Annotated in this window: 101 protein-coding genes, 6 tRNA genes, 1 pseudogene and 1 riboswitch (1 of these 109 running past the window's edge); of the genes and pseudogenes, 48 read left to right on the top strand and 60 right to left on the bottom strand. The window is 65.9% G+C overall.

What is annotated here, in order from left to right; translation table 11 throughout:
- The first annotated feature begins 4 nt into the window (after positions 1-4).
- From flgL to G7045_RS13050, 3 genes are all read left to right on the top strand, one after another.
- Positions 5-1,267, top strand: a complete 1,263-nt coding sequence (gene flgL, locus G7045_RS13040; RefSeq protein WP_166160019.1) for a flagellar hook-associated protein FlgL — start codon at positions 5-7, stop codon at positions 1,265-1,267.
- 12 nt (positions 1,268-1,279) lie between these two features.
- A complete protein-coding gene (locus G7045_RS13045) occupies positions 1,280-2,500 on the top strand; it encodes an HDOD domain-containing protein (protein ID WP_166160020.1) in 1,221 nt (406 codons plus the stop codon).
- A gap of 89 nt (positions 2,501-2,589) precedes the next feature.
- Positions 2,590-3,270 carry a histidine phosphatase family protein gene (locus G7045_RS13050; RefSeq protein ID WP_166160021.1) on the top strand — a complete coding sequence of 227 codons (681 nt, stop codon included), beginning with the start codon at positions 2,590-2,592 and terminating at the stop codon, positions 3,268-3,270.
- Between the two features lie 22 nt (positions 3,271-3,292).
- Here the strand turns inward: G7045_RS13050 and G7045_RS13055 are convergent, their stop codons facing one another.
- A complete protein-coding gene (locus G7045_RS13055) occupies positions 3,293-6,010 on the bottom strand; it encodes an ImpA family metalloprotease (protein WP_240919229.1) in 2,718 nt (905 codons plus the stop codon).
- Positions 6,011-6,593: 583 nt separating this feature from the next.
- Positions 6,594-7,445 (bottom strand): creatininase family protein, encoded by an 852-nt coding sequence (locus G7045_RS13060; RefSeq protein ID WP_166160023.1) that lies wholly within the window; start codon positions 7,443-7,445, stop codon positions 6,594-6,596.
- Between the two features lie 134 nt (positions 7,446-7,579).
- Here G7045_RS13060 and G7045_RS13065 point away from each other — a divergent pair, with 134 nt between their 5' ends.
- The 4 genes from G7045_RS13065 to G7045_RS13080 are packed head-to-tail and all read left to right on the top strand — an operon-like array spanning position 7,580 to position 11,504.
- Positions 7,580-8,545: a hypothetical protein gene (locus G7045_RS13065; RefSeq protein ID WP_166160024.1), complete on the top strand. Its 966-nt coding sequence runs from the start codon at positions 7,580-7,582 to the stop codon at positions 8,543-8,545.
- A 42-nt stretch (positions 8,546-8,587) separates the two neighbouring features.
- Complete coding sequence (locus G7045_RS13070; protein WP_166160025.1) at positions 8,588-10,822, top strand: protein-disulfide reductase DsbD; 2,235 nt, start codon at positions 8,588-8,590, stop codon at positions 10,820-10,822.
- Positions 10,823-10,875: 53 nt separating this feature from the next.
- Positions 10,876-11,100 carry an AbrB/MazE/SpoVT family DNA-binding domain-containing protein gene (locus tag G7045_RS13075; protein ID WP_166160026.1) on the top strand — a complete coding sequence of 75 codons (225 nt, stop codon included), beginning with the start codon at positions 10,876-10,878 and terminating at the stop codon, positions 11,098-11,100.
- Positions 11,101-11,108: 8 nt separating this feature from the next.
- Positions 11,109-11,504: a type II toxin-antitoxin system death-on-curing family toxin gene (locus tag G7045_RS13080; protein WP_166160027.1), complete on the top strand. Its 396-nt coding sequence runs from the start codon at positions 11,109-11,111 to the stop codon at positions 11,502-11,504.
- Here G7045_RS13080 and G7045_RS13085 read toward each other — a convergent pair.
- The 6 genes from G7045_RS13085 to G7045_RS13110 all read right to left on the bottom strand — a co-directional run bounded on the left by G7045_RS13085 (position 11,501) and on the right by G7045_RS13110 (position 18,613).
- Entirely contained in the window at positions 11,501-13,582 is a 2,082-nt protein-coding gene (locus tag G7045_RS13085) for an ATP-dependent helicase (protein WP_166160028.1), read from the bottom strand. The two genes, G7045_RS13080 and G7045_RS13085, sit on opposite strands and share 4 nt — an antisense overlap.
- A gap of 59 nt (positions 13,583-13,641) precedes the next feature.
- Positions 13,642-14,967, bottom strand: a complete 1,326-nt coding sequence (locus G7045_RS13090) for an efflux transporter outer membrane subunit (protein WP_240919230.1) — start codon at positions 14,965-14,967, stop codon at positions 13,642-13,644.
- 92 nt (positions 14,968-15,059) lie between these two features.
- Complete coding sequence (locus G7045_RS13095) at positions 15,060-16,007, bottom strand: HlyD family secretion protein (RefSeq protein ID WP_370521658.1); 948 nt, start codon at positions 16,005-16,007, stop codon at positions 15,060-15,062.
- A gap of 9 nt (positions 16,008-16,016) precedes the next feature.
- A complete protein-coding gene (locus G7045_RS13100) occupies positions 16,017-16,730 on the bottom strand; it encodes an ABC transporter ATP-binding protein (protein WP_166160031.1) in 714 nt (237 codons plus the stop codon).
- Between the two features lie 11 nt (positions 16,731-16,741).
- On the bottom strand, positions 16,742-17,866 hold the full coding sequence (locus G7045_RS13105; RefSeq protein ID WP_166160032.1) for an ABC transporter permease: 1,125 nt from the start codon (positions 17,864-17,866) through the stop codon (positions 16,742-16,744).
- Between the two features lie 153 nt (positions 17,867-18,019).
- Positions 18,020-18,613 (bottom strand): TetR/AcrR family transcriptional regulator, encoded by a 594-nt coding sequence (locus G7045_RS13110; protein ID WP_166160033.1) that lies wholly within the window; start codon positions 18,611-18,613, stop codon positions 18,020-18,022.
- 225 nt (positions 18,614-18,838) lie between these two features.
- Here G7045_RS13110 and G7045_RS13115 point away from each other — a divergent pair, with 225 nt between their 5' ends.
- Positions 18,839-19,822, top strand: coding sequence for an IS481 family transposase (locus tag G7045_RS13115; RefSeq protein ID WP_166160034.1), 984 nt, complete (start codon positions 18,839-18,841; stop codon positions 19,820-19,822).
- Positions 19,823-20,078: 256 nt separating this feature from the next.
- Positions 20,079-20,534, top strand: coding sequence for a DUF2214 family protein (locus G7045_RS13120; protein WP_166160035.1), 456 nt, complete (start codon positions 20,079-20,081; stop codon positions 20,532-20,534).
- Between the two features lie 13 nt (positions 20,535-20,547).
- Here the strand turns inward: G7045_RS13120 and gph are convergent, their stop codons facing one another.
- Entirely contained in the window at positions 20,548-21,249 is a 702-nt protein-coding gene (gene gph / locus G7045_RS13125) for a phosphoglycolate phosphatase (protein WP_166160036.1), read from the bottom strand.
- Complete coding sequence (gene rpe, locus G7045_RS13130) at positions 21,246-21,926, bottom strand: ribulose-phosphate 3-epimerase (protein WP_166160037.1); 681 nt, start codon at positions 21,924-21,926, stop codon at positions 21,246-21,248. The genes gph and rpe overlap by 4 nt, the downstream gene beginning before the upstream one ends.
- Positions 21,927-21,956: 30 nt before the next feature.
- Here rpe and apaG point away from each other — a divergent pair, with 30 nt between their 5' ends.
- The 4 genes from apaG (at position 21,957) to G7045_RS13150 (ending at position 26,767) form a co-directional block, all read left to right on the top strand.
- Positions 21,957-22,355, top strand: a complete 399-nt coding sequence (apaG, locus tag G7045_RS13135) for a Co2+/Mg2+ efflux protein ApaG (RefSeq protein WP_166160038.1) — start codon at positions 21,957-21,959, stop codon at positions 22,353-22,355.
- Complete coding sequence (locus G7045_RS13140) at positions 22,355-24,325, top strand: site-specific recombinase (protein WP_166160039.1); 1,971 nt, start codon at positions 22,355-22,357, stop codon at positions 24,323-24,325. The genes apaG and G7045_RS13140 overlap by 1 nt, the downstream gene beginning before the upstream one ends.
- 67 nt (positions 24,326-24,392) lie before the next feature.
- Entirely contained in the window at positions 24,393-25,643 is a 1,251-nt protein-coding gene (locus G7045_RS13145; RefSeq protein ID WP_166160040.1) for a cation:proton antiporter, read from the top strand.
- Entirely contained in the window at positions 25,640-26,767 is a 1,128-nt protein-coding gene (locus G7045_RS13150; RefSeq protein ID WP_166160041.1) for a YbdK family carboxylate-amine ligase, read from the top strand. The genes G7045_RS13145 and G7045_RS13150 overlap by 4 nt, the downstream gene beginning before the upstream one ends.
- A 9-nt stretch (positions 26,768-26,776) precedes the next feature.
- Here G7045_RS13150 and G7045_RS13155 read toward each other — a convergent pair whose 3' ends face one another.
- Complete coding sequence (locus G7045_RS13155) at positions 26,777-27,184, bottom strand: hypothetical protein (protein ID WP_166160042.1); 408 nt, start codon at positions 27,182-27,184, stop codon at positions 26,777-26,779.
- A gap of 94 nt (positions 27,185-27,278) precedes the next feature.
- Here G7045_RS13155 and thiL point away from each other — a divergent pair, with 94 nt between their 5' ends.
- The 3 genes from thiL to G7045_RS13170 are packed head-to-tail and all read left to right on the top strand — an operon-like array spanning position 27,279 to position 29,316.
- Entirely contained in the window at positions 27,279-28,265 is a 987-nt protein-coding gene (gene thiL / locus G7045_RS13160) for a thiamine-phosphate kinase (RefSeq protein ID WP_166160468.1), read from the top strand.
- Positions 28,262-28,798: a phosphatidylglycerophosphatase A gene (locus G7045_RS13165; protein WP_166160043.1), complete on the top strand. Its 537-nt coding sequence runs from the start codon at positions 28,262-28,264 to the stop codon at positions 28,796-28,798. Before thiL ends, G7045_RS13165 begins: the two co-directional genes overlap by 4 nt.
- Positions 28,795-29,316: a CinA family protein gene (locus tag G7045_RS13170; RefSeq protein WP_166160044.1), complete on the top strand. Its 522-nt coding sequence runs from the start codon at positions 28,795-28,797 to the stop codon at positions 29,314-29,316. The genes G7045_RS13165 and G7045_RS13170 overlap by 4 nt, the downstream gene beginning before the upstream one ends.
- A 3-nt stretch (positions 29,317-29,319) precedes the next feature.
- Here the strand turns inward: G7045_RS13170 and panC are convergent, their stop codons facing one another.
- Both panC and panB read right to left on the bottom strand, forming a co-directional pair.
- A complete protein-coding gene (gene panC / locus G7045_RS13175) occupies positions 29,320-30,162 on the bottom strand; it encodes a pantoate--beta-alanine ligase (RefSeq protein WP_166160045.1) in 843 nt (280 codons plus the stop codon).
- Between the two features lie 22 nt (positions 30,163-30,184).
- Positions 30,185-31,066, bottom strand: coding sequence for a 3-methyl-2-oxobutanoate hydroxymethyltransferase (panB, locus tag G7045_RS13180; protein ID WP_166160046.1), 882 nt, complete (start codon positions 31,064-31,066; stop codon positions 30,185-30,187).
- A gap of 64 nt (positions 31,067-31,130) precedes the next feature.
- On the opposite strand from panB, the gene nadC reads away from it, so the two are divergent.
- From nadC to G7045_RS13210, 6 genes are all read left to right on the top strand, one after another.
- On the top strand, positions 31,131-32,003 hold the full coding sequence (gene nadC / locus G7045_RS13185) for a carboxylating nicotinate-nucleotide diphosphorylase (RefSeq protein ID WP_240919231.1): 873 nt from the start codon (positions 31,131-31,133) through the stop codon (positions 32,001-32,003).
- Positions 32,000-33,115 (top strand): quinolinate synthase NadA, encoded by a 1,116-nt coding sequence (gene nadA / locus G7045_RS13190; protein WP_166160048.1) that lies wholly within the window; start codon positions 32,000-32,002, stop codon positions 33,113-33,115. The genes nadC and nadA overlap by 4 nt, the downstream gene beginning before the upstream one ends.
- A 42-nt stretch (positions 33,116-33,157) precedes the next feature.
- On the top strand, positions 33,158-34,186 hold the full coding sequence (locus G7045_RS13195) for a peptidoglycan-binding protein (protein ID WP_166160049.1): 1,029 nt from the start codon (positions 33,158-33,160) through the stop codon (positions 34,184-34,186).
- Positions 34,187-34,216: 30 nt separating this feature from the next.
- Positions 34,217-35,335, top strand: a complete 1,119-nt coding sequence (hemE, locus tag G7045_RS13200) for a uroporphyrinogen decarboxylase (protein ID WP_166160050.1) — start codon at positions 34,217-34,219, stop codon at positions 35,333-35,335.
- A 543-nt stretch (positions 35,336-35,878) separates the two neighbouring features.
- A complete protein-coding gene (gene priA, locus G7045_RS13205) occupies positions 35,879-37,981 on the top strand; it encodes a primosomal protein N' (RefSeq protein ID WP_166160051.1) in 2,103 nt (700 codons plus the stop codon).
- A gap of 103 nt (positions 37,982-38,084) precedes the next feature.
- Entirely contained in the window at positions 38,085-39,203 is a 1,119-nt protein-coding gene (locus tag G7045_RS13210) for a type II asparaginase (RefSeq protein ID WP_166160052.1), read from the top strand.
- Positions 39,204-39,306: 103 nt separating this feature from the next.
- Here G7045_RS13210 and G7045_RS13215 read toward each other — a convergent pair whose 3' ends face one another.
- A complete protein-coding gene (locus tag G7045_RS13215) occupies positions 39,307-40,230 on the bottom strand; it encodes a LysR family transcriptional regulator (RefSeq protein WP_166160053.1) in 924 nt (307 codons plus the stop codon).
- A 207-nt stretch (positions 40,231-40,437) separates the two neighbouring features.
- Between G7045_RS13215 and G7045_RS13220 the strand changes: the two genes are divergently transcribed.
- Both G7045_RS13220 and G7045_RS13225 read left to right on the top strand, forming a co-directional pair.
- Entirely contained in the window at positions 40,438-42,639 is a 2,202-nt protein-coding gene (locus G7045_RS13220) for a malate synthase G (RefSeq protein WP_166160054.1), read from the top strand.
- Positions 42,640-42,824: 185 nt separating this feature from the next.
- Positions 42,825-44,232, top strand: a pseudogene (locus G7045_RS13225) (PLP-dependent aminotransferase family protein).
- An 11-nt stretch (positions 44,233-44,243) separates the two neighbouring features.
- Here the strand turns inward: G7045_RS13225 and ccoG are convergent.
- On the bottom strand, positions 44,244-45,671 hold the full coding sequence (gene ccoG, locus G7045_RS13230; protein ID WP_166160055.1) for a cytochrome c oxidase accessory protein CcoG: 1,428 nt from the start codon (positions 45,669-45,671) through the stop codon (positions 44,244-44,246).
- 93 nt (positions 45,672-45,764) lie between these two features.
- Between ccoG and G7045_RS13235 the strand changes: the two genes are divergently transcribed.
- The 4 genes from G7045_RS13235 to lldD are packed head-to-tail and all read left to right on the top strand — an operon-like array spanning position 45,765 to position 48,174.
- A complete protein-coding gene (locus G7045_RS13235) occupies positions 45,765-46,007 on the top strand; it encodes a cysteine-rich CWC family protein (protein ID WP_166160056.1) in 243 nt (80 codons plus the stop codon).
- Positions 46,008-46,020: 13 nt separating this feature from the next.
- Entirely contained in the window at positions 46,021-46,209 is a 189-nt protein-coding gene (locus G7045_RS13240; RefSeq protein WP_166160057.1) for a 4-oxalocrotonate tautomerase, read from the top strand.
- A 39-nt stretch (positions 46,210-46,248) separates the two neighbouring features.
- Positions 46,249-47,016: a class II glutamine amidotransferase gene (locus G7045_RS13245; RefSeq protein ID WP_166160058.1), complete on the top strand. Its 768-nt coding sequence runs from the start codon at positions 46,249-46,251 to the stop codon at positions 47,014-47,016.
- Between the two features lie 21 nt (positions 47,017-47,037).
- Positions 47,038-48,174: an FMN-dependent L-lactate dehydrogenase LldD gene (lldD, locus tag G7045_RS13250; protein ID WP_166160059.1), complete on the top strand. Its 1,137-nt coding sequence runs from the start codon at positions 47,038-47,040 to the stop codon at positions 48,172-48,174.
- A gap of 78 nt (positions 48,175-48,252) precedes the next feature.
- Here the strand turns inward: lldD and htpG are convergent, their stop codons facing one another.
- The 3 genes from htpG to G7045_RS13265 all read right to left on the bottom strand — a co-directional run bounded on the left by htpG (position 48,253) and on the right by G7045_RS13265 (position 51,978).
- Positions 48,253-50,214 (bottom strand): molecular chaperone HtpG, encoded by a 1,962-nt coding sequence (gene htpG, locus G7045_RS13255; protein ID WP_166160060.1) that lies wholly within the window; start codon positions 50,212-50,214, stop codon positions 48,253-48,255.
- A gap of 164 nt (positions 50,215-50,378) precedes the next feature.
- The gene (locus G7045_RS13260; protein WP_166160061.1) at positions 50,379-51,314 is read right to left on the bottom strand and encodes an exopolyphosphatase; all 936 of its coding nucleotides are present in this window, start codon (positions 51,312-51,314) and stop codon (positions 50,379-50,381) included.
- An 85-nt stretch (positions 51,315-51,399) separates the two neighbouring features.
- Positions 51,400-51,978 carry a TMEM165/GDT1 family protein gene (locus G7045_RS13265; protein ID WP_166160062.1) on the bottom strand — a complete coding sequence of 193 codons (579 nt, stop codon included), beginning with the start codon at positions 51,976-51,978 and terminating at the stop codon, positions 51,400-51,402.
- A 4-nt stretch (positions 51,979-51,982) separates the two neighbouring features.
- Positions 51,983-52,158, bottom strand: a riboswitch (yybP-ykoY riboswitch).
- A gap of 461 nt (positions 52,159-52,619) precedes the next feature.
- Here G7045_RS13265 and G7045_RS13270 point away from each other — a divergent pair.
- A complete protein-coding gene (locus G7045_RS13270) occupies positions 52,620-52,892 on the top strand; it encodes a DUF1778 domain-containing protein (RefSeq protein ID WP_166160063.1) in 273 nt (90 codons plus the stop codon).
- Positions 52,889-53,383 carry a GNAT family N-acetyltransferase gene (locus G7045_RS13275; protein ID WP_166160064.1) on the top strand — a complete coding sequence of 165 codons (495 nt, stop codon included), beginning with the start codon at positions 52,889-52,891 and terminating at the stop codon, positions 53,381-53,383. The genes G7045_RS13270 and G7045_RS13275 overlap by 4 nt, the downstream gene beginning before the upstream one ends.
- A 342-nt stretch (positions 53,384-53,725) precedes the next feature.
- Here the strand turns inward: G7045_RS13275 and G7045_RS13280 are convergent.
- The 21 genes from G7045_RS13280 to G7045_RS13380 all read right to left on the bottom strand — a co-directional run bounded on the left by G7045_RS13280 (position 53,726) and on the right by G7045_RS13380 (position 74,173).
- Positions 53,726-53,801 (bottom strand) — tRNA-Phe (locus G7045_RS13280).
- Positions 53,802-53,854: 53 nt separating this feature from the next.
- Positions 53,855-54,535, bottom strand: coding sequence for a response regulator (locus tag G7045_RS13285; RefSeq protein ID WP_166160065.1), 681 nt, complete (start codon positions 54,533-54,535; stop codon positions 53,855-53,857).
- Positions 54,536-54,571: 36 nt separating this feature from the next.
- Entirely contained in the window at positions 54,572-56,866 is a 2,295-nt protein-coding gene (locus G7045_RS13290; protein WP_166160066.1) for an ATP-binding protein, read from the bottom strand.
- Complete coding sequence (locus G7045_RS13295; protein ID WP_166160067.1) at positions 56,863-57,516, bottom strand: DUF4390 domain-containing protein; 654 nt, start codon at positions 57,514-57,516, stop codon at positions 56,863-56,865. The genes G7045_RS13290 and G7045_RS13295 overlap by 4 nt, the downstream gene beginning before the upstream one ends.
- Positions 57,473-58,837, bottom strand: a complete 1,365-nt coding sequence (gene rsmB, locus G7045_RS13300) for a 16S rRNA (cytosine(967)-C(5))-methyltransferase RsmB (protein ID WP_166160068.1) — start codon at positions 58,835-58,837, stop codon at positions 57,473-57,475. Before rsmB ends, G7045_RS13295 begins: the two co-directional genes overlap by 44 nt.
- Complete coding sequence (locus tag G7045_RS13305) at positions 58,834-59,367, bottom strand: LemA family protein (RefSeq protein ID WP_166160069.1); 534 nt, start codon at positions 59,365-59,367, stop codon at positions 58,834-58,836. The genes rsmB and G7045_RS13305 overlap by 4 nt, the downstream gene beginning before the upstream one ends.
- A gap of 100 nt (positions 59,368-59,467) precedes the next feature.
- Positions 59,468-63,700 carry a DNA-directed RNA polymerase subunit beta' gene (gene rpoC / locus G7045_RS13310; RefSeq protein WP_166160070.1) on the bottom strand — a complete coding sequence of 1,411 codons (4,233 nt, stop codon included), beginning with the start codon at positions 63,698-63,700 and terminating at the stop codon, positions 59,468-59,470.
- A 132-nt stretch (positions 63,701-63,832) separates the two neighbouring features.
- Entirely contained in the window at positions 63,833-67,957 is a 4,125-nt protein-coding gene (rpoB, locus tag G7045_RS13315; protein ID WP_166160071.1) for a DNA-directed RNA polymerase subunit beta, read from the bottom strand.
- A 285-nt stretch (positions 67,958-68,242) separates the two neighbouring features.
- Positions 68,243-68,620, bottom strand: coding sequence for a 50S ribosomal protein L7/L12 (gene rplL / locus G7045_RS13320; protein WP_166160072.1), 378 nt, complete (start codon positions 68,618-68,620; stop codon positions 68,243-68,245).
- 47 nt (positions 68,621-68,667) lie between these two features.
- Positions 68,668-69,174, bottom strand: a complete 507-nt coding sequence (gene rplJ / locus G7045_RS13325; protein WP_166160073.1) for a 50S ribosomal protein L10 — start codon at positions 69,172-69,174, stop codon at positions 68,668-68,670.
- Positions 69,175-69,407: 233 nt separating this feature from the next.
- On the bottom strand, positions 69,408-70,103 hold the full coding sequence (gene rplA, locus G7045_RS13330; protein ID WP_166160074.1) for a 50S ribosomal protein L1: 696 nt from the start codon (positions 70,101-70,103) through the stop codon (positions 69,408-69,410).
- 1 nt (position 70,104) lies between these two features.
- The gene (gene rplK / locus G7045_RS13335) at positions 70,105-70,536 is read right to left on the bottom strand and encodes a 50S ribosomal protein L11 (RefSeq protein ID WP_166160075.1); all 432 of its coding nucleotides are present in this window, start codon (positions 70,534-70,536) and stop codon (positions 70,105-70,107) included.
- Between the two features lie 125 nt (positions 70,537-70,661).
- Positions 70,662-71,252: a transcription termination/antitermination protein NusG gene (gene nusG, locus G7045_RS13340; protein ID WP_166160076.1), complete on the bottom strand. Its 591-nt coding sequence runs from the start codon at positions 71,250-71,252 to the stop codon at positions 70,662-70,664.
- Positions 71,252-71,635, bottom strand: a complete 384-nt coding sequence (gene secE, locus G7045_RS13345; protein WP_166160077.1) for a preprotein translocase subunit SecE — start codon at positions 71,633-71,635, stop codon at positions 71,252-71,254. The genes nusG and secE overlap by 1 nt, the downstream gene beginning before the upstream one ends.
- A 91-nt stretch (positions 71,636-71,726) precedes the next feature.
- Positions 71,727-71,802, bottom strand: a tRNA-Trp gene (locus G7045_RS13350).
- Between the two features lie 9 nt (positions 71,803-71,811).
- A complete protein-coding gene (tuf, locus tag G7045_RS13355; RefSeq protein ID WP_166160078.1) occupies positions 71,812-73,002 on the bottom strand; it encodes an elongation factor Tu in 1,191 nt (396 codons plus the stop codon).
- Positions 73,003-73,077: 75 nt separating this feature from the next.
- A tRNA-Thr gene (locus G7045_RS13360) sits at positions 73,078-73,152 on the bottom strand.
- Between the two features lie 17 nt (positions 73,153-73,169).
- A tRNA-Gly gene (locus G7045_RS13365) sits at positions 73,170-73,243 on the bottom strand.
- A gap of 35 nt (positions 73,244-73,278) precedes the next feature.
- Positions 73,279-73,364: transfer RNA gene (locus G7045_RS13370), tRNA-Tyr, on the bottom strand.
- Positions 73,365-73,432: 68 nt separating this feature from the next.
- A tRNA-Arg gene (locus G7045_RS13375) sits at positions 73,433-73,508 on the bottom strand.
- 8 nt (positions 73,509-73,516) lie between these two features.
- On the bottom strand, positions 73,517-74,173 hold the full coding sequence (locus G7045_RS13380) for a TetR family transcriptional regulator (protein WP_166160079.1): 657 nt from the start codon (positions 74,171-74,173) through the stop codon (positions 73,517-73,519).
- 172 nt (positions 74,174-74,345) lie between these two features.
- Here G7045_RS13380 and G7045_RS13385 point away from each other — a divergent pair, with 172 nt between their 5' ends.
- From G7045_RS13385 to G7045_RS13400, 4 genes are all read left to right on the top strand, one after another.
- Positions 74,346-75,614 (top strand): efflux RND transporter periplasmic adaptor subunit, encoded by a 1,269-nt coding sequence (locus G7045_RS13385; protein WP_370521661.1) that lies wholly within the window; start codon positions 74,346-74,348, stop codon positions 75,612-75,614.
- Between the two features lie 12 nt (positions 75,615-75,626).
- Entirely contained in the window at positions 75,627-78,782 is a 3,156-nt protein-coding gene (locus G7045_RS13390) for an efflux RND transporter permease subunit (protein ID WP_166160080.1), read from the top strand.
- The gene (locus G7045_RS13395; RefSeq protein ID WP_166160081.1) at positions 78,775-80,187 is read left to right on the top strand and encodes an efflux transporter outer membrane subunit; all 1,413 of its coding nucleotides are present in this window, start codon (positions 78,775-78,777) and stop codon (positions 80,185-80,187) included. The genes G7045_RS13390 and G7045_RS13395 overlap by 8 nt, the downstream gene beginning before the upstream one ends.
- An 80-nt stretch (positions 80,188-80,267) precedes the next feature.
- Complete coding sequence (locus G7045_RS13400) at positions 80,268-80,765, top strand: cytochrome c5 family protein (protein ID WP_166160082.1); 498 nt, start codon at positions 80,268-80,270, stop codon at positions 80,763-80,765.
- Between the two features lie 56 nt (positions 80,766-80,821).
- Here G7045_RS13400 and G7045_RS13405 read toward each other — a convergent pair whose 3' ends face one another.
- The 10 genes from G7045_RS13405 to G7045_RS13450 all read right to left on the bottom strand — a co-directional run bounded on the left by G7045_RS13405 (position 80,822) and on the right by G7045_RS13450 (position 88,611).
- Positions 80,822-81,349: a DUF2946 family protein gene (locus G7045_RS13405; protein ID WP_166160083.1), complete on the bottom strand. Its 528-nt coding sequence runs from the start codon at positions 81,347-81,349 to the stop codon at positions 80,822-80,824.
- Positions 81,350-81,491: 142 nt separating this feature from the next.
- Complete coding sequence (locus G7045_RS13410; protein ID WP_166160084.1) at positions 81,492-81,908, bottom strand: F0F1 ATP synthase subunit epsilon; 417 nt, start codon at positions 81,906-81,908, stop codon at positions 81,492-81,494.
- A 65-nt stretch (positions 81,909-81,973) separates the two neighbouring features.
- Entirely contained in the window at positions 81,974-83,380 is a 1,407-nt protein-coding gene (atpD, locus tag G7045_RS13415) for a F0F1 ATP synthase subunit beta (protein WP_166160085.1), read from the bottom strand.
- A gap of 28 nt (positions 83,381-83,408) precedes the next feature.
- Positions 83,409-84,275, bottom strand: a complete 867-nt coding sequence (gene atpG / locus G7045_RS13420) for a F0F1 ATP synthase subunit gamma (RefSeq protein WP_166160086.1) — start codon at positions 84,273-84,275, stop codon at positions 83,409-83,411.
- A gap of 18 nt (positions 84,276-84,293) precedes the next feature.
- A complete protein-coding gene (gene atpA, locus G7045_RS13425) occupies positions 84,294-85,853 on the bottom strand; it encodes a F0F1 ATP synthase subunit alpha (RefSeq protein ID WP_166160087.1) in 1,560 nt (519 codons plus the stop codon).
- Positions 85,854-85,898: 45 nt separating this feature from the next.
- Positions 85,899-86,441 carry a F0F1 ATP synthase subunit delta gene (locus tag G7045_RS13430; RefSeq protein WP_166160088.1) on the bottom strand — a complete coding sequence of 181 codons (543 nt, stop codon included), beginning with the start codon at positions 86,439-86,441 and terminating at the stop codon, positions 85,899-85,901.
- 11 nt (positions 86,442-86,452) lie between these two features.
- A complete protein-coding gene (locus G7045_RS13435) occupies positions 86,453-86,923 on the bottom strand; it encodes a F0F1 ATP synthase subunit B (RefSeq protein ID WP_166160089.1) in 471 nt (156 codons plus the stop codon).
- A gap of 38 nt (positions 86,924-86,961) precedes the next feature.
- Positions 86,962-87,210 carry a F0F1 ATP synthase subunit C gene (gene atpE / locus G7045_RS13440; RefSeq protein WP_166160090.1) on the bottom strand — a complete coding sequence of 83 codons (249 nt, stop codon included), beginning with the start codon at positions 87,208-87,210 and terminating at the stop codon, positions 86,962-86,964.
- Positions 87,211-87,258: 48 nt separating this feature from the next.
- Positions 87,259-88,122 (bottom strand): F0F1 ATP synthase subunit A, encoded by an 864-nt coding sequence (atpB, locus tag G7045_RS13445; RefSeq protein WP_166160091.1) that lies wholly within the window; start codon positions 88,120-88,122, stop codon positions 87,259-87,261.
- A gap of 21 nt (positions 88,123-88,143) precedes the next feature.
- A complete protein-coding gene (locus tag G7045_RS13450; protein ID WP_166160092.1) occupies positions 88,144-88,611 on the bottom strand; it encodes an ATP synthase subunit I in 468 nt (155 codons plus the stop codon).
- A 236-nt stretch (positions 88,612-88,847) separates the two neighbouring features.
- Here G7045_RS13450 and G7045_RS13455 point away from each other — a divergent pair, with 236 nt between their 5' ends.
- From G7045_RS13455 to lipA, 3 genes are read left to right on the top strand one after another with little or no spacing between them, the layout of a single operon-like run.
- Positions 88,848-89,141: a YbeD family protein gene (locus tag G7045_RS13455; RefSeq protein WP_166160093.1), complete on the top strand. Its 294-nt coding sequence runs from the start codon at positions 88,848-88,850 to the stop codon at positions 89,139-89,141.
- On the top strand, positions 89,142-89,846 hold the full coding sequence (lipB, locus tag G7045_RS13460) for a lipoyl(octanoyl) transferase LipB (protein ID WP_166160094.1): 705 nt from the start codon (positions 89,142-89,144) through the stop codon (positions 89,844-89,846). It begins immediately after the preceding gene.
- A gap of 13 nt (positions 89,847-89,859) precedes the next feature.
- Positions 89,860-90,846: a lipoyl synthase gene (gene lipA, locus G7045_RS13465; protein WP_166160095.1), complete on the top strand. Its 987-nt coding sequence runs from the start codon at positions 89,860-89,862 to the stop codon at positions 90,844-90,846.
- Positions 90,847-90,891: 45 nt separating this feature from the next.
- Here the strand turns inward: lipA and G7045_RS13470 are convergent, their stop codons facing one another.
- Genes G7045_RS13470 through G7045_RS13485 form a run of 4 tightly spaced genes read right to left on the bottom strand, consistent with a single transcriptional unit; the run spans position 90,892 to position 94,465 of the window.
- Complete coding sequence (locus G7045_RS13470) at positions 90,892-91,554, bottom strand: ABC-type transport auxiliary lipoprotein family protein (RefSeq protein ID WP_166160096.1); 663 nt, start codon at positions 91,552-91,554, stop codon at positions 90,892-90,894.
- A gap of 11 nt (positions 91,555-91,565) precedes the next feature.
- A complete protein-coding gene (locus G7045_RS13475; RefSeq protein ID WP_166160097.1) occupies positions 91,566-92,531 on the bottom strand; it encodes an MlaD family protein in 966 nt (321 codons plus the stop codon).
- A gap of 5 nt (positions 92,532-92,536) precedes the next feature.
- Positions 92,537-93,337, bottom strand: a complete 801-nt coding sequence (locus tag G7045_RS13480) for an ABC transporter ATP-binding protein (RefSeq protein WP_166160098.1) — start codon at positions 93,335-93,337, stop codon at positions 92,537-92,539.
- Entirely contained in the window at positions 93,338-94,465 is a 1,128-nt protein-coding gene (locus G7045_RS13485) for an ABC transporter permease (RefSeq protein ID WP_166160099.1), read from the bottom strand.
- Positions 94,466-94,793: 328 nt separating this feature from the next.
- Between G7045_RS13485 and G7045_RS13490 the strand changes: the two genes are divergently transcribed.
- Positions 94,794-95,552: a TSUP family transporter gene (locus tag G7045_RS13490; protein ID WP_166160100.1), complete on the top strand. Its 759-nt coding sequence runs from the start codon at positions 94,794-94,796 to the stop codon at positions 95,550-95,552.
- A 40-nt stretch (positions 95,553-95,592) separates the two neighbouring features.
- Complete coding sequence (gene rocF / locus G7045_RS13495) at positions 95,593-96,510, top strand: arginase (RefSeq protein ID WP_166160101.1); 918 nt, start codon at positions 95,593-95,595, stop codon at positions 96,508-96,510.
- Between the two features lie 58 nt (positions 96,511-96,568).
- On the opposite strand, the gene mrdA is transcribed toward rocF, so the two are convergent.
- The 4 genes from mrdA to G7045_RS13515 are packed head-to-tail and all read right to left on the bottom strand — an operon-like array spanning position 96,569 to position 101,046.
- Positions 96,569-98,527 (bottom strand): penicillin-binding protein 2, encoded by a 1,959-nt coding sequence (mrdA, locus tag G7045_RS13500; protein ID WP_166160102.1) that lies wholly within the window; start codon positions 98,525-98,527, stop codon positions 96,569-96,571.
- Between the two features lie 3 nt (positions 98,528-98,530).
- Positions 98,531-99,049, bottom strand: a complete 519-nt coding sequence (gene mreD / locus G7045_RS13505; protein WP_166160103.1) for a rod shape-determining protein MreD — start codon at positions 99,047-99,049, stop codon at positions 98,531-98,533.
- Entirely contained in the window at positions 99,046-99,963 is a 918-nt protein-coding gene (gene mreC / locus G7045_RS13510) for a rod shape-determining protein MreC (RefSeq protein WP_166160104.1), read from the bottom strand. Before mreC ends, mreD begins: the two co-directional genes overlap by 4 nt.
- Positions 99,964-100,002: 39 nt before the next feature.
- On the bottom strand, positions 100,003-101,046 hold the full coding sequence (locus tag G7045_RS13515) for a rod shape-determining protein (protein WP_166160105.1): 1,044 nt from the start codon (positions 101,044-101,046) through the stop codon (positions 100,003-100,005).
- A gap of 211 nt (positions 101,047-101,257) precedes the next feature.
- Between G7045_RS13515 and gatC the strand changes: the two genes are divergently transcribed.
- From gatC to gatB, 3 genes are read left to right on the top strand one after another with little or no spacing between them, the layout of a single operon-like run.
- The gene (gene gatC / locus G7045_RS13520; RefSeq protein WP_166160106.1) at positions 101,258-101,557 is read left to right on the top strand and encodes an Asp-tRNA(Asn)/Glu-tRNA(Gln) amidotransferase subunit GatC; all 300 of its coding nucleotides are present in this window, start codon (positions 101,258-101,260) and stop codon (positions 101,555-101,557) included.
- Between the two features lie 4 nt (positions 101,558-101,561).
- A complete protein-coding gene (gene gatA / locus G7045_RS13525) occupies positions 101,562-103,052 on the top strand; it encodes an Asp-tRNA(Asn)/Glu-tRNA(Gln) amidotransferase subunit GatA (protein WP_166160107.1) in 1,491 nt (496 codons plus the stop codon).
- A 2-nt stretch (positions 103,053-103,054) separates the two neighbouring features.
- Positions 103,055-104,500, top strand: a complete 1,446-nt coding sequence (gatB, locus tag G7045_RS13530; RefSeq protein WP_166160108.1) for an Asp-tRNA(Asn)/Glu-tRNA(Gln) amidotransferase subunit GatB — start codon at positions 103,055-103,057, stop codon at positions 104,498-104,500.
- An 84-nt stretch (positions 104,501-104,584) separates the two neighbouring features.
- Here gatB and G7045_RS13535 read toward each other — a convergent pair whose 3' ends face one another.
- Positions 104,585-105,253: a DUF4124 domain-containing protein gene (locus G7045_RS13535; RefSeq protein ID WP_370521663.1), complete on the bottom strand. Its 669-nt coding sequence runs from the start codon at positions 105,251-105,253 to the stop codon at positions 104,585-104,587.
- A gap of 1 nt (position 105,254) precedes the next feature.
- The gene (gene pyrE, locus G7045_RS13540; protein WP_166160109.1) at positions 105,255-105,956 is read right to left on the bottom strand and encodes an orotate phosphoribosyltransferase; all 702 of its coding nucleotides are present in this window, start codon (positions 105,954-105,956) and stop codon (positions 105,255-105,257) included.
- Here pyrE and G7045_RS13545 point away from each other — a divergent pair.
- From G7045_RS13545 to G7045_RS13565, 5 genes are read left to right on the top strand one after another with little or no spacing between them, the layout of a single operon-like run.
- Complete coding sequence (locus G7045_RS13545) at positions 105,955-106,770, top strand: exodeoxyribonuclease III (protein ID WP_240919232.1); 816 nt, start codon at positions 105,955-105,957, stop codon at positions 106,768-106,770. The two genes, pyrE and G7045_RS13545, sit on opposite strands and share 2 nt — an antisense overlap.
- Before the next feature lie 41 nt (positions 106,771-106,811).
- Entirely contained in the window at positions 106,812-108,719 is a 1,908-nt protein-coding gene (locus tag G7045_RS13550) for a GspE/PulE family protein (protein ID WP_166160110.1), read from the top strand.
- 36 nt (positions 108,720-108,755) lie between these two features.
- Positions 108,756-109,400: an MBL fold metallo-hydrolase gene (locus tag G7045_RS13555; protein ID WP_166160111.1), complete on the top strand. Its 645-nt coding sequence runs from the start codon at positions 108,756-108,758 to the stop codon at positions 109,398-109,400.
- A 57-nt stretch (positions 109,401-109,457) separates the two neighbouring features.
- Positions 109,458-110,330 (top strand): DMT family transporter, encoded by an 873-nt coding sequence (locus G7045_RS13560; protein WP_166160112.1) that lies wholly within the window; start codon positions 109,458-109,460, stop codon positions 110,328-110,330.
- A 50-nt stretch (positions 110,331-110,380) separates the two neighbouring features.
- Positions 110,381-110,866 (top strand): glutathione peroxidase, encoded by a 486-nt coding sequence (locus tag G7045_RS13565; protein WP_166160113.1) that lies wholly within the window; start codon positions 110,381-110,383, stop codon positions 110,864-110,866.
- A gap of 54 nt (positions 110,867-110,920) precedes the next feature.
- Here the strand turns inward: G7045_RS13565 and G7045_RS13570 are convergent, their stop codons facing one another.
- A complete protein-coding gene (locus G7045_RS13570; protein ID WP_240919233.1) occupies positions 110,921-111,643 on the bottom strand; it encodes a ProQ/FinO family protein in 723 nt (240 codons plus the stop codon).
- A gap of 216 nt (positions 111,644-111,859) precedes the next feature.
- On the opposite strand from G7045_RS13570, the gene G7045_RS14860 reads away from it, so the two are divergent.
- On the top strand, positions 111,860-112,557 hold the beginning of the coding sequence (locus G7045_RS14860; protein ID WP_166160115.1) for a methyl-accepting chemotaxis protein. 931 nt of this gene lie beyond the right edge of the window; the window shows 698 of its 1,629 coding nt (coding positions 1-698); it begins with the start codon at positions 111,860-111,862; the stop codon falls past the right edge of the window.

Genomic DNA, 112,557 nt, shown 5'->3' on the forward strand with positions numbered 1-112,557 from the left:
CGCCATGAGCAATAACACCCTCGCCCGCCTGGGCACGGCCAACCTCTACGACAACGCCCGCCTGAACGTCAGCCAACGCCAGAACCAGCTGAGCAATCTGCAGGAAAACCTCACCTCCGGCAAGCGCGTGGTGCGCCCCAGCGACGACCCCGTGGCCGCCGCCCAGGCCGAGCGTTCGCTCATGCGCATCAACCGCATCCAGACCGAGCAGCGCGCCCTGGAAGTGCAGCGCAGCGCCGTGGCGCAGGCCGAAGCGACCCTGGGCGACGCCGTCGGCCTGGTGCAGGAGATGCGCCAGGTTATCGTCGCCTCGGGCAGCGGCGGCTTGAAGCCTGAAGACCGCAAAACCTACGCCAGCCAGCTGCAAAGCCTGCAAGAGCAATTGCGCGATGTGGTCAACCGCAAAGACACCAACGGTATGCCGCTGCTGGGCGCTCTGGGCAGCCAGCTCACAGCCTTTCTGGGCCCGCTCTCAGGCAACCCCGACTACGAATTTAAGGGCCAGCCCGGCCAAACGGCGAGCACCGGCGTGACGGTGCCGCTGACGCTCGACGGCCATTCGGCGCTGATGTTCGATCCCCAGCGCGACGGCGTGTACAACGCCACCGGCAGCACCATCCCGGTCGATCGCACCCTGACCACCAGCGGCATCAACCCCGTCAACTCCGGCCTGGTCACGGGCAACAACTACCGCATCGATTTCCTCGGCGTCGGCCCCGGGGCGCAGCCGAACACGACGACGGCGCAGTACACCATCACCGACACCACCGTCATCCCCAACGTCGTCTCGGCCCCGGTAACCATCCCCGACTACCCCTCGGACAAGCCAATGGAGGTCACTGTCACCGGCATCCCGGGCCTGAGCTTCACCATCAAGGGCAACCCGGCCAACGGCGACAGCTTTACCTTGAAGCCCAGCGCCAGCCTGCTGAGCAGCCTCGACAGTGCCATCCGCGACATCGGCGGCGCCGCCAACAACAACGCCGCCGCCCAGGCCGTGGGCCAGGCGCTGAACAACCTCGACATCGGCATGGAGCGCCTGCACAACATGCGCGGCTACGCCGGCGAGTTGCTCAACCGCGCCGACCGCATCACCGGCGATCAGACCAACCGCAGCATCCAGCTCGAAGGCGACCGCTCGCGCGCCGAGGACCTGGACATGGTCAAGGGCATCTCGGACTTTCAAAACGCGCAGACCGGCTACGAGGCGGCGCTCAAGTCCTACGCCCAGGTGCAGCGCCTGACGCTGTTCAACTTCATCAACTGATAAGCCCCGCCCATGGTGCAATCCGTCCTTGGCAGCCTCACTCTGGGCTACCGACCGCTGTGGAATGCACAGCGGCGCTTGGCTGCGGTGCAGCTGTACGTGCAGGAGCTGCCCGGCGCCATGGTCGATGCACCGCACCTGCTGCGCACGCTGCAGGAGCTGTGGTCGGCGCAATCACCGCCGCTGCTGCTGGCGCCGCAATCGCCCCAGCTGCTGCTGCAGCTGCTGCAAAAAGCGCCCGCCGCCAGCCCCTGGATAGAGGTGCGCGGCCACTGGCTGGGCAACGCCACCATCCTCGCCTGCGTGCGCGCGGCGCACCAGCGCGGCCTGCGCATGGTCTGGCGCGGCGAGCTGGCGCAGCTGCCGCCGGGCGACATTGCCGCCTGCTTTGACAACAGCCTGCTGAGCCTGTCGGCGCAAGATGCGGTGCACATCCTGCAAAGCATCACCCCGGCCCCTGGCAGCGGTTTTGGCGCCAAAGCGCAACCGAGCCCGCTGCTCGACGGCCAGATGTACGACAACCTGCCGAGCATGGCCCTGGCCGCGCATTGCCTGGAGCAGCACCGCGCCGTGGCCGTGGCCGGCTGGCCGGTCGATGACCTGCTCTTTACCCTGCGCCACCAGCAGCCCCAGCCGGCCTACGCCACGGTGCTGCGGCTGATGAAGGCCATAGACGCCGAACAATCGCTCGATGCCTTCGAGCACATCATTGCCCAAGACCCCATCCTGGCCTACCGCTTCATGGTGTTCACCAACTCGGCAGCGCTGGGCCTGCGCACCGGCGTCGATTCGGTGCGTCGGGGCCTGGTCATGCTGGGCTACGGCACGCTGCAGCGCTGGCTCGGCGAGCTGCTGCCGCACGCCAGCCAGGACCCGAACCTGCAGCCGCTGCGCCAGTCCATGGTGCTGCGCGCGCGCCTGACGGCGCACCTGATCGAGGCCGGCATCGAGCACGAGCTGCAGCGCGAGGTCTATCTCACCGGCCTGTTCTGGCAGCTGGGCGACTTGCTGGGCGAACCCGTGGCCAACGCCCTGCGCCGCCTGCCGCTGTCCGAGCGCATCAGCGAAGCCATCGTCCAGGGCACGGGGCCCTACGCCGGCGCCCTGCAAATGGCTTGCGCCCTGGAAAACGACGACGCCCAGGTGCTGCGCGCACTGTGCGAAAGCCAGGAAATGCCGCCCGAAGACGTCAACCGCGCCCTGCTGCGCGTGCTCAGCGACGCCAATACCTGAGCCAACCAGGCTCAAAACGCTACATTTTTAATAGCTGCTGTCGCTTGCTTGACAAGCGCTAGAGGCCAATTTCATCAAAATCCGCGCGCATGGGAACCCTCTACCTCGTGCGCCACGGCCAGGCTTCATTTGGCGCCGCCAATTACGACCAACTCAGCCCCCTGGGCCTGCAGCAGGCGCAGCGCCTGGGCGCGCACTGGCAGGCGCATGGCCTGGGTTTTGACGCCGTCTATACCGGCACCCTGGCGCGGCACGCGCAAACCCTGGCCGGCATTGCCGCCACCCTGGGCCAGGCGCTGCCGCAGCAGCAGCAGCTGCCGGCACTCAATGAATACGACGGCCTGGCCCTGGTGCGGGCCATCCACCCCGGCCCGTTGACCGGGGCCACGGGGCCCGAGCGCTTTCAACAATACTTTCGCCTGCTGTGCGACGCGCTGGCGCAGTGGATGGCCGGCACCATCAGCCCCGAAGGCATGGGCAGCTGGCAGGCGTTTGCCGATGGTGTGCACGCCGCGCTGGAGCAGCTGCGCCGCCGCCATGGTGCGGGCGATGCGCGCGTGCTGGTAGTGAGCAGCGGCGGCCCCATCTCCACCGCCGTGGCGCTGGTGCTGGGCGCCTCGCCGGAGGCGGCCATTGGCCTGAACATGCGCCTGCGCAACAGCGCCGTGACCGAATTGAGCCTGCGCCCCAAGCGGCTGATGCTGCAAACCTTCAACACCCTGGAGCACCTTGCGGCGCCCCAGGATGCGGGCCTGATCAGCTTTGCCTAAGAGGCGAAGAGGCTGAACCCGCTCAGAGTGGGTAGGCCGGGCTGCTGGCCGCGATGTCCATCCACTTGCCCAGTTCGAGCTTGTTGCCCTGGCCGGGCACCATGGCGTAGAACTCCGGCGCCTGCACGGGCAGCTTCAGGTCGGCAATCGAGCCCAGGGCATCGGCACCCAGCGGGATGCCGTAGAGCGTGAACAGCTCGCGCATGTCGCGGCCAATGATGCGGCTGGACAGCACGTACAGCAGCTCATGGTTGCTGATGGTCTTGCTCGTAAAGCGCCCCATGCCCAGGGAGACTTTGTTGGCCTCGCTCCAGGTGTTGTCCACCAGGCGGTTGCCCCGGCCGAGCAGGCCCAGGAAGTCGATCACATCGGCAGGCTGCGGCTGCATCTGGCTCAGGCGTTCACGGGTGTAGATAAACGCCAGCTGAAAGTGCACGGCGCGCATCGCCTGGTGGTTCTGGTTGCTGCCCACCCAGAAGCGGTTGAACATGTCCAGGCGCAGGTCTTCGCCCGTCTTGCCGGTGGCGCGTGCAGCAGCCATGTCCTGGTACAGGCGCTTGTGCTCAATCGAGCCGCCGTTGTTGTTCTCAGCCCCGTTGGTCATGGCGTACTGGCGCAGCGCGCTGGCGTTGGCCAGGATGTTGTTGTTGCACTCCACTCCGCAGCCGCCGCCCGGGAAGGTCAGCGTCATGTGGCGCGGCACGGTGTTGTGCCCCAGCTCGTGCCACCAGCCCCAGCCGGGGTTGATGGAGGCAAAGCCGTCCGACGGGTTGCCCGAACACAGAAAACCGCAAGCCGCCAGCCAGCCGACGAAATGCTGCACGCCCGGCGCGCGGTGCACGTTGCTGGTGCAGTCCCAGCCCAGGCTGGCGCAGACGTTGGTGACGTTGGCGCTGGCCGGCATGTTGTTGTAGCCGTTGGCCAGGTGGTTGCTGTCAAAAATCATGCCCTTGAGGCGCACCTGCACGTACTCCTCGGGCGTGCGGTTACCGATGGCGCTCTTGGCAAAACCAATGGTTTGCTGCACTTCGCCGCCGACCATCTTGGCCGTTTGCCAGCCAAAGTCACCGCGCTTCAAGGCCTGCACGGCCTCGTCGATCTCGGTCTGGGGCATGGTGCGCGTGAAGTCAAAGTGCGCGTACTTGGCGCTGTTGCGTATGCGCAGCTTGACCACGGTGCCTGCCTTGGCGCCCGAGTAATCGAGGAACAGCGGCCCACCCCAGGCTGTGGTGTAGGTCTGCACCTTGCCTGTGGGCAGCTTGGCGTAGTGGCCGTCGGGGTAACGCGGGCGGGTGTAGTTCTCTTGGCCCAGCGGATTGCCCCGGGTGCGGATTTGGCCAATGCGCAGCGCCAAAGAGGCGCCGGCAGCGTCGGCAATTTCCACCTCAACGGCCTTGCCCGGCACGGCCGCGCGGCCAATGGCGGTGCGCCCGCTGCCTTGGGCGATGGTCACGTCCACGGTTTCCCAATCAGCGCTGGTGACCAGCTGCGGGGCCGAGGCCGGCATCCAGTCGCCAAAGGTCTTGGGCGTGCGTGCCATGGGGCGCAGCGGCGTGGTAAAGGTGTCTGCTGCCAGGGTCGAGAGGAAGGGCGTGGCGTTCGAGCGGCGCACCTGGCTGTAGTCCACCTGCTCGCGGTACATGTCGGCCCACAGCACCAGGCGGCGGTGCGCGTCCAGATAGGGCTTCTCGGCGTAGGTGTCGGCAAACATCTGCAGCCCGCGCGAATCCAGGCTGGCGATGTTGTTGCGCAGCGTGTCCAGGCCCTTCGCCAGGGATTGGTCCTGGCTGAAATCCACCGTGGTGCCGTTGGCCAACTGGCCCACGGCGTTGACGGCTGCAGCCAGATGGTCTGTTGCCTGGCGCTGCTGCGCTGCGCTGCGGCCTGTAATCTGGATTTCATTGGGACCGGCAAAGTAGTTGCCCGGGTAGTCACCCAGCTGCATCCCCATGGCCTGCAGCACCTGGCGGCCACCGGAGGAGTCCACCCAATTTCCATGCTGGTACAGCACAGGCTTGCCCGCCGCCAGGTAGGCGGCCACGCGCTCGGTCTGGCCGGCGCTGGCGGGGGTGTTTTGGCCGTAGATCAGCAGGTCGGCGTTTTGCCAGCAGGTGTTGGCGCTGTCGGCCAGGTTGCACTTGGCGTCTTCGGCCTTGGCGCCCAGGCGGGCAACGAATTTGGCGACCGTGTTGTAGTCAAAGTTTTGCGTTGCCACGCGAATGGTGGCGGGCAGCTTGCCCTGGGGCTGGCCCGTGACCAGCCAGGTAAACGTGCGCGCAAACAGCGGCATTTGCGCTTCGTTCGGGCTGCCTGCGGTGGCCAGGCCGTTGAGCAAGTCCTTGCCATAGCCAGCGGCGCGAATGCCGCTGACGTTGCTGATGCTGGCGAGCACGTTGCCACTGTTGGCCACCAGCAGCGGGCTCGCCGCTGTAGCAATCAGGGGCCGCACGTTGTGGCTCTCGGCGGTGAAGTTCAGCGCTGCCGCCGTGGTGTCGTCAATGAGGGCAGCGATCAGGTCTTGCTGCTGCTTGCGCGTTTGCGCCAGGCTATAGGCACCCGATTGCAGCAGGTACGACGCGGCGCTGGCCGGAAGCTTGCTGCTGTTGCCGGTGCGCAGGGCTTCAGCGATCAGGTCAGCTTCGCTGGGCGCGGGCGGCTGCGTTACGGGCGGTGGAGTGACCGGTGGCTGGGTGACCGGTGGCTGGGTGACCGGTGGCTGGGTGACCGGTGGCTGCGTCACAGGCGGCTGTGTTACCGGTGGCTGGGTGACCGGTGGTTGCGTCACAGGCGGCTGTGTTACCGGTGGCTGGGTGACCGGTGGTTGCGTCACAGGCGGCTGTGTTACCGGTGGCTGTGTTACCGGTGGCTGTGTTACCGGCGGCTGTGTTACCGGCGGCTGTGTTACCGGCGGCTCTGTTACCGGCGGTTGCGTGACCGGCGGCGTGGGTGTTTCCGTCACCGGGGGGTGGGTGACCGGAATGTCGGTATCCACCGACGGTGTATCAGGTTGCACAGCCGCTGGGGGCTGCTGGCCTTGGGAGACAAATCTGTCCTCCCCCCCTCCACAAGCAGTAAGCAGCAAGCCAGCCGTAGCGACTGCAGTCCATTGACGAATCACGTAAAACTCTCCAGAAACAGGGGCAGAAACAGAACCTTCCAGACTATAAAAGCCGGTATCTGTGTCTAAAAATAAACGTCGTAACCAATCCGTATTGCGCGGCGGCTGAAAGGCTCGGCCCGGAGCCCTTCCGACAGGAATTCGCAAATTCTAGGGAAAACCCTGGTTCAACGCCAGTTTTACCTTTCTGTTTGTGTGTTAAGCGCTACGCCCGTGCGGGCGCGGGGGCCAGGGTGGAGGGCGGCAGGGCGTCGAGCTCCTGCAGCAGCTGCGCCAGGGCGGCGCCGGCGGCCTGCACCAGGGCGCGGCCTTTTTCCGCCGTGGCCGCGCTGGCATCGCCCACGGCGCCGGCCAGGTGGTAGTCCTGCATCGCCCAGCCCATCTTGGCGCTGCGGCCATTGCCCAAAATGGGGTACTGCTCGGCCCGGTCTTGCGAGCGCGAGCGCCAGTGCTGCGCCTGCGCCATATCAACCTGCGCTGGCGCCAGGTGCAGCGCCATGGAGGTCTCAATGGCGCCGCCGTGGATGCCGAAGCGGTGCTCCTCGGCGCTGAACAGCGCCTGCACCGCCGGCGGCAGCGGCAGGCCAAACCAGCTGGCGCTGTAGGTCAGCAGGCCATGCTGCTGGCGCAGCTCGCGCGCGGCAATGTCCATGGGAGCGACGTTGCCGCCATGGCCGTTGAGCAGCAGCAGCTTGCGAATGCCCGCGCGCGCCACGCCCGCACCCAGCTCGCCCCACAGCGCCAGCAGCGTCGCCGGCGACAGGCTGAGGGTGCCGGGGTAGGCCAGGTGCTCGGTCGAGAGGCCCACGTTTTGCGGCGGCAGCAGCAGCAACGGCAACTCCGGCGGCAGCTGCGCCAGGGCGGCGTCGAGCACGCCTTGCAGCAGCAGCGCATCGACCTGCAACGGCAGGTGCGGCCCGTGCTGCTCGATGGCCGCCACCGGCAGCACGGCCAGGGTGCGTGCGGCCAGGCCGCTGGCCTGGGCGCGGGCAAAGTCGCGTGCCGAGACTTCGGCCCAGTAGCGCGAGGGCCAGTGCGTGAAAGCGGTTGCGGTCATGCGGCAATGGTAACGGCGCCGGCCAGGGCGCTCCGGTGCAGCAAACTGCCGCCTCTTGCGCCGCTTTCTTGCCCCTTGGCGCAAACGCGGGCGCGGCACAATCGGCGCCACTGCCCTGCTTTTCCCGTTCTGCCATGCCTGCTGTTTTGCTCCGTTTTATGCGCTGCCTGGCGCTGTTGCTGGCGCTGCCACTGTGCGCGCGGGCGGCGGATTTTCGCGATCCGCAGGAGCAGCAGTTCATCGTCTGGCCCAACATCCCGGTGATCCGCGCCACCGACTTTGCCGAATACGCCGCCGACCGCAAGGTGTTCGAGGAGCTGCACGGCGGCAAGGACCCGGCGACCATCGTCGCCGCGCTGCAGGCCGTCGATCAGCTGCAGGCGCACCACGAGCGCACCGCCCTGGCCGAACTCGGGCGCAGCCTGAACGTGCTTTTTATCAGCGAGCTCGACCGCCTCACCCGCGCCACGCGCCTGCGCAGCCCCAAGCTGCGTTTTGACTTTGCCGGCATCACCCCTGCGGAGCTGCAGCGCCCAGCGGTACTGGACGCCAACGCCCTGGCCCAGCTCAAGGCCAAGGCCGGGCAGGTGACGCTGCTGGCCTACATGACCTACGCCCGCACCGAGGGCAGCGCCATCCAGGTGACGATGACCCTGGTCAAAACCAACGACGGCAGCGCGCAGAGCTTTACCGTCACCGCCCTGGCCTCGCAGGCGGGCGCGGCGCTGGCGCAGGACGTATTCCACTACTTTTACGGCACCCGCTTTGCGCCCTACCGCAACCCGCTGGCGGGCAGCGAATGGCTGCAGCCCGCGCCCAGCCACCAGGACACGCTGGTGTCACTCGACAGCGCCAGCCGCTACTGCCAAAGCCAGGGTGCCGAGCTGCCCAGCGCCAGCGACATGGAAATGGGCGAAACCGCCGGCATCTACCACGAGGGCATCGAGGTCAAGCCCGAGCGCCTGTACCACCTGCGCAGCCAAGAGTTGTACGCCAGCGAGCGCGCCGACGGCCCGCGCCTGCGCCCCAACCCCAACGCCCAGGGCAGCAACGCTTACTATTACTGCATCCGTAAAAAAGCCAGCCGGGGCAAAAAGTAGGCCAGGAACCAAACCCGGCCACCGCAGCTCCCACCCTGCGACATGCCGCACCGCCCTTTCTCGCTCCCTTTCCCGACCCTTTTCCTGCGCCTCCTGAGCGCTCTTTTTTTTATAGCTGCCAGCGCTTTATCCACGGGCGCTGCAGCCCAAATCAACCTCAAAACCGGGGCCCAGCAAGGCAGCAGCCGCGTCAGCACCGCCTACGTCCAGGCCGAACTCGTGGCGCACGCACCCGAGGGCGTGGCCCCGGGCAAGCCGCTGTGGTTCGGGCTGCTGCTGCAGCACCAGCCGCACTGGCACAGCTATTGGCACAACCCGGGCGATTCCGGCCTGCCAACGCAGCTGCAGTGGCAGCTGCCCGCCGGGCTGGACGCGGGCGACATCGCCTGGCCCGTGCCGCGCAAGCTGCCACTGGGCAAACTGGTCAACTTTGGCTACGAAGGCCAGGTGCTGCTGGCGGTGCCCGTCACCGTCACCCCCGCCTTTGCCCCCGGGCCGCTGGCGCACACGCTGAACGTGCAGCTGCACGCCTCCTGGCTGGTGTGCCGCCAGGAATGCATCCCGGAAGAAGGGCAGTTCAGCCTGCAGCTGCCGCTGCAAGGCAGCACCGCCAGCCAGGCCACACTGTTTGAGCGCACCCTGGGCCAGCAGCCCCAGGCCCTGCCGCTGGCCCCCACCAGCCAGGCCCGCCTGAGCGACGACGGCCAGCGGCTGCAGCTGCGCCTGCAGGGCCTGCCGCCCGCGCTGCACGGCCAGGAACTGGCACTGTTCCCCGAAGACGCGGGCTGGCTGCACAACGCCGGCGCCATCACCCAGTCCTGGCAGGGCGATGTCTGGACGGCGCAGCTGCCCATCTCCCCCGAGCGCAGCGCCAGCCCAGAACCGCTGGCGCTGCTGCTGGCGCAGGGCGAGCAGGGCTGGCGCGTACAGCTGCCGCTGCAAGGCCCGTGGCCGGCGCTGGCGCCTGCGGCCACGCTCTCGCCCGCGCTCGAAGCGGCGCTGCGCGCCAACGCCGCTGTTGCACCGGCCCCTCCGGCCCCACCCCCCCCCGCCGCCGCCCCCCTGGGCAGCTGGCTACTGGCGCTGGGCGGGGCGCTGCTGGGCGGGCTGATTCTCAACCTCATGCCCTGCGTGTTTCCGGTGCTGGCGATCAAGGTCGCCGGCTTTGCGCGCCACGCGCAAGACCAGCGCCTGCACCGCATGAGCGGCCTGGCCTACACCGCCGGCGTGCTGGCCTCGTTCCTGGCGCTGGGGGCGCTGATGCTGGCCCTGCGCGCCGCTGGCGAGGCCGTGGGCTGGGGCTTTCAGCTGCAGTCGCCCGCCGTGGTCGCAGCGCTGGCGCTGCTGTTCACGCTCATCGGCCTGAACCTGGCCGGGCTGTACGAATTCGGGCAGATGCTGCCCAGCTCCCTGGCCGGGCTGCAGCTGCGCCACCCGGTGCTCGACGCGTTTTTTACCGGCGTGCTGGCCGTCGCCATTGCCTCGCCCTGCACCGCACCTTTCATGGGCGCCTCCCTGGGCCTGACGGCGCAGCTGCCCGCGCCCCAGGCGCTGGGCATTTTTGCCGCCCTGGGCCTGGGCCTGGCCCTGCCCTACCTGCTGGCGAGCTGGTGGCCGGCCCTGGCGCGAGCCCTGCCGCACCCGGGCGCCTGGATGCAAACGCTGCGCCGCTTCCTCGCCTTCCCCATGTTTGCCACCGTGGTCTGGCTGTTGTGGGTGCTGGGCCAGCAAACCGGCATCGACGGCGCCAGCGCCCTGCTGGCGCTGCTGCTGCTCGTCGCCCTGCTGGCCTGGACGCTGACGCTGCACGGGCGCACACGGCTTGTGCTTGCTACGCTTTCGATAGCTACTAGCGCTTGGTGGATAAGCCTGAGCGGCCAAAAAATCATTGAACTGCAGCCCCCGCAAGCCAGCGCCAGCGCCCCGGCGCCGGGCTGGCAAGCCTGGCAACCGGGCCTGCCCGAACAGCTGCTGGCCCAGGGCCAGCCGGTATTCGTGGACTACACCGCCGCCTGGTGCGTGACCTGCCAGGTCAACAAGCAAACCACCCTCACCAACCCCGAGGTGCTGGCCGACTTTGCCGCCCACGGCGTTGCCCTGCTGCGCGCCGACTGGACGCGGCGCGACCCCGCCATCACCGCTGAACTCGCCCGCCTGGGGCGCAGCGGCGTGCCGGTGTACACGCTGCAGGCGCCGGGCGGCGCGCCGCTGGTGCTGACCGAACTGCTCTCGCGCCACGAGGTGCGCGCCGCCCTGGCGCAGCTGGCGCGGCCTTGAAGGCAGTGCTAGTATTACAGACGTAATAACAACCCAGCCATCCCGAGGCCGCCATGCACCAGCTCAAACTGACCCAGATCGGCAATTCTGTCGGCGCCATTTTTCCGCGCGAGCTGCTGCATCGCCTGCAGCTGGAGAAAGGCGACAGCCTGTACGTCACCGAAATGCCCGATGGCCTGCGCATCACCAAGGACGACCCGGTGTTTGCCGAACAAATGCAGGCAGCGCGCGACATCATGAAAAAGCGCCGCGCCGTTTTGCACGAGCTGGCCAAGTGAGCCACGCCATGGCGCACTGGCACTGGCTGGCGCGCGACGTCATCGTCGCCATCCACGACATGCAACTGGCCGAACACGGCGGCCTGGCGGGCACCCGCGACGCGGGCCTGCTCGGCTCCGCCCTCGGGCGCGCGCAGCACCTGGCCGCCTACGGCGCGCCCGACCATGCGGCGCTGGCCGCTGCGTATGGCTGGGGTATTTCACGCAACCACCCGTTCATGGATGGCAACAAACGCACGGGCTTCGTGGCAACCGAACTCTTTTTGCAACTCAACGGCTACGAGCTGACCGCCGACGATAGCGCCTGCGTGCTCACCATGCTCGCCGTCGCCGCCGGCGATCTCAGCGAGGACGACTTTGCCACCTGGCTGCGCACGCACAGCCAGCGGCGCAGCGCCGCTTAAACCCCAGCGCCGCCCGCCCCCGCATCGGCCTGCGCCTTGCGCGCCGCAAACTCCGCGCGCAGCGCACGCAGCTTGGCGCGCGGGTCTTCGCGGCTGGTGGCGGCGTCGAGCTTCATCTCGGCAATGAAGCGACTGGGCTGCACGGCCACCACTTCGCGGCCTTTTTTGCGTTTTTTCGTCCAGCTCACCACCAGGCTGCGCTGCGCGCGCGTGATGCCGACGTACATCAGGCGGCGCTCTTCCTGCAGGCGCGCGGCGGTGTCTTCGGTCACTTTTTCCTGCCGGCCCTCGTCGTCATCGAGCTTGAAGGGCAGCATCCCCTCGCACACGCCCACGAGCTGCACGTGCGGCCACTCCAGCCCCTTGCTGGCGTGCAGGGTGGAGAGCACGACCATGTCCTGCTCCTGCTCGCGCTCGGAGATGGTCGAGAGCAGGGCGATGTTCTGCGCCACTTCGAGCAGGCTCTTGACGGGCTGCTCCTGCGTCGTGCCGGCAGCGTCCTGAATCTGCCCCCCGGCGCGCTGCGCCATCCAGTCGCAAAATTCGAGCACGTTGCCCCAGCGGGCGGCGGCCACGCCCTCGCTGTCCTCGCTGTCGTACAGGAATTGCTCGTAGCCGATGTCGTGCAGCCAGTCGGTCAGGAACTGGCGCGCCGCCTCGTGCCCCAGGCTCTGGCGGGCGCGGTATTGCAGGTCATTGATCTGGCGGCCAAATTCGAGCAGACCATCGAGCGCCTTCTTGCCCACCACCGCCGGCAGCATGGCGCTGAACAGGGCGCCAAACATGCTCTCCTTGTGCTGGCTGGCAAACTCGCCCAGCTTGGCCAGCGTGGTGTGGCCGATGCCGCGCTTGGGCGTGGTGATGGCGCGCAAAAAGGCCGGGTCGTCGTCGTTGTTGCCCCACAGGCGAAACCAGGCGCACAGATCGCGGATTTCGGCGCGGTCAAAAAAACTCGTGCCACCCGAGACTTTGTACGGAATGCTGGCCTTGCGCAGCGCCTTCTCGAACGGCTTGGCCTGGTGGTTGGCGCGGTAGAGGATGGCGAAGTCCTTCCACGCCGGCGGCGGGTTGGCACTGGCGCGCAGGCTTTGGATGCGCATCACGGCGCGCTCGGCCTCGTGCTCCTCGTTGTCGCAGTCCTGCACGCGCACGGGCTCGCCCTCGCCCAGTTCGCTGAACAGGGTTTTGGGAAACAGCTTGGGGTTGGGGCCGATGACGTTGTTCGCCGCGCGCAAGATGGCAGACGTCGAGCGGTAGTTTTGTTCGAGCTTGATGACCTTGAGCTGCGGAAAGTCGATCGGCAGTTTTTTCAGGTTGTCCAGCGTCGCACCGCGCCAGCCGTAGATGCTTTGGTCGTCGTCGCCCACGGCGGTCAAGCGGGCGGCATCGCCGACCAAGAATTTGAGCAGCGCGTACTGCGTGGCGTTGGTGTCCTGGTACTCATCGACCAGCACGTGGCCGAGCACGCGCTGCCACTTCTCGCGCACCTCGGGGTGGCCTTTCAAAAGCTGCATGGGCAGGCCGATGAGGTCGTCAAAATCCACGCTCTGGTAGGCCGTCAGGCGCTCCTCGTAGCGCTGCATGAGCAAGGCGATGCTGCGCGCATGGTCGTCCTGCGCCATGGCCAGGGCCTTGCGTGCGCTCCAGCCCTGGTTCTTCCAGGCGCTGATCTGGAACTGCCACTGGCGCGCGGTCGCCAGGTCGGTCGTGCCGCCGGCGCAGTCCTTGAGGATGTTGGTCACGTCGCCCGCGTCCAGGATGCTGAACGAGGGCTTCAAACCCAGCACATGGCCGTCCTCGCGCACCATGCGCACGCCCAGGGCGTGGAAGGTGCACACCAGCACCTCCTTGGCCTTGCGCCCGATCAGGTGCGCGGCGCGCTCGCGCATCTCGGCGGCAGCCTTGTTGGTGAAGGTAATGGCGGCAATGCGCCGGGGCGCCAGGCCCTTGTCGATCAGGTGCGCAATCTTGTGCGTGATGACCCGCGTCTTGCCCGAGCCCGCGCCCGCGAGCACCAGGCAAGGGCCCTCGGTGTAGTGCACGGCTTGGAGTTGGGCAAGGTTCAGACCAGCGGACATGGGCGGGCGCAAAAGCGTTAAATCATAGCCAATGACACAGCCGGGCTCAGCACATATTCTCAGCGCCCGAACGCCCGCTGGGCCTGCGTCCAGGCCGCCAGCCACTCGTACTGGCGTTGCCGGAGCAATGCGGCGGCCTGCAACTGCATCCCTTGCACTTCCAACACTGCCGTACCCGCCACTGTGCCCGACTGCCACGCCTGGTCGATGGCGCTAGCACTGGCCTGATGGCGCTGCAGCTCTTTGCGCGCCAGCACTACCCGCCCCTGGGCGGATGCGATGGCGTGCAAGCCAACATCCGCCTCCACCAACGCTCGCAGCACCGTTTGACGGTACTGTGCATAGGCTTCGTCGGCCCCAGCCTGCGCGACCTGCGCTTGTGCCCGGCGCTGGCCGCCATCGAACAACGGCATGCTCAAGGCGACCTGTGTCGCCCACGCCAGAGCATTCGCCCCCAGCCACTGATCCAGGCCAGGGCTAGCGTACCCGGCATTGCCCGTCAGTATCAGCGTTGGGTAGCGCTCCCGTGCCACCTGCTGCGCACTCTGGGACGCCGCCAACACGCGCTGCCAGGCGGCAGCGACATCAGCCCGCCGCCCCATGACGGTGGCCGGCATGTCAGGCGGCAACGCCCCCGTGAAATCCGCCAGGCGCTCCCACCACTGGGAGTTCTCAGGAACGAGCAGCGCGCCCGGCGCCCGCCCCAGCAACAGAGCCAGCTGCGCGAACGCCGCATGGTGGTGCTGAGACAGCTCGGCCCGCCTGTCCTGGCCGGCATCTTGTGCGCGCTGCGCTTGGCGCAACGATTCCCGAGTACCAATCCCCCCCGCCAAGCGACGTTGCTCAATCTCGACGAGCGTTTGCAACAAGCCCACGGCAACATACTGGGCTACGATGTCGGCTTCCAGCCGACGCAGCTCGACATAGGTCTGCACAATCTCCGATGTCAGCCAACACCGCAGGGCACGCAAGTCCTCGGCACTGGCAAGCGTTTGATGCTCTGCCGCTCGTTGTGCTCGTGACAAACGCCCCAACAAATCGATTTCATAGCGACCTTCAAGTGCCCCCCCCAGACGCCGCTGCCACGCTGGGGGCGTATCGGTACGGGAACCATCCGGATGGTGCAAGCCCATCTGCGGAGTGCGTTCGTGCGCCACGCTCGCCTGTACCCAAAAGGATGGCGCTCGCGCCGCCGCCTTGGCGTCGGCCCAGGCCTGGGCTTGCTCCAGACGGGCCAGCAAGACCTGCAGATCGGCACTATCGCGCATGGCCTGCTCAATCCAGACGTTGAGCGTGTCATCCCCCAAGACCATCCACCACGCAGGTGTGGGATCGGCATCCACCACCACCGGTACGGCGGCAGACCACACCGAGGGCGCGTGCATACGGGCCGGGGGGATGTCTGCCGGCGTTGTACATGCACCAAGAATCAACACTGAAAGGAGCGCAAGCCCATGCTGCATCCGCATCTGACACCTCACAACGCCTGGAAGCGCGCAATGACCCGCTGCCCAATGAGCAGCTCATCGGCCTGTTCGAGCGCAATGACGACCTCCACGACCCGGTTGTCTTGCCGCTCCAGGGGATCGTCGCTGGGCGTGCGCGCCCCCACCACGCGGCCAATACGCAATACATGAGCACGCCACATACGGTGCGGTTGGGCTTGCAACACCACTTGTACGGCCTGCATGGGGCGCACTGCATCCAAGTACTGCTCCTCCAGTTCCGCACGCACAATGCGTGGGCCATCGGGGGCAAAGAGGAACAGGGGCGTAACGTTGAGCGTGCTCACGCCATTGCCTGGGCGTGCCTGGCGCTGAATGATCTGCCCGGAGAGCGGCGCCACTACGGCACGCTCATGCAATTCGCGTTCTGCAACAGCGGCACGTGCACGGGCCGTGGCCGTGTGGGCCTGGGCCGATTGGCGTGCCACCAACGCCAACGCCAAGGCATCACGGGCGCGATCGAGCTCCTGCTGAGGCACCGTTCCAGTGGCGGCCAGGGGTTCGAGGCGACGAACTTCGCGCTCTGCCGCCGTCCATTCGACATGTGCCTTCGCCTGCTCTTTACTGGCTTGGTCGATCTCACGCTGCATCAAAACCAAGTTGCGCTGCGCAAGCTCATCATCCAGCGTTGCCAGTACCTGGCCCGCGAGTACATGCTCGCCCTCCTCCACCAATACCTTGGCAATGACGCCATCACGGCGTGCAGCCAGGCGGATCACACCACCTTCAATATCCACCCGTCCCCGAGCCGTCGCACTGAAAAGCGGCATTGGCTGGGACGGTGGGATTACAGCCGTGTGCGCCGGCACAGTGTCACTGCATGCCAGTACCAATCCCAAGGCAGCGAAACATCCAAAAACTACACCATAGCGCAGCGTGCGCCGCCAAAACTGGCCGTTTACATCAACGCGTGTTTGCATGATCGGTTGTTAGTTACAAAGAAAAAGGGGGTTTTGACGCTCATCGCGCACGATGCAACCATCCTCCAAATGAAGGACACGGTCGGCATGTGACAGCAGCCTGGGATCGTGCGTCACACCCAGCACCGTGGCGCCATGCGTATGAGCGATCTGTTTGAGCAGGTCAATGACGATCTGGCCGTTGACCTTGTCAAGTGCAGAAGTGGGCTCGTCGGCAAACACCAGCGCTGGCTCCTTGGCCAGCGCCCGGGCAATGGCCACCCGTTGTTTTTCCCCACCGGAGAGCTCCGCCGGGCGCAAATGGCTGCGCGTCTGCAAGCCCACTTCAGCCAGTACCTTCCGGGCCCGGGTCTCAGCCTCTGCCCCCCGCAGCCCCAGGTACTGCAGCGGCAAAATGACATTTTCCAAAGCTGTCAGAGCAACAAAAAGATTGAACCCCTGGAACACAAAACCACAGTGCTGTAGCCGAAAACGATCGAGCTCGCGCTCATTGAGTGCCCACAAATCAACCCCCAATGCCTGCACTTGGCCGGTATCTGGGCGCAGCAGGCCCGCCAGCATTGACAACATGGTGCTTTTGCCAGACCCAGAAGGACCGACCACCAGGGTCAGCTCATGCGGAAAAATATGAACCGCACTGTTTTTGATCACCTCAGCACGCACTTTGCCTACGGTGAACGCTTTCGAAATGCCCTGACTCGACAGGGTAGGGGCAAACGCCATAAAGGGGCTCCTTATCGCAACAAAGACGCAGGCTCAGCAGCCAACAAAGGGCGTAACGACAGCCATCCGGACAGCACGGCAATCAACATCATGACTACCCCCGTGCCCGCGACCATCCACCAAGGAAAGGCCAGCGCAATCTGGCCATAACGACCTAAAAGCGCAATCGCAGCAGTGAGCACACCGGTGATCAACAGGCCTGCAGCGCCGACCCACAAAGCCTGCTCCACCACAATGGCGCGCAAGGCCGACTGCGGTACCCCCAGAGCACGCAAAGCGGCAAATTCCTTGATCGACGCCAAAATGGCACCAGAGAGCGTCTGACTGGTAATGACCACGCCGACCATCAATGCCAGCAAAGAAGCAAACCCAGCGCCAATACCCGACCCCGATTCCAACAGCCAGTACACCTGCGATTGAGTGGACAACGCAGCTGCAGACCAGACGCTGTAGCGTGGAATGGCAGCGGTATCAGCAATTTCAGCCGCCACCGTCCCAGGCTCAAAGCCTGACTGAAGCCCCACCAAATAAAACGTTACCTGCCCAGCCGTCTCCGGAGCCAGGCGTTGCATGGTCGACAGCGAGGCGATGACGTTCACCCCACCCACGGAACGGATGCCGTGCACAACACCTGCAATCCGGGCATGGTGGCCATTGATTTCCACTTCAGTGCCCACCTGGGCGCCCAATTTCCGCATGTCGGCGGCGTCAATCAGAATGGCATCGGGTTCACGCAGCAAAGCGCGCTGCGCCAGTGTCAGCAAACGAGCAAACGCCAGGGCGTCGTCGGCCACATCAATACCGCTGACCGTCACCAGCACGGCCACACCGTCCGGGCGCCGCAAATCGCCAAAGGCGCTGGCGAACCGCTCAACCCGAGTCACGCCAGGGTGACGCCACGCCTGGGCATCACTGCCAAGTTGAATGGGACGCCCTAAATCGACACTTTGGGTGTTACGAAAGCCCAGCCAAAGATCAGCACTGGATTGATCCACCACCGCCGACACCGTGCGAAACAGGCCAAGTAGAAGCGCCAGTTGAACCACCACCAGCAGTCCGGCAAACGTGATGGCCATGACTGCCGTCGCATAACGACGCCATTCAAAGAGCAGGCTGGAGCGAGCAACGGAAACCATCCTCACCTCGCATGAACAAAAGTGCCAACAAACTCTCGCACCCCATCCAATTGAAGGCACGCAAAGATTCCAAAAATAATTGACGGAGTAGTTCGTCCAAAAATAAATTGTTTGTTTAACGCCATGGTATGCATTCAGAACGCGTTCATGATTTCAGGGAAAGATGAAACAAGAAACCAGGTCTGCCAACGCGCTGGCGTTGGCCTGAAAATCGATGTCGATGCCCATTTCTGCATCAAACAACAAGCCAGAAAACAGCGCCAGAATCATGTTCGCAGCACCCACGCAGTTAAGCGCTGGCCGAACCCAGCCATTTTTTTGCCCGCGCAGCAACTCCTGCGCCAGCGACTCGCGCAAACGCCGGTCAAATGCCACCCACCGCTGGCGTCCCTCGGAGTCGCGAGCTAACTCTAGCCAGCTATCAGTCCCTAACTCGAAACCTTGAGGCTGCAGTACCTCACGCAATTCCTGCGGAGTGATCCGCGCCAGCCAGCGGATACCGTCACGGGTTGCCAGTTGCTCCAACTCTCTTTTGTAATGCTCAAACTCAATCTCGGCGATCGCCATGATCATCGCGCGCTTGTCCGGGAAATGGCGGAACAAAGTACCTGCACTCATGCCCGCTTCGGTACAAATATCTTCCGTGCGCGCCAAATGAAAGCCCTTCGCCTTAAATACGCGCGCTGCCGCCTGCAAGATGTCCTGACGGCGTTCTTGGTGCAGCGATTCGTTACGAGTGCGAGGCATAAATCAAAAATAAACGGAGCAATTCGTCGCATTATTTCACACATCTTTTTTTTGTCAAGGCACAAAGCAGAGCCTTCAAACACCGCCCCCCCAGCACGATGGCGGCAAGCGCCTGCGTAGCTGTCACATCTCGTGTGATCATATACCCCACAGGAGTTGGGCATTCTTCCAAGCAAGAGAGGTAATGCGCAACGTGGTGGAATCCTTCAAACAGGAGCAATCGACATGAGCCAAGTACACGCGCAAGCACGAACCACACCGCGTACGAGAGCCGAGATCAAAGATTCTCCAGCATCCATTGCACAACTGGCCGAGCTCTACAACATCACCCGTGCGACGGCACGCAAATGGAAGCACCGAGACAGCCCGGATGATCTCTCGCACCGTCCGCACACGCTGCATACAACGCTCTCGCCCGTGCAAGAGGCCATCGCTGTGGAGCTGCGCCGCCTGCTGTTTCTGCCCCTGGATGACCTGCTGGCGGTGGTGCGAGAGTTTGTGAACCCGCAGGTCTCCCGTGCAGGTCTGGATCGTTGCTTGCGCCGCCACGGTGTCTCCAGTTTGCGTGAACTTCAGGCCCAGGCCCAGGCCGACGCAGGCACTGCTGACAAGCCCGTCAAGACCTTCAAGGACTATGAACCAGGCTTTGTGCATGTGGACATCAAATACCTGCCGCAGATGCCCGACGAGCGCCAGCGGCGCTATCTGTTCGTGGCCATAGACCGGGCAACGCGCTGGGTGTTCATGCACATCTATGCCGACCAGAGCGAGGACTCCAGCGTGGACTTCCTGGAGCGTCTGGAGCGTGCAGCACCCATGAAGATCGTCAAACTACTCACCGACAACGGCAGTCAGTTCACGGATCGGTTCACGAACAAAAAACGCGAACCCAGCGGGCGGCACAAGTTCGATGTGCGCTGCAAGGCGTTGGGCATTGAGCACCGGCTGTGTCCGCCGCGTCACCCACAGACCAACGGCATGGTGGAGCGCTTCAACGGGCGTATCAGCGAAATCGTCAGGCAAACGCGCTTTGCATCGGCAGCGCAGCTGGAGGCAACGTTGATGAACTACCTCCAGACCTACAACCACCATATTCCACAGCGTGCACTCAAGCACGTTTCACCCGTTCAGGCGTTGAAGGATTGGTATGCAAAAAAGCCGGAATTGTTCAAGAAGCGTGTTTATAAACAGGCGGGACTTGACACGTAGCAGCGCGTAATGGCCCAGCCTCAAAAATGCCGAAATCCCGATCGTGCATCCTCAACGCGCTTCTGACGCCCTTATGTCACAGATCAACGATTGGTGGGTAGCCTCGGGCACGAATTGGCTATTGGGAACGATGGCCATGGTTGATTCTGCGGCCCGAGGAAGGGCCACCTTTTTCACAGATACGTCTGGGGATGCTGGGGTCAGGCTAGGATGGCGGCCCTGCCCTCCTTCCCCTGTTTTTAACCCCGTTTTCCCCATGCCCCTTGAAGCCCTGCTGGCCTATGGCCACATCCTGGCCATCCTCATGGCCGTGACTTTTTTGGCCAGTGAAACCGCGCTGTGCCGCGCCGAGTGGATGAACGCCGCCGTGGTCGAGCGCCTGGTGCGCCTTGATTTGCTGTGGGGCATTTCGGCGCTGTGCGTGCTGGCCTCGGGCCTGGCGCGCAGCTACTGGGGCATGAAAGGCGCCGACTGGTACTGGGCGCAGCCGCTGCTGCACGCCAAGCTGACGCTGTTCGTGCTGGTGGCGCTGCTGTCGCTGCTGCCAACGCGGCGCTTTTTGCAGTGGCGCCGCACGCTGCGCGCCACGGGCGCACTGCCCAGCGCCGAAGCCCTGCGCGCCACGCGCCGCCTGGTGATGATCGAGGCCCACGCCCTGGTGCTGCTGCCGCTGCTGGGCGTGCTGCTGGCGCGCGGCATCGGCACGCGCTAGCCTCTTTACTGCATTACTGCGGCTGGCACCAGTCGCCAATGTGCTGCAGATAACCGTCGGCGTCCACGCTGGTGATGGGCTGGCCGTGGTTGTAGCCGTAATCGACCAGCAGCACCGGGCAGCCGGCGGCGCGCGCAGCCTGGGCGTCGTTGCCCGAGTCACCGAGCATCAGCGTGCGCGCAGGCGGCGTGCCCAGGGCGGCGCAGGTTTGCAAGAGCGGCAGCGGATCGGGCTTTTTGCGCGCAAAGGCGTCGCCGCCAAAGACATGGTCGAAAAAGCCATCGAGCCCCTTGGTGCGCAGCAGCCCTTCGGCAAACACCTGCGGCTTGTTCGTCAGGCAGGCCAGGCGCAGGCCGGCGCTGCGCAGGCTGTGCAGGCCCTCGGGCACACCGGGGTAGACGCGGGAAAACTCGCCGTTGATGGCGGCGTAGTGGCGCTGGTAGCTGTCCCAGGCGGCAGGGTAGATTGCTTCTATTTTGATAGCTGCTTGCGCTTGCCCATCAAGGGCTAGAGCGTGTTTTAGCACCGATTCAATGAGGTGCTCCGAGCCCTTGCCGACCATGGACTCGATGGCGCTGGCGGCAATGGCCGGCAGCTGCAGCTCGGCCAGCATCCGGTTGAGGGCGGCGTGAAAGTCGCCCAGGGTATCGACCAGTGTGCCGTCGAGATCGACCATGGCGGCATCGAGCCGCCCGGCCCAGGGCGAGGCGCTCATGCCAGCTGCGCGCGCATGGCGTCGATCACGGCCTTGTAGTCGCTCTGGCCAAAGATGGCGCTGCCGGCGACGAAGGTGTCGGCCCCGGCGTCGGCCACGCGGCGGATGTTGTCGGCCTTGATGCCGCCGTCGATCTCCAGGCGAATGTCTTTGCCGCAGGCCTCGATGCGCCGGCGCACGGCCTCGGTCTTGCGCAGCGTGCTCTCAATAAAGCTCTGGCCGCCAAAGCCGGGGTTGACGCTCATGAGCAAGATCAGGTCGAGGTCGTCGATCACCCAGTCGAGCACGTCAAGCGGCATGGCCGGGTTGAAGGTCAGCCCCACCTGGCAGCCGGCGGCCTTGATGGCCTGGATGCTGCGGTGCACGTGCGCCGAGGCGTCGGGGTGAAAGCTGATCAGGTCGGCGCCGGCCTGGGCAAAGGCGCCAGCCAGGGCATCGACGGGCTGCACCATGAGGTGCACGTCGATGGGCGCAGGGCGGCCGTCGGGGTAAACGGCGTGCTTTTTCAGCGCCTGGCAGACCATGGGGCCAAACGTCAGGTTGGGCACGTAGTGGTTGTCCATGACGTCGAAATGAATCCAGTCGGCGCCGGCGGCGAGGACGTTTTTCACCTCTTCGCCCAGGCGGGCAAAGTCGGCCGAGAGGATGGAGGGGGCAATGCGGAAAGTGCGGCTCATGGCGTCAATTGTCGCAGTTACCATTGCCGGATGCCGTCCTACGACTTTCTGGTGCAGGTGCAGCCCGAGTACCTGCCCGAGCAATCCGACCCCAGCGCCGGGCAATACGCCTTTGCCTACACCATCACCATCACCAACCGCAGCGCCGTGCCGGCGCAGCTGATCGCGCGCCACTGGCTCGTGAGCGACGCCCAGGGCCACACCGAGGAGGTGCGCGGCCTGGGCCTGGTCGGCCAGCAGCCGCTGCTGGCACCGGGCGAGACGTTTCGCTACACCAGCGGCTGCCACCTGCGCACGGCCAGCGGCACCATGCATGGCAGCTACCTGGGCGTGAGCGACCAGGGCGAGGTGTTTGCCGTACCCATCCCGCTGTTCGTACTCGAAGCCTCGATGGACGACGGCCCCCTGCGCGAAAGGGTTTTGCACTGATGTTTCGCCCCCCACCGCTTGACTTGCCGCAGCTGCTGGCGCAGCTCCAACCCAACGCCCCCATGGCCGAGCGCCACCTGTGGCTGATCCACCTGTGCGCCTGGGTGCGCGGCGACGGCCACACGGTGAGCGCCGCCCGCGACCGCCTGCAACTGCTCATCCACAGCCTGCAGGCCGACGCCGATGCACAGGCGCGCCTGCAAGCCTGGTGGGCGCAGCTGGTCGATAGCGTGGACATGACCACCTTGCTCGCCGACTTTGGCTTTGCCCCGCGCACGGCGTTTTTGAGTGAATTTTCGGCACGCCTGCGCAGCAAGCTGATGCCGACCACACCCGAGACCATAGACGCCTCGGAGCTGTTCGCCCTGGCGCTGCACAAGCCGTTCGACGCCCAATGGCTGACATCCCTGGGCGAAGAACCGCTGCAGGCCCTGGTGGTGCTGCTGACGGGCAACGAGGGCGAGGGCAGCCGCCAGCGCTGGCAGGCCGTGCTGCTCGACGCCATCACCTACTGCGCCGGGCAGATGCTGGCCAACGGCTTTGCGCCCGAACTGCGCCTGCGCATGAGCGAGGCCGCACGCGAGGCCCAGCCCTTTCACGCCCTGCTGCGCGAGATTGAAACCCTGCGCGTCGAGGTGCTGCACCCACTGCGCACCGGCGAGCGCCAGGACACCGCTGTGCAGCGCCTGCGCGAGCGCCTGGACGCCTGCCGCAGCGCCGTCAACACCGTGTACCAGCACTTTGGCGACGAAGGCATCTCCGTCGGCCTGGTGTTTCGCCTGCGCCAGCTGCGCGAGCGCATCCTGCGTGTGCGCGCGCTGCTCGATTGCCTGCTCTCGCCACAACCGGCGAGCGCCGCCGCGCAGCTGCTGGCACGCCTGGTGCAAGTCGGGCGCGAGCGCCACAGCCTGGGCGCGCTGATCGCCGCCAACAGCTCGCTGGTGGCCGCCAAGGTGGCCGAGCGCAGCGCTGAGACGGGCGAGCACTACATCACCCGCGACCGCAGCGAATATTTCTCCATGGTGCGCATGGCCGCTGGCGGCGGCGCCGTCATGGCCTTGACGACGCTGGCCAAGTTCGGCCTGTACGCGCTGGCGCTGTCGGCCTTCTGGGCCGGCTTTGCCGCCGGGCTGAACTACGCCATCAGCTTCGTGCTCATCCAGCTGCTGCACTTCACCGTGGCCACCAAGCAGCCGGCGATGACGGCGCCGGCCATGGCGGCCAAGCTGAAAAACCTGGAAGACGCAACCGCCATCGAAGAATTCGTGGACAAAGTCACGCAGCTGGTGCGCTCGCAGGTGGCCGCCGTGCTCGGCAACGTGCTGCTGGTGCTGCCCTGCGCATTCTTGCTCGCCTGGCTGATCGGGCTCTGGCGCGGCCAGCCGGCGCTGGACGCGGAACACGCCCAGCACACCCTGCAGTCGCTGAGCCTGTGGGGGCCGTCGCTGCTGTTTGCCGCCTTCACCGGGGTGCTGCTGTTTGCGTCGAGCATCCTCGCCGGCTGGGTGGAGAACTGGTTTGTGCTCAACCGGCTCGATTCGGCCATTCAGTACAACCCGCGCATCACCGCCTGGCTCGGGCGCGAACGCGCCGCACGCTGGGCCCCATCGCTGCGCGCCAATATCTCGGGCTACGCCGCCAACATCTCGCTGGGCTTCATGCTGGGCCTGACGCCGGCCTTTGCCGCCTTCTTCGGCCTGGGGCTGGAGGTGCGCCACGTCACCCTGTCCACCGGCCAGATCGGCGTCGCCGGCGCCAGCCTGGGCTGGGCCGTGCTGCACGAGCCGGCGCTGTGGTGGGCGGCGGCCATGATCCCGTTCAACGGCGCGCTCAACGTCGGCGTGAGTTTTTACCTCGCCTTCCGCCTGGCGCTGCGCGCGCACAACGTCAGCGGCGTCGAGCGCGGGCGCATCTACCAGGCCCTGCGCCAGCGCCTGCGCCAGCAGCCGCTGGGCTTTTTCCTGCCGTAAACCCCTTTCAGCCTTGCAGGTACCCGCACCCAGCGCTGGTATGGTGCAGCGCTGAAAGGATGTCTGCATGAACGAATGGTGGGATTTGTGGGCGCAGTGGCTGCGCCCTTCAGCCGGGTTGCCCACGGTGCAATGGTCTTTGCTGCTGGCGTGTGCCGCGCTGGTCGGGCACCTGCTGCAGCGCTACAGCGGTTTGCCCAAAATCGTCGGCTATTCCCTGGTTGGCACCCTGGCGGGCTGGGCGGGGTTTGGCGGTGTGCTCTGGCCGCTGCAGGGCATGGGCTTGTTTTTGCTCGAATTCGGGGTTTCGCTGGTGCTGTTCGATGCCGGCGGGCGCATTGCCCTGCGCTGGTTTCGCCACAACCCCATGGTGCTGGTGCAAAGCCTGCTGGAGGCGGCACTGAGCGCGCTGCTGGTGTACCAGTTGCTGCTGTGGCTGGGCCAGAGCGTGCCGGTGGCCGCAGCGCTGGCGGTGGTGGCCATGGCCGCCTCGCCCACCGTGCTCACCCGCGTGGTGCACGAGTGCCACGCCGGGGGGCCGGTGACGGAGCGCGCCATCACCTTGTCCACCCTGTCCACGCTCTACGCCCTGGCCCTGGCCACCGCCGGCGCGGCCTGGGTGCGCCGCCCCGATGCCAGTGCACTGGACGCCCTGGCAGCGGTGCTGGTGGTGCTGGGCGTGTCGATCGCCAGCGCCCTGACTCTGGCCGTGCTGCTGCGCGCCGCCCTGCGCTTAATGAGCCCAGGCAGCGAAAGCGGGGCGCTGTTTCTGCTGAGCCTGGTGGCGGCCCTGTCGGCCCTGGCTGCGCACCTGGGGGGCTCGGCGCCGCTGGCGGCTTTGCTCGCCGGCATGATCGTCAAGCACCGCTGGCCACGCCCCTGGGCCTGGCAGCGCCAGCTCGGGCCCGTGCTGTCGCTGGTGACCATGCTCATGTTCGTGCTCGTCTCCTGCGTGGCCGCGCAGGCGCCGTGGAGCATGGCGGTGGCGACCCTGGTACTGGCACTGCTGGGCGCAAGGCTGCTGGCCAAGGCCTGCGGCGTGGGGCTGGGCCATATCGGCAGCGGCACCAGTGCGCGCCAGGCGCTGTGGCTGGGGGCGGCCATGACGCCGCTATCGGCGGTGGCGCTGCTCATCGCCTCGCAGCTGGTGCTGGCGCTGCCCGAGAGTGGGCCGGCGCTGGCAGCCATCGCCTTGCCCGCGATTTTGTTGATGGAACTGGTCGGGGCCGTGCTCGTGACCTGGGCCCTGTACCGTGCCGGCGAGGGCATCTGGCCCTGGGGGCGCACGCAACGCCAGACGAAAGGCAACGCACCATGAGCCTGGAACCTTTTCACGCCTCCGAGGCGTTGTCGCTCGGGGTCGAGCTGGAACTGCAGCTGCTCAACACCCACGACTACGACCTGGCGCCCTACGCCGCCGACATGCTGCGCCTGATGCAGAAAATCCCCCTGCCCGGCAGCGTCGTGCCGGAGATGACGAACAGCATGATCGAAGTCTCCACCGGCATCTGCCACAGCAGCGCCGAGGTGCTGGCGCAGCTCACGCCGATTCGCGACGCGCTGGTGGCCTGCGCCGACAAGCTCAACATCGCGGTCGCCGGCGGCGGCACCCACCCCTTCCAGCAGTGGCACGAGCGGCGCATCTACGACAAGCCGCGCTTTCAGGAGCTGTCGCAGCTCTACGGCTACCTGTCCAAGCAGTTCACCATCTTCGGCCAGCACGTGCACATCGGCTGCCCGAGCGCGGACGAGGCGCTGCTCATGCTGCACCGCATGAGCCGCTTCATTCCGCACTGCATCGCGCTGTCGGCGTCGAGCCCCTTCGTGCAGGGGCAGGACACGCAGTTCGACTCGGCGCGGCTCAATTCGGTGTTTGCCTTCCCGCTGTCAGGCCGCGCGCCCTGCCTGCTCACCTGGGACGAATTTGGCCAGTACTTCGAGAAAATGACACGCACCGGCGTCGTCAAGAGCATGAAGGATTTTTACTGGGACATCCGCCCCAAGCCCGAGTTCGGCACCATCGAGATCCGCGTCTTCGACACGCCGCTGTCGATCGAGCGCGCCGCCGCCCTGGCCGGCTTCGTGCAGGCGCTGGCAGCCTGGTTCCTGGCCGAGCAGCCCTTTGTGCCGCAGGAGGACGACTACCTCGTCTACACCTACAACCGTTTCCAGGCCTGCCGTTTCGGGCTCGATGCGGTCTACGTCGATCCCGCCAGCGGAGCGCACCTGCCGCTGCGCGAGCACCTGCTGCACACCTTGGAGCGCATTGCCGTGCACGGCAGCGCCTACGGCACCCAGGCGGCGCTCGACCACCTGGCGCGCGAGGTGGCGCAGGGCCAGAACGACGCCCGCTGGCTGCGCCAGCGCCAGCAGCACGAGCAGCAGCTCGCCGAGGTCAGCCGCCAGGCGGCGCTGCGCTTTCGGGGCCAGGCGGTGGGCTAGGCGGTGGGGCTAATTTTTGCGCTGCACCGCCAGCGCCTGGCCGCCGCTGGCGAGGCCGGAGACGCGGCCATCGGCGTAGCGCACCAGGTTCACCTTGCTGTCCTTGCAGCCCTGCTGCATGACGGAGAACAGCACCGTCAGGCTGATCTCCTGGCTGCCCACCAGGTCGTAGCGCACCGGCACCTCGCGGCTGCTGCAGGGGTCGTCCTTGGGCGCGTTCAGCGTCTTCCAGTAGCCGCCCTTGTCGGTCAAATCCAGGTCGGCCTGCTGCGCCCCGGCCGAGCCCGTCCAGCCGACGCTCCACTGGCCGACGAACGGGTTCTTGCCCTCGGCCCAGCTGGCGCCGGGCAGGGCGAGCAGGGCCAGGCAGGATGCGCTGGCCGCTGCGGCGGCAATGCGTGCAAGAGGGATGGCCATACAACCTCCAGAAAAAACGGTGGCAGAAGGTTTTCAATATCCTGCTTTTGCCGCGCGGCAACAAGGGGGCGGACGATAGCCTATGCTTGCCGCCATGGGAGAGTTTGACCTGATTGCACGCTATTTCACCCGCCCCGTCCCCACCGGCGGCGCGGTGGCGCTGGGCGTGGGCGACGATTGCGCGCTGCTCACGCCCCGGCCGGGGATGCAGCTGGCGGTCTCAAGCGACATGCTGGTGGCCGGGCGGCATTTTTTTGCCGACACCGACCCCGAGGGCCTGGGCCACAAGGCGCTGGCCGTGAACCTGTCGGACCTGGCCGCCTGCGGCGCGCGGCCGCTGGCCTTCACCCTGGCGCTGGCGCTGCCGGCGCTGGACGCGCCCTGGCTGGCGGCGTTCGCGCGCGGCCTGCTGGCGCTGGCCGACGCCCATGGCTGCACCTTGATGGGCGGCGACACCACGCGCGGGCCGCTCAACCTGTGCATCACCGTCTTTGGCGAAGTGCCCGCCGGCCAGGCCCTGCTGCGCAGCGGCGCGGCCGCTGGCGACGACATCTGGGTCAGCGGCCAGCTCGGCGACGCCCGCCTGGCGCTGCTGGCGCTGCAGGGCGAGATCAAGCTGCCGCCCACGGCCCTGGCCGCCGCGCGCCTGCGCCTGGAGCGGCCAACGCCGCGCGTGGCCCTGGGGCAGGTGCTGCGCGGCGTCGCCAGCGCCGCGCTGGACGTGAGCGACGGCCTGCTCGGCGACCTCAACCACCTGCTGCGCGCCAGCGGCGTGGGGGCCGACATCGATCTCACACAAACATCAAAATTGATAGCTGCTCACGCTTTATTTACGGGCGCTAGCGCCTGTTTTGACTCTGATTTGCGGCAACAATGCACCCTCGCCGGCGGCGACGACTACGAGCTGGTTTTTACCGCCCCGGCAGCGCAGCGCAGCGCCGTGCTGCAGGCGGGCGCCGACTGCGGCGTGGCCGTCACCCGCATTGGCACCACCAGCGCCCAGCCCGGCCTGCGCCTGTGGGATGCGCAGGGCCAGCTGCAGCCGCTGCGCCACGCCTCGTTTGACCATTTCGCCCCATGACACTGCCTGCATCGCCCCCACCCGGGGCCGCCCCCCGACGCGCCGACCGCGCCTTTCTTTTCTCCCACCCGGCGCACCTCATCGCCCTGGGCTTTGGCAGCGGCCTGGCGCCCAAGGCGCCGGGCACTTTTGGCACGCTCTGGGGCTGGGCCAGTTTTTTGCTGCTGCAAGAGCTGCTCTGGCCTGCGGGCATCGGCCTGCTGCTGCTGGCATCGACCGCCATCGGCTGGTGGGCCTGCACGCTCACAGCGCGCCACCTGGGCGTATCCGACCCGGGCTGCGTCGTCTGGGACGAGGTCGTCGCCTTCTGGCTGGTGCTGTGGCTGGCCATGCCCATGGGCTGGTGGGCTCAGCTGGCGGCCTTTGCCCTGTTTCGCTTCTTCGACGCCGCCAAGCCCGGCCCGGTGCGCTGGGCCGACCAGTCCTTCAAGGGCTTTGGCTGGCGCGGCGGCTGGGGCATTTTGTTTGACGACTTCGTCGCCGCCTTCTGCACCCTGCTGGTGCTGGCGCTGTGGCGTTTTTGGGTGGCATGATGCTCTCTTTTCAGGAGCTACTCACGCTGGATGGACAAGCGCTAGAGGCCGTTTTGGCTGATATTTCCAGCACCTTGCAGGCACGCGGCTGGATGCTGGCGAGCGCCGAGAGCTGCACCGGCGGCCTGATCGCCGCCGCCTGCACCGAGCTGGCGGGATCGAGCCTGTGGTTCGAGCGTGGCTTCGTCAGCTACGCCAACGCCGCCAAGAGCGAGCTGCTGGGCGTGCCGCCGGCGCTCATCGCCGCCGAGGGCGCCGTCAGCGAGGCCGTGGCGCGCGCCATGGCCGAGGGCGCGCTGGCGCATTCGCCGGCCCAGGTCAGCCTGGCGGTGACGGGCATTGCCGGCCCCGGCGGCGCCACGCCGGACAAGCCCGTGGGCCTGGTGTGGTTCGCCTGGTGCGTGGCCGGGCGCACGCACAGCGAAAGCCGCCAGTTCAGCGGCAGCCGCGCCCAGGTGCGGGCGCAGACGCTGGGGCACAGCCTGCAGCGCCTGCACGCGCTATTGCAGGCGGCTTAATTTTCAAAATTCCAGGTTGTCGATCAGCCGCGTGCTGCCCAGGCGGGCGGCAGCCAGCGCCACCAAGGTGCCGGCCTGCAGCGCGCCGCTGGGCGGCTGCAGGTTGCTGCGCTGGCGCACGGTGAGGTAGTCCGGCTGCCAGCCCTGGCGCTGCAGCGCTGCCAGCGCCTGGGCTTCGGCCTGGGCCAGGTCGGCGCCGGGTTGCAGCGCCTGCGCCGCCAGCGCCTGCAGCGCCTGGCGCAGCTGCACCGCCTGGGCGCGCTCAGCTGCGCCGAGGTAGCCGTTGCGCGAGCTCAGGGCCAGGCCGTCATCGGCGCGGCAGATGTCGCCGGCGACGATCTGCACCGGCAGCGCGAACTGCGCCGCCATGCGCCGCAGCACCATCAGCTGCTGGTAGTCCTTCTTGCCGAACACGGCCACGCCCGGGCCGCCGGCAAAGACACAGGCAAAGAGCTTCATCACCACGGTGCACACGCCGGTGAAGAAGCCGGGGCGGAAATGCCCTTCCAGGATGTCGGCCAGCTGCGGGTCGGGCTGCAGCTTGAAGGTCTGCGGCTCGGGGTAGAGGTCTTTTTCGCTGGGCGCAAAGAGCACGTCGCAGCCGGCGGCGGCGAGCTTGTCGGCATCGTCCTGCAGGGTGCGCGGATAGCTGTCGAAGTCTTCGTGCGGCAGGAACTGCAGCCGGTTGACGAAGATGCTGGCGACCATGACGTCGCCCAGGGGCTTGGCCTGGCGCACCAGGGCCAGGTGGCCGGCGTGCAGATTGCCCATGGTGGGCACGAAAGCGGGGCGACCGCGCCCGGCCAGGGCGGCGCGCAGGTCGGCGATGGTGTGAACGATTTGCATGGGAAAAACCAACGAACAAAAATTACCAGGCGTGCACGGCGTCGTCCGGGAAGCTGCCGTTCTTCACGGCCTGCACGTAGGCCGCCATGGCGCCCTTGACGCTGCCCGCGTCCTGCATGAAGTTGTGCACGAAGCGCGGCATTTTGCCCAGGTTCATGCCCAGCATGTCGTGCAGCACCAGCACCTGGCCGGCCGTGCCCTGGCCGGCGCCGATGCCGATGGTGTGGCAGTGCACCAGCTCCTGCGTGAGCTGGGCCGACAGGGCGGCGGGCACCATCTCCAGCACCAGCATGGCGGCGCCGGCGTCTTGCAATTGCAGCGCATGGCGGCGCAGCTCGGCGGCGGCAGCGTCGCCCTTGCCCTGCACACGGTAGCCGCCCAGGGCGTGCACGGTCTGCGGCGTCAGGCCCAGGTGGGCACAAACGGGGATGCCGCGCTCGACCAGGAACTGCACCGTCGGCGCCGTCCAGCCGCCGCCTTCGAGCTTGACCATGTGCGCGCCCGCCTGCATCAGGCGGGTGGCGCTGCGCAGGGCCTGTTCGCGCGACTCGTGGTAGCTGCCAAAGGGCAGGTCGGCCACGATCCAGGCCGTGCCCTGCACGCGGCGCACGCCGCGCGCCACGCTCTCGGTGTGGTAGGCCATGGTGTCGAGCGACACGCCGACGGTGCTGGGCAGGCCCTGGCAGACCATGCCCAGCGAGTCGCCAACGAGGATGGTTTCCACGCCCGCCGCATCGGCCACGGCGGCAAAGGTGGCGTCGTAGGCGGTGAGCATGGTGATTTTTTCGCCTGCCGCGCGCATCTGCGCCAGGCGCGGCAGGCTGATGGGGCGGCGCTGGGGCAGCGGCGAGGCGGGGGGCAAGGTGCCGTAGGGCGTGCCCGGCTGGGCGGTGGTGCTGGTCATGGCGAAAGGGGTACTGAAGGCAATGGGCGCGAGTCTATGCCATGCGGCTATCCTTATGCCCCCCATGAAAAACCCCTGTGAAACCGTGATGACTCCTCCATCCATCGCCGCCCAGGTGCACCAAGACGTTGCGCGGGCCCTGCAAGAAGACCTGGGCAGCGGCGACCTGACCGCCGCCCTGGTGCCCGCCGCGCGCCGCGCCAAGGCGCGCATCCTGGCGCGCGAAGCCGCCGTGATCTGCGGCGCCCCCTGGGCCGAGGCGGCGCTGCGCGCGCTCGACCCCGCCGTGCAACTGACCTGGCATGTGGCCGAGGGCCAGCGCTGCGCTGCCGACCAGGTGGTGCTGGAGATCGAGGGCGAGGCGCGCGCCCTGCTCTCGGCCGAGCGCACGGCGCTGAATTTTTTGCAGCTTTTGTCCGCCGTGGCGACCAAGACGGCCACCTACGTGGAGGCGGTCAAGGGCACGCGCGCGGCCATCGTCGATACGCGCAAGACCATCCCCGGCCTGCGCCTGGCGCAAAAGTACGCCGTGGGCGTGGGCGGCGGCGTGAACCACCGCATTGGCCTGTTTGACGCCGTGCTCATCAAGGAAAACCACATCGCCGCCGCCGGTGGCGTGGCCGCCGTGCTGCGCGCCACCGAGGCCGTGGCGGCGCAGGCAGCGTTCATCGAGATCGAGGTCGAAACCCTGGCGCAGCTGCGCGAGGCGCTGGACGCCGGCGCCAAGATGGTGCTGCTCGACAACATGCCCCTGCCGACGCTGCGCGAGGCGGTGCAGCTCAACGCCGGGCGTGCCATTTTGGAAATTTCCGGCGGCGTGACGCTCGACGGCCTGCGCGCCCTGGCCGAAACCGGGGTCGATCGCATCTCGATCGGCGGCCTTACCAAGGACGTGAAGGCGACCGACTTCTCCATGCGCATCCAGGAGCTGGCATGAACACCGTCGCCATCAAGCAAGTCGAGTACGAGCAGCCCGAGGCCGGCGCCGTCTGCTCTACCCGCCACGCCTGGGCACGCGTGCCGCCCGAGCCCTCGCCCAGCGAGCGCGCGCAGCTCAAAGACAAAATCCGCCGCCTGCTCAAAGAGAAAAACGCCGTCATGGTGTCGCACTACTACGTGCACCCCGATCTGCAGGATTTGGCCGAGGAAACCGGCGGCATCGTCAGCGATTCGCTGGAGATGGCGCGCTTTGGCCGCGACCATGCGGCGCAAACGCTGGTGGTCAGCGGCGTGAAGTTCATGGGCGAGACGGCCAAAATTTTGAGCCCGGAAAAAACCGTGCTCATGCCCGACCTGGACGCGACCTGCTCGCTCGATTTGGGCTGCCCCGCACCCGAGTTCAGCGCCTTTTGCGACGCGCACCCCGATCGCACCGTGGTGGTCTATGCCAACACCAGCGCCGCCGTGAAGGCGCGTGCCGACTGGCTGGTGACGTCGAGCTGCGCGCTCGACATCGTGCGCGCCCTCAAAGACGCAGGGCAAAAAATCCTCTGGGCGCCCGACCGCCACCTGGGCAGCTACATCCAGCAGCAAACCGGCGCCGACATGGTGTTCTGGAGTGGCGCCTGCATCGTGCACGACGAGTTCAAGGCGTTTGAGCTCGAAGACTTGAAGCGCGCACACCCCCAGGCCAAGGTGCTGGTGCATCCGGAGAGCCCCGCCGAGGTCATCGCCCTGGCCGACGCCGTGGGCTCGACCAGCGCCATCCTGAAGGCCGCGCGCGAGCTCGATGCGCGCGAGTTCATCGTCGCCACCGACAACGGCATGATGCACAAGCTGCGCCAGCTCAACCCCGGCAAGGTGTTCTACGAAGCGCCCACCGCCGGCAACAGCGCCACCTGCAAGAGCTGCGCGCACTGCCCCTGGATGGCGATGAACGGCCTGGCCGACGTGGCGCGGGTGCTGGAGACGGGCGCCAACGCCATCGACGTCGATGCCGCCCTGATCCCACGCGCACGCCAGCCCATTGACCGCATGTTGGCCTTTACCGCTGCGCTCAAGAGCGGGCAGGCCCCGGGCAGCCTGGTGGCGCACCTGGGCGCGGCCTGAAACCCAGGGGCCATGCCCGGCCCGGGATAATCCCGGGCCATCATGCATCGGCCCCTTCGCTTTCTTCCCCTTGCCACCGCCTTGCTGGCCGCCCTGGCCGGCCCCGCCCATGCCGGCCAGCCCCTGCGCCTGAGCACTGAACTGGCGCCCGCCACGCGCCCCTTCAGCGCCCCCGCGCCCTTGGCGCAGGCGCTGCGCCACAAAATGCAGGCGCCGTTGGTGCGCGAGCTGCAAATTCGCCTGCGCCACGCCAAATACCTGGCGCAGTACGACGCCCACGAGCGCTTCGATGGCCGTACGCGCGAAGCGCTGCGCAAGTTCCAGAAAGACCAGGAGCTGCCCGTGACCGGCGTGCTCGACCAGGGCAGCTGGAACGCGCTGCGCGCCGTCTCGCACGAGCCCACGGCGGCAGAGCTCACCAACACCGACGTCGGCCCCTGGTTCGTCAACCCGGGGCAGCTCGGTTATGTGCTCGAACTGCAGCACCGCCTGCGCCAGACAGGGCACTACACAGGCGCGCTCGACGGCGCCCTGAGCCCGGCCACGCGCACCGCCATTGCCGCGTTTCGCACCAGCGTTGGCCTGCCGGCGAGCTCCGTCATGGACGAGCGCACCTGGGCGCGCTTGCTGCCGCGCTCGCGCAGCCCGCGCTACGCGCAGCTGTTCAACGCCCCGCCCGAGAGCGACGAGACGCAGATCCTGGACCCGCGCTGCGAGCAAGGCAAGGTGGTGTGCATCTCGCGGGCGCAGAAAAAAATGTCGCTGGTGGTCGATGGGCGCATTCTGTTCACCCGCGCCGCACGCTTTGCCCGCCCCGGCTGGGAAAGCCCCGAGGGCGCATACCGCATCTGGTACATGAACCGGGACACCATCTCCACCATCTTTGGCGAGCGCACGCCCATGCCCTACGCCATCTTCTACGACGGCAACGTTGCCATCCATTTTTCTGACGATTTCGACCAGATCGGCTACGAAGGCGGCTCGCACGGCTGCAGCCAGCTGCGCGACTACCAGGTGGCCCACTGGCTGTACGAGCAGGTGAAGGTGGGCGACAAGGTGGTGGTCTATTAAGGCTGCAATGGGGGCTGCGACAATCCGCGCATGACTACCTCCTTCGCCCCCCTGCAAAACGACACCTTTTTGCGTGCCTGCCGCCGCCAGGCCACCGACTACACCCCGCTGTGGCTCATGCGCCAAGCCGGGCGCTACCTGCCCGAGTACAAGGCCACGCGCGCGCGCGCCGGCAGCTTCATGGGGCTGGCAACCAACGTCGATTACGCCACCGAAGTCACGCTCCAGCCGCTCGACCGCTTCCCGCTCGACGCCGCCATTTTGTTCAGCGACATCCTCACCGTGCCCGACGCCATGGGCCTGGGCCTGTCGTTCGCCCAGGGTGAGGGCCCGCGCTTTGCCCAGGTGGTGCGCGATGAGGCCGCCGTCAACGCCCTGGCCGTGCCCGACATGGACAAGCTGCGCTACGTGTTCGACGCCGTCACCAGCATCCGCAAGGCTTTGAATGGCCGCGTGCCGCTGATTGGTTTCTCGGGCAGCCCCTGGACGCTGGCCTGCTACATGGTCGAAGGCGGCGGCAGCGACGACTACCGCCTGGTCAAGAGCCTGATGTACAGCCGCCCCGATTTGATGCACCGCATCCTGGCCGTGAACGCCGACGCCGTGGCGCAGTACCTGAACGCGCAAATCGACGCCGGCGCGCAGGCGGTGATGGTTTTTGACAGCTGGGGCGGCGTGCTCGCCGACGGCATGTTCCAGCAGTTCAGCCTGGAATACACGCGCCGCGTGCTGGCGCAATTGAAGCGCACCGGCGTCGATGGCCAGGACGTGCCGCGCATCGTCTTCACCAAGGGCGGCGGCATCTGGCTGCAGGACATGGGGCAGCTCGACTGCGAGGTGCTGGGGCTCGATTGGACGGCCAACCTCGGCCAGGCGCGCGCCATCGTCGGCGGCAGCGTGGGCGGCCCGGGCAAGGCGCTGCAGGGCAATATCGACCCCAACGTGCTCTTTGCCCCGCCCGAGATGGTGGCCGCGCAGGCGCGCGCCGTGCTCGACAGCTTTGGCAAGCCGCACACCGACCGCACCACCTGCGGGCCGACGCACATTTTCAACCTCGGCCACGGCATCAGCCAATACACGCCGCCCGAGCATGTGGCGGCGCTGGTCGAAGCCGTGCACAGCCATTCGCGCGCCCTGCGCCAAGGCTGATCCAGCGCAAACTCTGCGCTAAGTGCTTGATTTTTCGTCCCGCCCCAGCCCCTGCCCGTTTTGCGGGCAATCTGGCCAAAGCCGCGCCAGACAAGGGCTGCGCGGCGGTTGCACAGGCATATCAACAAAGTTATCCACAGATTTTGGGGGCAGCGGTGGAAAACACCAAAAATCAAGTACTTGGCGCGCAATGCCAAAGCGGCGCCCCTGCTTTCAAGGGAAAACCCTAGCATATTCCAGACGCCACAAAACCTTGACGGGGGCCAGAAAATGCAGTTATGCACAAAAACCATAGCCCCATACACCCCCTCTAGGTACTGGCCGCAACCCCGGCACAACGACACAAGCCATTGATTTATAAAGACAAATAGGATTTTTCAGGCACCCGCCGCCGCCTTTGTTGACAGCTTGTACCGCCTTGCCGACAAATTCCCCACAAAGTTATCCACAAAAACACCCCGCCGCCCCACTGCGTCCAGCCCTGGCGCACGGTTTCGGGCCTGAGCAGCCCCGCTGGGCGCCGTTTTTGCCCCTCCCTCCCCCATGTTTATCCACACGCTGCAGGTTGTCGTTCCCACCCCCGCGCACAGCAGCGTGGCCGGGCCGCTGAGCTACCAGCATGACCAGGCCCTGGCGCCCGGCACCCTGGTGCGCGTGCCCCTGGGCCAGCGCGAGGTGCTGGGGCTGGTGTGGGACGCAGCGCCCGCCGCCGATCCCGCCCCCACGGCAGCGCTGCGCCCGGTGCACAGCGTGCTCGACGGCCTGGCGCCGCTGGGCCCGCACTGGCGCGCGCTGGTCGCCTTCACCGCCCGCTACTACCAGCGCAGCCTGGGCGAGGTGGCGCTGGCGGCGCTGCCGCCGCAGCTGCGCGAATTGAGCGCCGAGCAGCTCGCGCGCCGCCTGCGGCGGGTGAGCTCCGCCCCTGACGCGCCGGCAAACGCTACACAAACGATAGCGCTTAGCGCTGAACAGGAGCGCGCTACAGCCCAAATCGATGCCCAAAAAGGGCCGTTTTTGCTCTTCGGCAGCACCGGCAGCGGCAAGACCGAGGTGTATCTGCACTGCGCCGCCCGCGCCCTGGCCGCCGACCCGGCCGCGCAGGTGCTGGTGCTGGTGCCGGAGATCAACCTCACGCCGCAGCTGCAGGAACGCTTTGGCGCCCGCTTTGCGCCGCAATACGGCGCGCAGGCCGTGGTCAGCCTGCACAGCGGCATGACCAACCCGCAGCGCCTGGCGGCCTGGCTGGCGGTGCACAGCGGGCGCGCGCGCATCGTGCTGGGCACGCGCATGGCGATTTTTGCCAGCCTGCCGGCTCTGGCGCTGATCGTCGTCGATGAAGAGCACGACGCCAGCTACAAGCAGCAAGAGGGCGCACGCTACTCGGCACGCGACCTGGCGCTGTGGCGTGGCCGGGCAGAGGGGGCGAAGGTGATTTTGGGCAGCGCCACGCCGTCGCTCGAGAGCTGGCACGCCAGCAGCCCCGAGGTCGGGCGCTACCAGCGGCTGGACATGCCCAGCCGCATCGGCTCGGCCCAGGGCGCGGGGCAGCTCGCGCGCCTGCGCCTGGTCGATATGGCGCAGCAGCCGCGCGGCGCAGTGTTTGCGCCGCCGCTCTTGGCCGCCATCACCGCGCGCGTGCAGCGCGGCGAGCAATGCCTGGTGCTGCTCAACCGCCGGGGCTTTGCCCCGGTGCTGCACTGCCACGCCTGCGGCTGGAAGAGCGACTGCCCGGCCTGCAGCGCGCACCAGGTGTTCCACAAAAGCGACCGCAGCCTGCGCTGCCACCACTGCGGCGCAGCGCAGCGCGTGCCGCACGCCTGCCCGGCCTGCGGCAACCTCGACATTGCCCCCGTGGGGCGCGGCACCGAGCAGCTCGAAGAGCAGCTGGCGCAGCTGCTGCGCAACGTCATCACCCCTGCGGGCCGCGCCGCGCGCGTGGCCCGCATCGACGCCGACAGCACCCGCGCCCAGGGCGCACTGCAAGCGCAATTGGCGCAGGTGCACGCTGGCGAGGTGGACGTGCTGGTGGGCACGCAGATGGTGGCCAAGGGGCACGACTTTCGGCGCATCACCCTGGTGGCTGCGGTGCAGCCCGACAGCGCGCTGTTCACGAGCGACTTTCGCGCCCCCGAACGCCTGTTTGCGCTCTTGCTGCAGGCCGCCGGGCGCGCCGGGCGCGACGCCGCCTACCTCGCCACCCAGGGGCACGCGCCCGAGATGTGGGTGCAGACCTGGCACCCCGAGCACCCGCTGTTTGCCGCCCTGCGCCGCCACGACTGGCCGGCCTTTGCCGCGCAGCAGCTCGCCGAGCGCCGCGCCGCCGCCATGCCGCCCTTTGCCTACCAGGCGCTGGTGCGCGCCGATGCACGCACGCAGGAGGCGGCGCAGGCGTTCTTGCAGGGCGCCGCCGAGGCCGCACGCACGGCGCAGCTGCCGGGGCTGGAGCAGGTCTTCATCTACCCGCCGGTGCCGCTGGCGGTGCAGCGCGTGGCCCACGTGGAGCGCGCGCAAATGCTCGTCGAAAGCGCCGAGCGCCCGGCGCTGCAGCGCTTTCTGGCCGCCTGGCAGCCGCTGCTGCACGCCGAACGTGCGCGCCACAAGGGGCTGCAGCGCTGGCTGGTGGACGTCGATCCGCAGGGCATCTAAGTACAGACACGAACGCGGGTTTGCCCCAATGCCAAACCCAGGGCCTTGGGGCATCTTCCAGCCCCTCGGTCCACAAGACCGTTTTTTGTTTTGAGGAACATCAATGACCTTCCAGCGTTTCCAAAAATCCCTGTTGGCTGCGGCCATCGCCCTGGCGGGTTTCACCGCCGCCCCGGGCCTGGTGCTGGCACAAACTGCTGCCCCCGCCGCTGCCACGGCCCCCGCCCAGGCTGCCAAGCCGCACGTGGTGGTGCTGGCCACCGGTGGCACCATCGCCGGCGCCGGCGCCTCGGCGGCCAATAGCGCCACCTACACGGCGGCCAAGGTGCCGGTCGATAAGCTCCTCGCCGGCCTGCCCGAGCTGGCCAACGTCGCCCGCGTGAGCGGCGAGCAGGTGTTCCAGATCGCCTCCGAGAGCTTTACCAACGACAACCTGCTGACCCTGGCCAAGCGCGTCTCGCAGCTGGCCAAGCAAGGCGACGTGGACGGCATCGTCATCACCCACGGCACCGACACCCTGGCCGAGACCGCCTACTTCCTGAGCCTGACGGTGCACACCGACAAGCCGATCGCCGTCGTCGGCTCCATGCGCCCGGGCACGGCACTGTCGGCCGATGGCGCGCTCAACCTGCTCAACGCCGTCAGCGTCGCTGCCTCCAAGGACGCGCAGGGCAAGGGTGTGCTCATCACCATGAACGATCAGATCCAGAGCGCACGCGACACGAACAAGGACGTGAACATCGAGACCCGCGCCTTCCAGAGCCAGTGGGGCTCGCTGGGCATGGTGGTCGAGGGCAAGAACTACTGGTTCCGCGCTCCCGTCAAACGCCACACCAACCAGTCGGAATTCAACATCGACAACATCACCAGCCTGCCCTCGGTCGAGATCGTCTATGCCTACGGCAACGTGCAGCCCACCGCCGTCAACGCCCTGGTGGGCGCAGGTGCCAAGGCCATCATCCACGCCGGCACGGGCAACGGCTCGGTGGCCAACCGCATGGTGCAGCCGCTGCGCGATGCGCAGGCCAAGGGCGTGACCATCGTGCGCTCCTCGCGCGTGCCCTACGGCTTCGTGCTGCGCAACGCCGAGCAGCCCGACGACAAGTACGACTGGGTCGTGGCCCACGACATGCGCCCGGAAAAAGCCCGCATCCTGACCATGCTGGCCCTGGCCAAGGGCGCCGACACCAAGGAACTGCAGCGCATGTTCTGGGAGTATTGAGCGAGCGCTTTGCGCCACACCAAGCAAAGGCCCTGCGGGGCCTTTGTTTTTGGGTAAAAACCGGCTCCAAGGCGCACCCAGATTGCGCGAGCAGCTATCAAAATTAACTACGGCGCCAGAAGGCCGCCTGGCCGTAGTGGCGCTTGAGAAACTCAATCCACAGGCGCACGCGCAGCGGCATGTGCTTGCGCTGCGGGAAGACGACGAAGATGCCGTTGGGCGGCGCAGCAAAGTCTTCCAGCACCGGCACCAGCAGGCCGGCGGCGATCTCGGCCTCCACCTCCCAGGTACTGCGCCAGGCAATGCCCCAGCCGCCCAGGCACCAGTCGTGCAGCACCTGGCCGTCGGAGCAATCGAGCGGGCCGCCGGGCTTGAGGTGCACGACCTCGCTCGTGCCGTCGGCTGCCGGCATCCGAAACGCCCAGCCGCGCGTTTGCGAGGCCTCGCTCGACAGCGTCAGGCAGTCGTGCTGCGCCAGCTCGCTCGGGTGGCGCGGCGTGCCCCGGCGCGCCAGGTAGGCCGGCGTGGCGACGCACAGGCGGCGGTTGTCGGCCATGCGTACGCTCACCAGGGACGAGTCGGGCATGTCGCCCACGCGCACAGCGCAGTCGTAGCCCTCGCCGGCCAGGTCCACCACGCGGTCCGAGAGGTTGAGCGAGACCGTCACCTCCGGGTGCAGCTCACGAAACAGCGGCACCAGCGGCGCCACGTGGCGCCGGCCAAAGCCCGCCGGCGCCGTCACGCGCAAATGGCCCGTGGCCTTGACGCCGCCGGCGGAGACGCTGGCCTCGGCGTTGGCAATGTCGGCCAACAGACGCTGGCAGTCTTCCAAGAAGGCGCTGCCCTCGTGCGTGAGGCTGATGCGGCGCGTGGTGCGCACCAGCAGCTTGACGCCCAGCAGCTCTTCGAGCGCGTCCAGGCGCCGCCCCATGATGGCGGGCGCCACGCCCTCGACCTTGGCCGCCGCCGTCAGGCTGCCGCGCGTGGCCACGGAGACGAAGGACGCGAAGGCCTTGAGTTTGTCCATGGGCGCTGATTATGGTGGGGAAAGTCATGAATCACCACGATTACTTGCCCCGGAATTCCCAATGGGGTCATTGATGACTTTTGCATACGGTATTAGTGCAGCAACGCCTGCGCAATCGTCACACAGGTATGCAATACAGTGTGACCATGGTGGCTGCCGCCCTCTGCGGTGGCCGGTGTTTTTCTTTTTGGCTTGAAAGCGAAGTCCATGACCCAGCGTATTTCCCTGCACGGCCTGCAAGTGGCCCGCGAACTGCACGATTTTGTGAATGAACAGGTGCTGCCCGGCACCGGCGTCGAGCCCGGCGCTTTCTGGGCCGGCTTTGGCGCCATCGTCGCCGACCTGGCGCCCAAGAACGCCGCCCTGCTGGCCGAGCGCGATCGCCTGCAGGCCGAGCTCGATACCTGGCACAAGGCCCACCCCGGCCCGATCGCCGACATGGCGGGCTACCGCAAGTTTCTGGAGACCATCGGCTACCTCGTGCCCCAGCCCGCCGGCGCCCAGGCCACGACCACCGGCGTGGACGCCGAGCTGGCGCAGCAAGCCGGGCCGCAGCTGGTGGTGCCCATCCTCAATGCCCGCTACGCGCTCAACGCCGCCAACGCGCGCTGGGGCTCTTTGTACGACGCGCTCTACGGCACCGACGCCATCAGCGACGAAGGCGGCGCAGAAAAAGGCAAGGGCTACAACCCGGCACGCGGCGCAAAAGTGATTGCCTTTGCCCGCAACTTCCTCGACCAGGCCGCGCCCCTGGCCGGCGCGTCGCACGCCGACGCCACGGCCTACCGCGTCGAAGGCGGCGCGCTGGTGGTGCTGCTGCAAAACGGCAGCAGCGCCCGCCTGCAGACCCCGGCCCAGTTCGTCGGCCACCAGGGCGACGCGGCCAGCCCGAGCAGCGTGCTGCTGGTGAACAACGGCCTGCACATCGACATCCAGATCAACCGCGCCACCCCCATTGGCCAGAGCGACGCCGCTGGCGTCGCCGACCTGGTGCTGGAGGCGGCCCTGTCCACCATCCTCGACCTGGAAGACTCGGTTGCCGCCGTCGATGCCGAGGACAAGGTGCTGGGCTACAGCAACTGGCTGGGCATTTTGAAGGGCACGCTCACCGAGACCTTCGACAAGGGCGGCAAGCCGATGACGCGCGGCCTGAACGCCGACCGTGTCTATACCGGCGCCAACGGCCAGGCGGTGAAGCTGCACGGCCGCTCGCTGATGTTCGTGCGCAACGTCGGCCACCTCATGACCAACCCCGCCATCCTCTGGGGCGCCGACGGGCGCGAGATTCCCGAGGGCATCATGGACGCGGTCATCACCACCACCATCGCCCTGCACGACCTCCAGGGCCGGGGCCAGAACGGCATCCAAAACAGCCGCACCGGCAGCGTCTACATCGTCAAGCCCAAGATGCACGGCCCGGCGGAAGTGGCCTTTGCCAGCGAGCTCTTTGGCCGCGTCGAGCAGCTGCTGGGCCTGGCCGACAGCACCGTCAAGCTCGGCATCATGGACGAGGAGCGGCGCACCAGCGTCAACCTGCAAGCCTGCATTGCCGCCGCCGCCAGCCGCGTGGCCTTTATCAACACCGGCTTTCTCGACCGCACGGGCGACGAGATGCACACCGCCATGCAGGCGGGCCCCATGGTGCGCAAGGGCGACATGAAGACCAGCGCCTGGATCCAGGCCTATGAGCGCAACAACGTGCTCGTCGGCCTGGCCTGCGGCCTGCGCGGCAAGGCGCAAATCGGCAAGGGCATGTGGGCCATGCCCGACCTGATGGCGGAGATGCTCAAGCAAAAAATCGCCCACCCCAAGGCCGGCGCCAACACCGCCTGGGTGCCCAGCCCCACGGGCGCGACGCTGCACGCGCTGCACTACCACCAGGTGAAGGTGGCCGACATCCAGGCCGCGCTGGAAAAAACCGACGCCGCCGCCGAGCGCGACAACCTGCTCACCGGCCTGCTGACCGTGCCCGTCTCGGCCAACCCGAGCTGGAGCGAGGTGGAAAAGCAGCAGGAACTGGACAACAACATCCAGGGCATCCTGGGCTACGTGGTGCGCTGGGTGGACCAGGGCGTGGGCTGCTCCAAGGTGCCCGACATCAACGACATCGGCCTGATGGAAGACCGCGCCACGCTGCGCATCAGCAGCCAGCACGTGGCCAACTGGCTCTTGCACGGCATCGTCAGCGAAGGCCAGGTGCGCGCCACCTTTGAACGCATGGCCGCCAAGGTCGATCAGCAAAACAGCGGCGACGCGCTGTACCAGCGTATGCACGGCAACTTGGCCACCTCCATGGCCTACCAGGCCGCCTGCGATCTGGTGTTCAAGGGCGTGGCCCAGCCCAGCGGCTACACCGAGCCCCTGCTGCACGCCTGGCGCCTGAAGGTGAAGGCCGCTGCGAAGCAATAAAAACGATAGCTGCTCGCGCTTACCCCATAAGGGCTAGCAGCCTATTTTGTTCACAACGGCGCCTGCGGGCGCCGTTGTGCTTTGGGGTAAGCTCCGGGCCACTTCCACCCTGCATCCCCACGCCCAGCCGCGCTGTCATGGGCAGAAAAGGCCGCATGGCATTGACTGGACGATGGCCCCGCCCCATGACCCGCTACCAAGCCCTGGCCGACGACATCGAAGCCTCCATCCGTGCCGGCGTGCTGCGCCCGGGCGAGCGCCTGCCCTCGGTGCGCCACAGCTGCGAGAGCCGGGGCTTGAGCGCCTCGACCGTGTTCCAGGCCTATTACCTGCTCGAAGCGCGGGGCCTGGTGCGGGCGCGCGAGCGCTCGGGCTACTACGTCAGCGCCAGCGCCGGCCAGCGCCCGCCAGAGGCGCTGCAGACCGCGCCGCCGCAGGAGGAGTCCATTGCCGTGGACGTGCGCGAGCAGGTGTTTGAGGTACTGCAGGCGAGCATGACGCCGGGGGTGGTGGCCTTTGGCGCGGCCTTTCCGAGCCCGCAGCTGTTTCCGCTGGCGCGCCTGGGCCAGTCGCTGGCCGCGAGTGCGCAAGCGCTGGGGCGCTGGAGCTCGGTGGACGATCTCACGCCCGGCAACCCGGCGCTGCGCCGCCAGATCGCGCTGCGCTACCTGGCCGACGGGCTGCAGGTGCCGGTGGAGGAAATCATCGTCACCAACGGCGCCCTGGAGGCGCTGAACCTGTGCCTCGATGCCGTCACGCGTCCGGGCGACTGCGTGGTGGTGGAGGCGCCCACCTTCTACGGCGCGCCGGGGGCTGCAGGCGGTGGAGGTGCCGACGCACCCGCGCGAAGGGGTGGAGCTGGAGGCGCTCGAACGCGCCATCGTGCGCCACGGCCCGGCCGCCTGCTGGTTGATGACGAGTTTTCAAAACCCGCTGGGCAGCCTCATGCCCGAGGCCAAGAAGCGCGACCTGGTGGCGCTGCTGGCGCAGCACGGCGTGCCGCTGATCGAGGACGACGTGTACGCCGAGCTCTACTTCGGCGACCAGCGCCCGCTGCCGGCCAAAGCCTTTGACCGCGCCGGCCTGGTGCTGCACTGCGGCTCGTTCTCCAAATGCCTGGCGCCGGGCTACCGCCTGGGCTGGGCGGCGCCGGGGCGCTTTGCCCAGGCGGTGGCGCGACACAAGCTCACCAGCACCCTGGGCAGCTCTGCGCCCATGCAGCTGGCGCTGGCCGACTACCTGCAGCACGGCGGCTTTGACAAGCACCTGCGCCGCCTGCGCCAGACGCTGGCGGCGCGCCAGGCGCGCTGCGCCCAGGCCGTGGGCGCCCTCTTTCCGCCGGGCACGCGCGCCTCACAGCCGGCGGGAGGGTATTTTTTGTGGGTTGAACTGCCAGACGGCGCCGACGCCCTGCGCCTGCACCGCCTGGCGCTGGCGCAGGGCGTCAGTATTGCACCGGGGCCAATTTTTTCCGCCTCCGGCGGCTGTACCCAGGGCCTGCGGCTGAACTACGGCCAGGAGTGGACGGCACGCACCGAGGCCGCACTGGCGACGCTCGGGCAGCTGGCGCACCAGGTGCTGGCGCCGGCGTAGCGGCGCCAGCATCAACGCGGCACCAGGAAGGCGGCTTTTTCTTCCACCCGCAAGGCCGTGTCGTCCACGCTGGTGATCTCGAAACGGATCGGGTGCGAGCCCGGCGCAGCGCTGCCGTGGGCAATGCGCAGGCGCACACTGACCCAGCGCGCCTCGGTCGGTGCGAGCACGGTGTCGGCCTCGTCCCCCGGGGCCAGGTGCAGGCCGGGGAGCCCCTGGGCGCGGATGCGCAGCGACTGCGCCGCCTCGGTGGCGTTCATGAGCTGCAGGCGGTAGAGGTTCTCGATCTGCCCGCCCGCCGCCAGGCGGCCCTGGGCCGCGCGGTCCAAGACCACGTTCACGCGCAGCGGCACGCGCAGCGCCATGCTCACCACCATGCCCAGGCTCAAGAGCAGCAAGATGGCGCCGTAGATCAGCACCCGGGAGCGGGCCACGCGGCGCAGCATCCGTGCGGCGCTCCAGCCCCCGGCCAGGCCGTTGGGCGTGGCGTAGCGGATCAGGCCGCGCGGCTGCTTGATTTTGTCCATCACGCTGTCGCAGGCGTCCACGCACAGGCCGCAGCCGATGCATTCGTACTGCAGGCCGGCGCGTATGTCGATGCCCACGGGGCAAACCTGCACGCACAGCGAGCAGTCGATGCAGTCGCCCTGGGCGGTGGCGGTTGCCGTGGTGGCGGCGCTCTCCTTGCTGCGCGCGCCACGCGGCTCACCACGTGCGCTGTCGTAGCTGACGATGAGAGTGTCCGGGTCGAACATCGCGCTTTGAAAGCGTGCGTAGGGGCACATGTGCTGGCACACCATCTCGCGCAGGAAACCGGCGTTGCCGTAGGTCGCCAGGGCATAGCACAGCACCCAGAAAATCTGCCACGGCCCCTGCAGCGCCAGCACCTCGGCGCCCAACACGCGGATGGGAATGAAGTAGCCGACGAAGGTAAAGCCCGTCCACAGCGCCACGGCGATCCAGGCGCCGTGCTTGGCCGATTTTTTCCCGAGCTTTTCCAGCGTCCAGCCGCTCTTGTCCAGGCGCAGGCGGGCGCTGCGCTCGCCCTCGATGCGCCGCTCAAGCCACAAAAAAATCTCGGTGTACACCGTCTGCGGGCAGGCAAAGCCGCACCACAGCCGCCCGGCCACCGCCGTGAACAGGAACAGCGACAGTGCCGAGACGATGAGCAGCCCCGTGAGGTAGATGAAATCCTGCGGGTACAGCACCAGGCCGAAGAGGTAAAAGCGCTTGGCCTCCAGGTCGAACAGCACCATCTGGCGCCCGCCCCACTGCAGCCAGGGCAGGCCATAGAAAAAAATCTGCGTCAACCAGACCAGGGCCCAGCGCCAGCGGGCATAAAAGCCGTCGATGGCGCGGGGGTGGATGGTGCGCCGGGGTGCGTACTGCGGCGTCGGCGCGACGGCAATGGGGATGATTTTGCGGGGCTTGTGGGTCATTTGCGGCCGACTATCGCGCAAAGGCCCTGGCGACAACAGCAGCAGTTGCCACGCCGGCGGCCATAGCAGATGGGCGGCCTACACTCGCCCACCATGTCCTGTGCCACCTCTGCATCGACCTCCACCTCGACCTCCTCCTGCCCCCTGTGCCACCAGGCCAACGCCTGCGCCGTCGCCGCCGGCGCACCAGCGGCCAGCTGCTGGTGCATGAACGCGCCCGTGGCGCCGCAGGCGCTGGCGCGAATCCCCGCCGGGGCACGCGGGCGCGCCTGCATTTGCCCGCACTGCGCACGCCCGGCAGCTACCATCGAAGCTCCCTGTCCCCCTATTGCCTGAAAGAGAAAACACCATGCCCACCTACCACGTTGAAATGCTCGAAGGCCGCACGCTGGAGCAAAAGCGCAAGCTCGTTGAAGAAATCACCCGCGTCTCGGTCGAGGTGCTGGGCGGCGCGCCCGAATCGGTGGACGTGCTCATCACCGACGTCAAGCGCGAGAACTGGGCCACCGGCGGCAAGCTCTGGCTCGAACGCCAGTAACACCCCCTTTTTTTCCTTCCCTTTGCCACGGAGCGCCCCATGTGCCAGCTGCTGGGCATGAATGCCAATACGCCGACCGATGCCACCTTCAGCTTCACCGGCTTTGCCCAGCGCGCCGGCCACACGGCCGATCACACCGATGGCTGGGGCATTGCGTTTTTTGAGGACAAGGGGCTGCGCCACTTCGTCGATCACGAGCGCGCCGTCGATTCGCCCGTGGCCGCGCTGATCCGGCGCTACCCCATCAAGAGCCGCAACGTCATCGCCCACATCCGCAAGGCCACGCAGGGCGTTGTCAGCCTGGAGAACTGCCACCCCTTTGTGCGCGAGCTCTGGGGGCGCTACTGGGTGTTTGCGCACAACGGCGACTTGAAAGACTTTCGCCCGCGCCTGCACGGCCACTTCCAGCCCGTGGGCAGCACCGACAGCGAACATGCCTTTTGCTGGATCATGCAAGAGCTGGCCAAGAGCCACGCCGGCGTGCCCAGCGTGGCCGAACTGACGCTGACCCTGCGCGAACTCGCCGCACGCATTGCGCCGCAGGGCACGTTCAACTTCTTGCTCTCCAACGGCCAGGCGCTGTGGGCGCACGCCAGCACCCACTTGCACTACATCGAGCGACGCCACCCCTTTGCCAGCGCCCACCTGAGCGATGAGGATTTGCGCCTGGACTTTTCCACCTGCACCACCCCCAGCGACCGCGTGGCCGTGATCGCCACCGCACCGCTGACGCGCGACGAGCAATGGACGGCGTTTGCCAGCGGCGCGCTCAAGGTGTTTGTTGATGGGGCGGCGCAGGCCATTTGAAAATTGCCTTGGAAATTGCCCATGATCATCGCCTCCAGCACCGACTACCGCGCCGCCGCCCAGGCGTTTTTGCCGCCGTTTTTGTTCCACTACATCGACGGCGGCGCCTACGCCGAGCAGACGCTGCGCCGCAACGTCGATGACCTGGCCGCCGTGGCGCTGCGCCAGCGCGTGCTCAAGGACATGAGCGAGCTCGACACCAGCACCGAGCTGTTTGGCGAGCGCCTCTCCATCCCCGTCGCCCTGGCCCCCGTGGGGCTGACGGGCATGTACCGCCGCCGGGGCGAGGTGCAGGCCGCTCGCGCTGCCGATGCCTGCGGCGTGCCGTTCACCATGTCCAGCGTCTCCGTCTGCCCCATCGAGGAGGTGGCGCCGCGCCTGAAGCGCCCCATGTGGTTTCAGCTCTACGTGCTCAAAGACCGGGGCTTTATGAAAAACGCCCTGGAGCGTGCGCAGGCGGCGGGCTGCTCCACCCTGGTGTTCACCGTCGACATGCCCGTGCCCGGGGCGCGCTACCGCGATATGCATTCGGGCATGAGTGGGCCGAACGCGGCGCTGCGCCGCTACTGGCAGGCGCTGTGCCACCCGCGCTGGGCGCTGGACGTGGGCCTGCTCGGGCGCCCGCACGACCTGGGCAATATCTCGGCCTACCGGGGCAATCCCACCGGCCTGGCCGACTACATGGGCTATCTGGGGGCCAATTTTGACCCCTCCATTTCCTGGAAAGACCTGGAGTGGATTCGCGCCTTCTGGAAGGGGCCCATGGTCATCAAAGGCATTCTTGACCCCGAGGACGCCAAGGACGCGGTGCGCTTTGGCGCCGACGGCATCGTCGTCTCCAACCACGGCGGGCGCCAGCTCGACGGTGTGCTCTCCACGGCGCGGGCGCTGCCGGCGATTGCCGATGCGGTCAAGGGCCAGATCAAAATCCTGGTTGATTCGGGCGTGCGCAACGGCCTGGACGTGGTGCGCGCCCTGGCCCTGGGGGCGGACTGCACCATGATGGGCCGCGCCTACATCTACGCCCTGGCCGCCGCCGGCGAGGCGGGCGTGCAGCACCTGCTGCAACTGCTGGAAAAAGAAATGCGCGTGGCCATGACGCTGACCAGCACCGCCCGGGTGGCGGATATAGGCCCCCAGATGTTGGCATCGACCTGATTTTTAGGGTCCAAAAAGCAAAAAACCCGCGCCAAATAAGCGCGGGTAGCTATTAAAACAATAGCTTTTGGCGTCGCCTTACACCAGCAGTGCGTTCACGCGCTTGACGTAGGCCGCCGGGTCGTCGAGCTGACCGCCTTCGGCCAGCAGCGCCTGGTCGAACAGGATGTGCGCCAGGTCGTGAAAGTGCACCGAGCCGTCGAGCTTTTGCACCAGCGGGTGCGCGGGGTTGACTTCGAGCACCGGCTTGGCGTCCGGCGCCTGCTGGCCAGCCTGCTTCAAGAGGCGGGCGAGCTGGCTGCTCATGTCGCCGTCCTTGACCACCAGGCAGGCGGGTGAATCGACCAGGCGGGTGGTCACGCGCACGTCGTCGGCCTTGTCCTTGAGGGCCTCCTTGAGCTTGGCCAGCAGGGGCTTGAACTGCTCGGCGGCTTCATCAAAGGCTTTCTTTTCTGCCTCGTCCTGCAGCTCGCCCAGATCGACCGCGCCCTTGGCCACGGACTGCAGCGGCGTGCCGTCGAAGTCGTGCAGATAGCCCAGCGCCCACTCGTCCACGCGGTCGGTCATGAGCAGCACCTCAATGCCCTTCTTCTTGAAGAGTTCGAGCTGCGGGCTGCTCTTGGCCGCTTGCAGGCTGTCGGCGGTGATGTAGTAAATGGCCTCCTGGCCTTCCTTCATGCGCGCCTTGTAGTCGGCCAGGCCGACGCTGGCCGTGTCGCTCGTGGTGCTGGCAAAGCGCAGCAGCTTGGCAATGCGCTCGCGGTTGCCAAAGTCTTCGCCCAGGCCCTCTTTGAGCACGGCGCCGAACTGGGCGTAGAACTGGCTGTACTTGCCTTCCTTGGCCTTGTCCTCGTCGCTGACCACGTCGGTCACGCCGTCGGCACCTTCGCCTGTTTCGTGTTTGTCGTGCTTGGCCAGGTCTTCGAGCATGGAGAGCACGCGCTTGACCGAGCCGTCGCGGATCAGGCGCACGTCGCGGCTTTCCTGCAGCAGCTCGCGGCTGACGTTCAGCGGCAGGTCGGCGGAGTCGATCACGCCGCGGGCGAAGCGCAGGTAGCCCGGCAGCAGCGCCTCGGCCTCGTCCATGATGAACACGCGCTTGACGTAGAGCTTGACGCCCGCGTGCTTGTCGCGCTGGTACAGGTCGAACGGCGCCTTGGCCGGGATGTAGAGGAGCTGCGTGTACTCGGTGTTGCCCTCGACGCGGTTGTGCGCCCAGGTCAGCGGCGCCTCGTGGTCGTGGCTGATGGATTTGTAGAACTCCTGGTACTGCTCGGCGGTGATGTCTTTCTTGGGCCGCGTCCACAGGGCGCTGGCCTTGTTCACCGTTTCCCACTCGCCGGTTTTCACCATGGCGCCGGGCTCGCCTTCCTTCTCGGCCTCTTTCCATTCCTCTTTTTCCATGAGGATGGGCAGGCTGATGTGGTCGGAGTATTTGGCAATCAGCTGCTTGAGCTTCCAGGCGTTGAGGAATTCTTCCGCGCTGTCCTTTTCGCCGGTGCGCAGGTGCAGGATGACGCTGGTGCCGCGCGCGGCGCGGGTGATGGCATCGACCTCAAAATCGCCCGCACCGCCGCTGACCCAGCGCACGCCTTCCTCGGCCTTGAGGCCGGCGCGGCGCGACTCGACGGTGATCTTGTCGGCGACGATGAAGCCCGAATAAAAACCCACGCCAAACTGGCCGATGAGCTGCGCGTCGGCCTTCTGGTCGCCGGTGAGCTTGCCCATGAAGTCCTTGGTGCCGCTCTTGGCGATGGTGCCCAGGTGGTCGATGGCCTCCTGCGCGCTCATGCCAATGCCGTTGTCGGTGATGGTGAGGGTTTTGGCCGCCTTGTCGAAGGCAATGCGCAGCTCCAGGTTGGGCGCGTCTTCGTACAGGGCGCTGTCGTTCAGGGCTTCAAAGCGCAGCTTGTCGCAGGCGTCGGAGGCGTTGGAGACCAGCTCGCGCAGGAAAATCTCGGGGTTGGAGTACAGCGAGTGCGTGACCAGGTGCAGCAGCTGCGCGACTTCGGCCTGGAAGGAATGGGTTTGCTTGCTCATAAACGCTCGTTCAAATCAAAAGCCAAGGGGAAAACCAAAGGCGCCCGCTGGGGGCGCCTGCATGGGGTAGATAGGGGCGGCAGCGCTGCTTTCAAGCAACGGCCATTAGCTATTATTTTGATAGCTACTCACGCTTATCTGGCAAGCGCTGCAGCCATTTTTGCTTAGCCGTCGGTGGTGATGCGCTGCACCAGGGTCTGCAGCATGGCGTCGGCCTTGTCGTTGGCAATCTGGCAGGTGCCGGCGGCTGCATGGCCGCCGCCGCCAAATTCGAGCATCAGGTTGCCGATGTGGGTGCGGCTGCCGCGATCGAGGATGGACTTGCCCGCCGCCAGCACGGTGTTTTGCTGCTGCAGCCCCCACAGCACGTGGATGGAGATGTTGGCCGTAGGGAACAGGGCGTAGATCATGAACCGGTTGGTGGCCCAGATGGTTTCCTCTGGCCGCAGGTCGAGCACCACCAGGTTGCCGATCTGTATGGCGCACTGCTCGATCTGCGCGCGCGCCTTGGGCGCGTGCTCGTTGTACAGCGCAATGCGCTCCTGCACGTCGGGCAGCTGCAAAATCTCGTCGATGCTGTGGTCACGGCAGTACTGGATCAGATCCATCATCAGCGCATAGTTGCTGATGCGGAAGTCGCGAAAACGCCCCAGGCCGGTGCGCGAATCCATGAGGTAGTTCAGCAGCACCCAGCCCTGCGGGTTGAGGATGTCCTCGCGCGAATACTGCGCCGAATCGGCCTGATCGACGGCGGCCATCATGTCCTCAGAGACGCGCGGAAACGCCGCCTTGCCGCCGTAATGCTTGTACACCACGCGCGCCGCCGAGGGCGCATCGGGATCGATGATGTGGTTCACGTCGCGCCGGCCGGAGTTGCGCACTGTCTCCGACTCGTGGTGGTCGAACACCAGGTGCGCTCCCGGCACATAGGGCAGGTTGGTGGTGATGTCGCGCTCGCTGATGGCAACCTTGCCGTCCTGCATGTCCTTGGGGTGGACGAAGACGATCTCGTCGATCAGCTCCAGCTCATTGAGCAGCACGGCGCACACCAGGCCGTCGAAATCGCTGCGTGTGACCAAACGGTATTTGGGCTCTCCCATACGCTCTCCTGCACGTGTTTTACTGTGTCAAAAAGATTCCAAGCGCCGACATCCTACCCCGGATGCCGGCCTGCTCCCAGCGCAATTACACCCCCCAGCGCGCACCCGCACCGAGCAACGTGGCAACCCCGAGCAGGGCAAAAACAGCCGCCGCCAGGGTGTGCACCAGCCGCATCGGAATCTTGGCCGCCAGCCGGTCGCCGACAAACACCGCCGGCACGTCGGCAATCAACATCCCCAGCGTGGTGCCGGCCACCACCCACAGGGGCGCGGCGTAATGCGCGGCCATGGCCACGGTGGCAATCTGCGTCTTGTCGCCCATCTCGGCGAGGAAAAACGTCACCAGCGTGGCGCCAAAAACGCCCAGTTTGCTGGCGATCTGCGTCTCTTCCTCTTCGATCTTGTCGGGAATGAGCGTCCAGACCGCCATACCCAGAAACGACAGGCCGAGCACCCAGCGCAACACCGTTGGGCTAAGGCTGGCCGTGATCCACGCCCCCAGCGCCCCGGCCAAGCCATGGTTGACCACGGTGGCCGCCAAAATGCCCAGGATGATGGGCAGGGGTTTTTTAAAGCGCGCCGCCAAAATAAAGGCGAGCAGCTGGGTCTTGTCACCCATTTCCGCCAGCGCCACGACGCCGGTGGAGACGAAAAAAGCTTCCATGAGAAATATCCAGGCCGGCGCAAGCACGATTGACCACAGCGCCCCCGGCCAAAAACGCAGGCGTCCATGGTCAAAGGTCTTGCCAAGCACAAACACCGCTGACGCCATGGCCTGCGGGCCAAGTATGTTGACGTCAGCCCCTTCGGCAGCGAAGGGCGGCTACTCCCCAATGACGGCGCGATTCTAACGGCCCGGGAACCTCTCGCCCAAGACGCCACAACGCTGGCGCTCGGAAGGTATCGGGCCGCCAACATGGCGCATCTGCAGAAGCGTCCGACAGGCTCCTAGCCGGTGCTGCCCGGCATCAAGAAACGGACGTAAATGGGTATCGGAATGGCGTATGCCAGCCGCCGCATGGCGGGTCTTTTGCGTTCTGCTTTATCGTCACATGACGCCTTTCGCCTCGGCGGTCAGAGGACGGCTTCCAACCCCTTGCGCTCGATGATGTCCAGCAACCTCTGCGAGGGGCCGCTGGGCCGCTGGTCGCTTGTCGCCCACCTCTATCAAATGGCCGTTTTGCATCATAAAAACACCAGTTGAACCGCCCGCACCTGCGTGACTGACTTCGACAGCGTATTGACAACAGCTACACGTCGCGAGACAATTCGTGTATCTATTGCATACACAAAATGGAGGTTCCAATGCGTGACGCCGCCATCAATCTGCGGGCCCTGCCCGAACAGCGTGATCTGATCGATCACGCTGCCAGCCTACTTGGCAAGAACCGTTCGGACTTCATGCTCGAAGCAGCTTGCGACCGCGCTCAGACCGTGGTGTTGGATCAGGTTTTTTTCAGCCTGGACGCCGAAAAATTCAAGCAGTTCACCGCGATGCTCGACGCACCTCCCGGCCCCAACCCCGGGCTTGAACGTCTCATGGCCGTCAAGGCACCCTGGAGTACCGGCGCGGCATGAGCTTGAAACTGAGCGCACCGATTCCGCTCGCCGCCCCCCACATCCTGGATGATTTCGCTTGCGGTGAGGCCAGTCTCGATGAATGGCTCAAGCGCCGGGCTCTGACCAACCAATTGAGCGGTGCCAGCCGCTCCTTCGTCGTCACCGATAAGGAAGGGCGTGTCTACGGCTACTACGCGATGGCCGCAGGTGCGGTTTCACATCAGGCGGCAACCAGCAACGTACGACGCAACATGCCCGATCCCGTTCCAGTGATGGTTCTGGCCCGGCTGGCTGTCGACCACCGAGCGCAGGGCATCAAGCTTGGAGCCGCCCTGCTTCAAGACGCAGTTAATCGTGCCGTGGCCGTGTCGCAGAACGCTGGCGTGCGAGCCTTGCTCGTCCATGCTCTCCACGACCGCGCCAGGCAGTTCTACGCGCACTACGGCTTCCAGGAGTCACCGCAGCACCCGATGACACTGATGTTGCGCTTGAACACCGTAAAGGCTTGAGAGAGGTCATGCGCTCGTGGTCACACACCAGCGCGCAGGGCTATATGCAATGCCGTGCGCGGCGCCCAAACAGGCCCGATGAATTGCTGCTCCGATTTCTCTGGACAACCGTTGGCTGCGACACACGTATAAGTGCTTGAAAAATAAGTCATCCTGCGTGCGCCACGGCGAAGAAGTTGGCGCAGGTTTCGAGAGAAGATAGGGCGCAGCAGGGGCGAACCGAGCAAGTCATGCCACCCACAGGCGGAGCGGCTGGCACACGCAAAATGGCCCGGAACCCCGCGCGGCTTGGGGAAGTCACAAACAAAAACGCCCAACCGAGAGGGGTTGGGCGTGATGTTTTGGTGGCTCGGGGCGGAATCGAACCACCGACACGCGGATTTTCAATCCGCTGCTCTACCAACTGAGCTACCGAGCCAAGACTTCAATTATAAGCAGAAAAATCGCTCGTAAAAAAGACCCTGCAAAAATTTATCCGCGCTTGTTGCGTCCGAGTTCAACGCCGAGCTGGCGCAGCTTGCGGTACAGGTGGGTGCGCTCCAGGCCTGTTTTCTCCGCCACGCGGGTCATCGAGCCGCCTTCGCGCGCCAAATGGAACTCGAAGTAGGCTTTCTCGAAGCCATCGCGTGCCTCGCGCAGCGGGCGGTCGAGGTCAAAGCCCTGGTGGGCGTGGGGGGCCATGTCCAGCGGTATCACAGGATGGATGACGGGCAGGGGCAACGCCGCGCCATCACCGACGAGCGTCAACGGACGCACTAACACCGTAGCGGCCGGAGCCGGCTGTGCCTGAGTGCGCGCCAAGCCCTGCTCCACCGCCTTGAGTAATTTTTGCAATGTGATGGGTTTTTCTAGAAAAGAAAACGCCCCGATGCGGGTGGCTTCAACGGCAGTATCGATGGTGGCGTGGCCGCTCATCATGATGACGGGCATGGTCAAGAGGCCCGTTGCGGCCCATTCCTTGAGCAGGGTGACGCCGTCGGTGTCGGGCATCCAGATATCGAGCAACACCAGATCGAAGCTGCTGGCCGCGCGGGCGTTGCGTGCCTGGGTGGCGTTTTCTGCCAGCTCGACGCTGTGTCCCTCGTCGTTGAGGATTTCGGACAACAAATCCCGGATGCCGAGTTCGTCATCCACCACCAAAATATTTGCCATGTATGAGACGCGTCTTGTCGTGCAATGCGGTGTTGTTCACACCTGTTGTGAAATCCCCACCATCCGTTCAGGTGCGAATGATAGCGATACTTGCGCCCCCGCCACCTTGCCGTTTTCCATACGGTTGACCAGATCGAGGCGGGCGCCGTGCTCGTCGGCGATTTTCTTTACCACCGCCAGGCCCAAGCCGGTACCGCTGGCCTTGCTCGTGACGTAGGGCTCCAGGGCGCGCTGCAGGATGTGCGGCGCAAAGCCGCCGCCGCTGTCGCTCACCGTCAGGCGCACGCGGCCCGAGGTCGCATTCCAATGCGTCGTCAGGCGCACCGGCGCTGCCGGCTGCTGCGCTGCAGCGGCCTGCTCGGCGCTGGCGTCCTGGGCGTTTTGCAGCAGGTTGTGCACCACCTGGCGCAGTTGCTGGGCGTCGCCGGCGATGGCCGGGCAGGCGGGATCGAGTTCGGTGTGTACCGGCACCAGGGCGTTTTCGCTGCCGTAGAGCTGCAGCACGTCGGCCACCAGGGCGTTCAAGTCCAGGGGCTGCAGCTCGGCGGTGGGCATCCGGGCGTAGTCGCGGAATTCGTTGACCAGGCGCTTCATGGCACTGACCTGCTCGACGATGGTGCGCACCGACTTGGCCAAAATCGCCTCCTCGGCCTCGGGCAGCTTGCCCGAGAGCTTCATTTGCAGGCGTTCGGCCGAGAGCTGGATGGGGGTGAGCGGGTTCTTGATCTCGTGCGCCACGCGCTGCGCCACCTCGCCCCAGGCCTGCGAGCGCTGGGCAGAGACGATTTCGGTGATGTCGTCAATTACCAGCAGGCGCGCGGCATCGGGCAGTTCAGCACCGCGCACCACCAGGCTGGTGCCGCTGTGCGCGTTGCCCCCGGTGGGCGCGTGCAGCACGAACGACTGCTGCCAATGGTCCAGGCCGTGCAGCAACTGACGGTCAGCGGCAAAGCTGGCAAATTGCTGCTGCACAGCGGCGCCAAAGGCGGCGAGCTCGGGCACATCGACCAGGGCGCGTCCCTGGTAGGCAGCCAGCGGCGCCCGCAGAATGCGCGTGGCGCCAGGGTTGGCCGATTGCAACACGCCCTGGGCGTCGAGCACGAGCACGCCGGCCGTCAGGTTGTCGAGTATGGTTTGCAGATTGGCGCGGGCCGCATCGAGCTGGCCCATGCTGCGCTCGACGGCGCTGCGCGCGTCCGCCAGCTGCTCGGTCATGAGGGCAAACGAGCGCGTCAGCCCCCCCAGTTCATCGCGCCCCTGCAGCGCGGCCTTGGGGCTCAAGTTGCCCTGGGCCACTTCGCGCACGCCCTCTGCCAGCACCAGCAGCGGGCGTGCCAGCTGGTTGCCCAGCAGCAGTGCCAGCAGCACGGCGCCGAACACCGACAGGAACAGGCTCAGGGTCAGGGTGCCGATGTACATGCGGCGCAGGCCGCCGCGCGCGAGCGAGCGCTCCTGGTATTCGCGGTTGGCCTCTTGCACGGCCACGGCGTTGGCCACCAACGCCGCCGGCAGCGGCAGCGTCGCCTGTAAAAAGCGCGGCTCCTGCAGCAGATCGAGCTGTGCGCTGCTGACCAGCACCAGGGTTTTGACGCGCGCGTTTTGCAGCGCCTGCGGCTGGGTGATGTCGTCCAGGCCCTCGATCTGGTACAGCGGCTGGTTCACGCGCACGCTGCGCAGCTGCTGCACGCTCGGGCGCTCGGGCGTGAGTTCGTAGCGCGATTGGCCGACGCTGGCGAGCGCCTGGCCGGCGCCGCTCCACAGCACCAGGTCGGTGGCGCCGAGCTGGTCGCGGATGCGTTCGAGCACCAGGCCGGCGGCAGCGTCGGGCACGCCGGCGAGCTGGGCGCTGGCCTGGCGGGTGTTGTGCGCCATGTCGGTGGCGAGGGTGTCGAGCGTGACGCGCGCCAGGTTCACGCCGGCGACCAGCGCGCCTTCGACCTTCACGTCAAACCAGCTCTCGATCGAGCGCGAGACGAACTGGTACGAGACGACGTAGATCAGCAGCCCCGGCACCAGGCCAACCAGGGCAAAGATGCCCGCCAGCTTGAACAGCAGGCGGCTGCCAAAGCGCTTGTTTTTCAGACGCAGGCCCAGGCGCACCAGCACCCACAGCAGCACGCCCAGCAGCAGGGCAGCGACGAGCATGTTCACGCCCAGCAGCCAGTGGTAGTTGGCCTCGTACAGCGCGCGCTGGTTGGTGGCCAGGGTGAGCAAGAACAGCAGCACCAGGCCGATGGCGCACATCACCGCCACGCCCACCACCAGCGCCCAGCGCATGGCGCGTGGCGAGCGCGCCGCCTGCAGCGAGGCCGACAGCAAGGGCCCGTTCATGGCGTGCCCCCGCTGCCCGACTCGGCCAGCGGCGCCAGCGCCTGGCTGCGCGTGAGCAGCAGGTTCCAGCCCTGGCGCTGGCCCAGGGCGCCAATTTGCAGCGGGCGCGGCAGCTGCGACAGATCGACACGAAAGCGCAGCTGCACCTGCTGGCGCACGCCGTCGTCGAGCTGGCCGGGGTCGGCAATCTTCCAGCGGCTCACGCGCTGCAGCGCTGCCAGGGCGTCGGCGTAATCGTCAAAACTCTGGCCCAGGGCCAGGCCCAGGCCGGCGTTGTCGAACGGGGCATCGGCCACGTGCAGGCGCCAGCGCCGCGTCAGCGGCTGGTACGACAGGCGCTGGTGGCGCTGGGCCTGCGCCAGCACCTTGTCGCTCCAGTACCAGCGCGCGCGCGTGACCTCGGCCTCGGTGGTGAAGTAGATGGCAATGCCCTGGCGCAGGGCGTCTTCGATCAGCTCGGGCAGCTCGAACTGCAGCCGCGCCGACAGCAGCAGGCCCTCGCTGCTGCGTTCGAGCTGCATCTGCACCACCTCGCCCGGCAGCTCGGCGCGCGCCGGCACCGCCAGGCACAGCGCCAGCAACAGGCACAGGGCCGCCGCCCAGCGCTCAGGCCGGCAGCTTTTGCAGCAATGCGTAATAAAAGCCGTCATGGTCACGGGCTGGATTGTCCGTGACGGCACCCCCCTCCTGGCCAGCTGCGGGCAATAAATGCCCCGGTGCGGGCAGGCGGCAGGCGTCGCTGTGGCGTGCAAGAAACGCTTGCACCTGCCCATCGCCCTCGGCGTGGAACACCGAGCAGGTGCAGTACAGCAGCCGCCCGCCGGGGGCGAGCAGCGGCCACAACGCCGCCAGCAGCCGCGCCTGCTGCGCCGCGAGCTGGGCAATGTCGCTCTCGCGGCGCAGCCAGCGCACGTCCGGGTGCCGGCGCACGATGCCCGAGGCGGTGCAGGGGGCGTCGAGCAAGATGGCATCAAACGGCTGGCGCCCGCAGTGCGCCGGCCACCAGTCCTGGGGCCGGGCGGCATCGGCCACCAGCACCTGTGCCTGCAGCCCCAGGCGCGCCAGGGTGTCGTCGATGCGGGCGGCGCGCGTGGCATCGACCTCCAGCGCCGTCACCGCCAGCGGCTGGGCGGCGCTGGCGCTTTCGAGCAGGTGCGCCGTCTTGCCGCCAGGGGCGGCGCAGGCGTCGAGCACGCGCAGCGCCCGCCCCTGCGGCCAGGCCAGCCCCTGCAGCAGCAGGGGCGCGGCCTGCTGCGCTGCCAGGTCCTGCACGCTGACCCAGCCCTCAGCCCAGCCCGGCAGCTGCTGCACCGGCTGCGGCTGGCGCAGCAGCAGGCCGCAGTCGCCCACGGAATCAGCTATTAAATTCATAGCTGCTAGCGCTTGCTGGTACTGCGCCAGCGTGGTTTTTCTCTTATTAATTCGCAGCGCCATGGGGGCATGGGCGTTGTTGGCCTGCAAGATGGCCTGCCAGTGCTGCGGCTGCTCTTTGCGCAGGCGCTCGACCCACCAGCGCGGGTGGTTCCAGCGCGCCTCGGGTTCGGCATCGGTGGCAGCAACCAGGGCCGTACGCTCGCGCAAAAAGCGGCGCAGGCAGGCGTTGACGAAGCCGGCTTGGCGCGCCGCCGGGCCGCGCTTGGCCGCTTCCACCGTCTGGTTGACGAGGGTGAAGGCGGTGTAGGGTGCCTGCGCCTCATCCCAGGCCAGGGCCAGGGCGGTGCACAGCAGGGCATCAACGCCCGGCGCCGGCTTGCGCGGCGCGAGCTGCTGGCGCAGCGCCTGCGCCCGCCCGAGCTGGCGCAGCACCTGGAACAGCAGCGCCTGCACGCCGGCGCGCAGTGCGGGCGGCACGGGCGCCAGGGCGCTGCTGCTGGACTGGCCGGCGCGCACGGCCTGCAGCGCCTGGGCGCAGGCGGCGAGCTGCTGCCACAGGGCCGGGCCCTGGGCGCTGGGAGTGGGGGATGAAGTCATAGGGTTCCTGCGGCGCGAAAGCCAAACAGCCAGGCCAGCAGGCTGGGAGGAAATTGGGCGATGGCGGCGTTGTACTGCGCCACGGCGGTGTTGAACTGGGTGCAGGCGAGTTGCTGGTGCGTCTGGCAGATTTGCCACTGCGCACGCCAGGGGGCGACTGCCACCGGGCCGTCTTCGTCTTCGCGCGCGCGCACCAGGGCCTGCCAGGCGCCATCGAGTGCTGCCAGGCCAGCGGCCAGGGCGGTGATGGCGCCGCGCTGCAAGGGCTGCTGGCGTGCCTGCGCCAGGCTGGCGCCGAATTGGCCGGCCGCCGCCTGCAGCGCCTGTTGCGCCGCCTGTACCGGGCCCTGCACCTGGGCGGGCGCCAGGTCGCATTCGGCCAGCAGCGCCTGCAGGCGCAGCAGTGCCTGGTCCAGGGCGGCAAAGGCGCGCACCACGGCGGCGCGCAGGCGCACCAGGCGGTTGTACGCGCCCACGAGCCAGAACAGCAGCAGGGCAGCGATGGCCCAGAGGACGGGGATATCGGGCATGGCAAAGAGCGTGTAGGGCGAAGAAAAACGCCCCCGGCCTGCCGGGCAGGACGGGGGCGTTGCGTGCCGCTAGGCGCAGCACGGCGCCAGAGGCAACGCTTTAGTCGGCGTTGGCGTCAGCAGCGCTGGCGTCCACGTCGTGCGCATCGCTGTTGGCGGCGGCGGCCATTTCGGCCTCCTCGGCTTCGGCGATGGCGCGGCGCTCGGCCTCGTCCATGGCGTCCTTGGCCTTGCGTGCCTGGTGGTAGGCCAGGCCGGTGCCCGCAGGGATCAGGCGGCCGACGATGACGTTTTCCTTCAGGCCACGCAGCTCGTCGCGCTTGCCCATGATGGCCGCTTCGGTCAGCACGCGCGTCGTTTCCTGGAAGGAAGCGGCGGAGATGAACGAGTCGGTGGACAGCGACGCCTTGGTGATGCCCAGCAGCACGTTCGAGTAGGTGGCCGGGATCTTGCCCTCGGCCTGCACGCGCTCGTTGGTGTTGAGGATCTCGCTGCGCTCGACCTGCTCGCCCTGGATGTAGCCGGTCTCGCCCGGGTCTTCCACCACCACGCGGCGCAGCATCTGGCGCACGATCACTTCGATGTGCTTGTCGTTGATCTTCACGCCCTGCAGACGGTACACGTCCTGCACTTCATCGACGATGTAGCGCGAGAGTTCCTCGATGCCCAAGAGGCGCAAGATGTCTTGCGGGTCGGCCGGGCCATCGACGATGTGCTCGCCCTTGTTGACCACCTGGCCTTCGTGCACCAGGATGTTCTTCTCCTTGGGGATGAGTTCTTCCCACACCTTGCCCTCGGGGTCGGTGATCTGCAGGCGCACCTTGCCCTTGGTTTCCTTGCCGAAGGAGATGGTGCCGGTCATCTCGGCGAGCGAGCCCTTGTCCTTGGGCGTGCGCGCCTCGAACAGCTCGGCCACGCGCGGCAGACCGCCGGTAATGTCGCGAGTTTTTTGACCTTCGACCGGGATACGGGCGAGCACCTCGCCCGGGCCCACGTCCTGGCCGTCGCGCACCTGGATCAGCGCGCCAATCTGGAAACCAATCGCCACGGCGTGTTCGGTGCCGGGGATCTTCACTTCCTGGTTGTTGGCGTCGATCAGCTTGACCAGCGGGCGCACGACCTTGGCCGAACCACGGCGCTTGGGGTCGATCACCACCAGCGTGGACAGGCCCGTGACCTCGTCCACCTGCTTGGCCACCGTCAGACCTTCTTCGATGTTCTCGAACTTGGTGGTACCGGCGTACTCGGTGATGATGGGGCGCGTCAGCGGGTCCCAGTTGGCCAGGATCTTGCCGGCCTTGATGGCCTCGTCGGGCTTGACCGTGAGGATGGCACCGTACGGCACCTTGTGGCGCTCGCGCTCGCGGCCATGGTCGTCCTGGATGATGATTTCGCCCGAGCGCGAGATCACCACCAGCTCACCCTTGGTGTTGCTGACGTAGCGCATGGTGGCGTTGAAACCGATCAGGCCGTTGGACTTGGCTTCCACGCTCGAGGCGATGGCAGCGCGCGAGGCGGCACCACCGATGTGGAAGGTACGCATGGTCAGCTGCGTGCCGGGCTCGCCGATGGACTGGGCAGCGATCACGCCCACGGCTTCGCCGAGGTTGATCAGGCCGCCACGGCCCAGGTCGCGGCCATAGCACTTGGCGCACAGGCCGTAGCGCGTCTCGCAGGTGAGCGCGGTGCGCACCTTGACTTCGTCCACGCCCGCCGCTTCGAGTTCTTCGATCAGGTCTTCGTCGAACATGGCGCCGGCCGGGGCCAGCACGCTGCGGTTTTCGGGGTGCAGCACTTCCTCGGCCGCCGTGCGGCCCAGGATACGGTCGCGCAGCGATTCGATGACCTCGCCGCCCTCGACGATGGCGCGCATCCACGAGCCATTGCTGGTCTGGCAGTCTTGTTCGTTGACCACCAGGTCCTGCGTCACGTCCACCAGGCGGCGCGTGAGGTAACCCGAGTTGGCCGTCTTCAGCGCCGTGTCCGCCAGACCCTTACGGGCACCGTGGGTGGAGATGAAGTACTGCAGCACGTTCAGCCCCTCGCGGAAGTTCGCGGTAATGGGCGTCTCGATGATGGAGCCGTCTGGCTTGGCCATCAGGCCGCGCATACCGGCGAGCTGACGGATCTGCGCCGCGCTACCGCGAGCACCGGAGTCGGCCATCATGTAGATGGCGTTGAAGGACTCCTGGTTGACTTCGTTGCCGTGGCGGTCGATGGTCTTTTGCACCTTGAGCTGGTCCATCATCACCTTGGAGATGTCGTCGCCCGCCTTGCCCCAGATGTCCACCACCTTGTTGTAGCGCTCGCCCGAGGTCACCAGACCCGAGACGTACTGCTGCTCGATCTCCTTCACCTCGGCTTCGGCGCGCGCCAGGATGTCGGCCTTTTGCGGCGGCACCAGCATGTCGTCGATCGACACCGAGAAGCCCGCGTGCGTCGCCAGGCGGAAGCCGTTTTGCAGCAGCTTGTCGGCGAACACCACGGTTTCCTTCAGGCCGCACTTGCGGAAGCTCGTGTTGATGAGCTTGGAGATTTCCTTCTTCTTCAGCGCCTTGTTCAGGTTGGAGAACGGCAGGCCCTTGGGCAGGATCTCGGACAGCAGGGCACGGCCGACGGTGGTTTCCACCAGCTTGGTTTCGCTGGTGAATTCGCCCGTGGCCTTGTTCTTGGTCCACTCCGTCAGGCGCACGCTGATCTTGGCGTGCAGCTCGGTTTCCTTGGCGTCGAGGGCGCGCTGCACCTCGCCGACGTCGGCAAACACCAAGCCTTCGCCCTTGCCGTTGATCTTGTCGCGGGTGGCGTGGTACAGGCCCAGCACCACGTCCTGCGAAGGCACGATGGAGGGCTCGCCCGAGGCCGGGAAGAGCACGTTGTTGGACGCGAGCATCAGCGTGCGCGCTTCCATCTGCGCTTCCACCGACAGCGGCACGTGCACGGCCATCTGGTCACCGTCGAAGTCGGCGTTGAAGGCCGCACAAACGAGCGGGTGCAGCTGAATGGCCTTGCCTTCGATCAGGATGGGCTCGAACGCCTGGATGCCCAGGCGGTGCAGCGTGGGCGCACGGTTGAGCATCACCGGGTGCTCTTTGATGACCTCTTCGAGGATGTCCCAGACCACCGGCGTGCCCGATTCGACTTCCTTCTTCGCCGCCTTGATGGTGGTGGCGATGCCCATGGCTTCGAGGCGCGAGAAGATGAAGGGCTTGAACAGCTCCAAGGCCATCAGCTTGGGCAGACCGCACTGGTGCAGCTTGAGGTACGGGCCCACGGTAATGACCGAACGGCCCGAGTAGTCCACGCGCTTGCCCAGCAAGTTCTGGCGGAAACGGCCCGACTTGCCCTTGATCATGTCGGCCAGCGACTTGAGCGCGCGCTTGTTCGCGCCCGTCATGGCCTTGCCACGGCGGCCGTTGTCGAGCAGGCTGTCCACAGCCTCTTGCAACATGCGCTTTTCGTTGCGCGCAATGATCTCGGGCGCCTTGAGTTCGAGCAGACGGCGCAGACGGCTGTTGCGGTTGATGACGCGGCGGTACAGGTCGTTGAGGTCCGACGTGGCAAAGCGCCCGCCGTCGAGCGGCACCAGCGGACGCAGGTCCGGCGGCAGCACGGGCAGCACTTCGAGCACCATCCACTCGGGCTTGATGCCCGAGCGCTTGAACGCTTCGAGCACCTTCAGGCGCTTGGCGTTCTTCTTGACCTTGACTTCGGAGCCGGTCAGGTCGCCGCGCAGGCGCTCGATCTCGGCTTCGATGTCGATGGATTCGAGCAGGTCCTTGATGCCCTCGGCGCCCATCTTGGCGACGAATTCATCACCGAATTCGCGCAGCTTGGCGTCGTAGTCGTCCTCGCTCATGATGGAGAACTTCTTGAGCGGCGTCATGCCCGGGTCGGTGACGACGTAGGCTTCAAAGTACAGCACGCGCTCGATGTCGCGCAGCGTCATGTCCAGCACCAGGCCCAGACGCGACGGCAGCGACTTCAGGAACCAGATGTGGGCGCAAGGCGCAGCCAGGTCGATGTGGCCCATGCGCTCGCGGCGCACCTTGGTCTGCGTGACTTCAACGCCGCACTTCTCGCAGATCACGCCACGGTGCTTGAGGCGCTTGTACTTGCCGCACAGGCACTCGTAGTCCTTGATGGGGCCGAAAATCTTGGCGCAGAACAGACCGTCGCGCTCGGGCTTGAACGTGCGGTAGTTGATGGTCTCGGGCTTCTTCACCTCGCCAAAAGACCACGAACGGATCTTCTCGGGCGAGGCCATGCCGATCTTGATGGCATCGAAATGCTCATCCGGCGTGAATTGCTTGAACAGGTCGAGTAACGATTTCATAGACTCAGTTCCTCTATCAAAAATCATAGCTGGTGACGCTTGATTGGCGCGGTTTTGCGTATGTTTTCCACCGCAAACCCGCATCCAACAAGCGCCAAGCGCTCACTTTTTTATAAAAACCCCTGAGGGAACTCAGGAGCGCTCCAGCTCGATGTCCAGGCCCAGGGAACGAATTTCCTTGACCAGCACATTGAACGACTCGGGCATACCGGCCTCGATGGCGTGCTCACCCTTGACGATGCTCTCGTACACCTTGGTACGGCCCTGCACGTCGTCGGACTTGACGGTGAGCATTTCCTGCAGCACGTAGGACGCGCCGTAGGCTTCGAGCGCCCACACTTCCATCTCACCGAAACGCTGGCCGCCGAACTGCGCCTTGCCGCCCAGGGGCTGCTGCGTGACGAGCGAGTACGGGCCGGTCGAGCGCGCGTGCATCTTGTCGTCCACCAGGTGGTGCAGCTTGAGGTAGTGCATGTAGCCGATGGTGGTCGGACGCTCGAAGGGTTCGCCGGTGCGGCCATCGATCAAATTCGCCTGCGTCCGCGCCTCGGTCAGGCCCTTGCGCGCCTTGATTTCCTCGGGGTAGGCCAGCTGGAGCATGTCCTTGATCTCGGCTTCGGAGGCACCATCGAACACCGGCGAGGCGTAGGGCACGCCCGCCGTCAGGTTGCCCGCCATGGCCAGGACTTCGGTGTCCGACAGCTGCGACAGATCTTCCTTGCGGCCGCGCGAGTTGTACACCTCTTCGAGGAAGCCGCGCACCTCGGCCACGGCCGCCTGGTCGCGCAGCATGTCGCCAATGCGCTGGCCCAGGCCCTTGCCGGCCCAGCCCAGGTGCACTTCCAGCACCTGACCGATGTTCATGCGCGAGGGCACGCCCAGCGGGTTCAGGACGATATCGACCGGCGTGCCGTCAGCCATGTGCGGCATGTCTTCCACCGGCGTGATCTTGGAGACCACGCCCTTGTTGCCGTGGCGCCCGGCCATCTTGTCGCCGGGCTGCAGGCGGCGCTTGACGGCCAGATACACCTTGACCATCTTGAGCACGCCCGCCGGCAGCTCGTCGCCTTGCGTCAACTTCTTGCGCTTTTCCTCGAAGGCCAGGTCGAAGCTGTGGCGCGTCTGCTCCATGGCGTTCTTCATGGATTCGAGTTGCGCCGCCACGGCCTCGTCCGCCGGGCGAATGTCGAACCAGTGGTGCTTTTCAACGCCGGCCAGGTATTCCTTGTCCAGGGTTGCGCCCTTGGCCAGCTTCTGCGGGCCGCCATTGGCTTTCTTGCCCAGCAGCAGCTTTTCGATACGGTCGAACTGGTCGGCCTCGACGATGCGCAGCTGGTCGTTCAGGTCCAGGCGGAAGCGCTTCAATTCATCGTCGATGATCTGCTGCGCACGCTTGTCGCGCTGAATGCCTTCGCGGGTGAAAACCTGCACGTCGATCACGGTGCCTTGCGAGCCCTGGTCCACGCGCAGCGAGGTGTCCTTCACGTCGGACGCCTTCTCGCCGAAGATGGCACGCAGCAGCTTTTCTTCCGGCGTGAGCGTGGTCTCGCCCTTGGGCGTGACCTTGCCGACCAGCGTATCGCCGGGCTGCACTTCAGCGCCGACGTAGATGATGCCGGACTCGTCCAAGCGGTTGAGCTGGGTTTCGCTCAGGTTCGGGATGTCGCGCGTGATTTCTTCGGCGCCCAGCTTGGTGTCGCGCGCCATGACCACGAGTTCTTCGATGTGGATCGAGGTGTAGCGGTCTTCGGCCACCACGCGCTCGCTGATCAAAATCGAATCCTCGAAGTTGTAGCCGTTCCAGGGCATGAAGGCGATCAGCATGTTCTGGCCGATGGCGATCTCGCCCAGGTCGGTCGAAGCGCCGTCGGCCACCACGTCACCCTTGGCCAGCACGTCACCGCGCTTGACGATGGGGCGCTGGTGGATGTTGGTGTTCTGGTTGGAACGCTGGTACTTGATGAGGTTGTAGATGTCCACACCGACTTCACCGGCCACGGCCTCGGAGTCGTTGACGCGGATCACGATACGGGTGGCATCGACGTAGTCCACCACACCGCCCCGGCGCGCCGTGACCACGGTGCCCGAATCGACGGCTGCCACGCGCTCGATGCCGGTGCCGACCATGGGCTTTTCCGGACGCAGCACGGGCACGGCCTGGCGCGACATGTTGGCGCCCATCAGTGCGCGGTTGGCGTCGTCGTGCTCCAGGAAGGGCACGAGGGACGCGGCCACCGAGACGATCTGCGCCGGCGACACGTCCATGTACTGCACGCGCTCGGCGGACACCAGGGTGGAGTCGCCCTTTTCGCGTGCGCTCACCAGGTCGCCAATCAGCTTGCCGTCCTTGTCCAGGGTGGCGTTGGCCTGGGCGATGATGTACTTGCCCTCTTCGATGGCCGAGAGGTAGTCGATCTCCATCGTCACCTTGCCATCGACCACGCGGCGGTACGGGGTTTCGATGAAACCGTACTCGTTCAGGCGGGCGTACAGGGCCAGCGAGTTGATCAGGCCGATGTTCGGACCTTCGGGCGTTTCAATCGGGCAGACGCGGCCATAGTGGGTCACGTGCACGTCGCGCACCTCGAAGCCAGCGCGCTCGCGCGTCAGGCCGCCCGGCCCTAAGGCCGAGACGCGGCGCTTGTGCGTGATTTCGGCCAGCGGGTTGGTCTGGTCCATGAACTGCGACAGCTGCGAGGCGCCGAAGAACTCCTTCAGGGCCGCGGAAATCGGCTTGGAGTTGATCAGGTCGTGCGGCATCAGCGGCTCTTGCTCGGCCTGGCCCAGGCGTTCCTTCACGGCTTTTTCGATACGTGCCAGGCCGGTGCGGTACTGGTTTTCGGCCAGTTCGCCCACGCAGCGCACGCGGCGGTTGCCCAGGTGGTCGATGTCATCGACCTCGCCCTTGCCGTTGCGCAGATCGACCAGGATTTTGACCACGGCGAGGATGTCGTCGTTGGACAGCACCATCGGGCCCGTCGATTCTTCGCGGCCAATCTTGGCGTTGAATTTCATGCGACCGACGCGCGACAGATCGTAGGTGTCGGCGTTGTAGAACAGGCGCTGGAACAGGGCCTGCACCGCGTCTTCCGTCGGCGGCTCGCCGGGGCGCATCATGCGGTAGATGGCGACGCGGGCGGCGTTTTCGTCAGCGGTTTCGTCGATGCGCAGGGTTTGCGAGATGTACGCGCCCTGGTCGAGTTCGTTGGTGTACAGGCACTGGATTTCCTGCACGCCGCTGCTGCGCAGTTTCTTGAGCAGCACGTCGGTCAGCTCTTCGTTGGCCTTGGCAACGATCTCGCCGGTGTCGGCGTCGATGATGTTGCGCGCCAGCACGCGCCCGAGCAGGAAGTCTTCGGGCACGCTCACATGCGTGGTGCCCGATTGCTCCAGCTCGCGCGTGTGGCGGGCGGTGATGCGTTTGTCCTTGGCGACGACGACCTTGCCCGACTTGTCGGTGATGTCAAAACGTGCCACCTCGCCCTTGAAGCGGTCGGCAACGAATTCCAGCTGCGCGCCCGAATCCATCAGGCGGAAGTTGTCGTTGACGAAGAAGTGCGCCAGGATCTGCTCGTTGTTCAGGCCAATGGCCTTGAGCAAAATGGTGACCGGCATCTTGCGGCGACGGTCCACGCGGAAGTACAGGATGTCCTTGGGGTCGAACTCGAAATCGAGCCAGGAACCACGGTAGGGAATGATGCGTGCCGAGAACAGGAGCTTGCCCGAGCTGTGCGTCTTGCCCTTGTCGTGCTCGAAGAACACGCCCGGCGAGCGGTGCAGCTGCGAGACGATGACGCGCTCGGTGCCGTTGATGATGAACGAGCCCTTGTCGGTCATGAGCGGCACTTCGCCCATGTACACCTCTTGCTCCTTGACTTCCTTGACCACCTTGTTCTGCGACGTGGAAGATTCGCGGTCGTAGATGATGAGCTGCACGCGCGCGCGCACGGCGGAGGCAAAAGTCAGGCCCCGGGTCTGGCATTCGCGCACGTCGAACGCTGGCTTGGCCAGGTTGTATTCGACGAACTTCATTTCAACGAAGCCGTTGTGCGAGACGATGGGGAAGGCCGACGTAAAGGCGGCTTGCAAACCGTCAGTACTGCGCTTCTTGGGCGGAGTGTGTGCCTGAAGGAAGGCGGTATAGGCATCGCGCTGCATTTGCAGCAGGTAAGGAACTTCGAGCACGCTGTCACGGCTACCGAAGCTCTTGCGGATGCGTTTGCGTTCGGTATAGCTGTACGTGGATGTTTGGGCCATGAGATCTCCGGGCAAAGACATGACGATGAGGTCTTCGACGACTGCCCCGCAGCATTGGCATGTACTGCAGGCTTGGCGGTTGGCCACTACCAACCATGGCGGACGGCGATGCATTGCACATCGCCCGAACCAAGGCATCTTCCGCTGTCGGACGGTTCAGAAGACACTAGCAAGCAGCCGGCATGAATGCAGCCGCTTGCTGGTGCGCTCTGGAAACTATTCCCATAAGCACCAAAGGCTGGAGGCCTTTTTGACAAGGCCCCCAGCCCGCAAAGGCAAACCCGATTACTTGAGTTCGGCCTTGGCGCCGGCTTCCACCAGCTTCTTGACGGCGGCTTCAGCGTCAGCCTTGGCAACGCCTTCCTTGACGTTCTTCGGAGCGCCGTCCACCAGGTCCTTGGCTTCCTTCAGACCCAGGCCGGTGATTTCGCGCACGGCCTTGATGACGGAGACCTTGTTGGCGCCGGCTTCGGTCAGCACGACGTTGAATTCGGTCTTCTCTTCAGCAGCAGCAGCGCCGCCAGCAGCGCCGCCAGCAGCGGGAGCAGCCATAGCAGCGGCGGACACGCCAAACTTCTCTTCAATGGCCTTGACCAGGTCATTGAGTTCCAGAACCGTCATGCTGTCCAGAGCGGTCAAGAATGCGTCTTTATCGAATGCCATTTTTATTTCCTAAACAATTGGTTGGGGGTTGCGATGGGTGCATCGCTTTAAGCGGCAACCGCTTCGCCTTCGCCTTTTTTGGCCGCCAGAGCGCCCAGTACCACGGCGGTACGGGACATTGGCGACATCAGCAAGCCACACAGCTGGGCCAACAGCACTTCCTTGGAAGGGATGCTTGCCAGTTGCTTCACGCCGTTCACGTCCAGGGCCTTGCCACCGAATGCGCCACCGCGAATGACCAGCTTGTCGTTGGTCTTCGCGAAATCGGCCACCACCTTGGCGGCAGCCACAGCGTCTTCGGAGAAGCCATAGACCAGCGGGCCGGTCATCTGGTCTGCCACCACGTCAAACGGGCTGCCTGCCACAGCACGGCGGGCCAGGGTGTTCTTCAGAACACTCAGGCTCACACCCTGGCTGCGAGCGGCAACGCGCAGTTTGGTCATGTCGGCGACCGTGATGCCACGGTATTCCGCGATCACGAGCGTTTGAGCTTTAGCGGCGAGGCTGGTCACTTCATTGATGACCGCTTCTTTCTCACTGCGATTCAGACTCAAGGTCTACTCCTTCATATGCGCACTTTGGACAAATCCGCCGTGCGCGCTCTTGGGTTGCAGCGACCAACTGTTGTCAGGAAGATTCCATCTGCAGCGGGATCGCCATCTGCGTTGGCCCATTCGGGTTTAAGTGCAGCCCATCTGCACACCAACGGTCTTGGATGGCCCGGCATTGCGTACAACACCGGCCCACCACTGAAACACCCTTGCGGGCATTTCAAGATTTATCGCAATCAGGCTGCGATGGATTGGGTTTCGACGCGCACGCCGACACCCATGGTCGAGGACACCGCCACCTTGCGCAGGTACAGGCCCTTGCTGGTTGCAGGCTTGGCCTTGTTCAGGGCGTCGATCAGGGCAGCCAGGTTGGCTTGCAGCTTGTCGTTGTCGAACGAGCGGCGGCCAATGGTGCCGTGGATGATGCCGGCCTTGTCCACGCGGAACTGCACCTGGCCAGCCTTGGCGTTCTTCACTGCGGTAGCCACGTCAGGCGTCACGGTGCCAACCTTGGGGTTGGGCATCAGGCCGCGCGGGCCCAGGATTTGGCCCAGGGTACCCACAACGCGCATGGCATCCGGTGCAGCGATGACGACGTCAAACGGCATGTCGCCCGCCTTGACCATGGCAGCCAGGTCGTCCATGCCGACGATGTCGGCGCCGGCGGCCTTGGCTTCTTCAGCCTTGGCACCTTGGGCGAACACGGCCACGCGGGTGGTCTTGCCCGTGCCGTGCGGCAGCACGACGGCGCCACGCACCACTTGGTCAGACTTCTTGGCATCCACGCCCAGCTGCACGGCCACGTCGATGGACTCATCGAACTTGGCGGTAGCGGCTTCCTTCACCAGGGCCACGGCCTCAGCAAAGGGGTACAGACGGGTGGCGTCCACCTTGCCCTGCAGGGCTTTTTGCTTCTTGGTCAGCTTTGCCATTTCAGAGGCCCTCCACCGTCACGCCCATGGAACGGGCAGAACCGGCCAGCGTGCGCACAGCGGCGTCCACGTCAGCGGCGTTCATGTCCTTGAGCTTGGTCTTGGCGATCTCTTCGAGCTGTGCGCGCGTGATCTTGCCGACCTTGGCCTTCAGGGGGTTGGAGGAGCCTTTGTCCAGCTTGATGGCCTTCTTGATCAGCACGGTGGCCGGCGGCGTCTTGATAATGAACGTAAAGCTCTTGTCAGCAAACGCCGTGATCACCACGGGCAAGGGCAGACCGGGCTCGACACCTTGGGTCTGGGCGTTGAACGCCTTGCAGAATTCCATGATGTTGAGACCGCGCTGGCCGAGGGCCGGGCCGATCGGGGGGCTGGGGTTGGCTTTACCAGCTGGCACTTGCAGCTTGATGAAGCCGACGATTTTCTTCGCCATGAATAGCTCCTTGCGGGTACATGCGCCCGACTGCAACACGCAAGCGGGCTCCCCGGGGTTATCGACTCAATTTTTGTATCTGCGCCGAGTCGGAAAGCGCAGAATTTTTGCAACCCGGAGGCTGCTCAGGTTTTTTCAACCTGGGAGAACTCCAGCTCCACCGGGGTCGAGCGGCCAAAAATCATGACCGAGACGCGCAGGCGGCTCTTCTCGTAGTTGACTTCCTCGACCGAGCCATTGAAGTCGGTGAACGGACCTTCCTTGACGCGCACCATCTCGCCGGCCATGAATTCAATCTTGTGACGGGGCTTCTCAGTACCCTCTTGCATCTGGCTGACGATTTTCTGGACTTCTGCTTCAGAAATCGGCGCCGGACGGTTTTTCGCCCCACCCACAAAGCCGGTCACCTTGCTGGTGTGCTTCACCAAGTGCCAGGTATCGTCTTCCATCACCATTTCAACGAAGACATAACCCGGGAACAAACGGCGCTCGGTGGTCTTGCGCTGGCCGTTCTTCATTTCGACCACTTCCTCGGTCGGCACCAGGATGCGGCCAAACTTGGCATTCATGCCCGCGCGATTGATGCGCTCAGTGATGTTGCGCTCAACCGCCTTCTCCATACCCGAATAGGCATGGACGATGTACCAGCGCAAATCGGGGTTGACCGCTGCAGCCGCAACCTCTGGCACTTCGCTCATCTCGACGGAACCGCTCATCACTTCCTCCAGCCCAAAATCAGGTCGTACAAGACCCATTCCAAGGTCTTGTCGGTGAACCAAAGAAACAGCGCCATCAGCACCACGAACGCAAAGACATACAGCGTCATCTGCGTTGTCTCCTTGCGCGTAGGCCAAACGACCTTCTTGACTTCCTTGACGGAATCACGCGCAAAACCAACAAACTGGCGCCCCCACTCGGAGGTCAAAAACACCCCCACCGCCGCCGCCAAGCCAAGCACCAAGGCCAGCCACTGAACAATGGCCCCTTGTTTGCCAAGCAGGTAAAAACCAGCAATAGAAGCCACCACCAGCGCGGCGACAGCGGCCAACTTAGCCTTGTCGGCGCCGGTACTGACGGTATCAATCTGAGTAGTGGCCATAACGGAAGATTTTTTGCACCACCCAAGGCAATGCACAAGACACTGAAGCCCGCCAGAATCTGCTGGCGGGCTCGATGATTGCCACTTTAAGTGGCAGGGGCAGTAGGAATCGAACCTACAACCTTCGGTTTTGGAGACCGACGCTCTGCCAATTGAGCTATACCCCTACGTTGCAATTACGCAATGATCTTGGCAACCACGCCGGCGCCGACGGTACGGCCACCTTCGCGGATAGCGAAGCGCAGACCTTCTTCCATGGCGATGGGGTTGATCAGCTTGACGGTGATCGACACGTTGTCGCCAGGCATGACCATTTCCTTGTCGGCCGGCAGCTCGATGGAGCCGGTGACGTCGGTCGTGCGGAAGTAGAACTGCGGACGGTAGTTGTTGAAGAACGGGGTGTGGCGGCCGCCTTCGTCCTTGGAGAGCACGTACACCTCAGCCGTGAAGTGGGTGTGCGGCTTGATGGAGCCGGGCTTGCACAGCACTTGGCCGCGCTCGACGTCTTCGCGCTTGGTGCCGCGCAGCAGCAGACCGACGTTGTCGCCAGCCTGGCCCTGGTCGAGCAGCTTGCGGAACATTTCCACGCCCGTGCAGGTGGTCTTTTGCGTGTCGCGGATGCCGACGATTTCGATTTCCTCGCCGACCTTGATGATGCCGCGCTCGACGCGGCCGGTCACCACGGTGCCACGGCCAGAGATGGAGAACACGTCTTCCACGGGCATCAGGAAGGCACCGTCCACAGCGCGCTCAGGCGTGGGGATGTAGGTGTCCAGGGCTTCGGCCAGCTTCATGATGGCCTCTTCGCCGAGCTTGCCGGTGTCGCCTTCCAGGGCCAGCTTGGCCGAGCCACGGATGATGGGGGTGTCGTCGCCGGGGAAGCTGTACTTCGACAGCAGTTCGCGCACTTCCATTTCGACGAGTTCGAGCAGCTCTTCGTCGTCCACCATGTCGCACTTGTTCAGGAACACGATGATGTAGGGCACGCCCACCTGGCGGGCCAGCAGGATGTGCTCACGGGTCTGGGGCATCGGGCCGTCAGCGGCCGAGCACACCAGGATGGCGCCGTCCATCTGGGCAGCGCCGGTGATCATGTTCTTCACGTAGTCGGCGTGGCCGGGGCAGTCCACGTGGGCGTAGTGGCGGCCAGCGGTTTCGTACTCGACGTGCGAGGTGTTGATGGTGATGCCACGGGCCTTTTCTTCGGGCGCGTTGTCGATCTGCGAGTAGTCCTTGGCTTCGCCGCCGAACTTCTTGGACAGCACGGTGGCGATCGCTGCGGTCAGCGTGGTCTTGCCATGGTCCACGTGGCCGATGGTGCCAACGTTGACGTGCGGCTTAGTCCGCTCAAATTTCTCTTTTGCCATTTTTCGACTCCGAAAAAAAACAACCAGCCAAACAACAAGACATGGCGCACCCCGTAATTGGAGTGCGCCTGAATATGGTGCCCTTGGCGGGAATCGGACCCGCGACCTCTCCCTTACCAAGGGAGTGCTCTACCACTGAGCCACAAGGGCGATCTTGCTCACAACACTGGAGCGGGAGACGGGAATCGAACCCGCGTCATCAGCTTGGAAGGCTGGGGTTCTACCATTGAACTACTCCCGCACAAGCGGCGCTCACACAATTTCTCTAAACCATCTTGGTGGAGGGAGCTGGATTCGAACCAGCGTAGGCGTAAGCCAACAGATTTACAGTCTGCCCCCTTTAGCCACTCGGGCATCCCTCCGGAGAAACCGCGATTGTAGCATCAAATTCTCGCCTTCAGCAAAAGGCAGCAACTTATTTGCATAACCGTGGCGCGGCTGGCGGGGATCGAACCCACGACCCTTGGCTTCGGAGGCCAATACTCTATCCACTGAGCTACAGCCGCAAACCCCGCTAGCGGGGCGCAAGCGGCGGATTATGGCACGCCTGCGTCAGATCAAAACCCAAGCCACGCAGGTAAGCATCCATCGACGCCTGCCCCACTGCCAGCAAATCAAAGCCGCCCGCCCCCAGCATCCAACCCTGCAGCAAGCCATCGAACAGCGCCCACAACCCCAGCGCCGCCACCTCTGGCGACATTACCAACAGCAAACCCTGCTGCTGCGCCGCCGCCACCAAATCCTCTTGCAGCTTGCCACGGAAGCCGGCACAGGCATGAACGTGTCGGTCACGCACCGCCACGAGCTCTTGCACATACTCCACCTTGTACATGGCGATTTCAAAGACCCGGCGCGCACGCTCGTCACACACCACCGCGCGCAACACGGCCAAAATGGCCTCGCGCAAACGCTGCAACGGCACTACGGACGCCCCCTGCCCCGGCGCACCATAGCTGCACTCCAGCGGCAACGTGACCCGATCCATCATGACACCGAACAAGTCCACCTTGTCCTTGAAATGCCAATACACCGCACCGCGCGTTGCCCCCGCCGCCTGTGCAATATCAGCCAGCGAAGCCCGGGACACACCCTTGTCATAAAACACCCGCTCTGCCGCATCGAGCAGGCTACTGCGGGTTGCCTCCGCATCTTCCTTGGTACGGCGCACCATATTTACAAGCTCCTGTCATACTCGGGATAGATCCTGCCCCAGCATCGTCTGCCGCCATTATACATTCACGAATGTATGTATAATTCGTACCAACTCAGCACCTCTTTTCCGTGGCGGGTGGCATTTTTGGCTGCCGGCCCTGTGTCTGTTGTCTTTCCTCGAAGGAACCCCCATGCAGCACCTGCAAGTCACGACTGGTATGGCCTCTCCCCCCTCGTCACGCACTCCTTACCACCCACTCGCCTGGGCTTTAGTGGCGGCACTGTCACTCACGGCCTGCGGCAGCGGCAAGGATGCAGCCCCCGCAGGCGGCGACGCCAAGCGCCCGCCGGTACAAGTCGGCGTCATCAAAGCTACGCCTGGCGACATTGGCCTGGTAACCGAGCTGCCGGGACGTATCGAAGCCGTGCGCAGTGCCCAGATTCGTGCCCGTGCCGCAGGCATTTTGCAAGCACGCCAATTCCGCGAAGGCAGCGACGTCAAGGCCGGCCAGCTGCTGTTCACGATTGACGCTGCGCCCTACACCGCTGCGCTCGAAAGCGCCCGCGCCACCTTGGCCCGCGCGGAAGCCAATCTGGCACAAACCACGGCCCAGCTTGAACGCTACCGGCCACTGCTCACGGCCAACGCCATCAGCAAGCAGGAATTCATCAACACCGAAGCAGCGCAAAAAGCCGCACAGGCCGACGTGGCTGCCGGCAAGGCCGCCGTGCGCACGGCAGAAATCAACCTGGGTTACACCCGCGTCACCTCCCCCATCAATGGCCGCATCGGCCGTGCGCTGGTGACCGAAGGCGCCCTGGTGGGTCAGGGCGAGGCCACCCAGCTGGCCCTGGTGCAGCAAATCAATCCGGTGTACGTGAACTTCACCCAGTCCGCTGCCGAGCTGCTGCAGCTGCGCCGCGCCCTGGAGGCCGGCCAACTGCAAAGCGCCAAAGGCGGCGGCGGTGCCAGCGTGCGCGTGATGCTGGCCGACGGCAGCGAATACCCGCTGCCCGGCAAGCTGCTGTTCACCGATTTGTCGGTCGATGCCAGCACCGGCCAGGTGACGCTGCGCGCCGAAGTCCCGAATCCGAAGGGCGACCTGCTGCCAGGGCTGTACGTGCGCGTGCGCCTCGAACAAGCCGAGATGAGCCAAGCCATTACCGTGCCCCAGCAAGCCGTCACGCGCACACAGCAAGGCGATACGGTGAACGTCGTCGGCGAGGATGGCAAGGTCAGCACCCGCTCGGTGAAGGTTGCCCTGGCACAGAACAACCGCTGGCTGGTACGCGAAGGCTTGCAAGCTGGCGAGCAGGTCATGGTCGATGGCTTCCAAAAGCTCATGATGCTGCCTCCAGGCACCCCCGTACAAGCCGTTCCCTGGCAGGCCCCCGGCGCCACCAAGCCGGCCGATCCAGCCACCGACAAGACCGCCGCTGCCGACGCAGCCAAGCCTTAAGGGGCCCACTCCATGGCCAAGTTTTTTATCGACCGCCCCATCTTTGCATGGGTGATTGCCCTGTTCATCATCGTGCTGGGCACGGTGTCCATCACCAAGCTGCCGATTGCGCAGTACCCGCCAGTAGCGCCACCCTCCATCGTCGTTAGCGCAGCCTACCCAGGAGCTTCGGCCCAAACGCTCGAAGACAGCGTGCTGGCCGTGATCGAGCGCGAAATGAACGGCTCGCCCGGCCTGATTTACATGGAATCCGTGGCCCAGGCCGACGGCACGGGCAGCATTACCCTGAGCTTTGAAACCGGCACCGACCCGGACATGGCGCAGGTGGACGTGCAAAACCGCCTCTCGCGCGCCACGCCGCGCCTGCCCGCCGCCGTGACACAGCAAGGCGTGCGCGTGGACAAGTCGCGCAGCAACTTCCTGCTGTTCACCATCCTGGCCTCCAAGAGTCCTGACGTGACCACGGCCACGCTCAGCGACTACGCCGCACGCAACGTCGTCCCCGAGCTGCAGCGCCTGCCCGGCATCGGCCAGGCACAGCTGTTTGGCGCTGAACGCGCCATGCGCATCTGGCTCGATCCCGCCAGGCTCACGGGCATGAACCTGACACCCGCCGACGTATCAGCGGCGATTCGGGCCCAAAACGCCCAAGTATCAAGCGGTGTGATTGGCGATCTGCCCAACATCACCGGTCAGAGCATCTCGGCCACCGTGGTGGTGACCGGCCAGCTCTCGTCGGTAGAGCAGTTTGGCAACATCACGCTGCGCGCCAACCAAGATGGCTCGACCGTGCGTCTCAAGGACGTGGCCCGCATCGAGCTCGGCAGCCAGGCCTACGCCACATCGGCTCGCCTCAACGGCCAGCCCGCCGTCGGCATCGGCGTGCAGCTCTCGCCCACCGGCAATGCCTTGCAGGCATCGAAAGACGTGCGCGCCAAGATGAAGCAGCTGTCGCAATACTTCCCCCAAGGGGTGGAGTGGAGCATTCCATACGACAGCTCGGACTTCGTCAGCATTTCCATCGAACAAGTGGTGCACACCCTGTTTGAAGCCGTGGTACTGGTGTTCCTGGTCATGTTCCTGTTCCTGCAGAACTGGCGCTACACCCTGATCCCGACCCTGGTCGTGCCCATTGCCCTGCTCGGCACCTTTGGTGTGCTGATGGCGCTGGGCTTTTCCATCAACGTGCTGACCATGTTCGGCATGGTGCTGGTGATCGGTATCGTCGTGGACGACGCCATCGTGGTGGTGGAAAACGTCGAGCGCATCATGAGCGAAGAGGGCCTGTCGCCACTCGAAGCAACGCGCAAGGCCATGCGCCAAATCTCGGGCGCCATCATCGGCGTGACGGTGGTGCTGGTGTCGGTATTCGTGCCGCTGGCATTTTTTGCCGGCTCCACCGGCAACATTTACCGCCAGTTCTCAGCCGTGATGGTGACCTCGATCAGCTTCTCCGCCTTCATGGCGCTGTCGCTCACGCCGGCGCTGTGCGGCACCCTGCTCAAACCGGTCGAAGCGGGCCACCACCACGAAAAAACCGGCTTTTTCGGCTGGTTCAACCGCAGCTTCAGCCGCACCGCCAAGCGCTACGAAAGCATGGTCGCGCGCATCCTGCAACGCGCTGCACGCTACCTGGTGATCTACGCCGCCATCGTCGCTGCTGCTGCCGTGGTCTATATGCGCCTGCCAACCTCGTTCCTGCCCAGCGAAGACCAGGGCTACATCATCGTCAACGTGCAGCTGCCCCCGGGCGCGACGCAAGAGCGCACACTCTCGGTCATGCAGCAGGTCGAGGGCTTCATGCTCCAGCAACCCGAGGTCAAGAGCATGGTCGGCGTGCTGGGCTTTAGCTTCTCCGGGCTGGGGCAGAACGCCGCACTGGCCTTCGTCACCCTCAAGGAGTGGAGTGAGCGCAAGGATCCCGCTGCCTCGGCCGACGCCCTCGCCGGGCGTGCCATGGGTGCACTGTCGGGTGTGCGCGATGCCTTTATTTTTGCCCTGAATCCGCCACCCATCCCAGAGCTTGGCAATGCCACCGGCTTTACCCTGCGTCTGCAAGACCGCAGCGGCGCTGGCCACGAGGCCCTGCTCAACGCCCGCAACCAGTTGCTGGGCATGGCCGCACAAAGCAAGGTGCTGACCCAGGTGCGCCCCGACGGCCTGGAAGACGCGCCGCAGCTGCAGCTCGACATCGACCGCGACAAAGCCAGTGCCCTGGGCGTGTCGTTCGATGCCATCAACTCCACACTGTCCACCGCCCTGGGTTCGAGCTACATCAACGACTTCCCCAACCAAGGCCGGCTGCAGCGCGTAGTCGTGCAAGCCGATGCCCCCGCGCGGATGCAAGAAGGCGATTTGCTGCAGCTGCACGCCCGCAATACCAAGGGCGAGCTGGTGCCGCTGTCGGCTTTTGCCAGCACGCGCTGGGTCAAAGGCCCGCAGCAAACCGTGCGCTACAACGGCTACCCGGCCATGCGCATTGCCGGCGCACCCGCCTCCGGACAAAGCACCGGTGCCGCCATGGCCGAAATGGAGCGCCTGGTCGCCCAGCTCCCCCCTGGCTTTGGCTTTGAGTGGTCGGGCCAGTCGCGCGAAGAAAAACTCGCCGGCTCGCAAGCCATGGTGCTGTACAGCTTTGCCGTGCTCGCCGTGTTCCTGTGCCTGGCAGCGCTGTATGAAAGCTGGTCAATTCCGCTGTCGGTGATTCTGGTCGTACCCCTGGGCGTGCTCGGCGTGCTGCTGGCAATCTTGCTGCGCGGCTACGCCAACGACGTCTACTTCCAGGTTGGCCTGATCACCGTGATCGGTCTGTCGGCAAAGAACGCCATCTTGATCGTGGAATTTGCCAAAGACCTGCAGGCACAGGGCAAGAGCCTGGTCGCCGCCGCCCTGGAGGCCGCACACCTGCGCTTTCGCCCCATCCTCATGACCTCCATGGCTTTCGGTCTGGGCGTCGTGCCGCTGGTGCTGGCCTCGGGTGCTGGCTCGGCCAGCCAGCGTGCCATCGGCACCGGGGTGCTGGGCGGGGTCATCACCGGCACGGTGCTGGCCGTGGTGTTCGTGCCCGTGTTTTTCGTCGTCGTGCGCACCCTGTTCAAGGGCAGTGCACGCCAGCAGGAATTGAACCGGCGCCATGCCGAAGACGCAGGGATCCAAGCCCATGACTAAGCATTTCGTTCTCACTGCCCTCGCTGCAGCCGCGCTCGGCGGCTGCTCCATGATCCCCACCTACGAGCGCCCCGCAGCCCCCGTGCCAGCGCAGTACGCCCAGGCCCCGCAAGCGGCCAGCGCGCCCGTCCCGGGCGATTGGCAGCAGTACTTCACCGACAGCCGGCTGCAGCAGCTCATCACCATCGCGCTGGAGAACAACCGCGACCTGCGCGTGGCCACCTTGGCCATTGAGCAGGCGCGGGCGCAGCACCAAATCCAGCGTGCGGCCCAGTTCCCCAGCGTGGGCCTGGGGGCGACCGCCGCACGCACCGTTGGCAGCAATGGGCAGTTGGGCAACACCTACAGCGTGGGCGCCATTGCCTCATCCTGGGAGCTTGATTTCTGGGGCCGCGTCGGCAGCCTCAAGGAACAAGCCCTGGCGCAGTACCTGGCCAGCACCGAAGGGCGCAATGCAGCCCAGGTCAGCCTGGTGGCCGCCGTCGCCAACGGCTGGTTGACGCTGCAGGCCGATGAGGAGCTGCTGGCGATTTCGCGCCGCACACTGGCCACGCGTGAAGACTCGCTCAAGCTGGCACAGCTGCGTCGCAATGTCGGCATGAGCTCAGACCTGGATTTGCACCAGGTGCAATCGTTGACCGAAGCCGCGCGCGCCACCCTGGCGCAGCAACAGCGCCAGCGCATCCTCGATGAAAACGCCCTGGCGCTGCTGCTGGGCCAGCCGCTACCCGCCGAGCTGCGCACGAGCCTGGAAGGCAGCCGCCTGGCCGCTGCCGCCCCCATGGCAGCGCTGCCCGCCGGCCTGCCCTCTGACCTGCTCACGCACCGCCCCGACATCCGCCAATCCGAGCAGCAGCTCATTGCCGCCAACGCCAGCATTGGCGCCGCCCGGGCCGCCTTTTTCCCCACCATTGCACTGACGGCACAGGCCGGCACAGCCAGCAACGAGCTCTCGGGTTTGTTCAAAAGCGGCACCTGGGCCTTTACGCCCAGCGTCTCGGCGCTGCTGCCGATCTTCAACGCCGGGCGCAACCAGGCCGCACTCGATGCCGCCCAGGCCGGGCGCGACATTGCCGTAGCGCAGTACGAAAAAACCATCCAGAGCGCCTTCCGCGAAGTGGCTGACGCCCTGGCCGGGCAAGACACCCTGCGCACGCAGCTGCAAGCGCAACAGGCACAAGCACAGGCGGAGCAAGAACGCCTGCGCCTGTCCACGCTGCGCTACGACACCGGCGTTGCCAGCTACCTCGATCTGCTCGATGCCCAGCGCTCGCTGTTTGCGCTGGAGCAAGCGGTGGTGCAGGTGCGCCTGGCACAGCTGCAAAACCAGGTGCAGCTGTACAAGGCCTTGGGCGGCGGCTGGAATCAGCCTGCACCTGCCAGCGAGCAGGCGCACGGCGGCTAAGGCAGGCGCGGCAGGTGCAGAAGGGCGTCGCTATAATCGAGGGCTTTTAAAAAAACAACCCCGATTGTCAGAGGATCACCATGACAGCCCCCCAGCAGCAGCCCAACCACCCCGGAAAATCCCCGCAGCAAGTGCTGGTCACGGGGTTTTTTGCCCTTTTGATCCCCCTCCTGGCCGTTGCCGCCTTGGCCAACAGCTTTTTTGGCGGCCCGGCCTACGAAAAGGACAACGCCACCTCGGCCAAAGCCAAGGCCGTGCGCCTGCAAAAAGTCGGCACAGTGGAGCTGCGCGACGCCAACCGGCCCCTGAGCACTGGCGAGCAGGTCTTCAAGGCCCAATGCTCGGCCTGCCACGCCACTGGCGCCGCCGGCTCGCCCAAGTTAGGCGACGCTGCCGCCTGGGGCCCGCGCATTGCCACCGGCTTTGAAGCGCTGGTGCATTCGGCCCTTAAAGGCAAGGGCGCCATGGCCCCCCAGGGCGGCGGCAACTTCAACGACACCGAAGTGGCACGCGGCGTGGCCTATATGGCCAACGCTGCCGGCGCCAAGTTTGCCGAGCCGGAACCGCCAGCCAAGTAAGCGCACGCGCATCGGCGCAGCCCTGCAGCCCAAAGCCGATCTGAGGATCGGCTTTTTTACGCCTGCACACCCGCCGCCGGGCTGCGCACAAAACCATAGCGCCGGGGCAAATCGGCACTGCACACCTCCGTCAGCGGCCAGCGGCCCGCATCGAGCGCCTGCGCAAGCAACGGCACATCCAGGCTGTGCACCAGGCCCAGTCCCAGATCGGTAGCCAAATAGCCCCACCCGGCTTCGTCGAGCAGGCATTCATGCGCCTGCGCGGGTACGCCCGTGTGGGCATGAACGGCGCCGGTGGCCGACAAGCGCCAAATCCAGGGTGTGGCTTCCAGCTCGACATACACCCGCTGCGGGCCATTTTGAAAAAACCAGCAGCCCTGGGCATCGGCCTCGTAATTGCGGCCAATGAAGGCGAGCAGCTTTTCATGCTCGACCAGGGTGCCGCGCACCTGCGCAAACGGCCCCTGGGCCTGCACCTGGGCGTCGCGCAGATACCAGCGACCCCGCGCATCGAGCCCCAACCAGCCATGGCAAGCGGGCACCTGTGGCCATTTGGCCAGGGCTTGTTTGACGATATCGTCCATCACAGTCGCTCCCAGATGCTATTGAACGCTATTAAATTGATAGCTGCTCTCGCTTGCTGCACAAGGGCTAGAGGCATTTTTACCCCTAAAAACAAAAGCCCGGTAAAAACCGGGCTTTCGGGGATGGGCGCAGGGCCTGGGCTCAGCGCTTTTCGCGGAACTTGCGCAGGGCGGCAATCTGTGCCGCCATGATGGCCAGCTCCGACTGGGCGCGCGCCAGGTCGAGTTCGCTCTTGGCGTTTTTCAGGGCCTCTTCGGCAGCGGCCTTGGCTTCCTGGGCCTTCTGGTCGTCCAGATCCTTGCCACGGATGGCGGTATCGGACAGCACCGTCACGCTGTCAGGTTGCACTTCGAGGATGCCCCCGGCGACAAAGACGAATTCTTCGCTGCCATCGGCCATCTCGATGCGCACCGAGCCGGGCTTGATGCGGGTGATCAGGGGCGTGTGCTTGGGCAAAATGCCCAGCTCGCCAGCCTCGCCCGGCAGGGCGACAAAGCGCGCCTGGCCGGAGAAGATGGACTCTTCGGCGCTGACCACATCGACGTGGATGGTATTCATGCGGACTCCAAGTGGAAGGTTGAGCGTGAGGACTTGAGCGCCGGCGCGCGGCGCTCAAGCGGGCATCACGCCATCTTCTTGGCCTTTTCGAAGGCTTCGTCGATGGTGCCAACCATGTAGAACGCCTGCTCGGGCAGGTGGTCGCACTCGCCGGCGCAAATCATCTTGAAACCACGGATGGTTTCCGACAGCGGCACGTACTTGCCGGGCGAGCCGGTGAACACTTCCGCAACGTGGAAGGGCTGCGACAGGAAACGCTGAATCTTACGGGCGCGGGCCACGGTGAGCTTGTCTTCCGGCGCCAGTTCGTCCATACCCAGAATGGCGATGATGTCGCGCAGTTCCTTGTAGCGCTGCAGCGTGCCCTGCACGTCACGGGCCACCTTGTAGTGCTCCTCACCCACCACCTGCGGGTCGAGCTGGCGGCTGGTGGAGTCGAGCGGATCGACAGCCGGGTAGATACCCAGGGCGGCGATGTCACGCGAGAGCACCACGGTGGAGTCCAAGTGGGCGAAGGTGGTGGCAGGCGACGGGTCGGTCAAGTCATCGGCAGGCACGTACACGGCCTGGATCGAGGTGATCGAGCCGACCTTGGTGGACGTAATACGCTCTTGCAGACGGCCCATTTCTTCGGCCAGCGTCGGCTGGTAGCCCACGGCGGAAGGCATACGGCCCAGCAGTGCGGACACTTCGGTACCGGCCAGCGTGTAGCGGTAGATGTTGTCCACGAAGAACAGCACGTCACGGCCTTCGTCACGGAAGGACTCGGCGATGGTCAGGCCGGTCAGGGCCACGCGCAGACGGTTGCCCGGGGGCTCGTTCATCTGGCCGTAGACCATGGACACCTTGGACTCGCCCAGGTTCTCCAGGTTCACGACGCCGGAATCGGCCATTTCGTGGTAGAAGTCGTTGCCCTCGCGGGTACGCTCGCCCACGCCGGCGAACACGGACAGACCCGAGTGCGCCTTGGCGATGTTGTTGATGAGCTCCATCATGTTCACGGTCTTGCCCACACCGGCGCCGCCGAACAGACCCACCTTGCCGCCCTTGGCGAACGGGCAGACCAGGTCGATCACCTTGATGCCGGTTTCCAGCAGCTCTTGCGACGGCGACAGTTCGTCGTACGCAGGGGCTTTGCGGTGGATGGAGGCGGTCAGCTCCTGGCTGACGGGGCCGCGCTCGTCGATGGGGTTGCCCAGCACGTCCATGATGCGGCCAAGGGTTGCCTTGCCCACGGGCACGGTGATGGCGGCGGCGGTGTTGGTGACCATCAGGCCACGCTTCAAGCCGTCCGAGGAACCCAGGGCGATGGTACGCACGATGCCGTCGCCGAGCTGCTGCTGCACTTCCAGCGTCAGGGCCGAGCCTTCGAGCTTGAGGGCGTCGTAAACCTTGGGCATCTGGTCGCGCGGGAACTCAACGTCCACCACGGCGCCGATACATTGAACAATCTTGCCTTGTACTTGAGCCATTTTTTGCTCCAGAAATTTGTGAAACCGGTTAGACGGCTGCCGCACCCGCGACGATCTCCGAAAGTTCCTTCGTGATCGCGGCCTGGCGCGTCTTGTTGTAGACCAGCTTGAGCTCGTTGATGACGTTGCCCGCGTTGTCGGTAGCGGCCTTCATGGCCACCATGCGCGCCGATTGCTCCGAAGCCATGTTCTCGGCCACGGCCTGGTAAATCAGCGACTCGACGTAACGCACCAGCAGCTCGTCAATCACGGTCTGCGCGTCCGGCTCGTAGATGTAATCCCAGCTTGCGCCCGACTTCTCGGCCTGCATCTGCTCGGAGGACAGGGGCAGCAACTGCTCCACCACCGATTCCTGCTTCATGGTGTTGATGAACTTGGTGTACGCCAGGTACACCGCGTTGATCTTGCCTTCAGCGTATGCATCGAGCAGCACCTTGACGGGGCCGATGAGCTTTTCCAGGTGCGGCGTGTCACCCAAACCGACGGACTGGGCCACCACCTTGGCGCCCACGCGGTTCAGGAAGCCCAGACCCTTGTTGCCAATGGCAACGGCCTGCGCCTGCACACCCTGGTTCTGCAGCTCGCGCAACTTGTTGGTCACGGCGCGCAGCACGTTGGTGTTCATGCCACCGCACAGCCCCTTGTCGGTCGTCACCACGATGATGCCTGCGGCCTTGGCCTCATTCACCTTCATGAAGGGGTGCACGTACTCGGGGTTGGCCTCGCCGAGGTGAACCGCAATATTGCGGACCTTCTCGGCGAAGGGACGAGCAGCGCGCATACGGTCTTGCGCTTTGCGCATTTTGGACGCGGCCACCATTTCCATGGCCTTGGTGATCTTCTTGGTGTTCTCCACCGATTTGATCTTGCCGCGTATTTCCTTGCCTGCTGCCATGAGGGCTCCTCGTCCGGTTTACGCGAACGTCTTCTTGAAGGACGTGATGGCTTGCGTCAGTTCGGCCTCATCCTTGCCTTCCTTGTCGAAGGCACGGTTCTTCTCGATGCGTTCGAGCCAAGCAGCGTGGCTGGTCTTGAGGAACTGGTGCAGGCCGGATTCGAAGGACAGAACCTTCTTCACTTCCACGTCGTCCAGGTAGCCCTTGTTGACGGCGAACAGGGTCGCGGCCATCAGGCTGGTGGACAGCGGGCTGTACTGGGCTTGCTTGAGCAGTTCGGTCACGCGTGCGCCACGGTCAAGCTGCTTCTTGGTCGAAGCATCCAGATCGGAGGCGAACTGCGCGAAGGCGGCCAGTTCACGGTACTGCGCCAGGTCGGTACGGATACCGCCGGACAGGCCCTTGACCACCTTGGTCTGCGCAGCGCCACCGACGCGGGACACCGAGATACCGGCGTTGATGGCGGGGCGAACGCCGGCGTTGAACAGGCTGGTTTCCAGGAAGATCTGGCCGTCGGTGATCGAGATCACGTTCGTCGGCACGAAGGCGGACACGTCGCCGGCCTGGGTTTCGATCACGGGCAGCGCCGTGAGCGAACCGGTCTTGCCCTTGACTTCACCCTTGGTGAAGGCTTCGACGTAGTCGGCGTTCACGCGGGCAGCACGTTCGAGCAGGCGGCTGTGGAGATAGAACACGTCGCCAGGATAGGCTTCACGGCCCGGCGGGCGGCGCAGCAGCAGCGACACCTGGCGGTAGGCCACGGCCTGCTTGGACAGGTCGTCGTACACGATCAGGGCATCTTCACCACGATCGCGGAAGTATTCACCCATGGTGCAGCCGGAGTAGGCCGAGACGTACTGCATGGCAGCCGATTCCGAAGCCGAAGCGGCGACGACGATGGTGTAGTCCATGGCGCCGGCCTGCTCCAGGGAGCGCACCACGTTCTTGATCGACGACGCCTTCTGGCCGATGGCGACGTAGATACACGTCACGCCCTGGCCCTTCTGGTTGATGATGGCGTCGATGGCCACGGCGGTCTTGCCAGTCTGGCGGTCGCCAATGATCAGCTCGCGCTGGCCACGGCCAATCGGCACCATGGAGTCGATGGACTTCAGGCCGGTTTGCAGCGGCTGGTCCACGGACTGGCGCGCGATCACGCCGGGAGCGACCTTCTCGATCACGTCCGTCATCTTGGCGTTGATCGGGCCCTTGCCGTCGATCGGCTGACCCAGGGCGTTGACCACGCGGCCAATCAGCTCGGGGCCGACGGGCACTTCCAGAATGCGGCCCGTGCACTTGACGGTGTCGCCTTCGGAGATGTGCTCGTACTCGCCCAAAATCACGGCGCCGACGGAGTCGCGCTCGAGGTTCAGCGCCAGGCCGAAGCTGGGCTGACCATCGCTGCCCACGGGGAATTCGAGCATTTCGCCCTGCATCACGTCCGACAAGCCATGGACGCGCACGATACCGTCGGTCACGGACACCACGGTGCCCTGGTTGCGAACGTCGCTGCTGGCTGCCAGCCCTTCGATGCGGCTCTTGATCAGTTCAGAAATTTCTGCGGGATTGAGTTGCATGACTCTTTCCTTCTTTCTTTAATAAGCCCAGACCTCACTGCCGCTTCAGGCGGTGAGGGCCGCTTTCATTTGTTCCAGACGGGCCTTGACGGAGGTGTCGAGCACCTCGTCGCCCACCACCACGCGAATGCCGCCGATCAAGGACTCGTCGGTTTGCACGACGAGGCTGAGCTTGCAGCCAAAGCGTTTCTCCAGCGTGGCACTCAGTTCGGCCAGGGCCGCAGCATCGAGCGCGAAGGCGCTGTAGACCACGGCATCGGAGCGGCCGTTGCCTTGGTTGACCAGGGCGCGGAATTGGGCTGCGATTTCAGGCAGCACCTGCAACCGGCCGTTGTCAAGCACGGTACGCAGGAAGTTGTGAGCCATCTCCGGCAGGGCCGTGCGGGCCACCCCGGTGATGACGCCCAGCACCTGCTCAGGCGTCGTCTTGGGGTTGTCTGCCAATTGGCGCAATTGGGGGTTGGCGGCAATCGCCGCCAGCTCGTCCACCCAGGCACAAGCACTGTCGAGGTCGGCACCGGCAGCGCCGGCGCAGGCCTTGTACAGGGCTTCGGCGTAAGGACGGGCAATGGTGGCGAGTTCAGCCATGGTTGCTTTCCTTACAGCTCGGTCTTGAGGCGATTGAGCAGATCGGCGTGGACGCCAGCGTTGACTTCCTTGCGGAGAATCTGCTCGGCACCCTTGACGGCCAGCACAGCCACCTGCTCGCGCAGGGCTTCGCGGGCAGCAACGGCTTGCTGCTCGGCTTCGGCACGGGCGGCAGCAACGATTTTGTTGCCTTCTTCCGTGGCGCGGGCCTTGGCCTCTTCGATGATGGCTTGGGCGCGACGCTCGGCGTCGGCCAGGCGCGTGGCGGTTTCGTTGCTGGCCGCAGCCAATTCCTTCTTCACGCGCTGGTCGGCAGCGGCAAGTTCGGTTTTGGCTTTGTCAGCAGCAGCGAGACCGTCAGCGATTTTTTGTGCCCGCTCATCCAGCGCTTTGGCGATCGGGGGCCACACGAAGGTCATCGTGAACCACACCAGAATCAGAAAAACGATGGCTTGAACGAACAGGGTCGCATTGATACTCACGGCAACACCTTTCTATTCGGGGGCGTTAACGCGGTGGCTCAGTGCAGGACGAAGGGGTTGGCGAAGGCGAACAGCAGGGCAATGGCCACGCCGATCAGGAAGGCCGCGTCGATCAGACCAGCCAGAATGAACATCTTGGTTTGCAGCTCGTTGATCAGCTCAGGCTGGCGGGCCGACGATTCCAGGAACTTGCCGCCCATCAGCGCAATACCGATCGAAGCGCCGATAGCGCCCAGACCAACGATCAGACCGCAAGCCAGAGCGACGAGGCCGAGAATGTTTTCCATGATGACTCCTAGAGATAAAAAGAAAGGTTGAAAAAGAAAGGGAGGGTTTTAGTGAGCTTCATGCGCCTGGCCGAGATAGATCAGCGCCAGCATCATGAAAATGAAGGCTTGCAGGGTGATCACCAGGATGTGGAAGATCGCCCAGATCGAGCCCGCAATGATGTGCCCCACGGGGAGCAACACACCAGAGAGCGACATAGCCGCCGCGCCGCCCATCAGGGCGATCAGCATGAACACCAACTCACCAGCGTACATGTTGCCGAACAGTCGCATCCCGTGCGACACCGTCTTGGCAACGTATTCAATGATCTGCATGAGCAGATTGACCACGCCCAGGATCAGGGCGAAGACAGGATTCTTGCTGGTACCAAAGGGCGCGGTCACCAGTTCGTGCGCCCAGCCACCGACACCCTTGATTTTCAGGCTGTAGTAGATGCACAGCACCAGCACGGCAAACGACAGACCGAGCGTGGTGGACAGATCTGCCGTGGGCACGACGCGCAGGTAGGCGTGCGAATCACCCAGACCGCCCTGCCAGAGCGCGGGCAGCAGATCGACCGGCAGCATGTCCATGGCGTTCATGAGGAAAATCCAGACGAACACGGTCAGCGCCAGCGGGGCGATGAACTTGCGGCTTTCGGCGTTATGGATGTTGGCCTTGGCCTGGTTGTCCACCATTTCGACCAGGATTTCCACGGCTGCCTGGAAGCGACCCGGCACGCCCGAGGTGGCGTTACGCGCCGCGCGCCAGAAGACGAAGATCGCCAAGAAACCCAGGATCAGGCCAACGACGATGGAGTCGTAGTTGATGACCGAGAAATCCACAATGGACTTCTGCTTGATGTTCTGCAGGTGCTGCAAATGGTGAACGATGTATTCACTGGCAGTCGGGGCGTGCGCTTCTGCGGCCATCGGTCTACTCTTCTCTTAAAGTCAATCGGTTTTTCGGACACCGGGCCACAGCTTGAGCGCGACCCAGTAGGTTTTCATCGTTACCACCATGCCGGCCAACAAGGCCAGCCAGTTCAAATCTTTCACCAGGCGCGGTGCCGCCGCCAGCATGGCAACGGTCAGCACGAGCTTGGCCAGCTCCCAAACAAAGATCCTCACCATCGCCGCGCCGGCATCGGCGCTGTGGCGCGCTACCGCACGCGCAAACAAGGTGGCAGGCAGTACCACCGAGAGCGCGCCGTATCCCGCAGACCAGGCGACAGAGGGCTTACCGGAGAGCAGCCAGGCCAGCACGACCACAACCGCCCCCACCAGCACCTGACCGATGACCACGCGCCACACCGACAAGGGTGGATGGCGGCGGCGCCACGCCTGCGCCTCTTGGGCTGTCAGGGGCTTGAAGTCAGGCTCTTCGTCCTCAGATTCGGTCTCGTAGGCTTGGTTTTTCATTCTGGTTGGCACCCACGCTCAGCGACCGAATCGACAAAATCGCGTGATTATAAGTACAAACCCGAGACGATCGGAAAGGTATTGCTGCGCCCGCAAAAATACCTGCACCCCACGCGCGCCAACGCCGCCATCCACCGCCCCGGCACGCCCCACCCCCACAGCCCCAACGGCAAGAGGCCATCGCCCGCCAGGGCACAATCCGCCATTGTTTGCCGCTATTGTTTTGAAAGCACGCCATGTCTGCCACGCCGCCCGCCAGCGCCGATCCACGCAAAGATTCGCTGATCGAATTTCCGTCGTTTTTTCCCATCAAAGTGATGGGACTGAAGGCCGATGGCCTGGTGCACGCCATCACCGAGATCGCCGCGCGCTTTGACCCGCAGTTCGACGCCCGCAGCATCGAGCTGCGCGAGAGCAGCGGCGGCAAGTACCTGGGGGTGACCATCACCGTCACCGCCACCAGCCGCGCCCAGCTCGACGATCTGTACCGCGCGCTCACGGCGCACCCGCTGGTCAAGGTGGTGCTGTAAATGGCGTCCGCGCCCGAGCTGCGCATTCTGGGCCGCACCGACTACGCGGCCACCGTGCAGGCCATGCAGCGCCTGACCGAGGAGCGTGACGCCAACACCCCCGATCAGCTATGGATTTGTGAGCACGCCGCGCTTTATACACAAGGGCAAGCGGGCAAAACCAGCCACATTTTGAACCCCGGCGACATCCCCGTCGTCGCCACCAACCGGGGCGGGCAGGTGACGTACCACGGCCCCGGCCAGGTCGTCGCCTACCCACTGCTCGACCTGCGCCGCGCCGGCTACTACGTCAAGGAATACGTGCACCGCATCGAGGAGGCGGTGATCCGCACCCTCGCCGCCTTTGGCGTCACCGGCCACCGCGTCGCAGGGGCTCCCGGCATCTACGTGCGCCTCGACGACCCGTTCAGCCACGCCCGCCTGGCGCAGCGCCCGCAGCAGCGCCAAGCGGGCAGCGGGGCGCCGGTGCCCGACTTTTCCGGCCTGGGCAAGATCGCCGCCCTGGGCATCAAGGTCAGCCGCCACTGCACCTACCATGGCGTGGCACTGAACGTGGCCATGGACCTGCAGCCCTTTGCCCGCATCAACCCTTGCGGCTACGCGGGTCTGGCAACGGTCGATCTTTCTACAATCGGCGTCCCCGCCACCTGGGACGAAGTAGCGCAGCGCCTGGGCCAACAGCTCGCCGCGCGCCTGGCCCCCTGACCACCACCTTGCCATGAGCTCCTCTGACGTCGTACACACCGCACAATCGAACGCCGACTACAACCCCGGCGCCAAACAAAAGGCCGAGGCCAAGGTGGCGCGCCTGCCCATCAAAATCCACCGCAGCAAGGACGAGATACTGCGCAAGCCCGAGTGGATCCGCGTCAAGGCCGGCAGCCCGAGCACGCAGTACTACGAGATCAAGAAAATCCTGCGCGAAAACCAGCTGCACACCGTGTGCGAGGAAGCCTCCTGCCCGAACATCGGCGAGTGCTTTGGCCGGGGCACGGCCACCTTCATGATCATGGGCGACAAGTGCACGCGCCGCTGCCCGTTCTGCGACGTCGGCCACGGCCGCCCCGACCCGCTCGATGCCAACGAGCCGCTGAACCTGGCGCGCACCATTGCACAAATGCGCCTGAAATACGCCGTCATCACCAGCGTCGATCGCGACGATCTGCGCGACGGCGGCGCGCAGCACTTTGCCGACTGCATCCGCCTGATCCGCGAGCATTCCCCCAGCACGCAAATCGAGGTGCTGGTGCCCGACTTCCGGGGCCGCGACGACAAGGCGCTGGCGATTTTGCAAACCGCCCTGCCCGACGTCATGAACCACAACCTGGAGACCGCACCGCGCCTGTACAAGGAAGCGCGCCCGGGGGCGGACTACCAGTTCTCGCTGAATCTGCTGAAAAAGTTCAAGGCGCAAAACCCCGGCGTGCCGACCAAGAGCGGCATCATGGTCGGCCTGGGCGAGACGGATGACGAAGTGCTGCAGGTGATGCGCGACATGCGCGCGCACGACATCGAGATGCTGACCATCGGCCAGTACCTCGCCCCCAGCAACAGCCACCTGCCGGTGCGCCGCTACGTGCACCCCGACACCTTCAAGATGTTCGAGCGCGAAGCCTACGCCATGGGCTTTTCGCACGCCGCCGTCGGCGCCATGGTGCGGTCGAGCTACCACGCCGACCAGCAGGCGCATTCGGCCGGGGTTTAAAGAAAAAAATGGCTGCAGCGCGCTACCAGAAAGCGCCAGCAGCTCTTATTTTTGTAGCGACTGCAGCCACCCCTGGAGCTCCTGCGCCAGCGCTTCGGTGGCGGCTGACAGCGCCTGGGCGCCGCCGGCAGCGTCGGCGCTCGGCGCGCTGTGCTGCAGCACAAACACCCGCTGGCCCAGCAGGTGCTCGCCCTCGGTTTGCGGCTGCACCAGGGTGGCGCGCAGGCGCAGCAGGGCGCTGCTGCGCTCGGGGCTGGCAAACAGCTGGCTGAATTCTTCCAGGCTCAGGCGCAGCACCGGCGGGCGGGCGTTGCCGCCGCTTTGCAGCGGACGGTCGAGCGCATCGAGCACGCTGTACGCCGCGCCCAGGCGCTCGCGCAGGCGCTGCTGCAGCAACACCGCCGGCGGCTGGCTCCAGCGCGCCTGCTGGTAGGCGCGCAGCTGCTGCGCATCGGCGTAACCCAGGCGGTAGAGCATGGCGCGGCTGCCCGTGGCCTCACCGGGCACGTCGATCTCGGCCAGCGCCAGCGCCGGCAGGGCCGACGCCGCCAGCGGCACGGCCTGCACCATGCCCGGCCCCAGGTCGTACGGCTGGGGCGCCTGCGGCGGCTGCGGCAGGGACGAGCAAGCGCCTATTAAAAACAAAGAAAAAACGGCTGTAGCCCTTGCAGCACAAGCGCGAGCAGCTATCAAAAAATGAGTGTTCATACGCCTTTTCCTCAAGGGCTGACAAAGCCAGGCTCGCCCGGGCCGGGCTGGCTGGTGCCGTTGCCGTAGAGCAGGGACTGGGGGTTCTCACCCAGGTTGTCTGCCAGGCCGCCAAAGCGGCGTGCGGTGCGCGTCGTGGCGTCGCTGGCGCGGTTCACGCGCGGCAGGGTTTCGTCGTTCATCTTGTTGGCCGCCGTGGTCAGGGCCTGGGTGCTTTGCTCCACCTGCGCCAGCGTGCCGCCAGGGGCGTACAGGCGCTCGGTCGCGGTGCGTACGCCCTGGGCCGCCTCGGTGGCGCTGGCGCCGCTTTGCTGCAGCACCTGCAAGGTGCTGCGCGCGTCTTGCACCAGGGCCGGGACGGCGGCCAGCGCCGGCTCCAGGCGCAGTTGGACGGTGCTGTCGAGCCGCTGGCCCAGCTGCGTGAGCTGGTCGGCGGCGTTGCCGATGTTGGTGAGCAGGCGCGAGAACTCGGCCTGATTGTGGGCGCTGAGCAGGGTGTTGAAACGCTCGGCCGCCTCCTGCACCTGTGCCACCACAGCCGGCCCCTGCTCGGCGAGCTTGCTCAGGGACGAGGGTTCGAGCGGCAGGCGCGGCAGGCCGCTGGGGCCGCTGGGCGGGGGCGGCAAGTCTTTGCCCGCATCGTCGAGCAGCACGTGCGCCAGGCCCGTGACGCCCTGGTAGCCGAGCACGGCAAAGGTGGTGGGGCGGATCGGGGCATCGACGTTGACGGCGATGCGGATGAGCACGTTGCCGGGCACCAGCGGGTCAAAGCCAATCTCCGTCACCTTGCCCACGGCCACGCCTTTGTAGCGCACACTGGCCTGGGGCTGCAGGCCGCTGACGCTTTCCTTGCTCGACAGCTCGTACAGGTTGTAGCGCGTGCTGTCGCGCGTGAGCCACAGGGCCAGGCCGGCGAGCAGGGCGCTGACGACGAGTAAAAAGGCGCCGGCGGCGAGGGCGTGGGCTTTGTTTTCCATGGCAGTCAAACCTCCAGCGGCATACCGCTTTGCACCGGGGCCATGGCCCGGCGCCCGCGCTCGCCCTGAAAGAAGTGGTGGATGAAGGGGTGGTCGAACAGCGCCACCTGGCGCGGTGCACCGGTGGTGATGACGTGCTTGTCCGCCAGCACCGCCACCCGGGTGGAGAGGGCGAACAGGGTGTCGAGGTCGTGCGTGACCATGACCACCGTCAGCCCCAGCTGCGCGTGCAGGGTGCGCAACAGGTCGCAAAAATCGTCCGAGCTGTTCGGGTCGAGCCCCGCCGTGGGCTCGTCGAGCAGCAGCAGCGGCGGGTCCATGATGAGCGCGCGCGCCAGCGCCACGCGCTTGATCATGCCGCCCGACAGGTCAGCAGGCATCCGCGTCGCGTGCTCGGGCTTGAGGCCGACGAGCTGGAGCTTGACCATGGCCGCCTCGCGCACCAGCGCCGCCGGCAGCGTGCCCTGCTCGCGCAATGCAAAGGCGATGTTGTCGAGCACGTTGAAGGCCGAATACAGCGCCCCCTGCTGGAACAACATGCCCACCCGCGCCGCCGCGCCGGGGCCGCACATCTGCGCCGCCGGCTGGCCGAGCACCGTCACGCGCCCGCGCGCGGGGGTGAGCAGGCCCAGCATCTGGCGCAGCAGCACCGTCTTGCCCGTGCCCGAGCCGCCGACGAGCGAGAGCATCTCGCCCTGCTGCACGCACAAATCCAGATCCTGGTGCACGGCATAGGCGGCCTCGCCCTTGCCAAAGACGGACCACAGGCCCTCGATCTGCACCACGGTTTGCGCGCTGCTGGCCATTCACACCCCCACGTTCTTGAAGATGATGGCAAACAACGCGTCGATGACGATGACGACCGTGATCGCGTTGACCACCGCCGCTGTCGTGCCCTCGCCCAGGCTTTGCGTGTTCGGCTGCACGCGCAGCCCCCAGTGGCAACCGATGAGCGCAATCAGCACGCCAAACACCGCCGACTTGGCCAGCGCCAGGTACAGGTTGGAGACCTCGACCGCGCGCGGCAGCGCCTGCACAAAGTAGGCCGGCGTAATGCCCATGGTGAGGTCGGCGGCCAACATGCCGCCGGCGAGCGCCGCCAGCGTCGTCCAGACGCTGATGAGCGGCATGGCCAGCGCCAGCGCCATGGCGCGCGGCAGCACCAGGCGGTAGCCCCGGGCGATGCCCATGACGCGCATGGCGTCCAGTTCTTCGGTCACGCGCATGACGCCGATCTGCGCCGTGATGGCCGAGCCCGAGCGCCCGGCCACCAAAATCGCCGCCAGCATCGGCCCGAGCTCGCGGATGAGCGAAATGCCCAGAATGTTGACGATGAAGGACTCGGCGCCGAACTGGCGCAGCTGCAGCGCCATCAGGTAGGCCAGCACCACGCCAATCAGAAAACCCACCAGGGCCGTGATCGGCAGCGCCGTCGCCCCCATGCGGTACAGATGGCCCGAAAAATCACGCCACGGCCCGCGCTGGGGCTGGCGCAGCAGCTGCAAGAAATCGAGCAACAGCTGGCCTATGAGCTCAATGAAAAAGCGCACATGGCCGAGCGCGTGCAGCACCTTCAGGCCCAGCCGGTCGAGCTGCGCACCCAGGCGCCACGGCGGCGCCACGGGCGCGGGCGGCGCGCTCAGCTGCGCCACGCGTTCGAGCAGGCTGCGCTGCGCCGGCGTCAGCTGCAGCCGCGCCGGCCAGGCACGGCCCCATTGCTGCCACAGCAGCTGCGCGCCGATGTGGTCGAGCCACTGCAGGCCCGTCAAATCCCAGCCCAGCTGCGCCGGCGCCGGCAGGCTGGCGAGCTGGCGGCGCAGCGCGCGCCACTGCGCCCGCTGCCCCAGCTCCGCCGCGCCCCAGCGCCCCTGCAGCACGGCGCAGGGCCCGTCGGGGCGCTGGGTGTGTTGCAGTTGCGGGGCGTTAGGGTTCATGGATGAAAGAAATCAGCAAAACGCGCAGCATAACGCCCCGCCCGCCGTTTGGCGCCCGCAGCCGTGGCGCGTTGCCATACTTGACTCGGGTAAGTCCTGATGCAAATCAGTCATGAGAACTCTTACATTCACGCCACTCGATCGCCCGCTACGGCGGGTGTCAGAGGAGCCGAGGAGACATCTCGACAAGCACAAATCCATACCAAAACAGCATCCGCAACGAGATGCCTCTTTTCCCCAGGCGCCGGCAACCCCGGCGCCTTTTTGTTGCGCGCCTGTTTTTCGTATGTGAACAAAAGGTTTCCGCGCCAGTGGGACAATCCCGGCCATGGAATGGATGATTGTCTCGCTGGCCTCGCTGCTGGCCGGTTTCGTGGACGCGATCGTGGGCGGCGGCGGCCTGATCCTGCTGCCCGCCCTGTTTGCCACCTTTGCCAGCGCGCCGCCGGCAACCCTGCTGGGCACCAACAAGAGCGCCGCCTTCTGGGGCACGGCCGTGGCCACCTGGCAGTACAGCCGGCGCGTGCAGGTGTCCTGGCGCGCCATGCTGCCGGGGGCAGCGGCGGGCTTTGTGGGCTCCTTCATCGGCGCCTGGGCGGTGACGCAGATTTCGCCCGAATTCCTGCGCAAACTGCTGCCGCTGGTGATGGTGGCGGTGCTGGCCTACACCCTGGCGAAAAAAGACCTGGGAATGCACCACGCACCGCGCTTTACGGGCCGTGCTGAAATGCTGCTGACAGCCGCCATCGGCCTGGTCATCGGCCTGTACGACGGCTTTTTCGGCCCCGGCACGGGCAGCTTCTTCGTCTTTGCCTTCGTGCGCCTGCTGGGCTACGACTTTCTCAACGCCTCCGTCTCGGCCAAGCTGCTGAACCTGGCGACCAACGTCTCGGCCCTGATCCTGTTTGCCCTCAAGGGCCACATCTGGTGGCACTTCATGGTGCCGCTGGCCATCGCCAATGTCGCTGGCAGCATGTTGGGCACCTACATGGCGCTGCGCCACGGCACGGGTTTTGTGCGTACCATCTTCATCGTCGTCGTCGGCGCGCTCATCCTCAAAACCGGCTACGACGCCTTTTTGCGCTGAGGTGCTGCGCCCACCCCGGCACGCTGCAAGGAGCCCGGGTATGTCTGCACACACCATCGCCCTGATCGGCGCCCCCACCGACGTCGGCGCCAGCGTGCTCGGCGCCAGCATGGGGCCGGATGCGCTGCGCATTGCCGGCATCGCCAGCGCCCTGCGCGCACGCGGCTGGGGCGTGCACGAGCGCGGCAACCTGCACGGCCCGGCGAACCCGCAGCAGCCGCCGCAGCACGGCGTGCGCCACCTGACCGAAGTCGCGGCCTGGAACCACGCCGTGTTCGACGCTGTGGCACTGGCCCTGGCGCAGCAGCAGCTGCCCCTGCTGCTCGGCGGCGACCACAGCCTGGCCATTGGCTCGATCAGCGCCGCCGCCTGCCACTGCCGGCGCCAGGGCAAGCGCCTGCGCGTGCTCTGGCTCGACGCCCACGCTGACGCCAACCGCCCCACTACCAGCCCCAGCGGCAATCTGCACGGTATGCCCGTGGCCTGCCTGCTCGGCGACGGCCCACAGCACCTGCAAAACCTGGTCGGCAGCCCGGTGCTGCAGCCGGCGCAGCTGTGCCAGATCGGCCTGCGCAGCGTCGATGCGGGCGAGCGCCAGTACCTGCACGAGCGCGGCATCACGGTGTTCGACATGCGCAGCATCGACGAGCTGGGGATGCGCGCCGTCATGGCGCAAGCGCTCGCCGGGGTGGACGCACACACCCACCTGCACCTGAGCCTGGACCTGGACTGCATAGACCCCGACATCGCCCCCGGCGTGGGCACGCCCGTGCGCGGCGGGCCCAACTACCGCGAGATGCAGCTGTGCATGGAAATGCTGGCCGACTGCGCCGCCCTGGGCTCGATCGACGTGGTGGAGCTCAACCCGGCGCTTGACGTGCGCAACCAGACGGCGCTGCTGGCGGTGGACTTGCTCGAAAGCCTGTTCGGCAAATCCACCTTGGTGCGAAAAATATAAGTCTTTTTGGCCGCTAACGCTTATCAATCAAGCGTTAGCAGCTATTAATTTAATAGCATTACCACGGCTTGGGCGAGGCCGCTGTCGGCAGCTCGATCTCGGCCACCGGGCGCTGTTTGCCGATTGGCGGGCCGGACTGGCCCAGGCGCGTGGCGGCAATGTCTTCCTCGCTCGGGTACAGGCCGGCGAGCCAGTAGTCGAACACGCGCCGGGCAATGGGCGCGGCGCTGGCGGCGCCAAAGCCGGCGTTCTCAACGATGAGCGCGACCACGATCTGCGGGTCTTCCACCGGCGCAAAGGCGGCAAACAGCGAGTGGTCGCGCTTGTGCTCTTCGAGCGCGCGGGCGTTGTACTTCACGTTCTGCCCCAGGCTCACGGCCTGCGCCGTGCCCGTCTTGCCGCCCGAAGTATAGGGCGCGCCGGCGAACACGCGCCGGCCCGTACCGGCCTCGTTCACGGCCACCAGGCCCTTGCGCACCACGTCGATGTTTTTCGCCGCATAGCCCAGGTCCACACCCGGGGGCTGCTCCAGCGGGGCAACGGCGCCGCTGACGATGTCGCGCACCGCCTTCGCCAGGTGCGGGCGGTAGCGCGTGCCGCCGTTGACCAGCGTCGCCTCGGCCAGCGCCAGCTGCAACATGGTGAAGTTGTTGTAGCCCTGGCCTATGCCCAGCGACACCGTCTCACCCGGGTACCAGCGCCGCAGCTCGGGGCGCTTGTAGGTCTTGCGCTTCCACTCGGTGCTCGGGAGCACGCCGCGCAGCTCGCCACCGAGGTCGATGCCGGTGATCTGGCCAAACCCCAGCGGCGCCATGAAGTCGTGGATGGCATCGACCCCCATCTCCACGCCCAGCGAGTAAAAGTAGGTGTTGCTGGAGAACTGGATGGCGCGCACCATGTCCACCCCGCCCAGGCCGCCCTCGTGGCTCCTGAACATGCGCCCGCCAAAGTTGTAGTAGCCCGGGTCGTTGATGACGGTGCTCGCCGCGCGCTTGCCCAGCTGCAGCGCCGCCAGCGCCATGAAGGGCTTGTAGGTCGAACCCGGCGGGTAGGTGCCGCGCAGCGCGCGGTTCAAAAGCGGCTTGTTGATCGACTCGTTGAGCGCCTGCCAGTTTTCCTGGTCGATGCCATCGACGAAAAGGTTGGGGTCGAAGGTCGGCTTGGACACCAGGGCCAGGATTTCGCCGTTGCGCGGGTCGATCGCCACCAGCGCGCCCCGGCGCTCGCCGTACAAATCCTCGACCATCTTCTGCAGCTTGATGTCGAGCGAGAGCATGATGCTGTCGCCCGGCGTCGCCGCGCGGCTGCTGAGCTTGCGCACAGCGCGCCCGCCAGCCGAGGTTTCGAGCAGCTCGACGCCGGTCGTGCCGTGCAGCTGCACCTCGTACGACTGCTCCACGCCGAGCTTGCCGATGTACTCCGTACCCCGGTAGTTGGCAGCATCTTCAGCGTCTTCGATGCGCTCTTTTTCCTTCTGGTTGATGCGCCCGATATAGCCGATGGCATGGCTGCCGACTTCGCCCTGCGGGTAGGTGCGAAACAGCCGCGCCTTGATGTCCACGCCCGGGAACCGCCAGCGCTGCGCGGCAAAGCGCGCCACCTCGGCATCGGTCAGGCGCGTGCGAATCGGCAGCGAATCGAAGCTGCGCGACTCCTCCATCAGACGCTTGAAGCGGCGCTTGTCGCGCGCGTGGATGTCGATGATTTCGCCCAGCGCCTCGATGGTGTCTTCGAGCACCCCGGCCTTGGACGGCGTGATCTCCAGCGTATAGGCCGAATAGTTGGTCGCCAGCACGACGCCGTTGCGGTCCAGAATCTGCCCCCGGTTGGGCACGATGGGCACCACCGCCGTGCGGTTGCTCTCGGCCTGGTCGGCCAGGTCTTCGTGGCGCTCGATCTGCAGCACCCACAGGCGCGAGACCAGCAGGCCAAAGGCCAGCAGCACCACCAGCGCCAGCGCCAGCACGCGCAGGCGAAAGCGCGATGCATCCAGCTCGCTGTTGCGCAGCTCCGTCATCGCTCAGAGCGGCCGGTTGGCATCGGTGTCGGGCGGGCGCCGCTGCGGCGCCAGCAACAGCCAGCAAGCGAGCGGCCACAGCAGCGCTTCGAGCAGCGGCGCCACCAACACCAACGGGCCAGGAAAAATACCGCCCGAGAGCCAGCGCACCAGCCATTGCAGGGCGTGCGCCGCCACCAGCAGCGGCAGCAGCGGCAGCACCTGCGCCCACAGCCCAATCCAGGCCAGGCGCCGGTGCGCCAAATGCGTGCCCAGCATGAGCGCGCTGTAGGCCAGCGCGTGCTGGCCCAGCAGTGCCGATTGCTGCACATCCATGCACAGGCCGAGCACAAAGGCCATGCCCATGCCCACGCGCTGGCTTTGGTGCACGCCCCAGAACGCCAGCGTCAGCAGCACCCAGTCGGGCAGCCAGGGCTGGCGCCCCAGGGGCAGCAGGTTCAGCGCCAGCGCCAGCAGCAGGCTGGCGACGATGAACCAGGGCTTGACCGGCTGCAGCAGCTCCTGGCCGCGCGGCATCATCATTTGCGGCCTCCCTTGCGCGGCGGCGGCGGTGGCGGCTCGGGGCGCGGCGGCAGCGCCTGCACCTGGGGCGGCAGCAGCAGCACGTGGCGCACGCCGTCGCTGCGTGCCACCGGCGTGCAGTAGATGCGCGTGAAGGCCGAGTCGGCGCGGCGCTCGACGCGCTGCACATGCGCCACCGGCAGGCCGGGGGGATAGACACCGTCGATACCGCTGGTGACGAGCAAATCGCCCTCTTGCACATCGGCGTTGCTGGGCATGAAGCGCAGCTCCATGCCCCCGCCTTGCTCGGCCTGCGGCTCGCCGTAGGCCACGCTGCGCGCGCCGGTGCGGGCATTGAGCACCGGGATGGCCTGGTCGCGGTCAATGAGCAGCGTGACCTCGCTCAGCAGCGGCAGCACCCGCGTCACCTGGCCGAGCACGCCGCGCTCGTCGAGCACCGGCGCCCCCGGCTCCACGCCGGCGAGCTGGCCTTTATCGACGATGACGCGGCGCGTGTACGGGTCGGCCGCGTCGTACACCACCTGCGCCGCCAGCGCCTGCGGCGCTACGCGCGCGCGCAGATCGAGCAGCGCACGCAGCTGGGTGTTTTCCTGGCGCAGCAAATCGGCCTGGTGCACGCGCTGGGCCATCTCGGTCATTTGCTGGCGCGCCTGTTGCGCTTCGTTCTGGGCGCTTTGCACCGAGCCGAAATAATCGGCGCCGCGCTGCGCCAGCTGCACCGGCTGCAGCATCAGCCACTGCACCGGGTAGAGCACGGCTGCCACGGCCTGGCGCAGTGGGTCGGTGAGGTGAAAGCGGGCGTCCGCCACCATCAAAAACAGCGCCAGGGCGCTGTACAAAGCCCAGCGCGAGAGCGCCGACGGGCCTTGGTTGAATAGCGACGGCGCGCTGCGCTCCAGGGTGCCAAGGGGCATAGGAAACCGCGCTCAGGAACGTGCGAGAACGAAAAAAAATCAGTCGCTGGTGAAAATGCTGCCCTGGCGATCGAGGCTGTCGAGCGCCATGCCGCAGCCGCGCACGACGCAGGTCAGGGGCTCCTCGGCCACCAGCACCGGCAGGCCGGTTTCCTCGGCCAGCAGGCGGTCGAGGTCGCGCAAGAGCGCGCCGCCGCCAGTCAGCATCATGCCGCGCTCGGCAATGTCGGCGCCCAGTTCGGGCGGGGTCTGCTCCAGCGCGTTTTTCACGGCGCTGACGATCTGGTTGAGCGGCTCGGTCAGGGCTTCGAGCACTTCGTTGGAAGAAATGGTGAAGCTGCGCGGCACGCCTTCGGAGAGGTTGCGGCCCTTGACCTCCATCTCCTTGACTTCGCTGCCCGGGAAGGCGCTACCGATGTTCTTCTTGATGGCTTCGGCCGTGGGCTCGCCGATCAACATGCCATAGTTGCGGCGGATGTAGTTGATGATGGATTCGTCGAACTTGTCGCCGCCCACGCGCACGCTGCCCTTGTAGACCATGCCGCCAAGCGAAATCACGCCGACCTCGGTCGTGCCGCCGCCAATATCGACCACCATGGAGCCCGAAGCCTCGGACACCGGCAGGCCCGCGCCAATGCCGGCAGCCATGGGTTCCTCGATCAGGTACACCGCCGTGGCGCCCGCCGCCTCGGCCGCGTCCTTGATGGCGCGACGCTCGACCTGGGTGGAACCGCAGGGCACGCAGATGATGATGCGCGGGCTGGGGGTGAGCAGCGTGCGCGGGTGCACCATCTTGATGAACTGCTTGATCATCTGCTCGGTGATGACGAAGTCGGCGATCACGCCGTCTTTCATGGGGCGGATGGCCTCGATGTTGCCCGGCACCTTGCCCAGCATGGCCTTGGCCTCGTGGCCCACGGCCTGGATGACTTTTTTGCCGTGCGGCCCGCCTTCATGGCGGATGGAAACGACCGAGGGCTCATCGAGCACGATGCCCTTGTCGCGGGCGAAGATCAGGGTGTTGGCGGTACCGAGGTCGATCGCCAGGTCGGTAGAGAAGTACCGACGGAAAGAACCAAACATGCAAAAATCCTCTGGGGCACGGCTCGCGCACCGGCTAGGCCGTCGCCGGGGTGAATGGGGAGTGTCTTGGGGGGCTTTTTCCGCGCAATTGCCGGCGCTTGCAGGGGCATTGCGGCAAAGCCGGGATAATAACGCATCGCCTGTAAACGCCGGCCCCTGTTACCGCCTTGGGCACAGCTTTACATCTGGTTTTACCCCCCTAATTTTTGCTATGGCACTGACCCCCCAGGACATTGCGCGCATCGCCCACCTTGCGCGGCTGGAGTTGAGCGCGCCCGAGAGCGCGCTCATGCTCACCCAGCTCAACGGCTTTTTCGGCATCGTCGAGCAGATGCGCGCCGTCGATACCAGCGGCGTAGCGCCCCTTTCGCACCCCGTGGCCGCCATCGAGGCCGTGACGCTGCGCCTGCAGGACGACATCGCCAGCGAGCCCGACCAGCGCACGGCCAACCAGCAGAGCGCGCCCGCCGTGGAAAACGGCCTGTTCCTCGTGCCCAAAGTGATCGAGTAAGCCCATGACCCAACCCGCATTGCATGACATGGGCGTGGCCCAGCTCGCCGCCGCACTGCGCGCCAAAGAAGTCAGCGCCGTCGAGGCCGCGCAGCACTTTCTGGCCCGCGCCCAGGCGCAGCAGGCGCTCGGCGCCTTCGTCGCCATCGACGAAAACGCCACCCTGGCACAGGCGCGCGCGCAAGACGCGCTGCTGGCCGCCGGCAACGCCCCGGCGCTCGCTGGCGTGCCAATTGCGCACAAAGACATCTTCGTCACGCGCGACTTCCCGACCACCGCCGCCAGCAAAATGCTCGCCGGCTACCGCTCGCCGTTCGACGCCACCGTGGTGGCAAAACTGGCCGACGCCGGCTGCGTGACGCTGGGCAAGCTCAACTGCGACGAGTTCGCCATGGGCGGCGCCAACGAGAACTCGGCCATCGCCCCCGTGGGCTTTGACGCCCCGCAGCCCGTGCGCAACCCCTGGGATACCGCGCGCGTGCCCGGCGGCTCCTCGGGCGGCAGCGCCGCCGCCGTCGCCGCGCGCCTGGCGCCCGCCGTGACCGGCACCGACACCGGCGGCTCCATCCGCCAGCCGGCGTCGTTTTGCGGCATCACCGGCATCAAGCCCACCTATGGGCGCGCGAGCCGCTACGGCATGATCGCCTTTGCCTCCAGCCTGGACCAGGCCGGCCCCATGGCGCGCAGTGCCGAGGATTGCGCGCTGCTGCTGTCGCACATGTGCGGCCCGGACCCGCTGCGCGACTCGACCAGCCTGGACAGGCCCGCCGAAGACTTCAGCCGCAGCCTGCACCAGCGCCTGGACGGCCTGCGCATTGGCATCCCGGCAGAATTTTTTGGCGACGGCCTGCACGCCGACGTGCGCGCCGCCGTCGATGCGGCCCTGAAGGAATACGAAAAGCTCGGCGCGCGCCTGGTGCCCATCACACTGCCGCGCACCGCGCTGGCGGTGCCGGTGTACTACATCCTGGCGCCGGCGGAAGCGAGCAGCAACCTCTCGCGCTTTGACGGCGTGCGCTACGGCCACCGCGCCGCGCAGTACACCGACTTGCTCGACATGTACAAAAAAACCCGCGCCGAAGGCTTTGGCGACGAGGTCAAGCGCCGCATCATGATCGGCACCTACGTGCTGTCCGAGGGCTACTACGACGCCTACTACCTGCAGGCGCAGAAAATCCGGCGCCTGATTGCCGACGACTTCCAGGCCGCCTTCGCGCAATGCGACCTGATCGCCGGCCCGGTGGCGCCCACGGTGGCGCCGCAGATTGGCGCCCAGACCGATCCGGTGGCCAACTACCTGGCCGACATCTACACCCTGCCGGCCTCGCTCGCCGGCCTGCCGGGCCTGAGCCTGCCCTGCGGCCAGGGCGCCGCCGGCCTGCCCGTGGGCCTGCAGCTCATTGGCAACTACTTTGACGAAGCCCGGCTGCTGGGCGCGGCGCACCAGTTCCAGTGCGCCACCGACTGGCACCAGCGCCGCCCGGAGGGCATCTGACCATGACCGCGAAACTCATCCATGGCTACGAAGTCGTCATCGGCTTCGAGACCCACACCCAGCTCGCCACCCAAAGCAAGATTTTCAGTCGCGCCAGCACCGCCTTCGGCGCCGAGCCCAACACCCAGGCCTGCGCCGTCGATCTGGCCCTGCCCGGCGCGCTGCCGGTGATGAACCGCGAGGCCGTCACCTGCGCTATCAAATTAGGACTGGCCCTGGGCTCGCACATTGCGCCCGAGAGCATTTTTGCCCGCAAAAATTACTTCTACCCCGACCTGCCAAAGGGCTACCAGATCAGCCAGTTCGAGATCCCCGTGGTGCAAGGCGGCGAGGTGGGCTTCTACCTGGGCGAGGAGAAGAAAACCGTGCGCCTGGTGCGCGCCCACCTGGAGGAAGACGCGGGCAAATCGCTGCACGAAGAATTCCACGGCATGAGCGGCATCGACCTGAACCGCGCCGGCACGCCGCTGCTGGAGATCGTCACCGAGCCCGACATGCGCAGCACGGATGAAGCCGTGGCCTACGCCCGCGCGCTGCACCAGATCGTCACCTGGATCGGCATTTGCGACGGCAATATGCAAGAAGGCTCGTTTCGCTGCGACGCCAACGTCTCGGTGCGCAAGCCCGGCGCTCCGCTGGGCACGCGCCGCGAGATCAAGAACCTCAACAGCTTCAAGAACATGCAGCTGGCGATCGACTACGAGATCCGCTGGCAGATTGAAGAAATCGAGGATGGCCGCGCCATCCAGCAGGCCACCGTGCTCTTCAACCCCGACACCGGCGAGACGCGCGCCATGCGCACCAAGGAAGACGCGGCCGACTACCGCTACTTCCCCGACCCCGACCTGCCGCCGCTGGTCATCGCCGCCGACTGGATTGAGCGCGTCAAGGCCGACATGCCCGAGCTGCCGCAAGCCATGGCCGCGCGCTTCGTGCAGCAATACGGCCTGCCCGAGTACGACGCCACCACGCTGACGCAAAGCCAGGCCATGGCCGCCTACTTCGAGGCCACGGCCCAGGCCTGCGGCCAGGCAAAGTTGGCGAGCAACTGGATCATGGGCGAGGTCTCGCGCCGCCTGAACGCCGAAGAAATCGGCATGGAAGCGGTCAAGGTGACCAGCGGCCAGCTGGCGCAGCTGATTGCCCGCATCCAGGACGGCACCATCAGCAACAACGCCGCGCGCCAGGTGTTCGAGGCGCTGTGGAGCGGCGAAGCCAGCGACGTGGACGCGGTGATCGACGCCAAGGGCCTCAAGCAGATGAACGATACGGGCGCGCTGGAGAAAATCATCGACGAAGTGGTCGCCGCCAACCCCGACAACGTCGCCCAGTACAAAGCGGGCAAGGACAAAGCCTTCAACGCCCTGGTGGGCCAGGTGATGAAGGCCAGCCGTGGCAAGGCCAACCCGCAGCAGGTCAATGACCTTCTCAAGGCCAAATTGGCCTGAAACCCGCACCCAGTCAGCGTGACGTGCTATCAAAAACAAAGGCTCCCATTCGGAGCCTTTGTTTTGAGAGTTTGATTTTCGTCTTTAGGGCTTGGGCATGTCCGGTGGCAGCGCCCGCGCCGCCCAGAGCTTGCGCAGCTGCACCAGCTCGGCGTCAAAGCGCTGGTTGACGCGGCGTTTTTCCTGTGCCTGGTTGGCTACAAAGCGCTCCTGCTCGGCAATGTGGTCATCGTTCTCAGCCACGGCACGGCGCAGGTGCATGGGGGCCTTGTTCGGGTCCTTTTTATAGAACTCCATCTCGCTGGCGAGCTTTTTGCGCTGTTCGAGCAGCTCCACAATGCGCTTTTGCGCCACCAGCGTGACCTCATCGACCTGCTCTTGCGCGGCTTCGCGCTCGGCGTCGTGCGCGGCCTGATCGGGGTAGCGGGCCATCAGGGCGCGCTCGCGCCGGCGTTCGTCGGCAATGCGCGCACGCTCTTCGAGCTCCTTGCGCCGCTGGGCCTCGCGCGCGACACGTTCCTGCTCGGTCAACGTCGGGCCCAGGCGCTCGCGCTCGGTGCCCGAAGGCCCGAGCACGCGCTGCTCGCGGTCGGTGCACTCGGCAATCGGGCGATCGGCCGTCAAGCGCCGACCCTTGGCGTCGGTGCAGGTATAGACGGTGCTCGTCGGAGCGTTCGTGCCCGGGGCCTGGGCCCAGGCGGGCAGCACCCCGGCACACAGCAGCAACCCCAGAATGCGCGCAAGCCAGTTCAAATCAAGTCCTTTCGTCCACGCCGTAACGCTGGCGGTAGGCCAGCACCCGCTCGTGGTGGGCCTGCATCTCGGCACCGCCACGGGAAGACAAGTAAAGCAATAAATCTGCCAGCTTGGCAATGGCACAAACCTGCAGCCCCAGCTGGTGGCGCACGTACTGCACGGCGCTGTGGGCCACATCGTGGCCATTTTCTGTCGCCATTTCCTGGCGATCGAGGGCAATGACCACGGCATGGGCGGTGGCACCAGCGGCGCGGATCAGGGCGATGGACTCGCGCGCGGCCGTGCCAGCGCTCATCACGTCGTCGATGATGAGCACGCGCCCAGCGAGCGGCGCGCCCACCAGGGTGCCGCCTTCGCCATGGTCCTTGGCCTCTTTGCGGTTGTAGGCAAAGGGCACGTTCTTGCCCAGGCGCGCCAGCTCCACGGCCACCGTCGCCGCCAGCGGAATGCCCTTGTACGCCGGGCCGAACACCATGTCGAACTCCATGCCGCTGGCCACAATGGCCTGTGCATAAAATTGCGCCAGACGGCCCATCTTGGCGCCATCGTCAAACAAGCCGGCGTTGAAAAAATACGGGCTCATGCGCCCAGCCTTGGTCTTGAACTCACCAAAGCGCAGCACGCCAGACTCCACCGCAAATTGCACAAACTCTTGCGCCAGCTCGTCTTTTGCTTGCGAGTGCGCACCAACATCCACCATGGGGAATTCCTTGTTCAAGTTAACCAGCCTCAATCTCAACGGCATCCGCTCGGCCAGCAGCAAGGGGCTGCAGGACTGGCTTGCCGCCGAGCGGCCCGATTGTATTTGTGTGCAAGAACTCAAGGCCCAGGCGCCAGATATGGCGGGCCGCTTCGAGCACCTGGCGGGCCTGGACGGACATTTTCACTTTGCCGAGAAAAAAGGCTACTCCGGCGTCGGCATCTACAGCCGCCACACGCCCAGCGACCTGCGCGTGGGCTTTGACGGCGGCGAGTTCGACGCCGAGGGCCGCTACCTGGAGCTGCGCTTTGACAGCCCGCAGCGCAAGCTCTCGCTCATCAGCGCCTACTTTCCCAGCGGCAGCTCGGGCGAAGAACGCCAGCAGGCCAAGTTCCGTTTCCTCGCCGCCATCCGCCCACACCTGCTGGCCCTGGCGCGCGAGCGTGAATTCATTTTGTGTGGCGACATCAATATTGCGCACCAAGAAAAGGATTTGAAAAACTGGCGCGGCAACCAAAAAAACAGCGGCTTTCTGCCCGAAGAACGCGCCTGGATGACAAATTTGTTAGATGGCCGCAGCCCTGAAGGCCATTTGGTCGATGTCTATCGCCAGCTCCAGCCCGACACCACCGACGCTTGCTACACCTGGTGGAGCAACCGGGGCCAAGCCTACGCCAACAACGTGGGCTGGCGCCTGGACTACCACCTGGCCACGCCCGCCACTGCCGCCCTGGCGCGCACCGAGGCGATTTACAAAGGGCAGAAATTCTCCGACCATGCGCCCATTACGCTGGCCTACGACCTGACGCTGTAATTCAGCCCCGGGTCAGCGAGCGACCCCACCATGGCCCTGCCATGACAGCACCCACCCCTGCCCCCCAGCCCATCCAGCGTCCCGCCAACCTCGAAGCCCTCTGGGCCCTGGTGTGCAACGACACGGGTGCGCCGCGCCAGACGCTGCGCCACCTCGGCCAGGCACTCATCAACCACGGCCTGATCGACCAGGATCAGCTGCAGGCCGCGCTGCACGCCCAGGTGCAGCAGGCGCGTGCCGGGCGCCGGCGCCAGCTCGGGCAGCTGCTGGTCGATGAGGGCGCGCTCAGCCAGGAGCAGCTGCGCGGCGTCATCAGCGCCTGGCTGGGCCAGCACACCATAGACCCGGCCCAGCTCACGCCCGATCCGGCCGCCCTGGCGCTGGTGCCGCGCGCCACGGCGGAGCAAGAGCAGGTGCTGGCGCTGATGCTGCGCGAGGACACCATCGTCGTGCTGATGAACGACCCCTGGGACAAGCGCCAGCTCGACCAGCTGCGCTTTTTGACGCAGCGGCGCGTGCTCCCGGTGCTCGCCGCGCCCGACACCCTGGCCCCCGCCATCGCCCGCACCTACCGCGTGCTCGCCGGCGAGGGCCACAGCAAAACCAGCGCGCACGACCTGGCGGTCGATCTGGGCAGCAGCAACGAGACGCTGCAGACCGAGCGCGCTGACGTCGTCAGCGAGTCCGACAACACCCTGGTGCGCCTGGTCAACTCGCTCATCGCCGAGGCGATTGCGCAAGGCGCCTCCGACATTCATATCGAAACCGAACCCGCGCCGCGCAACGTGCGCGTGCGCCTGCGCATCGACGGCGCGCTGCGCCCCTACCTCGATCTGCAGGCGCGCTTTCGCTTTGCGCTGGTGGCGCGCATCAAGATCATGGCCGGCCTCGATATTTCCGAGCGCCGCAAGCCACAGGACGGCAAGATTGATTTTTCGCGCTTTGGCGGCGACAAGGTCGAGCTGCGCGTGGTCACCGTACCCACGCACCAAAACCTCGAAGACGTGGTGCTGCGCGTGCTCGCCAGCCACAAGCCACTGCCCCTGGAGCACATCGGCCTGAACACGCACAACCTGGCCCTGCTGCGCAGCGCCGTGCACAAAAGCTACGGTCTGATCCTGGTCTGCGGCCCCACCGGCAGCGGCAAGACGACGACGCTGCACTCGGTCATCCGCGAGATCAACACCCCGGCGCGCAAAATCTGGACGGCCGAGAACCCCATCGAAATCACCCAGGAAGGGCTGCGCCAGGTCGAAGTCAACCCGCGCATCGGCTGGACCTTTGCCGCCGCCATGCGCAGCTTTTTGCGCGCCGACCCCGACGTGGTCATGATCGGCGAGATGCGCGACGAGGAGACGGCGGGCATCGCCATCGAAGCCTCGCTCACCGGCCACCTGGTGCTGTCCACGCTGCACACCAACTCCGCCCCCGAGAGCGTGGCGCGGCTGCTGGAGATCGGCATGGACCCGTTCACCTTCTCCGACTCGCTGCTGGCCATCCTGGCGCAGCGCCTGGTGCGCCGCCTGTGCACGCACTGCCGCCGTCCCGAACCCGCCAGCGCCGAACGCCTGCTGCCGCTGGCCGCGCAGTACCTGCAAAACTGGCCATTGCCGCCAGGCAACACCCCGGAAGCCGCGCAGCAAGCCCTGGTGCAGCAGTGGCTGCAGGCCCTGAGCGCCAACAACCAGCCACCCCAACAACCCCAGCTATGGCAGCGCGTGGGCTGCCGCCACTGCGACGGCTCGGGCTACAAGGGGCGCCTGGGCATTCACGAGCTGATGGTCAGCGACGACGCCATCCGCCAGCACATCCGCCAGCGCGATGCGGCCCAGGACATCCGCGCCAGCGCCCTCGCCGCCGGCATGAAAACCCTGCGCCAAGATGGCATAGAAAAAGTGCTGCAGGGCCTGACCGACCTGCCCGAAGTGCTGGCAGCGGCCAATATGTAGGCTGGCGCAGGCCGCCGAGCTGCAACAATCGCGCCCATGCTCCACTACCACACCATCCCCGTCACCGCCTTCGCGCAAAACTGCTCGCTGCTGTGGTGCGACGCCACCGGCCAGGCCGCGCTGATCGACCCCGGCGGCGACATCGAACGCCTGCAGGCCGAGGTGCAGGCGCGCGGCCTGACGCTGACGGCGCTGTGGCTGACGCACGCCCACATCGACCACGCCGGCGGCGCCGGCGCGCTGGCGCAGCAGCTGGCGCTGCCCATCATCGGCCCGCACCCGGGCGACCAGTTCTGGATCGACGGCCTGCCGCAGCAAAGCGCCATGTTTGGCTTTGCGCCCGCCCTGCCGTTCACGCCCACGCGCTGGCTGCACGATGGCGACAGCGTGCAGCTGGGCGAAGAAACCGTGCACGTGCGCCACTGCCCCGGCCACACCCCGGGCCACGTGGTGTTTCACGCACCGCAAATCCAGCGCTGCTTCGTCGGCGACGTGCTGTTTGCCGGCAGCATAGGCCGCACCGACTTCCCCCAGGGCAACCACCAGCAGCTCATCGATAGCATCGAGCAGCGCCTGTGGCCCATGGGCGACGACACCGTCTTCATCCCCGGCCACGGGCCGGAGAGCAGCTTCGGGCACGAGCGCCGCTACAACCCGTTTGTGGGCGGGCGCTGGGGCTGATTACTATTATTTTGATAGCTGCTAGCGCTTTATACACAAGCGCTAGCAGCATTTTTTATGCCCAAATTTCTGCCCATTGCTGCCCTTCTGGGCAACGCTTTTCTCTGGGGACTGTCGTGGTGGCCGTTTCGCACCATGCAGGGTGCGGGCCTGCACCCGTTGTGGGCCACGGCGCTGATGTACAGCCTCGCCTCTACAGCCCTGTGGCTGCTGCGCCCGGCGGCGCTGGCGCAGGTGCTGCGCGCGCCGGGGCTGTGGCTGCTGGCGCTGTGCGCCGGAATGACGAATGCCGCCTTCAACTGGGCCGTGTCCGAGGGCGACGTGGTGCGCGTGGTGCTGCTGTTTTACCTCATGCCCGCCTGGGCCGTGCTGCTGGCCTGGCGCTTTCTGGGCGAGCGCCCCAGCCCGGCCGCGCTGCTGCGCCTGCTGCTGGCCTTTGGCGGCGTGCTGCTGGTGCTGTGGCCGGCGCAGGGCGGGCTGCAGCAGCTGGCGCGCGCACTGCACCTGACGGACGCGCTGGCGCTGCTCGGCGGCTTCATGTTTGCCGCCACCAACGTGCAGCTGCGCCACCTGCAGCAGGTCAGCGCCGCGCCGCGCATGTTGGCCATGTTCCTGGGCTGCCTGGGCGCGGGCCTGCTGGGCGCGCTCGCCGGCAGCAGCGTTGGCCTGGTGCCGCCCTGGCCGGCCTTTGCCTGGGGCTGGATGGGCATTGCCGCACTGCTGGCGCTGGCGCTGATGGCGGGCAACTGGGCGCTGCAGTACGGCGCAGCGCGCCTGCCGACGAGCACCACCGCCCTCGTCATGCTGTCGGAGGTGCTGTTTGCCAGCCTGTCCTCGGTGCTGCTGGCCGGGGCCGCGCTGGCGCCGCGCACCCTCGCCGGAGGCGCACTCATCGTGCTGGCGGCGCTGCTGGCGGCACGCCGCGAGTAGGCGGCGGCGCCCGCCAGCAGAAAACGCCGTCCGCCCCTACCATGGCGGCCATGCAAAAACCCTACGACATCCTCATCGCCCCGGCCAGCGGCGCGCCCTACCCCCTGGCCCAGTACCAGGGCCGGGTGCTGCTCATCGTCAACACCGCCAGCGCCTGCGGTTTTACGCCGCAGCTCGCCGGCCTGCAGGCGCTGCACGAACGCTACGCGGCGGCGGGGCTGACGGTGCTGGGCTTTCCCTGCAACCAGTTCGCCGGCCAGGAGCCGGGCGACGCCGACGCCATCGCGCAGTTCTGCGAGCGCAACTACGGCGTCACCTTCCCGGTGCTGGCCAAGATCGACGTCAACGGCGCGCGCGCCGCGCCGCTGTACCAGTGGCTGCAGCAGCAGGCGCCGGGGCTGCTGGGCAGCCGCGCCATCAAGTGGAATTTCACCAAATTTCTGCTGGGCCGCGACGGCCAGGTGCGCGCACGCTACGCCCCCCAGACCAACCCCGAGAAATTGCAGGCAGATATCGAGCTGGCGCTTGCAGAATAAGCGCCAGCAGCTATCAAATAAATAGCATTCAAGCCGCTCGACGGCAAGGAACGATCAAGCCGCCTGGCTGCGGCGGGCCCGCGCCAGGCTTTGCGCCACGGCGCGCGGCGCCATGCCGTACATCTCGGCAAACGCGGCCTCGCTCTGGCCGCTGGCGCTGAAGGCGCGCAGCAGCGCCTCGTCGCGCGCGCTGCGCTCGGCGGCCTCTTGCAGCGCGGCGTCGAGCACGGCGTTGGCCTTGTCGTCGCGCCCGCGCACCAGGGCGGCGTAGTCCTCACGCGTCAGGCCCGAAGCCTCCCAGGCCTGCACGATGCGCTGGCGCAGCTTGGGCGCCAGGTCTTCGGGCGCGCGCAGCTGGCGGCGGCGAAACACCTCCTGCAGCGCGTGGTACACGTGCTCGGGCGCCAGCGCCTCCACCGGCTGGCCCTGCAGGTCGTGGCGCTGCTGGCCGCCGGCGACCACCGTCAGGTAGCGCGTGCTGCGTGCGTGCTGCGCCAGTGCTTCCTTGAGCTGGGCCTTGTCGAGCTCGGCGTGGGCCGCCAGCAGGTCTTCAAAAATGCCACGCTTGAGCGGCAGCGGCGGCTGGCCAAACAGCGCCGGATGCCACTGCGCCAGCTGCGCCAGCAGCGGGTGCTGGCTGCGCGCCGGCGCGGGTGCTGCGCCCGCCTGGGCTGGCGCCGCACCCCGGCGGCCACGGCCTCGGCGCGCAGACGGTGCAGACGGCGCCGCAGGGCGGGAATCGGTATCAGGGACGGCAGAAGCAGGGGCAGTCGTCATGGCGCAGGCACAAGGAGGGAGAGAAAACAAACCCGCCATCATGCCAGTAAAGCCTTTACCCCCAGGCCGCCAGCAGCCTGCAAACCCCGTAGAAACCCTAGGGCGCCCTCTGTCATTAGAGCGTCAGGTTTGCAACAATTCGTTAGAATTTGTGTAAATAACCCGTTATTTGTTGCACCGCTTGCGGTTTTTGTTTTTCCGTTTTTGCTCTCCCGTATGTCTTTCGCTCGTTTGAAGCTGGGCCACCGCCTGGCCCTGGATTTTTTCCTCGTCACCCTCGCCGGCTTGCTGGTGGCCTGGTTTGGCAGCTGGCGCATCACCTCGGTCAGCCAGGAGATGGACGTGCTGGTCAATGACCGCGTCGCCAAGGCGCTGCAGATCAACCAGGTCAAGTCCAACATCAACCAGGTCGCGCGCTCGGTGCGCAACATTTTGCTGCTTGAGCTCGCGTCCGAGCGCCAGGCCGAAGAACGCAACATCAACGACCTGCTGGCGCGCAATCTGACGATCCTCGACAGCCTCGAAGGCCGGCTCGCCAGCGCCGACAGCCAGGCCCTGATGCAAAAACTCAAGGCCCTGCGCGCGCCCTACATGCAGAAGATGCGCGAGACCATCGACATGGCCATGGTCGGGCAGCAGGACATGGCCATCGGGCACCTGTTCACCCAGGTGCGCCCGGTGCAGACAGCGTACTTCACCGCGCTCGATGAATTCACCGCCCTGCTGGAGCGGCAGATGCAGGACTTCGCCACCCAGACCCAGGCGCAAGCCACCCAGGCCCGCATCGCCATGCTCTCGGCCTCGGTTCTGGCGGCCCTGGCCGGCGCCGTCATCGCCTTCATTCTCACGCGCTCCATCACCCGAATGCTCGGTGGCGAGCCGCACCAGGCATCGGCCGTGGCGCAGGAGATTGC

Origin of the sequence: Acidovorax sp. HDW3 (genome assembly GCF_011303755.1) — a bacterium.
Taxonomy (GTDB): domain Bacteria; phylum Pseudomonadota; class Gammaproteobacteria; order Burkholderiales; family Burkholderiaceae_C; genus Paenacidovorax.

Bases quoted from the DNA above. Each gene is read 5' to 3' on its own strand.
- flgL (WP_166160019.1), top strand. From the start codon at position 5: ATGAGCAATAACACCCTCGCCCGCCTGGGCACGGCCAACCTCTACGAC.
- G7045_RS13045 (WP_166160020.1), top strand. From the start codon at position 1,280: ATGGTGCAATCCGTCCTTGGCAGCCTCACTCTGGGCTACCGACCGCTG.
- G7045_RS13050 (WP_166160021.1), top strand. From the start codon at position 2,590: ATGGGAACCCTCTACCTCGTGCGCCACGGCCAGGCTTCATTTGGCGCC.
- G7045_RS13060 (WP_166160023.1), bottom strand. From the start codon at position 7,445: ATGACCGCAACCGCTTTCACGCACTGGCCCTCGCGCTACTGGGCCGAA.
- G7045_RS13065 (WP_166160024.1), top strand. From the start codon at position 7,580: ATGCCTGCTGTTTTGCTCCGTTTTATGCGCTGCCTGGCGCTGTTGCTG.
- G7045_RS13070 (WP_166160025.1), top strand. From the start codon at position 8,588: ATGCCGCACCGCCCTTTCTCGCTCCCTTTCCCGACCCTTTTCCTGCGC.
- G7045_RS13075 (WP_166160026.1), top strand. From the start codon at position 10,876: ATGCACCAGCTCAAACTGACCCAGATCGGCAATTCTGTCGGCGCCATT.
- G7045_RS13080 (WP_166160027.1), top strand. From the start codon at position 11,109: ATGGCGCACTGGCACTGGCTGGCGCGCGACGTCATCGTCGCCATCCAC.
- G7045_RS13085 (WP_166160028.1), bottom strand. From the start codon at position 13,582: ATGTCCGCTGGTCTGAACCTTGCCCAACTCCAAGCCGTGCACTACACC.
- G7045_RS13090 (WP_240919230.1), bottom strand. From the start codon at position 14,967: ATGCACGCGCCCTCGGTGTGGTCTGCCGCCGTACCGGTGGTGGTGGAT.
- G7045_RS13095 (WP_370521658.1), bottom strand. From the start codon at position 16,007: ATGCAAACACGCGTTGATGTAAACGGCCAGTTTTGGCGGCGCACGCTG.
- G7045_RS13100 (WP_166160031.1), bottom strand. From the start codon at position 16,730: ATGGCGTTTGCCCCTACCCTGTCGAGTCAGGGCATTTCGAAAGCGTTC.
- G7045_RS13105 (WP_166160032.1), bottom strand. From the start codon at position 17,866: ATGGTTTCCGTTGCTCGCTCCAGCCTGCTCTTTGAATGGCGTCGTTAT.
- G7045_RS13110 (WP_166160033.1), bottom strand. From the start codon at position 18,613: ATGCCTCGCACTCGTAACGAATCGCTGCACCAAGAACGCCGTCAGGAC.
- G7045_RS13115 (WP_166160034.1), top strand. From the start codon at position 18,839: ATGAGCCAAGTACACGCGCAAGCACGAACCACACCGCGTACGAGAGCC.
- G7045_RS13120 (WP_166160035.1), top strand. From the start codon at position 20,079: ATGCCCCTTGAAGCCCTGCTGGCCTATGGCCACATCCTGGCCATCCTC.
- gph (WP_166160036.1), bottom strand. From the start codon at position 21,249: ATGAGCGCCTCGCCCTGGGCCGGGCGGCTCGATGCCGCCATGGTCGAT.
- rpe (WP_166160037.1), bottom strand. From the start codon at position 21,926: ATGAGCCGCACTTTCCGCATTGCCCCCTCCATCCTCTCGGCCGACTTT.
- apaG (WP_166160038.1), top strand. From the start codon at position 21,957: ATGCCGTCCTACGACTTTCTGGTGCAGGTGCAGCCCGAGTACCTGCCC.
- G7045_RS13140 (WP_166160039.1), top strand. From the start codon at position 22,355: ATGTTTCGCCCCCCACCGCTTGACTTGCCGCAGCTGCTGGCGCAGCTC.
- G7045_RS13145 (WP_166160040.1), top strand. From the start codon at position 24,393: ATGAACGAATGGTGGGATTTGTGGGCGCAGTGGCTGCGCCCTTCAGCC.
- G7045_RS13150 (WP_166160041.1), top strand. From the start codon at position 25,640: ATGAGCCTGGAACCTTTTCACGCCTCCGAGGCGTTGTCGCTCGGGGTC.
- G7045_RS13155 (WP_166160042.1), bottom strand. From the start codon at position 27,184: ATGGCCATCCCTCTTGCACGCATTGCCGCCGCAGCGGCCAGCGCATCC.
- thiL (WP_166160468.1), top strand. From the start codon at position 27,279: ATGGGAGAGTTTGACCTGATTGCACGCTATTTCACCCGCCCCGTCCCC.
- G7045_RS13165 (WP_166160043.1), top strand. From the start codon at position 28,262: ATGACACTGCCTGCATCGCCCCCACCCGGGGCCGCCCCCCGACGCGCC.
- G7045_RS13170 (WP_166160044.1), top strand. From the start codon at position 28,795: ATGATGCTCTCTTTTCAGGAGCTACTCACGCTGGATGGACAAGCGCTA.
- panC (WP_166160045.1), bottom strand. From the start codon at position 30,162: ATGCAAATCGTTCACACCATCGCCGACCTGCGCGCCGCCCTGGCCGGG.
- panB (WP_166160046.1), bottom strand. From the start codon at position 31,066: ATGACCAGCACCACCGCCCAGCCGGGCACGCCCTACGGCACCTTGCCC.
- nadC (WP_240919231.1), top strand. From the start codon at position 31,131: ATGAAAAACCCCTGTGAAACCGTGATGACTCCTCCATCCATCGCCGCC.
- nadA (WP_166160048.1), top strand. From the start codon at position 32,000: ATGAACACCGTCGCCATCAAGCAAGTCGAGTACGAGCAGCCCGAGGCC.
- G7045_RS13195 (WP_166160049.1), top strand. From the start codon at position 33,158: ATGCATCGGCCCCTTCGCTTTCTTCCCCTTGCCACCGCCTTGCTGGCC.
- hemE (WP_166160050.1), top strand. From the start codon at position 34,217: ATGACTACCTCCTTCGCCCCCCTGCAAAACGACACCTTTTTGCGTGCC.
- priA (WP_166160051.1), top strand. From the start codon at position 35,879: ATGTTTATCCACACGCTGCAGGTTGTCGTTCCCACCCCCGCGCACAGC.
- G7045_RS13210 (WP_166160052.1), top strand. From the start codon at position 38,085: ATGACCTTCCAGCGTTTCCAAAAATCCCTGTTGGCTGCGGCCATCGCC.
- G7045_RS13215 (WP_166160053.1), bottom strand. From the start codon at position 40,230: ATGGACAAACTCAAGGCCTTCGCGTCCTTCGTCTCCGTGGCCACGCGC.
- G7045_RS13220 (WP_166160054.1), top strand. From the start codon at position 40,438: ATGACCCAGCGTATTTCCCTGCACGGCCTGCAAGTGGCCCGCGAACTG.
- ccoG (WP_166160055.1), bottom strand. From the start codon at position 45,671: ATGACCCACAAGCCCCGCAAAATCATCCCCATTGCCGTCGCGCCGACG.
- G7045_RS13235 (WP_166160056.1), top strand. From the start codon at position 45,765: ATGTCCTGTGCCACCTCTGCATCGACCTCCACCTCGACCTCCTCCTGC.
- G7045_RS13240 (WP_166160057.1), top strand. From the start codon at position 46,021: ATGCCCACCTACCACGTTGAAATGCTCGAAGGCCGCACGCTGGAGCAA.
- G7045_RS13245 (WP_166160058.1), top strand. From the start codon at position 46,249: ATGTGCCAGCTGCTGGGCATGAATGCCAATACGCCGACCGATGCCACC.
- lldD (WP_166160059.1), top strand. From the start codon at position 47,038: ATGATCATCGCCTCCAGCACCGACTACCGCGCCGCCGCCCAGGCGTTT.
- htpG (WP_166160060.1), bottom strand. From the start codon at position 50,214: ATGAGCAAGCAAACCCATTCCTTCCAGGCCGAAGTCGCGCAGCTGCTG.
- G7045_RS13260 (WP_166160061.1), bottom strand. From the start codon at position 51,314: ATGGGAGAGCCCAAATACCGTTTGGTCACACGCAGCGATTTCGACGGC.
- G7045_RS13265 (WP_166160062.1), bottom strand. From the start codon at position 51,978: ATGGAAGCTTTTTTCGTCTCCACCGGCGTCGTGGCGCTGGCGGAAATG.
- G7045_RS13270 (WP_166160063.1), top strand. From the start codon at position 52,620: ATGCGTGACGCCGCCATCAATCTGCGGGCCCTGCCCGAACAGCGTGAT.
- G7045_RS13275 (WP_166160064.1), top strand. From the start codon at position 52,889: ATGAGCTTGAAACTGAGCGCACCGATTCCGCTCGCCGCCCCCCACATC.
- G7045_RS13285 (WP_166160065.1), bottom strand. From the start codon at position 54,535: ATGGCAAATATTTTGGTGGTGGATGACGAACTCGGCATCCGGGATTTG.
- G7045_RS13290 (WP_166160066.1), bottom strand. From the start codon at position 56,866: ATGAACGGGCCCTTGCTGTCGGCCTCGCTGCAGGCGGCGCGCTCGCCA.
- G7045_RS13295 (WP_166160067.1), bottom strand. From the start codon at position 57,516: ATGACGGCTTTTATTACGCATTGCTGCAAAAGCTGCCGGCCTGAGCGC.
- rsmB (WP_166160068.1), bottom strand. From the start codon at position 58,837: ATGACTTCATCCCCCACTCCCAGCGCCCAGGGCCCGGCCCTGTGGCAG.
- G7045_RS13305 (WP_166160069.1), bottom strand. From the start codon at position 59,367: ATGCCCGATATCCCCGTCCTCTGGGCCATCGCTGCCCTGCTGCTGTTC.
- rpoC (WP_166160070.1), bottom strand. From the start codon at position 63,700: ATGAAATCGTTACTCGACCTGTTCAAGCAATTCACGCCGGATGAGCAT.
- rpoB (WP_166160071.1), bottom strand. From the start codon at position 67,957: ATGGCCCAAACATCCACGTACAGCTATACCGAACGCAAACGCATCCGC.
- rplL (WP_166160072.1), bottom strand. From the start codon at position 68,620: ATGGCATTCGATAAAGACGCATTCTTGACCGCTCTGGACAGCATGACG.
- rplA (WP_166160074.1), bottom strand. From the start codon at position 70,103: ATGGCAAAGCTGACCAAGAAGCAAAAAGCCCTGCAGGGCAAGGTGGAC.
- rplK (WP_166160075.1), bottom strand. From the start codon at position 70,536: ATGGCGAAGAAAATCGTCGGCTTCATCAAGCTGCAAGTGCCAGCTGGT.
- nusG (WP_166160076.1), bottom strand. From the start codon at position 71,252: ATGAGCGGTTCCGTCGAGATGAGCGAAGTGCCAGAGGTTGCGGCTGCA.
- secE (WP_166160077.1), bottom strand. From the start codon at position 71,635: ATGGCCACTACTCAGATTGATACCGTCAGTACCGGCGCCGACAAGGCT.
- tuf (WP_166160078.1), bottom strand. From the start codon at position 73,002: ATGGCAAAAGAGAAATTTGAGCGGACTAAGCCGCACGTCAACGTTGGC.
- G7045_RS13380 (WP_166160079.1), bottom strand. From the start codon at position 74,173: ATGGTGCGCCGTACCAAGGAAGATGCGGAGGCAACCCGCAGTAGCCTG.
- G7045_RS13385 (WP_370521661.1), top strand. From the start codon at position 74,346: ATGCAGCACCTGCAAGTCACGACTGGTATGGCCTCTCCCCCCTCGTCA.
- G7045_RS13390 (WP_166160080.1), top strand. From the start codon at position 75,627: ATGGCCAAGTTTTTTATCGACCGCCCCATCTTTGCATGGGTGATTGCC.
- G7045_RS13395 (WP_166160081.1), top strand. From the start codon at position 78,775: ATGACTAAGCATTTCGTTCTCACTGCCCTCGCTGCAGCCGCGCTCGGC.
- G7045_RS13400 (WP_166160082.1), top strand. From the start codon at position 80,268: ATGACAGCCCCCCAGCAGCAGCCCAACCACCCCGGAAAATCCCCGCAG.
- G7045_RS13405 (WP_166160083.1), bottom strand. From the start codon at position 81,349: ATGGACGATATCGTCAAACAAGCCCTGGCCAAATGGCCACAGGTGCCC.
- G7045_RS13410 (WP_166160084.1), bottom strand. From the start codon at position 81,908: ATGAATACCATCCACGTCGATGTGGTCAGCGCCGAAGAGTCCATCTTC.
- atpD (WP_166160085.1), bottom strand. From the start codon at position 83,380: ATGGCTCAAGTACAAGGCAAGATTGTTCAATGTATCGGCGCCGTGGTG.
- atpG (WP_166160086.1), bottom strand. From the start codon at position 84,275: ATGGCAGCAGGCAAGGAAATACGCGGCAAGATCAAATCGGTGGAGAAC.
- atpA (WP_166160087.1), bottom strand. From the start codon at position 85,853: ATGCAACTCAATCCCGCAGAAATTTCTGAACTGATCAAGAGCCGCATC.
- G7045_RS13430 (WP_166160088.1), bottom strand. From the start codon at position 86,441: ATGGCTGAACTCGCCACCATTGCCCGTCCTTACGCCGAAGCCCTGTAC.
- atpE (WP_166160090.1), bottom strand. From the start codon at position 87,210: ATGGAAAACATTCTCGGCCTCGTCGCTCTGGCTTGCGGTCTGATCGTT.
- atpB (WP_166160091.1), bottom strand. From the start codon at position 88,122: ATGGCCGCAGAAGCGCACGCCCCGACTGCCAGTGAATACATCGTTCAC.
- G7045_RS13450 (WP_166160092.1), bottom strand. From the start codon at position 88,611: ATGAAAAACCAAGCCTACGAGACCGAATCTGAGGACGAAGAGCCTGAC.
- G7045_RS13455 (WP_166160093.1), top strand. From the start codon at position 88,848: ATGTCTGCCACGCCGCCCGCCAGCGCCGATCCACGCAAAGATTCGCTG.
- lipB (WP_166160094.1), top strand. From the start codon at position 89,142: ATGGCGTCCGCGCCCGAGCTGCGCATTCTGGGCCGCACCGACTACGCG.
- lipA (WP_166160095.1), top strand. From the start codon at position 89,860: ATGAGCTCCTCTGACGTCGTACACACCGCACAATCGAACGCCGACTAC.
- G7045_RS13470 (WP_166160096.1), bottom strand. From the start codon at position 91,554: ATGAACACTCATTTTTTGATAGCTGCTCGCGCTTGTGCTGCAAGGGCT.
- G7045_RS13475 (WP_166160097.1), bottom strand. From the start codon at position 92,531: ATGGAAAACAAAGCCCACGCCCTCGCCGCCGGCGCCTTTTTACTCGTC.
- G7045_RS13480 (WP_166160098.1), bottom strand. From the start codon at position 93,337: ATGGCCAGCAGCGCGCAAACCGTGGTGCAGATCGAGGGCCTGTGGTCC.
- G7045_RS13485 (WP_166160099.1), bottom strand. From the start codon at position 94,465: ATGAACCCTAACGCCCCGCAACTGCAACACACCCAGCGCCCCGACGGG.
- G7045_RS13490 (WP_166160100.1), top strand. From the start codon at position 94,794: ATGGAATGGATGATTGTCTCGCTGGCCTCGCTGCTGGCCGGTTTCGTG.
- rocF (WP_166160101.1), top strand. From the start codon at position 95,593: ATGTCTGCACACACCATCGCCCTGATCGGCGCCCCCACCGACGTCGGC.
- mrdA (WP_166160102.1), bottom strand. From the start codon at position 98,527: ATGACGGAGCTGCGCAACAGCGAGCTGGATGCATCGCGCTTTCGCCTG.
- mreD (WP_166160103.1), bottom strand. From the start codon at position 99,049: ATGATGATGCCGCGCGGCCAGGAGCTGCTGCAGCCGGTCAAGCCCTGG.
- mreC (WP_166160104.1), bottom strand. From the start codon at position 99,963: ATGCCCCTTGGCACCCTGGAGCGCAGCGCGCCGTCGCTATTCAACCAA.
- G7045_RS13515 (WP_166160105.1), bottom strand. From the start codon at position 101,046: ATGTTTGGTTCTTTCCGTCGGTACTTCTCTACCGACCTGGCGATCGAC.
- gatC (WP_166160106.1), top strand. From the start codon at position 101,258: ATGGCACTGACCCCCCAGGACATTGCGCGCATCGCCCACCTTGCGCGG.
- gatA (WP_166160107.1), top strand. From the start codon at position 101,562: ATGACCCAACCCGCATTGCATGACATGGGCGTGGCCCAGCTCGCCGCC.
- gatB (WP_166160108.1), top strand. From the start codon at position 103,055: ATGACCGCGAAACTCATCCATGGCTACGAAGTCGTCATCGGCTTCGAG.
- G7045_RS13545 (WP_240919232.1), top strand. From the start codon at position 105,955: ATGGGGAATTCCTTGTTCAAGTTAACCAGCCTCAATCTCAACGGCATC.
- pyrE (WP_166160109.1), bottom strand. From the start codon at position 105,956: ATGGTGGATGTTGGTGCGCACTCGCAAGCAAAAGACGAGCTGGCGCAA.
- G7045_RS13550 (WP_166160110.1), top strand. From the start codon at position 106,812: ATGACAGCACCCACCCCTGCCCCCCAGCCCATCCAGCGTCCCGCCAAC.
- G7045_RS13555 (WP_166160111.1), top strand. From the start codon at position 108,756: ATGCTCCACTACCACACCATCCCCGTCACCGCCTTCGCGCAAAACTGC.
- G7045_RS13560 (WP_166160112.1), top strand. From the start codon at position 109,458: ATGCCCAAATTTCTGCCCATTGCTGCCCTTCTGGGCAACGCTTTTCTC.
- G7045_RS13565 (WP_166160113.1), top strand. From the start codon at position 110,381: ATGCAAAAACCCTACGACATCCTCATCGCCCCGGCCAGCGGCGCGCCC.
- G7045_RS13570 (WP_240919233.1), bottom strand. From the start codon at position 111,643: ATGACGACTGCCCCTGCTTCTGCCGTCCCTGATACCGATTCCCGCCCT.